97 protein-coding genes (1 of these 97 running past the window's edge) are annotated in these 115343 nt (G+C 64.1%); 15 read left to right on the plus strand and 82 right to left on the minus strand.

Going from position 1 to position 115343, the window contains the following annotated elements:
- Positions 1-285: 285 nt before the first annotated feature.
- On the minus strand, positions 286-1098 hold the full coding sequence (pgeF, locus tag RLO07_RS18255) for a peptidoglycan editing factor PgeF (RefSeq protein ID WP_462293578.1): 813 nt from the start codon (positions 1096-1098) through the stop codon (positions 286-288).
- Positions 1070-2047, minus strand: coding sequence for a 23S rRNA pseudouridine(1911/1915/1917) synthase RluD (gene rluD / locus RLO07_RS18260; RefSeq protein ID WP_462293579.1), 978 nt, complete (start codon positions 2045-2047; stop codon positions 1070-1072). Before rluD ends, pgeF begins: the two co-directional genes overlap by 29 nt.
- Before the next feature lie 91 nt (positions 2048-2138).
- Between rluD and RLO07_RS18265 the strand changes: the two genes are divergently transcribed.
- Positions 2139-3020, plus strand: a complete 882-nt coding sequence (locus RLO07_RS18265; protein WP_462293580.1) for an outer membrane protein assembly factor BamD — start codon at positions 2139-2141, stop codon at positions 3018-3020.
- 70 nt (positions 3021-3090) lie between these two features.
- On the opposite strand, the gene RLO07_RS18270 is transcribed toward RLO07_RS18265, so the two are convergent.
- Complete coding sequence (locus RLO07_RS18270) at positions 3091-4722, minus strand: NAD+ synthase (protein WP_462293581.1); 1632 nt, start codon at positions 4720-4722, stop codon at positions 3091-3093.
- 157 nt (positions 4723-4879) lie between these two features.
- Between RLO07_RS18270 and RLO07_RS18275 the strand changes: the two genes are divergently transcribed.
- Positions 4880-6505: a sensor histidine kinase gene (locus RLO07_RS18275; protein WP_462293582.1), complete on the plus strand. Its 1626-nt coding sequence runs from the start codon at positions 4880-4882 to the stop codon at positions 6503-6505.
- Positions 6506-6510: 5 nt separating this feature from the next.
- Positions 6511-7872, plus strand: coding sequence for a sigma-54-dependent transcriptional regulator (locus RLO07_RS18280; protein WP_462293583.1), 1362 nt, complete (start codon positions 6511-6513; stop codon positions 7870-7872).
- Positions 7873-7883: 11 nt separating this feature from the next.
- On the opposite strand, the gene RLO07_RS18285 is transcribed toward RLO07_RS18280, so the two are convergent.
- From RLO07_RS18285 to RLO07_RS18385, 21 genes are all read right to left on the minus strand, one after another.
- Entirely contained in the window at positions 7884-8330 is a 447-nt protein-coding gene (locus RLO07_RS18285) for a type IV pilin protein (RefSeq protein ID WP_462293584.1), read from the minus strand.
- Between the two features lie 11 nt (positions 8331-8341).
- Complete coding sequence (locus RLO07_RS18290; protein WP_462293585.1) at positions 8342-10999, minus strand: pilus assembly protein; 2658 nt, start codon at positions 10997-10999, stop codon at positions 8342-8344.
- Positions 11000-11016: 17 nt separating this feature from the next.
- Positions 11017-11541: a hypothetical protein gene (locus tag RLO07_RS18295; protein WP_462293586.1), complete on the minus strand. Its 525-nt coding sequence runs from the start codon at positions 11539-11541 to the stop codon at positions 11017-11019.
- Positions 11542-11566: 25 nt separating this feature from the next.
- Complete coding sequence (locus tag RLO07_RS18300) at positions 11567-12547, minus strand: PilW family protein (RefSeq protein WP_462293587.1); 981 nt, start codon at positions 12545-12547, stop codon at positions 11567-11569.
- Positions 12548-12549: 2 nt separating this feature from the next.
- On the minus strand, positions 12550-13152 hold the full coding sequence (pilV, locus tag RLO07_RS18305) for a type IV pilus modification protein PilV (protein WP_462293588.1): 603 nt from the start codon (positions 13150-13152) through the stop codon (positions 12550-12552).
- Positions 13149-13706 carry a GspH/FimT family pseudopilin gene (locus RLO07_RS18310; RefSeq protein WP_462293927.1) on the minus strand — a complete coding sequence of 186 codons (558 nt, stop codon included), beginning with the start codon at positions 13704-13706 and terminating at the stop codon, positions 13149-13151. The genes pilV and RLO07_RS18310 overlap by 4 nt, the downstream gene beginning before the upstream one ends.
- 139 nt (positions 13707-13845) lie before the next feature.
- Positions 13846-14796, minus strand: a complete 951-nt coding sequence (gene ispH, locus RLO07_RS18315; protein WP_462293589.1) for a 4-hydroxy-3-methylbut-2-enyl diphosphate reductase — start codon at positions 14794-14796, stop codon at positions 13846-13848.
- Positions 14796-15272, minus strand: coding sequence for an FKBP-type peptidyl-prolyl cis-trans isomerase (locus tag RLO07_RS18320; protein WP_462293590.1), 477 nt, complete (start codon positions 15270-15272; stop codon positions 14796-14798). Before RLO07_RS18320 ends, ispH begins: the two co-directional genes overlap by 1 nt.
- On the minus strand, positions 15269-15766 hold the full coding sequence (gene lspA / locus RLO07_RS18325) for a signal peptidase II (protein WP_462293591.1): 498 nt from the start codon (positions 15764-15766) through the stop codon (positions 15269-15271). Before lspA ends, RLO07_RS18320 begins: the two co-directional genes overlap by 4 nt.
- A complete protein-coding gene (gene ileS / locus RLO07_RS18330; protein WP_462293592.1) occupies positions 15759-18563 on the minus strand; it encodes an isoleucine--tRNA ligase in 2805 nt (934 codons plus the stop codon). Before ileS ends, lspA begins: the two co-directional genes overlap by 8 nt.
- Before the next feature lie 26 nt (positions 18564-18589).
- Positions 18590-19552 carry a bifunctional riboflavin kinase/FAD synthetase gene (gene ribF / locus RLO07_RS18335; RefSeq protein WP_462293593.1) on the minus strand — a complete coding sequence of 321 codons (963 nt, stop codon included), beginning with the start codon at positions 19550-19552 and terminating at the stop codon, positions 18590-18592.
- 76 nt (positions 19553-19628) lie between these two features.
- A complete protein-coding gene (murJ, locus tag RLO07_RS18340) occupies positions 19629-21233 on the minus strand; it encodes a murein biosynthesis integral membrane protein MurJ (RefSeq protein ID WP_462293594.1) in 1605 nt (534 codons plus the stop codon).
- A 33-nt stretch (positions 21234-21266) separates the two neighbouring features.
- Positions 21267-21887 carry an NUDIX domain-containing protein gene (locus tag RLO07_RS18345; protein ID WP_462293595.1) on the minus strand — a complete coding sequence of 207 codons (621 nt, stop codon included), beginning with the start codon at positions 21885-21887 and terminating at the stop codon, positions 21267-21269.
- Positions 21877-22899, minus strand: a complete 1023-nt coding sequence (locus RLO07_RS18350) for an aspartate carbamoyltransferase (protein ID WP_462293596.1) — start codon at positions 22897-22899, stop codon at positions 21877-21879. The genes RLO07_RS18345 and RLO07_RS18350 overlap by 11 nt, the downstream gene beginning before the upstream one ends.
- A gap of 82 nt (positions 22900-22981) precedes the next feature.
- A complete protein-coding gene (gene sbcB, locus RLO07_RS18355; RefSeq protein ID WP_462293597.1) occupies positions 22982-24430 on the minus strand; it encodes an exodeoxyribonuclease I in 1449 nt (482 codons plus the stop codon).
- 4 nt (positions 24431-24434) lie between these two features.
- Positions 24435-25958: a fumarate hydratase gene (locus RLO07_RS18360; RefSeq protein ID WP_462293598.1), complete on the minus strand. Its 1524-nt coding sequence runs from the start codon at positions 25956-25958 to the stop codon at positions 24435-24437.
- Between the two features lie 26 nt (positions 25959-25984).
- Positions 25985-26764: a hypothetical protein gene (locus tag RLO07_RS18365; RefSeq protein WP_462293599.1), complete on the minus strand. Its 780-nt coding sequence runs from the start codon at positions 26762-26764 to the stop codon at positions 25985-25987.
- A gap of 377 nt (positions 26765-27141) precedes the next feature.
- Positions 27142-27771 carry a urate hydroxylase PuuD gene (locus RLO07_RS18370; RefSeq protein WP_462293600.1) on the minus strand — a complete coding sequence of 210 codons (630 nt, stop codon included), beginning with the start codon at positions 27769-27771 and terminating at the stop codon, positions 27142-27144.
- 104 nt (positions 27772-27875) lie between these two features.
- A complete protein-coding gene (gene groL / locus RLO07_RS18375) occupies positions 27876-29531 on the minus strand; it encodes a chaperonin GroEL (RefSeq protein ID WP_462293601.1) in 1656 nt (551 codons plus the stop codon).
- A 47-nt stretch (positions 29532-29578) separates the two neighbouring features.
- On the minus strand, positions 29579-29869 hold the full coding sequence (locus tag RLO07_RS18380) for a co-chaperone GroES (protein WP_462293602.1): 291 nt from the start codon (positions 29867-29869) through the stop codon (positions 29579-29581).
- Positions 29870-30005: 136 nt separating this feature from the next.
- Entirely contained in the window at positions 30006-30419 is a 414-nt protein-coding gene (locus RLO07_RS18385; protein ID WP_462293603.1) for an FxsA family protein, read from the minus strand.
- Between the two features lie 169 nt (positions 30420-30588).
- Between RLO07_RS18385 and RLO07_RS18390 the strand changes: the two genes are divergently transcribed.
- From RLO07_RS18390 to RLO07_RS18400, 3 genes are read left to right on the plus strand one after another with little or no spacing between them, the layout of a single operon-like run.
- A complete protein-coding gene (locus tag RLO07_RS18390; protein ID WP_462293604.1) occupies positions 30589-30978 on the plus strand; it encodes an MGMT family protein in 390 nt (129 codons plus the stop codon).
- Complete coding sequence (locus RLO07_RS18395) at positions 30975-32147, plus strand: acyltransferase family protein (protein WP_462293605.1); 1173 nt, start codon at positions 30975-30977, stop codon at positions 32145-32147. The genes RLO07_RS18390 and RLO07_RS18395 overlap by 4 nt, the downstream gene beginning before the upstream one ends.
- A gap of 25 nt (positions 32148-32172) precedes the next feature.
- Positions 32173-33567: a sulfatase family protein gene (locus tag RLO07_RS18400; RefSeq protein ID WP_462293606.1), complete on the plus strand. Its 1395-nt coding sequence runs from the start codon at positions 32173-32175 to the stop codon at positions 33565-33567.
- A gap of 65 nt (positions 33568-33632) precedes the next feature.
- Here RLO07_RS18400 and RLO07_RS18405 read toward each other — a convergent pair whose 3' ends face one another.
- Genes RLO07_RS18405 through RLO07_RS18455 form a run of 11 tightly spaced genes read right to left on the minus strand, consistent with a single transcriptional unit; the run spans position 33633 to position 47467 of the window.
- Entirely contained in the window at positions 33633-34373 is a 741-nt protein-coding gene (locus RLO07_RS18405) for an FkbM family methyltransferase (protein WP_462293607.1), read from the minus strand.
- On the minus strand, positions 34373-35269 hold the full coding sequence (locus RLO07_RS18410) for a glycosyltransferase family A protein (protein WP_462293608.1): 897 nt from the start codon (positions 35267-35269) through the stop codon (positions 34373-34375). The genes RLO07_RS18405 and RLO07_RS18410 overlap by 1 nt, the downstream gene beginning before the upstream one ends.
- A 31-nt stretch (positions 35270-35300) precedes the next feature.
- The gene (locus RLO07_RS18415; RefSeq protein ID WP_462293609.1) at positions 35301-36320 is read right to left on the minus strand and encodes a phytanoyl-CoA dioxygenase family protein; all 1020 of its coding nucleotides are present in this window, start codon (positions 36318-36320) and stop codon (positions 35301-35303) included.
- A gap of 30 nt (positions 36321-36350) precedes the next feature.
- Positions 36351-37139 (minus strand): class I SAM-dependent methyltransferase, encoded by a 789-nt coding sequence (locus RLO07_RS18420; protein WP_462293610.1) that lies wholly within the window; start codon positions 37137-37139, stop codon positions 36351-36353.
- 9 nt (positions 37140-37148) lie between these two features.
- Positions 37149-38150: a glycosyltransferase gene (locus RLO07_RS18425; RefSeq protein ID WP_462293611.1), complete on the minus strand. Its 1002-nt coding sequence runs from the start codon at positions 38148-38150 to the stop codon at positions 37149-37151.
- The gene (locus RLO07_RS18430) at positions 38147-38845 is read right to left on the minus strand and encodes a hypothetical protein (protein ID WP_462293612.1); all 699 of its coding nucleotides are present in this window, start codon (positions 38843-38845) and stop codon (positions 38147-38149) included. The genes RLO07_RS18425 and RLO07_RS18430 overlap by 4 nt, the downstream gene beginning before the upstream one ends.
- On the minus strand, positions 38842-39675 hold the full coding sequence (locus RLO07_RS18435) for a hypothetical protein (RefSeq protein ID WP_462293613.1): 834 nt from the start codon (positions 39673-39675) through the stop codon (positions 38842-38844). Before RLO07_RS18435 ends, RLO07_RS18430 begins: the two co-directional genes overlap by 4 nt.
- On the minus strand, positions 39672-43133 hold the full coding sequence (locus RLO07_RS18440; protein WP_462293614.1) for a glycosyltransferase: 3462 nt from the start codon (positions 43131-43133) through the stop codon (positions 39672-39674). The genes RLO07_RS18435 and RLO07_RS18440 overlap by 4 nt, the downstream gene beginning before the upstream one ends.
- Positions 43130-45277 carry a glycosyltransferase gene (locus RLO07_RS18445; protein ID WP_462293615.1) on the minus strand — a complete coding sequence of 716 codons (2148 nt, stop codon included), beginning with the start codon at positions 45275-45277 and terminating at the stop codon, positions 43130-43132. Before RLO07_RS18445 ends, RLO07_RS18440 begins: the two co-directional genes overlap by 4 nt.
- A 4-nt stretch (positions 45278-45281) precedes the next feature.
- The gene (locus tag RLO07_RS18450; protein WP_462293616.1) at positions 45282-46256 is read right to left on the minus strand and encodes a putative capsular polysaccharide synthesis family protein; all 975 of its coding nucleotides are present in this window, start codon (positions 46254-46256) and stop codon (positions 45282-45284) included.
- A complete protein-coding gene (locus RLO07_RS18455) occupies positions 46256-47467 on the minus strand; it encodes a glycosyltransferase family protein (protein WP_462293617.1) in 1212 nt (403 codons plus the stop codon). The genes RLO07_RS18450 and RLO07_RS18455 overlap by 1 nt, the downstream gene beginning before the upstream one ends.
- Before the next feature lie 197 nt (positions 47468-47664).
- On the opposite strand from RLO07_RS18455, the gene RLO07_RS18460 reads away from it, so the two are divergent.
- The gene (locus RLO07_RS18460) at positions 47665-48408 is read left to right on the plus strand and encodes a hypothetical protein (RefSeq protein ID WP_462293618.1); all 744 of its coding nucleotides are present in this window, start codon (positions 47665-47667) and stop codon (positions 48406-48408) included.
- Between the two features lie 43 nt (positions 48409-48451).
- Here the strand turns inward: RLO07_RS18460 and RLO07_RS18465 are convergent, their stop codons facing one another.
- The 33 genes from RLO07_RS18465 to RLO07_RS18625 form a co-directional block, all read right to left on the minus strand.
- Positions 48452-49741 (minus strand): glycosyltransferase family 2 protein, encoded by a 1290-nt coding sequence (locus tag RLO07_RS18465; RefSeq protein WP_462293619.1) that lies wholly within the window; start codon positions 49739-49741, stop codon positions 48452-48454.
- Positions 49738-50754, minus strand: a complete 1017-nt coding sequence (locus RLO07_RS18470) for a class I SAM-dependent methyltransferase (RefSeq protein WP_462293620.1) — start codon at positions 50752-50754, stop codon at positions 49738-49740. Before RLO07_RS18470 ends, RLO07_RS18465 begins: the two co-directional genes overlap by 4 nt.
- Before the next feature lie 443 nt (positions 50755-51197).
- Positions 51198-52049 (minus strand): peptidylprolyl isomerase, encoded by an 852-nt coding sequence (locus RLO07_RS18475; RefSeq protein WP_462293621.1) that lies wholly within the window; start codon positions 52047-52049, stop codon positions 51198-51200.
- A 1108-nt stretch (positions 52050-53157) separates the two neighbouring features.
- The gene (locus RLO07_RS18480; RefSeq protein ID WP_462293622.1) at positions 53158-54573 is read right to left on the minus strand and encodes a hypothetical protein; all 1416 of its coding nucleotides are present in this window, start codon (positions 54571-54573) and stop codon (positions 53158-53160) included.
- 258 nt (positions 54574-54831) lie between these two features.
- Positions 54832-55215 (minus strand): hypothetical protein, encoded by a 384-nt coding sequence (locus RLO07_RS18485; RefSeq protein ID WP_462293623.1) that lies wholly within the window; start codon positions 55213-55215, stop codon positions 54832-54834.
- A gap of 112 nt (positions 55216-55327) precedes the next feature.
- Positions 55328-57511 (minus strand): type II secretion system secretin GspD, encoded by a 2184-nt coding sequence (gspD, locus tag RLO07_RS18490; protein ID WP_462293624.1) that lies wholly within the window; start codon positions 57509-57511, stop codon positions 55328-55330.
- A gap of 20 nt (positions 57512-57531) precedes the next feature.
- Complete coding sequence (locus RLO07_RS18495; protein WP_462293625.1) at positions 57532-58092, minus strand: hypothetical protein; 561 nt, start codon at positions 58090-58092, stop codon at positions 57532-57534.
- Positions 58093-58109: 17 nt separating this feature from the next.
- On the minus strand, positions 58110-58679 hold the full coding sequence (gene gspM, locus RLO07_RS18500) for a type II secretion system protein GspM (protein WP_462293626.1): 570 nt from the start codon (positions 58677-58679) through the stop codon (positions 58110-58112).
- Positions 58679-59719, minus strand: coding sequence for a PilN domain-containing protein (locus RLO07_RS18505; protein WP_462293627.1), 1041 nt, complete (start codon positions 59717-59719; stop codon positions 58679-58681). The genes gspM and RLO07_RS18505 overlap by 1 nt, the downstream gene beginning before the upstream one ends.
- Positions 59720-59725: 6 nt before the next feature.
- Positions 59726-60628 (minus strand): hypothetical protein, encoded by a 903-nt coding sequence (locus RLO07_RS18510; protein ID WP_462293628.1) that lies wholly within the window; start codon positions 60626-60628, stop codon positions 59726-59728.
- A 14-nt stretch (positions 60629-60642) separates the two neighbouring features.
- Positions 60643-61227, minus strand: a complete 585-nt coding sequence (locus RLO07_RS18515) for a prepilin-type N-terminal cleavage/methylation domain-containing protein (RefSeq protein ID WP_462293629.1) — start codon at positions 61225-61227, stop codon at positions 60643-60645.
- Positions 61220-61612 (minus strand): type IV pilus modification PilV family protein, encoded by a 393-nt coding sequence (locus RLO07_RS18520; protein ID WP_462293630.1) that lies wholly within the window; start codon positions 61610-61612, stop codon positions 61220-61222. The genes RLO07_RS18515 and RLO07_RS18520 overlap by 8 nt, the downstream gene beginning before the upstream one ends.
- Positions 61609-62139 carry a GspH/FimT family pseudopilin gene (locus tag RLO07_RS18525; protein WP_462293631.1) on the minus strand — a complete coding sequence of 177 codons (531 nt, stop codon included), beginning with the start codon at positions 62137-62139 and terminating at the stop codon, positions 61609-61611. Before RLO07_RS18525 ends, RLO07_RS18520 begins: the two co-directional genes overlap by 4 nt.
- Complete coding sequence (gspG, locus tag RLO07_RS18530; RefSeq protein ID WP_462293632.1) at positions 62136-62564, minus strand: type II secretion system major pseudopilin GspG; 429 nt, start codon at positions 62562-62564, stop codon at positions 62136-62138. Before gspG ends, RLO07_RS18525 begins: the two co-directional genes overlap by 4 nt.
- Before the next feature lie 39 nt (positions 62565-62603).
- Positions 62604-63872 (minus strand): type II secretion system F family protein, encoded by a 1269-nt coding sequence (locus tag RLO07_RS18535; RefSeq protein WP_462293633.1) that lies wholly within the window; start codon positions 63870-63872, stop codon positions 62604-62606.
- Between the two features lie 52 nt (positions 63873-63924).
- Complete coding sequence (locus RLO07_RS18540; protein WP_462293634.1) at positions 63925-65631, minus strand: GspE/PulE family protein; 1707 nt, start codon at positions 65629-65631, stop codon at positions 63925-63927.
- Between the two features lie 10 nt (positions 65632-65641).
- On the minus strand, positions 65642-66295 hold the full coding sequence (locus tag RLO07_RS18545; RefSeq protein WP_462293635.1) for a CmcI family methyltransferase: 654 nt from the start codon (positions 66293-66295) through the stop codon (positions 65642-65644).
- An 86-nt stretch (positions 66296-66381) separates the two neighbouring features.
- Positions 66382-67584: an acetyl-CoA C-acyltransferase gene (locus RLO07_RS18550; RefSeq protein WP_462293636.1), complete on the minus strand. Its 1203-nt coding sequence runs from the start codon at positions 67582-67584 to the stop codon at positions 66382-66384.
- Between the two features lie 413 nt (positions 67585-67997).
- Positions 67998-68789 (minus strand): SDR family oxidoreductase, encoded by a 792-nt coding sequence (locus tag RLO07_RS18555; protein WP_462293637.1) that lies wholly within the window; start codon positions 68787-68789, stop codon positions 67998-68000.
- Positions 68790-68801: 12 nt separating this feature from the next.
- Positions 68802-69992 carry an acyl-CoA dehydrogenase family protein gene (locus tag RLO07_RS18560; RefSeq protein ID WP_462293638.1) on the minus strand — a complete coding sequence of 397 codons (1191 nt, stop codon included), beginning with the start codon at positions 69990-69992 and terminating at the stop codon, positions 68802-68804.
- Positions 69989-71155: an acyl-CoA dehydrogenase family protein gene (locus RLO07_RS18565; RefSeq protein WP_462293639.1), complete on the minus strand. Its 1167-nt coding sequence runs from the start codon at positions 71153-71155 to the stop codon at positions 69989-69991. Before RLO07_RS18565 ends, RLO07_RS18560 begins: the two co-directional genes overlap by 4 nt.
- A 10-nt stretch (positions 71156-71165) precedes the next feature.
- Positions 71166-72053: an SDR family oxidoreductase gene (locus RLO07_RS18570; protein ID WP_462293640.1), complete on the minus strand. Its 888-nt coding sequence runs from the start codon at positions 72051-72053 to the stop codon at positions 71166-71168.
- Positions 72054-72444: 391 nt separating this feature from the next.
- On the minus strand, positions 72445-73593 hold the full coding sequence (locus tag RLO07_RS18575; RefSeq protein ID WP_462293641.1) for an acetyl-CoA C-acetyltransferase: 1149 nt from the start codon (positions 73591-73593) through the stop codon (positions 72445-72447).
- A gap of 21 nt (positions 73594-73614) precedes the next feature.
- On the minus strand, positions 73615-74661 hold the full coding sequence (locus RLO07_RS18580) for an acyl-CoA dehydrogenase family protein (protein WP_462293642.1): 1047 nt from the start codon (positions 74659-74661) through the stop codon (positions 73615-73617).
- A 2-nt stretch (positions 74662-74663) separates the two neighbouring features.
- Positions 74664-75827, minus strand: coding sequence for an acyl-CoA dehydrogenase family protein (locus tag RLO07_RS18585; RefSeq protein WP_462293643.1), 1164 nt, complete (start codon positions 75825-75827; stop codon positions 74664-74666).
- Positions 75828-75846: 19 nt separating this feature from the next.
- Entirely contained in the window at positions 75847-76599 is a 753-nt protein-coding gene (locus RLO07_RS18590; RefSeq protein ID WP_462293644.1) for an enoyl-CoA hydratase family protein, read from the minus strand.
- 1 nt (position 76600) lies between these two features.
- Positions 76601-77686: an NAD(P)H-dependent flavin oxidoreductase gene (locus tag RLO07_RS18595; protein ID WP_462293645.1), complete on the minus strand. Its 1086-nt coding sequence runs from the start codon at positions 77684-77686 to the stop codon at positions 76601-76603.
- Between the two features lie 9 nt (positions 77687-77695).
- Positions 77696-78499 (minus strand): CoA-transferase subunit beta, encoded by an 804-nt coding sequence (locus tag RLO07_RS18600; RefSeq protein WP_462293646.1) that lies wholly within the window; start codon positions 78497-78499, stop codon positions 77696-77698.
- Between the two features lie 20 nt (positions 78500-78519).
- A complete protein-coding gene (locus tag RLO07_RS18605; protein ID WP_462293647.1) occupies positions 78520-79392 on the minus strand; it encodes a CoA transferase subunit A in 873 nt (290 codons plus the stop codon).
- 11 nt (positions 79393-79403) lie between these two features.
- Positions 79404-79874: an Lrp/AsnC family transcriptional regulator gene (locus tag RLO07_RS18610; RefSeq protein ID WP_462293648.1), complete on the minus strand. Its 471-nt coding sequence runs from the start codon at positions 79872-79874 to the stop codon at positions 79404-79406.
- Positions 79871-80377: an Lrp/AsnC family transcriptional regulator gene (locus RLO07_RS18615; RefSeq protein ID WP_462293649.1), complete on the minus strand. Its 507-nt coding sequence runs from the start codon at positions 80375-80377 to the stop codon at positions 79871-79873. The genes RLO07_RS18610 and RLO07_RS18615 overlap by 4 nt, the downstream gene beginning before the upstream one ends.
- Positions 80377-81960, minus strand: coding sequence for a FadD3 family acyl-CoA ligase (locus RLO07_RS18620; RefSeq protein WP_462293650.1), 1584 nt, complete (start codon positions 81958-81960; stop codon positions 80377-80379). Before RLO07_RS18620 ends, RLO07_RS18615 begins: the two co-directional genes overlap by 1 nt.
- A gap of 231 nt (positions 81961-82191) precedes the next feature.
- Positions 82192-83820, minus strand: a complete 1629-nt coding sequence (locus tag RLO07_RS18625; RefSeq protein ID WP_462293651.1) for a 3-(methylthio)propionyl-CoA ligase — start codon at positions 83818-83820, stop codon at positions 82192-82194.
- A 134-nt stretch (positions 83821-83954) separates the two neighbouring features.
- Between RLO07_RS18625 and RLO07_RS18630 the strand changes: the two genes are divergently transcribed.
- The 5 genes from RLO07_RS18630 to RLO07_RS18650 all read left to right on the plus strand — a co-directional run bounded on the left by RLO07_RS18630 (position 83955) and on the right by RLO07_RS18650 (position 90097).
- Positions 83955-85436 carry a phospholipase D-like domain-containing protein gene (locus tag RLO07_RS18630; protein WP_462293652.1) on the plus strand — a complete coding sequence of 494 codons (1482 nt, stop codon included), beginning with the start codon at positions 83955-83957 and terminating at the stop codon, positions 85434-85436.
- A 109-nt stretch (positions 85437-85545) separates the two neighbouring features.
- On the plus strand, positions 85546-85812 hold the full coding sequence (locus RLO07_RS18635; protein ID WP_462293653.1) for a DUF4212 domain-containing protein: 267 nt from the start codon (positions 85546-85548) through the stop codon (positions 85810-85812).
- Positions 85813-85815: 3 nt separating this feature from the next.
- Positions 85816-87546: a sodium:solute symporter family protein gene (locus RLO07_RS18640; RefSeq protein WP_462293654.1), complete on the plus strand. Its 1731-nt coding sequence runs from the start codon at positions 85816-85818 to the stop codon at positions 87544-87546.
- 5 nt (positions 87547-87551) lie between these two features.
- Positions 87552-89432: a DUF294 nucleotidyltransferase-like domain-containing protein gene (locus tag RLO07_RS18645; protein WP_462293655.1), complete on the plus strand. Its 1881-nt coding sequence runs from the start codon at positions 87552-87554 to the stop codon at positions 89430-89432.
- A complete protein-coding gene (locus RLO07_RS18650; protein ID WP_462293656.1) occupies positions 89432-90097 on the plus strand; it encodes a 3'-5' exonuclease in 666 nt (221 codons plus the stop codon). Before RLO07_RS18645 ends, RLO07_RS18650 begins: the two co-directional genes overlap by 1 nt.
- Positions 90098-90107: 10 nt before the next feature.
- Here RLO07_RS18650 and acs read toward each other — a convergent pair whose 3' ends face one another.
- The 3 genes from acs to fabV form a co-directional block, all read right to left on the minus strand.
- Entirely contained in the window at positions 90108-92048 is a 1941-nt protein-coding gene (acs, locus tag RLO07_RS18655; RefSeq protein WP_462293657.1) for an acetate--CoA ligase, read from the minus strand.
- 96 nt (positions 92049-92144) lie between these two features.
- Positions 92145-92978, minus strand: a complete 834-nt coding sequence (locus tag RLO07_RS18660; RefSeq protein WP_462293658.1) for an MBL fold metallo-hydrolase — start codon at positions 92976-92978, stop codon at positions 92145-92147.
- Between the two features lie 4 nt (positions 92979-92982).
- The gene (gene fabV / locus RLO07_RS18665; RefSeq protein ID WP_462293659.1) at positions 92983-94173 is read right to left on the minus strand and encodes an enoyl-ACP reductase FabV; all 1191 of its coding nucleotides are present in this window, start codon (positions 94171-94173) and stop codon (positions 92983-92985) included.
- Between the two features lie 229 nt (positions 94174-94402).
- On the opposite strand from fabV, the gene RLO07_RS18670 reads away from it, so the two are divergent.
- Positions 94403-96259, plus strand: coding sequence for a choice-of-anchor I family protein (locus RLO07_RS18670; protein WP_462293660.1), 1857 nt, complete (start codon positions 94403-94405; stop codon positions 96257-96259).
- A 49-nt stretch (positions 96260-96308) separates the two neighbouring features.
- Here RLO07_RS18670 and RLO07_RS18675 read toward each other — a convergent pair whose 3' ends face one another.
- The 10 genes from RLO07_RS18675 to RLO07_RS18720 form a co-directional block, all read right to left on the minus strand.
- Complete coding sequence (locus RLO07_RS18675) at positions 96309-97346, minus strand: CNNM domain-containing protein (protein ID WP_462293661.1); 1038 nt, start codon at positions 97344-97346, stop codon at positions 96309-96311.
- Between the two features lie 127 nt (positions 97347-97473).
- On the minus strand, positions 97474-99243 hold the full coding sequence (locus RLO07_RS18680) for a sugar phosphorylase (RefSeq protein WP_462293662.1): 1770 nt from the start codon (positions 99241-99243) through the stop codon (positions 97474-97476).
- The gene (locus RLO07_RS18685; RefSeq protein ID WP_462293663.1) at positions 99227-100459 is read right to left on the minus strand and encodes a glycosyltransferase family protein; all 1233 of its coding nucleotides are present in this window, start codon (positions 100457-100459) and stop codon (positions 99227-99229) included. Before RLO07_RS18685 ends, RLO07_RS18680 begins: the two co-directional genes overlap by 17 nt.
- Positions 100460-100464: 5 nt before the next feature.
- Positions 100465-101304 carry an HAD-IIB family hydrolase gene (locus tag RLO07_RS18690; RefSeq protein ID WP_462293664.1) on the minus strand — a complete coding sequence of 280 codons (840 nt, stop codon included), beginning with the start codon at positions 101302-101304 and terminating at the stop codon, positions 100465-100467.
- Positions 101301-102218 (minus strand): hypothetical protein, encoded by a 918-nt coding sequence (locus RLO07_RS18695; RefSeq protein WP_462293665.1) that lies wholly within the window; start codon positions 102216-102218, stop codon positions 101301-101303. Before RLO07_RS18695 ends, RLO07_RS18690 begins: the two co-directional genes overlap by 4 nt.
- Positions 102219-102371: 153 nt before the next feature.
- On the minus strand, positions 102372-104099 hold the full coding sequence (aceF, locus tag RLO07_RS18700) for a dihydrolipoyllysine-residue acetyltransferase (RefSeq protein WP_462293666.1): 1728 nt from the start codon (positions 104097-104099) through the stop codon (positions 102372-102374).
- Between the two features lie 20 nt (positions 104100-104119).
- Complete coding sequence (gene aceE, locus RLO07_RS18705) at positions 104120-106771, minus strand: pyruvate dehydrogenase (acetyl-transferring), homodimeric type (RefSeq protein ID WP_462293667.1); 2652 nt, start codon at positions 106769-106771, stop codon at positions 104120-104122.
- Positions 106772-107018: 247 nt separating this feature from the next.
- Positions 107019-109874 (minus strand): insulinase family protein, encoded by a 2856-nt coding sequence (locus tag RLO07_RS18710; RefSeq protein ID WP_462293668.1) that lies wholly within the window; start codon positions 109872-109874, stop codon positions 107019-107021.
- 3 nt (positions 109875-109877) lie between these two features.
- Complete coding sequence (locus RLO07_RS18715; RefSeq protein ID WP_462293669.1) at positions 109878-110957, minus strand: AI-2E family transporter; 1080 nt, start codon at positions 110955-110957, stop codon at positions 109878-109880.
- Between the two features lie 18 nt (positions 110958-110975).
- On the minus strand, positions 110976-111209 hold the full coding sequence (locus tag RLO07_RS18720; RefSeq protein WP_462293670.1) for a sulfurtransferase TusA family protein: 234 nt from the start codon (positions 111207-111209) through the stop codon (positions 110976-110978).
- 195 nt (positions 111210-111404) lie between these two features.
- Here RLO07_RS18720 and RLO07_RS18725 point away from each other — a divergent pair, with 195 nt between their 5' ends.
- Positions 111405-112895 carry a M48 family metalloprotease gene (locus RLO07_RS18725; protein WP_462293671.1) on the plus strand — a complete coding sequence of 497 codons (1491 nt, stop codon included), beginning with the start codon at positions 111405-111407 and terminating at the stop codon, positions 112893-112895.
- Between the two features lie 53 nt (positions 112896-112948).
- Here the strand turns inward: RLO07_RS18725 and nadA are convergent, their stop codons facing one another.
- The gene (gene nadA / locus RLO07_RS18730; RefSeq protein ID WP_462293672.1) at positions 112949-114022 is read right to left on the minus strand and encodes a quinolinate synthase NadA; all 1074 of its coding nucleotides are present in this window, start codon (positions 114020-114022) and stop codon (positions 112949-112951) included.
- 259 nt (positions 114023-114281) lie between these two features.
- Between nadA and RLO07_RS18735 the strand changes: the two genes are divergently transcribed.
- Positions 114282-115343, plus strand: the 5' portion of a protein-coding gene (locus RLO07_RS18735) for a putative bifunctional diguanylate cyclase/phosphodiesterase (RefSeq protein WP_462293673.1). The gene runs 648 nt beyond the window's last position; the window shows 1062 of its 1710 coding nt (coding positions 1-1062); the start codon lies at positions 114282-114284; its stop codon lies off the right edge, out of view.

Genomic DNA, 115343 nt, shown 5'->3' on the forward strand with positions numbered 1-115343 from the left:
AACCTGGTGACGCTGTGCCGATTCCATCACCGTCAGTTACACCGCGGGTGCTTCGATATTCGCCTCAACGGCGACTCCGCGGAGATTCTGGCGCCAGATGATGGTTAGGGGCCGTGGCTTCCGACGGGAAAGAGCGCCCCCTTGAGGTTCTGGCACCGGAGGATTTTCAGGGGCAGTGGCTTCCAGGGGAACGGGGCTCCCTTAAAACCAGCAAGACTTTTCTGGTGCCCAGGGCCGGCACGAAAGGTCCAGTATTGCGACCGCCATAATCCGCGATAACCGGGTTTACTTTAGCTGGATCAAGCTGGCCATGCGGCCGGTGGTACCTTCACGGCGGTAGGAGTAGAAGCGCCGGGGATCGCTCAGGGTGCAGAGCCCACCGCCGTGGACGGCACCGACACCGGCTTTCTGCAACCGTATTCGGGCCAGGGCGTAGAGGTCCAACAGGAACCGGCCCATACGAGGAGATGGTGCGAAGGCGGTTTCCACTTCCACCACTGCACTGGCGACCACCCCCGCATCGGCTGCCGCGGCATCGGTCGTCTCGGGACGGGCCACCCCAGCGACCGCTGCGGCAATATAGGCATCGCGTACCTCGGGGCCAACTTCAAAGGCGGCCGGGCCGATGGCCGGTCCCAGCCAGGCCAGCAGCTCGCCGGGATCAACTGGCAGGGCAGCCACCGTGGCCTCAAGGACCCCGTCACACAGACCGCGCCAGCCCGCGTGGGCGGCTGCAACCACCGAGGCGGCACGGTCGCAGAACAACACCGGCAGGCAATCGGCGGTGAGCACCGCGCAGGCAATACCGGGTTCGCTGGTCCAGCAGGCGTCGGCCTCGGGCACAGCGCCGCTGCGGGAGGCCCGTACTACACCAGTACCGTGTACCTGCCGCAGCCACTGCACTGACGTTCCCGCCGGCAGCGCGCGCTGGAGGATGGCGCGGTTTGCCTGCACTGCCAGCGGGTCATCACCAACATGGTCGCCCAGGTTCAGTCCCTGCCAGGGTCCTGTGCTGTCACCGCCTTCCCGGGTTGTGACCAGGGCGCTGACCCCGCCCGGTGCCGGCCAATCAGGCCTGATCAGGACGGGCGTTGACACTGTCTTCTTCCGTCAGCACCTGCAGGAGTTCCACCATATCCGGTGGCAACGGACAGTCAAACTGCATCGCCTCACCGGTCACCGGATGAATCAGACCCAGGGACTCCGCGTGCAGGGCCTGGCGCGGAAACCTGCGCAGGGCCTCGATCAGGCGCTCGGAGGCACCCTTCGGGATCCGCGGGCGGCCGCCGTACAGGGGGTCGCCAATCAGGGGATAGTGGCGATGCGCCATGTGCACCCGGATCTGGTGGGTGCGGCCGGTCTCCAGGTTCACGGCGATGCGGGTGTGGTGGGCAAAGCGCCTGGTCACCTTGTAGTGGGTAATAGCGGGCTTGCCGCCGGTAGCAACCACCGCCATTTTCTTGCGTTGGCGGGGGTGACGGCCAATGGGCTCGTCAATGGTGCCACCGCCGGTCATGGCACCGATGCAGACCGCGCAGTACTGGCGCTTGACCGTACGGGCCTGCAGTTGCGCCACCAGGTGGTGGTGCGCGCTCAGGGTCTTGGCCGCTACCATGACGCCGGACGTTTCCATGTCCAGCCGATGCACGATGCCCCCCCGGGGCAGCTGCGCCATGCTCGCGGCGTGGCCGATCAAGGCGTTGACCAGGGTGCCGTCGGCGTGGCCCGCGGCGGGATGCACCACCAGGCCGGCGGGCTTGTTGAGGACCAGGATGGCTTCGTCTTCGTAGAGAATATCAAGCTCCACCGTTTCCGCCTGCCAGCTGACCTCGTCTTCAAGCAGGGCATCCACGGTCAGCTCCGCGCCGCTGCGCACCTTGTCCCGCGGCCGGCACAGCTCCCCGTCCGCGAGCAACTCCCCGCGCTTGATCCAGGTTTGCAGGCGGGAGCGTGAATAGTCCGGGAACAGACGGGCCGCAGCCTGGTCCAAGCGTTCGCCATCGAGCTCGGGGCCAACCTCGGCCCGGGCGCGGATTCTGTCTGCCATGGGAATTCCTGTTTAAGCCCCGAGGGTGATGTGGTTAAATAGCGCGCTAATGCGAACTTCCAAGTCTATCACGCCAGCGGTTGCCAACTTGTTGAAATCAGTGAAAATCACCATTGCCCTGTTCCTCGTCGCCCTGCTCTTGGGCTGCGCCGGCAAGGACGAACTTGACGAGCTCGCCGCAGACAGCGGTGAGCAGCAGATGTACGACAACGCCCAGCGCTACCTGCGCAGCCGCAATTTCGACCTGGCGGTGCGCAGCCTGCAGCTGCTGGAATCCCGCTATCCTTTCGGCAAGTATGCGGAACAGGCCCAGCTGGAACTGATTTACGCCCACCACGGGGCCTACCAGCATGAAGCAGCGGTGGAAGCCGCAGACCGCTTCATCCGCCTGCACCCGCAACACCCCAGCGTTGACTATGCCTACTACATGAAAGGCCTCTCCGCCTATAACGCCCAGTCAGACATTTTTGCCCGCTTCCTGCCCACGGATGAGAGCAGTCGGGATACCAGCCACGCCCGCGAAGCCTTTGCCGAGTTTGCCCAGCTCGTGGCCCGCTTCCCGGACAGCCCCTATGCGGCAGATGCCAAGGCGCGGATGGTGCACCTGCGCAACCTGCTGGCGCGCCATGAGATCCTGGTCGCCAACTACTACTTCCGGCGCGGTGCCTACCTGGCCGCCGCCAACCGTGGCCGCTATGTGGTAGAGAATTTCCAGCGCACCCCCGCCGTCGCCGACGGACTGGCAGTCATGGCACAGGGCTATATCCTGCTGGGCATGAACGACCTCGCCGAGGATGCCATTGAGGTTCTGAGGCTGAACTATCCGGACTACCCGGCCCTGGACCGGGACGGCAAATTCGTCAGCGACTACGATCTGGACGGTGCCAACCGCTCGATCATCAACCGGGCGACCTTCGGCCTCTTCGACCCGCCGCAAGTACCCCAGTTCGACAGCCGCGCTCTGTATAAATAGGCGCCGCATCTATAAACAAGCGCCGCCTCAATAAATAGGCACCGCCTCGATACACAGGACAAGCGCCGCCTCAGTCCCCCAGAGCCCAGGCCGAGGTAATCGGATAGCGGCGGTCGCGACCGAAGCCGCGGCGACTGATCCGCACCCCTATAGGCGCCTGTCGCCGCTTGTACTCGTTCAGATCCACCAATCGCAGTACGCGGTGCACCTGCTCCGCATCCAGGCCCTTGGCGATGATGGCTGAGGCACTGAAATCCTGCTCCACGTACAGCTCCAGGATCCGGTCCAGCACCGGGTAGGGCGGCAGGTTGTCCTCGTCTTTCTGGTCAGGCGCCAACTCGGCGGACGGCGGCCGGTCGATCACCCGCTGGGGAATGCACGGGCGCAGGCTGTTGCGGTAGCGCGCCAGTTCGAAGACCAGGGTCTTGGGCACATCCTTGAGCACATCGAAACCGCCGGCCATATCGCCGTAGAGCGTGGAGTACCCCACCGCCAATTCGCTCTTGTTGCCAGTGGTCAGCACCAGCAGCCCCTTCTTGTTGGAGATGGACATCAGCAGTACCCCGCGACAGCGGGCCTGCAGGTTCTGTTCCGTGGTGTCCACGCTGGTGCCGGCAAACTCCTCCTGCAGGCCCGCCATGAATGCCTCGTACATGGGCTCGATCGAAATCACCTTGTGCTTCACACCGAGCATGCGCGACTGCTCAGCCGCATCCTCCACGCTCATTTGCGCAGTGTAGCGGAAGGGCATCATTACTGCCTCGACCCGCTCCGGCCCCAGCGCTTCCACCGCCGCCGCCAGGGTCAGGGCGGAATCGATACCGCCGGACAGGCCCAGGACCACGCCGCGAAAGCGGTTCTTGTTGACGTAGTCCCGCAGTCCCAGCACCAGCGCCTGCCATACCGCCTCCAGTTCATGCAGAGGCGCAGCGATGTCCAGGCCGCTGAAGCGGATGCCGGCCTCCGTCTGCCCGGCCTGCAGCCAGTATTCTCCCTCGACAAAGTTGGGGGCCGCGGCCACCAGCTCACCCTGGGCGTCCACCGCGAAGGAACCGCCATCAAACACCAGTTCGTCCTGTCCTCCCACCTGATTGACATAGACGACAGGCAGGCTGTTGCTGCGGGCGCGATCCGCGACCAGCTCCCAGCGCTCGACGCGTTTGCCGCGATGGTAGGGCGAGGAATTGAGGTTGAGGATCAGTTCCGCGCCGGCCTCGGCGGCATCGCGCACGGGACCAGGCTCCCAGATATCCTCGCAGATCGTGAGCCCCACCAGGACCCCGGCTACTTCCACCACGCAGGGTCTGTCCCCGGCCTGAAAGTAGCGCTTCTCGTCGAACACCTGGTAATTGGGCAGACACTGCTTGTGGTACTCGGCCACAATCTCGCCCCGGTGCAGCACCGCCGCAGTATTGTACAGGGCAATACCCTCGCGCCGGGGGTACCCCAGCACGACCCAGGCGTCGCCGGTCAGGGCGGCACAAATGGCCTGCAGGGACTGGGTCACCCGCAGCTCGACGCTGGGCCGCAGCAACAAATCCTCAGGCGGATAGCCGCTCAGGGTCAATTCCGGAAACACCAGCACGGGCGCAGGTGCCTGCTCCTGGGCACGCTCGATTGCGGCGATGACCCGGGCAGTATTGCCCTCGAAGTCACCTACCCGGGTGTTCATCTGCGCCATGAGGATATTGAGGCTGGTCATGCGACTTCCGCTTTCACTGTCAGGAGGCAGCCATTTTCCGGCAAAGGCCGCGCCGCTGCCAGACCCGGTTCACATTTAGTCGTGGTGAATCGTCCGTTCACGCCGCAATCAGGCCTGCTACACTGGGCATTCCACGGCAACCAGGCACCACCCGCGCGTGAATCGACCCGCGATCCTGACACGGCCCGCTCCCCAGGGCGCCAGCCAGCAGAACCTGCTGCTGTTCCGAATCTATGTCGGCTACCGCTCGCTGCTGTCGGTGGTGCTGCTCATCATGCTGGTCAGTCCCAACACCCGGCAGCTGGTCGGCGTGCTCAACCCCACCCTGTATGTCACCGTAGCCCTCGCCTACCTGGCCACCAGCGCGCTGCTGCTGGGCTCGCTGGCGGGGGAGTGGCGCTACAACCAGCGCGGGCTGTTCGCCGTGTTTCTCATCGACATCATCGCCATCGTGCTGATGACCGACGCCAGTGGTGGCATGGAGAGCGGCCTGCCGGTGCTGCTGGTGATTACCGTGGCTGCCGCCGCGGTAATGATTCCCAACCGTACCCTGGCCACCCTGATCGCCGCACTCAGCGTATTGGCGACCCTCGCCGACACGGTCTGGCTGGTGCTGCGTGGCGCTCTCGATATCAATACACTGTTTCCGGTAGGCCTGCTGGGACTGCTGATTTTCGGCGTCTCCCTGATGGTCCAGTTCATTGCCAGCCGCCTGGGCAAGGCAGAGGAACTGGCGCGCTCCCGCGCCAGTGACCTCTACAACCTGCAGCGGCTCAACGAGCAGATCGTGCAGCACATGCAGACAGGCATCCTGTTGGTCAGCGAAAACAGTATTGTCCGGGTCATGAACAAGGCGGCGAGCATGCTGTTGTCGCCGGAGCGGCCCATCACCATGGAGCAGGGTCGCCGGCTCTGGGATTACAGTGAAGACCTCGCACGTCAGTTCGAGTACTGGCGGGACAATGGCCAGCACCGCGCGCAGCCATTTCGGGTGTCAGAATCAGCGCCGCCGGTGATCGCGCACTTTCGCGAACTGCAGCCGGGGGCCGAGCGCGAGACCCTGGTCTTCATCGAGGACTACACCCCGGTGACCCAGTACGCGCAATCCCTCAAGCTCAACTCCCTCGGACGCCTGACCGCGAGCATCGCCCACGAAATCCGCAATCCTCTGGGGGCTATCAGCCACGCCGCCCAGCTGCTGCTGGAGTCCCACGGGCTGGCAGACTCGGACCGCCGTCTCGCAGACATTATCCAGCACCACAGCCGGCGGGTGAACCAGACCGTGGAGAGCGTAATGCAGATCTCCCGCCGCGAGCCACCCAGGCCCGAGTACATCCCCCTGTGTGGTTGGTTGCCGGACTTCGTCGGCAATTACCTCGACGGGCTGGAGGATAACGCCGAGATCACCGTGGACTGCAGCTATCCGGATCTGCTGGTGGAGTTCGACCAGGAAAACCTGCAGCGGGTCCTCGGCAACCTGCTGGACAACGCCCTGCGGCACAGTAAGATGACCACTGGCCACGAGCGGGCGCGAATCGAGGTGGCACTGGATTTCAGCAAGCACCAATGCCTGATCGACGTCATTGACCACGGTGCCGGCGTGCCGTTGCAGGAACGGTCCAAGCTGTTCGAACCGTTCTACACCACCGTGCAGGAAGGCAGCGGCATGGGACTGTTCCTGTGCAAGGAACTGTGTGAAATCAACAATGCCGACCTGTACTATCGAACCACTGACCAGGGTGAGAGCTGCTTCAGGGTGGCACTGAACCAGAGGGAACTGTAGCTACCGTGAGCTCCCAGACCGTACTTATCGTCGACGACGAACCCGATATCAGGGAGCTGCTGGGCATCACCCTGAGCCGCATGGGGCTGAATTCCTCGAGCGCCGCAACCCTCGGCGAGGCGCGTGACAAGGTGGCACAGCTGCAGCCCGACCTGTGCCTGACTGACATGCGCTTGCCCGACGGTAACGGCATCAGCCTGGTGGAATATATACAGCGGGAATTCCCCGAGATCCCGGTAGCGATGATCACCGCCCACGGCAGTGTCGAAACCGCGATTGCGGCGCTCAAGGCCGGCGCCTTCGACTTCATCAGCAAGCCGATAGAGCTGGAGCGTCTGCGCAACCTGGTAAGCTCCGCCCTGCGCCTCAATGACGCACCGGCATCCACGGACGGGGATGAAGCCAGGAACAGCCGCCTGCTGGGCAATGCGCCACAGATTGTCGCCCTGCGCAGCAAGATCAGCAAACTCGCCCGCAGCCAGGCGCCAGTGCATATCCACGGTGAATCCGGAGTCGGCAAGGAAGTCGTCGCCCGGATGATCCACAGCAACGGCCCGCGGGCGGAGCAGCCGTTTATCGCGGTGAACTGCGGCGCCATTCCCCACGAGTTGATGGAAAGCGAGTTCTTCGGCCATCTCAAGGGCAGCTTCACCGGTGCCAACCGCGACAAGCTGGGACTGTTCCAGGCGGCCGACTGTGGCACCCTGTTCCTTGATGAAATCGCCGATCTGCCGCTGCCGATGCAGGTCAAGCTGCTGCGGGCAATACAGGAAAAGGCGGTGCGCCCGGTGGGCGGCAGCGAGGAGCAGGCAATTGACGTCCGCCTGCTGAGCGCGACCCACAAAAATCTTGCGGCGGAGGTCGCGGCGGGCTATTTCCGCAATGACCTGTACTACCGCGTCAACGTCATTGATCTGCAGGTACCCAGTCTGCGCGAGCGCCTCGAAGACCTCCCGATACTCGCACCGGCACTGCTCGCACGTATCTGTGCCAGCACGGACACGCCACTGCCCACGATTTCACCGGCCGCCATGGCAGCCCTGCAGCAGTACCGGTTTCCCGGCAATGTGCGAGAACTGGAGAATATCCTGGAACGAGCGGTCGCCCTGGCCGAGGGCGAGGTGATCAACGAGGATGACCTGCAGTTTGCGCCGCAGCCAGCGCCTGCCCAGCTGGCCCGGGGCGAGGGCCTGGACGTCGAAGCTGCCTTCGGCAATCTGGAAGGCTATCTGGAAGATATCGAGCGGCAGATTCTGAGCGCCGCCCTGGAGCAGTGCCGCTGGAACAAGACCGCCACCGCCAAGCTGCTGGGGGTGACTTTCCGCAGTCTGCGGTACCGGCTGCAGAAGCTGCAGCTGGATGACTGAAGCGGGCCTCCCTACCAGCATTCCCCCACACCACCGGGACCGGTTGCGCTGCGCACACCGTCCGAGTCAATACCCAGAGTGCCACAGCGCTGGTCCCCGGCCTGTTGCCCGACCGGGCGCGCCAGCGCCCTGAAACGGTAGGCTTCCACGTCCTGCAGGGAAATCTCGTAGAGGGCACCCGCCGTCACCTCCTGCCCCTGGGCACCAATGCCAACAGCGGTGGGCAGGGAGTAGCCCAGTGCGGTCAGGTCATTCGCATACTGCCGGTGACTGATGAAGAAGTGCTCCTGCCGCGCCGCCAGCTGCAATAGTTCAGCGGTGGCGACCACCCGCCGCGCCTTGCGCGCCTGCTCACTGTAGACCGGCATCACCAACAGCAACAGCAATCCGAGCAGCAGCATGACCACCAGCAGTTCCAGTAGCGTGATCCCGTGTGCTCGCCAGCCAGGACCAGACACCGTGGCAGACCTCACAGGCGGTCAATTCCCGGCTGGCGCCAGTAAACCTGCAACAGGCGTGGCGTCAGCGAGCGCTGCAGGGGCCCCGGAAGCAGCATTCCGTCCGGGTCACCGGGCACCGCCGCGCCGCCCGAGGGCAACAGGAGATAATCGCCCACGCGGAGAATCTCTGCCGGGATACCCTCGCCCAGATCAAAGGCGCGGCCACCGCCCGCCAACGCAGCGCCATCCGCAAGCGCCATGACATAGAGCCTTCCTTGCCCCGGCGTACGTGCACAGGGGTCGGCCGACGGGGTAAAACTGCTCATGAACACCCGGCCCGCATCCAACACCGGCCTCGCCAGCCCTTTTTCGCCGGGGCCCTCCAGGGCGATTTTCCAGCCCTGGGTCAGCGTATCAGCGCAGCTCATCCCACTATTGCTGTTGCAACCGGTCTGGTCACTGAGATCCGCGAGTCGCACAGGCTCGCGCTCTCGCACCGCAGGATCGCCGCTGGTGCTGAGGTAGTCCTTCAGGTAGAAATGAAAATTCTCGACCCCGATTGCGGCAGGATGCGCCCGGTCGCCGCTGGAAATCAGGACGCCGTCCACCCGCTGCCCCCGCTCGGTGCGGGTCTGTACAAGTTCCGCCGCGTGGAAGAAACGGCGGTTGTCGGCCCCGGTGCCGCCAAGCACTGCAAACAGGGTCACGGACCAGTTATCTGCCCGGTGGTTCAGGTCATCGCCGTGTCCCGGCGGCAGATCGATACGCCATATCCTGCCACCGGTGTCACCCACATAGAGACGATGAATGTAGCCCGCGGCATCGGTGAGCGCGGCGACGTCGGCGGCTATGCTGGCACCCAGTTCGGCGTGGGCATGGTGCCTGTTGCTGCGAGCGCCGGTGGTGCCTTGGACCGCCTTCCAGATCAGCTCGCCGCTGCGCGCATCGACGATATACACCGCATTGCCACCATCCTGGTAACCGCCGCCGAAGATCAGCACGTCGCGACCTCTGCCGCCGAACTTGACCCTACCCACCAGGGGCGTGGAAAAACTCAGGCCCAGCTCATCAAAGTCACCCCCCTGGGTGCGGGCAATGACCCATTGCAACCGCGGCGGCAGGGTCGGATCACTCATGTCCAGCGCATAATAGCTGGGCCCGCCGCGGCGCAGGCCAAAATAGACCAGCACCTCGTCGCCCTCCTCCGCGCGCAGATTGCCATCCCCGTTTCGATCGGTCAGCAGCGCGACCGGACTGCCATCGACACCGTAGCGAAACTGGCTTGCCGGCAGCGCGCCCGCCCGGCGCAGGCGCAGATTCGCCAGCAGCTCGCGGGGCATGAACCCGTATAGCTCGCGCCCACTCTCCCGGCCCTGGGAGTCGGTGTTTTCCAGCACATGCAGGAACCCTTCGCCACTACCGAAGAGTACCCTGATATTGGGATTGGCTGCGTCGTGGCCGGGACCGACGGCACCGTAGTTGATTGCCAGCGGCCGCGAGTGCAGCACCTCTCCCAGCAGCCAATCCCGGGGGCGAGGTGGATCCTCGCCCACCTCCCAGCCCCGGGCCCAACGCAGCAACGACAGAGCGTGCGCCGAATCCTCCGTGCCCAGCCAGGGCGCCAGCTCCTGTGCCGTGAGCAGGTCGGCATTGAGTGGCAACAGGTCGGCTCCCACCGCGGCCTCGGTGAAAAGCTGGCGACTGCCAATACCGTTGACCTCACCCACGGTGCCAGCTGCTGAATCCAGGCCGGGAATTCTCTGGCCCGCACCGCCGCGGGCGACCGCGGCTCCGTCCACACTGGCGGCAGCTTCATCGCCGGTTGTCGCGGGCGCAAAAACGCCGGGGTCGGTCCAGAAGGTGAGCGCCCGGGCGCTGATCTGCCCCCGCAATGGCCCCGACTGTTCAAGCCCCTCGTCACCCTGGCTATCGACGACTGCCGCCTGCACCGCCGGACTGTCTGGCAAGCTCGCCGGGATCTCCGACGCTTCGTGTGCAACCAGCCTGAGTTTTTTCAGATTGCCGCGCCAGCCGATGCGCGGCCGCGCCTCGAACATCCCGAGGTAGAGGTCGCGCGGCATGCCGCCGGGACCGGCGCCCACCGGGGGACCGATGGCGGTCACCAGACTGTGGCGGCGGCTCACCAGGCCGAGCAGCCGCTCCGCCAGACTGCGCCGCAACGCCACGGGGTCCGCTACCGGCAATGCCGCGCCGCGGGCCAGGGGTGTGGAGCTGAACGTGAGCACCTGGAACTCGGCGCACATGCCTTCTTCCTGCGGCGGGTATTGCCGGCGCAGCACATGATACAGGGTGTCGCCCGCCGCGGAGTCCTCACCTCCTGCCGGATCCGGGTCCGGATCCAGGCGGGCCGCAATAGCGCTGGCGAGCGTGCTGCGCTGGTCCCCGAGTCGACGATATTCCGGCGCGGTGCCACTAGCATCTGGCGCCGCCAGCGCCAGCTGGATATCCTCCAGTTGGGGTGAGGCCAGCAGTGTCTCCAGTGCCGCAGCCAGGGCCCTGGCTGCGGCCCCCGGTTGCACGTCCAGCACCAGCAACAGGTGTACCCGGGATGGGTCAGGGACATGGATATCGATATCATCCGCCTGCCCCGGCGCAGCCAGCAGCAATGCCAGCCAACACCGGGCAAGACTGCGAACCACCACTCTCAGGTTGCCTTTACTCCGCATAATGACCTCCTTGGGTATCAGGGCACCTCCACCGGCAGCAGCAGGGTCACGCCCTGCACAACCTCGGCACTGCCGAAACCGGCCGCGGTGCCGTCAATGACTACCTGCAGTTCGAAGTTCGCCGCCCACCACGCGCCGGCACCCGAGGCCCGCGCCTGCGACAGCCGCAAATCCGGTGCCGGTGCGAACAGCGGACCGCGGCGGGTAATCCGGTATTCCAGCCCGGAGCCCTCGGGCAGCCCATGACCTGCCACAGGCGCAGGTAATATGGGCCGGGCGCAAGCCGAGTCCTGGCCGCAAAGGCTGTCACCCACCGGCAGATCCGGCGGGAAATGGGCCGGCCTGAGTGCAAGCGCCCGGGCAATGCCGAGGGCACGCTGCAGGGCCTGCTCCCGAAATTGATCGTTACCGGCCAGGCGAAACTCAAGCGCGCTGCCCCGCAACGATGTGCCGGCGATTACCGCCAGCAGCAGCAGGAACACCATGACCAGTAGCAGGATATAGCCGCCGGACCACTCCCGGGTTGCGCAACCGCGTGACATTGATCGCAGCGGCACAGGCACAGTGCTATCCCGCCACTGGCCACACGGCCGCATTGCGTAACTGCACGGTGGCGCTGAACACACGCCGCAAATAGCCATCGCCCGCAATGTCCACCGTGGTCTGGCCCAGCCGGTACTGTCGGTTGTCGCGATAACCCTGGAGGGGTGTCAGTCCGCGCTGGAGCAGATGGACACGGGCGCTGACTGCCCGCTGCAATTGCGCCGCGGTGGGATAACGCAGGTAGAAGTCCGGGACCCCGTCGCCGCTCCGGTCAACCCCGAACTCAAGTCGCAGGTACTCGACGCCCTCCACCAGACACTGGGTGAGCATACCGGAAGGGGCCAGTCCCGCCGCGCAAAGCGTGGGTATCGCATCGGCGGGTTCGGTGGAAAAACGCCGCACATGAAAGATGCGCGGGTACAACCGCCAGTACCAGCTGCCGCTGCCGGCCACCACTTCGGTGGTGTCGACCCGGCCCGCCTGCCACCAGCTGGCGTTGGCGCCATGCTCGTGCCAGCGCAGATACCAATGCCCGCTGTCTGGCGAGGACACCCCCGGCGCATACAGGCCATTGGCCAGCGTCGCTTCACCGGCCACGCGCCTGATCGCCAGCAGGTCGCTGCCCTGCTGCAGGGCCGACGCCGGCAAACACTCCAGGTTGACGCCCGCGACGGTGCGCGGCGGCCCGCCTCGATAATCAGGTTGCAGATCAATTGCCGGCAGCGGCCCCAGAGGCCACTGCCCGGCCACATCACAGCCGGGACCCGTCGCCGGCGGCGGGGGCAATACGCTGCCATCGATGCCGCCGAAAAAACCTGCCAGCAGCAACTCCCGTCGCAGCAGGTTGACCGCATAGCGGCCGTTCTCCTGCAGCCGGGCCATCTCGTCGCCCACCAGGTACTGGCGCTTGCTCTCGAGATACAGGGCAATGACGGCGGCCGAGAGCACCAGTCCAAGGGCCAGCGACACCAGCAGGGCGGTGAGAGATACTCCAGCCTGGCGCATTTTCACTCCCCGGCACCAGAATCCGGCGCCCCGATCCAGCTCTGCATGACCAGCACACGGCGCAATTCATCGGCGGGACCGTACCACCCGCCGCCACTCCCGCAACTGGATTCCCCGGGGCTGGCCATCGGTTCGAGCCCGCGCCAGGCAATCGCCACGCTCACCCTGCCCGCGGTAACGGCAACACAGGCGCGAGGTTCCAGCAGGCCCGCAACCGCCGCCTGCGCGCCATCGACAGTCACCACAGTCGCCGCGCCTGCAAGCAGTTGCAGCCATTCCGCGAGATCGTGTTCAGCGAGTTCCGCGGGGCTACAACCCGGACTTCCACCAGCTGCGGCCGCCAATCGGGCACAGGCGCGCGGCGATGACGCCGCACTTGCGGGGGCGACGTTATCCAGCCGATAGGCCTCCAGCTGCCGCGGATTGCTGCGCATGCGTTCCAGCAGGTCCCGGGCCAGCTCCGTGGCGACGGACCGCTGCAGGGCTTCCATGCCATGCTGCTTCGCGCTTATCTGCGCCCCCAGCAATCCCAGCAGGCCCAGCGCAAATACGAGTGCCGCGACCAGGACTTCGATCAGGCCCAGCCCGGCCTGCCTGCCGTTCACTGCAACGCCTCCCCGGGACACTCGCCCCACCCTCGCACCAGGCGCGAGCGCCCGACAATGTTCATCACCAGGCTCCAGGAGGCCAGCTGCGACTGTGCGCGCGAGCAAATCATGAGGGTCCGGTTGCGGCCGGCGGAGCCGTCAGGCATGAAGGTAATCAGATCGTCCGCGAGTCGGGTGCCGCTGCGATTACTGAGCTGCAACTGCGGGTGCATCGGCGCCCAGGCCCGCACCAGGCTGTCGGGATCGATCTCCGGCTCCCGACCGGGGTTGCTGAACACGATCCAGCCGCCACGGTAGTTACCGTCGCAGCCCAGTGCGCCGGACACCGCGTAACTGGAGGGGCACAGGCTCACGGGGAGATTGCGGCGCACCGCCTCGCTGCGGGCCAGATTCAGCGCCGCCAGCAGCCGGGTCGCCTCGGTCCGCATCTGCGTCCGCTGCTGCAGGCCCTGAAATCCGGGTACCGCCACCGCCGTGAGTATGCCCAGCAGGGCGAGCACCAGCATCAGCTCCACCAGGGTCAGGCCCCGGGCTGGTTTGCCTTTGAACATCCTGTTCACGAAACACCTCCCTGTTGCCTTTCAGCTTACCCGGGAGACGGCGCATTGCCAGCGAACGGCGGCATCTGATGAAAGGCGAGCAGGAGGTGATGGGCGCGGGCGAAGCCAGGGGCCCGGGGAGCGGCAGGAATCAGATATCGCGGCTGGGAATCCGCAGCTCCCGGGGCAGGGAGAAGGTCACGTGTTCCGGGCGCCCGAGCAGCTCCACCGGGGCAGTCGCACCCAGATCCTGCAGGCCCTGGACCACTTCGGCCACCAGCACTTCCGGCGCCGAGGCACCGGCGGTCACGCCAATGCGCTTCTTGCCCTGCAGCCAGGCCGGGTCAATATCCCCTGCGCTGTCCAGCAGGTGAGCCTCGGCCCCCATGCGCTCGGCAAGCTCCCGCAGGCGGTTGGAATTGGAGCTGTTGGGGGAACCGACCACCAGTACCAGATCGCACTCGGCCGCCAGCTGCTTGACTGCATCCTGGCGATTCTGGGTGGCGTAGCAGATGTCGTCCTTGCGCGGCCCCTGAATATGGGGAAAGCGTCTGCGCAGGGCGTCGATCACCCGCGCCGTGTCGTCCACAGAGAGCGTGGTCTGGGTCACGTAATAGAGCTTTTCCGGGTTGCGCACCACCAGGCTGGCTGCCTGCGCCTCATCCTCGACCAGATAGATCTCGCCACCGGCACTGCGGTCGTACTGCCCCATGGTCCCCTCCACCTCGGGATGGCCGCGGTGACCGATCAATACGCACTCGCTGCCATCGTCGCTGTAGCGCGACACTTCGATGTGCACCTTGGTCACCAGCGGGCAGGTGGCATCGAACACTTTCAGTCCACGCCGGCCCGCTTCCCTGCGCACCGCCTGGGAGACGCCGTGGGCGCTGAAGATGACAATGCAATCATCGGGAACCTCTTCCAGCTCATCGACAAACAACGCCCCGCGAGAGCGCAGGTCCTCGACCACGAACTTGTTGTGCACCACTTCATGGCGGACATAGATCGGGGCCCCGAAAATCTCCAGGGCACGATTGACGATATCGATGGCGCGATCCACTCCGGCGCAAAAACCGCGGGGATTCGCCAGCCGGATTTCCATCAGTGCAGCTCCGCCGGCTCGACCCGGTGCACCAGTACGTCGAAGTGGATGGTGCGCCCGGCCAGAGGATGGTTGAAATCCACGGTCACCTCTTCCTCGTCGAACGCCACGATCAGGCCGGGCAGTTCACCACCGGCGGCGTCGGCAAAGGAAAATACCAGGCCCACTTCAAGCTCGGCGTCGTCATCGAAATGCTCACGCGCCAGGACCTGGACGTTATTGTCATTGGGCTGGCCGAACGCGTCCTCCGGCAGCACGGTGAACATCTGCCGCTGGCCCGGGGCCATGCCAAACAACAGCCGCTCGAAACCGGGCAGCAGGCTGCCGTCGCCAACCACGAAATTCACCGGCTCGCCGCCAAAATTGCTGTCCACCTCGGAGCCGTCCTCCAGGCTGACAGAGAAGTTCAGGAAGACGCGGGTGCCTTCGCTTACGGGTACGTCAAGGGTCACGGTGTCTTGCTCACGAGGGGTCATTTGCCTCCGTTGCTGTCCGGCCGCGAGGCCAGCAGGCTATCGAGAATCATCAGTGCAGCGCCGACGGTGATGGCCGAGTCCGCGATATTGAAGGCGGGGAAGAAGTAGCCGCCGTAATGTACCGAGATGAAGTCCACCACATGTCCCAGCACTACCCGGTCCCACAGGTTGCCTATGGCACCGCCAAGAATCAAGGCCAAAGACAGTGGCAGCAGGCGCTGGGTCGCAGGTAGCCGGTACAACCACACTACCAGAATTGCGCTGATCATCACGGCAATCGCGCTGAAGAAGTAACGCTGCCAGCCACCTGCATCACTGAGAAAGCTGAAGGCCGCACCGGGGTTGTACTGCAGGGTCAGGTTGAACCAGCTGGTCAGCACCAGCGGGCGGCCGTACTCCAGGTACTGTTCCGCCATACCCTTGGCCAGCTGGTCCAGCACGATGATCAGCAGCGCCAAGGCATACCAGGCGCCGGTCTGTAGCGTCCTAGGCAAAGTGGCGCTGCTCCCCGGGTCCGTCGATGTTCTCGACACAGCGACCACACAGGGTCGGGTGGGCGCCGTGGCTGCCCACGTCCGGGCGCCGGTGCCAGCAGCGCTCGCACTTCTCCTCCTGCGCCACACTGACCTGCAGGCGCAGGCCGGCGAGTTCAGTCGTCGCGGCGGCATCGGGCGCGGATGCCAGCGGCTGCAAGGTCGCAGCGGAAGTAATGAGCACAAAGCGCAGCTCGTCGGCCAGCTGCTCCAGCAGGCTCTGCAGCTCCGGCGAGACAAACAGGGTGACAGTGGTATCCAGGGAACCGCGCACCAGGCCTGCAGCCCTTTGCACTTCAATCTCCCGGTTGACCGCGACGCGCACCGCCATCACCTGCTGCCAGTAATCGCGGCCCATGGCTTCGCCATCGGCGAGGGTGTGCAGCTGCTCGTACCACTGACACAGGAAGACGGATTCACCGCGCTCGCCGGGCAGGTTCTCCCAGATCTCCTCGGCGGTGAAGCTGAGGATGGGCGCCACCCAGCGCACCAGCGCCTCGGCAATGTGGTAGAGAGCGGTCTGTGCCGAGCGCCGGGCGCGGCTGTCGGCGCGGGTGGTGTACTGGCGATCCTTGATCACGTCCAGGTAGAAACCGCCCAGGTCGTGGGCGCAGAAGGTGTGCAGCTTCTGGTAGATCACGTGGAACTGGTAGTCTTCGTAGGCCTGCTCAATCTCCGCCTGCAGGCGCGCCGCACGGTCGATTGCCCAGCGATCGAGAGACAGCTGTTCTGCAGCCGGCAGGGCATGCTGCGCCGGGTCGAAGCCATTGAGGTTGGCCAGCAGGAAGCGGGCGGTATTGCGGATACGGCGGTAGGCGTCGGCGGTGCGCTTGAAAATCTCGTCCGACACGGCCACTTCGCCGCGAAAATCGGCTCCGGCCACCCACAGGCGCAGGATATCGGCTCCCAGGTCGTTCATCGCCTTTTTCGCGGGGATGATGTTGCCCAGGGACTTGGACATCTTGCGACCCTGCCCGTCCACAGTGAAGCCGTGGGTGAGCACGCTCTTGTAGGGGGCCTCGCCATAGGCGCCGATACTGGTCAGCAGGGAGGACTGGAACCAGCCGCGGTGCTGGTCGGAACCTTCCAGGTAAAGGTCCGCAGGGGCCTGCAGACCCTCCCTCTGGCGCAGTACACAGGCGTGGGTCACGCCGGAATCGAACCAGACATCCAGGGTATCCGTTACTTTTTCGTACTCGGCGGCCTCGTCCCCCAGCAATTCCCCGGGCTCGAGGTCAAACCAGGCGTCGATGCCCCGCTCCTCGATGCGCCCCGCCACCTGCTCCATGAGCTCGCCGGTACGCGGGTGCAATGCGCCGCTCTCGGTGTGGATGAACAGGGCGATGGGCACCCCCCAGGTGCGCTGCCGGGAAATACACCAGTCGGGACGGCTGGCGAGCATGGCATCGATGCGCGCCTTGCCCCACTCGGGCAGCCACTGCACGTTCTCTACCGCCGCCTTTGCGCCCTGCAACAGGCCGTTCTGCTGCATGCTCACGAACCACTGCGGGGTGGCGCGGAAGATGATCGGGGTTTTGTGCCGCCAGCAGTGGGGATAGGAATGTTCATAGTCCTCGTGGTGCAGGAGGACGCCGCGTTCACGCAGCAGATCCACGATGGCAGCATTGGCTTTCATCACATGCTGGCCGGCGAAATAAGGGGTTTCGGGCAGGAAAACGCCGTTGCCGCCGACGGGATTGAACACCTCGAGGCCGTATTGCTCCCCCACCACGTAGTCGTCCTGGCCATGGGCCGGGGCGGTGTGCACCGCACCGGTACCGGCCTCGGTGGTCACGTGCTCGCCAAGCACCACCGGCACCTGCCGGTCGAGGAAGGGATGCTGCAGCAGTTGCCGGTCCAGCGCCGCGCCCTTGCAACGTCCCAGCACTGTCATGCCCGGCAGGCCAAAGCGCTCGACACAGGCAGCCGCCAGCTCCTCCGCGACCAGCAGCGCCCTGCCTTCGCCCGCAAGCAGGACATAATCCAGCTCGGGGTGCAGGCTCACGGCCATGCTGGCGGGCAGGGTCCAGGGTGTCGTGGTCCAGATCGGTATCGCGATCTCGCCGGAATACTCGCTGCCACAGGCGGCATTCACTGCCACCGGATCCAGGGCCGCGTAGGCCACGTCGATGGCCGGCGAATGCTTGTCCTTGTACTCGACCTCGGCCTCCGCCAGGGCGGAGCCGCAGTCCAGGCACCAGTGCACCGGCTTGAAACCCTTGTGCAGGTGACCGTTGTCAATGATGCGGGACAGGGTGCGCACGATATCCGCCTCAAAGCGGAAGTTCATGGTCAGGTAGGGATTGGTCCAGTCGCCCAGTACGCCCATGCGCATGAAATCCTCGCGCTGGGCATCCACCTGGCTGGCGGCATACTCGCGGCACTTCTGACGAAATTCCGCGGGCGTGACCTTGCCCCCGGGCTTGCCCACCTTTTTCTCCACATTCAGTTCGATGGGCAGGCCGTGGCAGTCCCAGCCCGGCACGTACGGGGCGTCAAAGCCCGCCAGGCTGCGCGACTTCACGATGATGTCCTTCAGGACCTTGTTGACTGCGTGACCGACGTGCAACTCGCCGTTGGCATAGGGCGGGCCATCGTGCAGGATGAATTTGGGACGGCCGGCAGCGGCCCGACGGATCTTCCCGTACAGGTCCATCTCCTGCCACTGTTGCAGGCGTTGTGGTTCCCGCTGGGCCAGGCTGGCTTTCATCGGGAACGCTGTCTGCGGCAGGTTCAGCGTGTCCTTGTATTCACTCATGCAACTCTCAATCCCGTTTCAATACGTTAGCCGGCGCGGACCTTGCCGCTGCCATTCCCATGTGCCGCCAGCCAGCTGCGGGCGTCGGTCACATCGCGCGCAATCTGCTGCTGCAGCTCGGGCACGGAGTCAAACTTTTGCTCTTCCCGCAGCTTGTGCAGGAAAGTCACCTGCAAGTGCTTGCCGTACAGCTGTGGCTTGCCCTCCAGCACATGCACTTCCAGGTTGGCCCGTATGCTGTCGCTCACCGTGGGCCGGGTGCCGACGTTGGCCACCGCCGGGGCATTCTCCAGCCCCGCCCCACTCACCGTCACCGCATACACACCCGACAGCGGCGAGCGCAGGCGATGCAGTTCCATGTTGGCCGTGGGAAAACCCAGTTCGCGTCCCAGCTGGCGACCGTAGACCACCTTGCCACTGATCCGGTAAGGGCGACTCAACAGCCGCTCCGCCAGGGTGAAGTCGCCCTCCGCCAGCGCCTTGCGTATGCGCGTACTGCTGACGCGCTCCCCCTCCAGCTCAAAAGTCTCGGTGGAACCCGCCTCGTAGCCGTAGCGCAGACCCTGTTGCTGGATGAAGTCGATGTCGCCTTCGCGGTCGTTGCCAAAGCGGAAGTCATCTCCCAGCACGATGTAGCGCACCCCCAGGCCGCGGACAAAAATACGCTCCAGGAAAGCCTGGGCCGAAGTGCTGCGCAAGCCCTCATTGAAGTGGATGCGCAACAGGCGGTCCACACCCAGGTCCTCCAGCGCCAGGAATTTCTCCCGGAAACTCATGATCCGCGCCGGCGCATCCAGCGGCGCCAGGTACTCTCGCGGCAGGGGCTCGAACACGATCACGGTCGACGGCAGGGCGAAATCCGCCGCCTTGTCCTGCAGCTGCCGGATTACGGCCTGATGGCCGAGATGGACGCCATCAAAGGCGCCTATCGTGGCCACGCAGGGGCGATGTGAGGGCCCCAGATTGTGCAGGCCGCGAATGAGCTCCATGTAGTGGGAAACACCCCGCCAAAGCAAACGCAGGAGTATAGCGAAAAGTGTCGCCATAGCCTATGGCAGTGCGCTCTCAGGGAGGCGACACCGGCGTCCGCAGATGGCTGAGACGGGTACCCAGCGCAACGTGCACTCCCAGATAGGCCGCCCCGCCGATACCGCAGGTCAGCGCCAGCCACCAGACCCGCTGCTGCAGGCTCCAGTCCACCCAGGTCGCGGTTGGCGGACACAACCAGAGCACGGCGGCCATCATCGCCACGGTAGCCGCCAGCAAGCGGCCGCCGTAGGCACCCCAGCCCGGCTGGAAGATGAACACGCCATCCCGCAGCAGGCCCCGCAGCAGCAGCCCGGCGTTGAGGTAGGCGGCGACGCTGGTCGCCAGCGCCAGTCCCACATGACCGGTATTGTAGAGATACAGCAGCGGCAGCACGAACGCCAGGTTCAGCACCATGTTGGCGACCATGGCGATGATGCCGATCTTGACCGGGGTGGCGGTATCCTGGCGCGCGTAGAAGCCGGGCGCCAGCACCTTGATCAGCATGAAGGCCGCGAGGCCCAGGCTGTAGGCCTGCAGGCTCAGGGCCGCCATGCCCACATCTTCGGGCCGGAACTTGCCGTACTGGAACAGCGTCACCAGGATCGGCTCTGCCAATACCATCAGGGCGACAGCTGCCGGCACGGCGACCAGCAACACCGAGCGCACGGCCCAGTCCAGGGTCTGGCTGAACTGGGCCATCCGCAACCCGGCGCGGTGGGCGGACAGGCTGGGCAGGATCACGGTGGCGATGGCCACACCGAATACACCCAAAGGCAGCTCCATGAGGCGGTCGGAATAGTACAGCCAGGAGACGCTGCCGGTGGGCAGGAAAGAGGCCAGCACCGTGTCCAGTAGCAGGTTGATCTGGCTCACCGAGACCCCGAACAGGGCCGGTATCATCAGCTTCAGAATCCGCCGCACCCCCGGGTGGCGGGTATCCCAGCGCGGCCGCGGCACCAGGTCCAGCCGGTACAGGAACGGCAGCTGGAACAGCAGCTGCACCACCCCCGCCAGCGCCACCCCCCAGGCCAGGGCGAACACCGGCTCCTCGAACCAGGGCGCCGCCACCAGCGCCGCCGCAATCAGCGACAGGTTGAGGAACACCGGCGTCAGCGCCGGCACCGCGAAGCGGCCATAGCTGTTGAGAATGGCGCCGCAGAACCCGGTCATGGAGATCAGCAGCAGATAGGGAAAAGTGATGCGGATCATCTGCGCGGTGAGCTCGAACTTGTAGGCATCACCGACAAACCCCGGGGCGAACAGGGCCGCTACCAGGGGCGCCGCGAGGATGGCCACGGTGGTGACCAGCAGCAGGGTGCCGCCGAGCACCCCGGCCACCCGGTCGATCAGGGCGCGCACCGCGGCGATGCTGCCGTCCTCCTTGTAGTCCGCCAGCACCGGCACGAAAGCCTGGGCAAAGGCCCCCTCGGCAAACAGGCGGCGCAGGAAATTGGGGATCTTGAAGGCGACGAAAAAGGCGTCGGCGTTGGCGCTGGCGCCAACGACAGCCGCCATCACCACGTCCCGCAACAGCCCCAGTACCCGCGACAGCATGGTCATGCTGCCCACCAGGGCGCTGGAACGCAACAGGCCGGGGCCAGCGGGCTCCGGCGAGCTGCCTGCTGGCGTGGCGGCACTCACAGGAACGGATTCATGCGTCGGCGGCGCCCGTCATCAGCGGCACCAACACTGGCGCAGCGTGTCACCCTGCAACTGCAGCCACTGCAGTGCCACGAGAGTGTGACCGTTGGGAATCCGGTCCTGTGCCAGCAGTTCCAGGGCCTCAAGGCGGGGCACCCGGTGCACGAGAATATCCTCGCCCTCCGCCGCAGCGCCGTGCACGGCACCGACGCCGGCGCTGCTGACCCGCCCGCAAAACAGGCGCACATGCTCGGAGCAGGCGCCGGCACTGGGGTAGTAACTGGCGATGGGCACCAGCTCCGCCAGCTCGCAGGCCGCCTCCTCTGCCGCCTCGCGCCGGGCGACTTCAATATCGCTTTCGCCGGCCTCGACCACGCCGGCGATCAGTTCCAGCATCCACGGCGTCGCGGGATCGCGCAGGGCACCGGGCCGGAACTGCTCGATCAGGATCACGCTGTCGGTTTCCGGCTCATAGGGCAGCACCCCAACGGCGTCGCCGCGCTCGAACACCTCCCGTGTCAGCGGCTCGCTCCAGCCGCCGCCGAACAGCCGGTGCCGCAGCGTGAGGCGCCGCATCTGGAAATAGCCCTTGAAGGCGATACTGTCTTCCAGTACCTCCACGGCGTCGCTGGCGAAGGTCAACTCAAAGGACATCGAAGCGGCCTCCCGTGTACCAATTGACGTCGCGGGCATGGCTGTCCACCTGGTCCGCCACATCCAGCACCAGGGCGAACAGGGCCATGCGCACCAGCACCCCGTTGTCGGTCTGGCGGAAGATCGCCAGGTTGGGGTTGTCGTTGAGATCGTCGTCCAGCTCCCGGGCAGTGACCCGGGAATCCCTGGGCAACGGGTGCATGATCACGGTGTTGGGTTCGCAGTGCTCGGTGTAGATGCTCTGGTTGAGGCGGAAGCGGCCGCGATAGAGGTCCGCCTCCTGTTGCGAGCTGAAGCGCTCCTCCTGGATCCGGGTGGAGTAGACGATATCCACATTGCTGATACTGGCCTCCAGCGCTTCCGACTCCAGCACCTGGTGGCCTGCCGTACGCAGTTGCTCGACAATCGCCGGTGGCATGCGCAATTCCGCGGGCGACACCAGTACCACCTGGATGCCGTCGAACAGGCACAGCAGCTTGCACAGGGAGTGCACTGTGCGGCCGAAGCGCAGATCACCGACCATGGCGATACGCAGCTGGTCGATGCCGCGGCCGCGGCCGGCGAGTTCCTTCTTGATGGTATACAGATCCAGCAGTGCCTGGGTGGGGTGCTCGTTGCTGCCGTCGCCGCCGTTCAACACGGGCACCCGGCTGGCCGCGGCAAACTCCGCCACCGACCCCTCCTGGGGATGGCGCATGACAATAATGTCGGAGTAGCCACTCAGCACCCGCGCGGTATCGTACAGGGACTCGCCCTTGGCGATGGCCGACATCTCGAAGCCCGTGGTCTCGCGCACCTCCCCGCCCAGCAGGTTGAAGGCGCTGCCGAAACTGACCCGGGTGCGGGTGCTGGGCTCGAAGAACATGGCCCCGAGAATGGCGCCATCCAGCACCTTGGTAGCGCGACGTCGGTGGGCATAGGGCTGCATCCGGTCCGCCACCGCGAACAGCTGTTCGACATCGGGACGTTCAAACTGGGCGATGGACAGGATATGGCTACCGGCAAAGTGCACGCGATCGAACTCCCCCGTGTTGATGTGCGGCCATTATACGGGCAGGCCGGCGGGCTTGCCCATGGGCCCGGACGATTCCCCTTCAGGCCAGCAGCGTGTCGCTGTAATCCAGCAGATCCTGCAGCAGCTGGCGCTGGGATTCGGGCCGCTCTTCCTGCAACAGCGCCTCGACCAGGGCCAGGTACTCTTCGAGGCAAATGGTGGCGCCCGCGTCCGGTTCGGTAAGTCGCTGGAAGCGAAACTCGTCCCACTGGGCCTGTTCGGAAGGTGTCAGGGTGGCGGGATAATTGCGCGCGCGGTAGCGAAACAGCATCTCCGGCAGGCGCGCATCCTCGAAGGCGAAGCTCTGTCCTGCCAGTGTCTCCGGCGCCGCGGCACGCACTGCATCCATGGTGCGGCGATCCTGGTCGGAGAAAAAACCACCGCTGTAAAGCATGCGATCGGGGTCGGTAACCGGGGGGAAGCTGCGGCCCTGATAGATGGCCTGCAATTTTGCCGTCATGGCGCTGCCGTCCCGCTCTCGCCACTGCCGCAGCTGGGCCAGGTGCCGGCGACAGCGCTCTCCGTCGAGGCCGATGCGGGCGGCAAGGGCCGGGTCGGCCATTTTCGCCGGCACCAGGACGGGGCAGCGGTTGCTGTGCACGGTCTTTATGCCGGGGCGCTCCTGCTCCGGTTCGAGTTCATCGCGGCGCGCAAACAACAGTTCGGCCAAGGCCTCGGCAGACAATTCCTGCAACGGTGCCGGATCGGCACTGAGATCGAAGCAGATCACCTCGTTGCGGTTGTCCGGGTGCATCGCCAGCGGCACCATCAGCGCGGTATTGAAGCGCTCGGCGCCAAACATCCCGGAGATGTGCAGCACCGGCTTCATCGCGGCAATGTCCAGCTGCGCCTGCACCGCACGCTTGTCGCGGCTGCCGAGGACATAGTCGTACAGCCGCGGCTGCCGCTCCCGCACCAGCCGTGCCATGGCTATGGTGGCTTCGACGTCTGACAGGGCGTCGTGGGCGGCGGTGTGGGCGATCCCGTTGGCGGCGGTCAGCTCCTCCAGCTTGAAGCTGACATGGCCGTCCTCGCGCAGGGGCCACTCGATACCTTCCGGACGCAGGGCCCAGGCCGTGCGCAGCAGGTCGATAAGGTCCCAGCGCGAGTTGCCGTGCTGCCATTCGCGGGCATAGGGATCGAAAAAATTGCGGTACAGGGTGAAACGGGTGAATTCATCGTCGAAGCGCAGGGAGTTGTAACCGACGCCACAGGTACCGGGCCGGGCCAGCTCGGCGTGAATGCGGGCGATGAATTCGCACTCGGGCACCCCCCTCTGCAGCGCCAGCTGCGGGCTGATGCCGGTGACCAGGCAGGCCTGGGGGTGGGGCAGAAAATCATCCGCGGGGCGGGCGTAAATCACCAGCGGCTCGCCGATCACGTTCAGCTCGGCGTCAGTGCGCAGCCCCGCGAACTGTACCGGGCGATCCCGCGAGGGGTCCGTCCCGAAGGTTTCATAGTCGTGCCAGTAGAAGCTGGGAGAGGCCATGCGCTCAGATGAGCTCGAGGGCCTGTTCTTCGATCTTCGCCTTCCAGATTTTCGGGCCCTGCTCGTGCACGGAGACGCCGCGGGCATCCACCGCCACGCTCACCGGCATGTCCTTCACCTCGAACTCGTAGATCGCTTCCATGCCCAGCTCCGGGAAGGCGACCACGCGGGCGGAAGTGATGGCCTTGGAGACGAGATAAGCCGCCCCGCCGACTGCCATCAGGTACACCGCCTGGTGCTTCTTGATGGCCTCGATCCCTACGGGACCCCGCTCGGCCTTGCCAATCATGCCCAGCAGGCCGGTGTGCTCGAGAATGAAGTCGGTAAACTTGTCCATGCGGGTGGCAGTAGTGGGGCCCGCCGGGCCCATCACCTCGTCGCGCACCGGATCCACCGGGCCCACGTAGTAGATGAAACGGCCCCTGAGATCCACCGCGGGGGGCAGACCCTCGCCACTCTCGATCAGCTCTTTCATCTTCTTGTGCGCGGCGTCGCGGCCGGTCAGCATCTTGCCCGACAGCAACAGCGTGTCGCCGGGCTGCCACTGCGCAGCTTCCTCCGGGGTCACCGTGTCGAGATTGATACGCCGCACCTGCTCGCCGACTTCCCAGTCGATATCCGGCCAATCGTCCAGGTTCGGCGGCGCCTGCAGGGCGGGGCCAGAGCCGTCGAGGACAAAATGCGCGTGGCGAGTAGCGGCGCAGTTGGGAATCATCGCCACCGGCAGGGAGGCCGCGTGGGTCGGGAAATCCCTGATCTTCACATCCAGCACCGTGGTCAGGCCGCCCAGGCCCTGGGCGCCGATACCCAGCCGGTTGACCGCGTCCATGATTTCCAGGCGCAGCTCTTCGGCGCGGTTGGCGGGGCCGCGCTGGCGCAGCTCGTGGATGTCGATGGGGTCCATCAGGGCTTCCTTGGCCATCACCGCGGCTTTCTCCGCAGTGCCGCCAATGCCGATGCCCAGCATGCCCGGCGGACACCAGCCGGCACCCATGGTAGGCACGGTTTTCACTACCCAGTCGACGATGCTGTCGGAGGGGTTGAGCATGGCCAGCTTGGACTTGTTCTCGGAACCGCCACCCTTGGCCGCCACCTGCACATCCACGGTGTCACCGGGCACCACCTCCATGTGAATCACCGCCGGGGTATTGTCCCTGGTATTGCGGCGGGCCCCGGCTGGATCCGCGAGAATGGAGGCGCGCAGCACGTTGTCCGGATGCAGGTAGGCGCGGCGCACGCCCTCATTGACCATGTCGGTGACGGACAGAGTCGCGTCCCAGCGCACGTCCATGCCGATTTTCAGGAACACGGTGACAATGCCGGTATCCTGACAGATGGGACGATGGCCCTGGGCACACATGCGCGAGTTGATCAGGATCTGGGCCATGGCGTCCTTCGCCGCCGGATTCTGCTCCAGCTGCCAGGCCTCGTGCACCGCCTGCACGAAATCCAGTGGGTGGTAGTAGGAAATGAATTGCAGGGCGTCGGCGACGCTGTCGATAAAATCATCCTGGCGGATAACAGTCATGGCAGGAGTCCTTGGTTGGTCTGGCGTCAGGGCGCGGACTGCAGGTTCCGCACCGAGGTCTGCAGCTCGCTGATGGTACGATTGATCTGTGCGCGGAAGGAATTGATGGAGTTCACCCACTCCTCGTTATCCCCCACCCGCTTGCTCAACCTGGTCAGTTCCACGTTGATGCGGTTGAGGTTGTCTGCCACCCGCTCCACTTCGGCCTGGTTGGCCCGGGCACTGGCCATCAGCCGCTCCAGGTCCCCGGCAACGCTCTTCAGGCGGGCGATATCGCTGGCCGCGCTCTTGAGCTGGGTTTCGTTGGCGGCGATGGTTTTCTCCGCAGCCGCCACCTTGCGCACCTGGCCGGCGCTGGTCTTCTCCAGCTCTTCGATAGCCGCCTTGTTGCGCCGCCAGGCAGACGCCCACAGCTTGTCCACCTCCGAATACAGCTCCTTGATCCTGACGGCCATCGCTTCCGTGTTCTGGCTCAGGCCCTCGTCGGTATCCGACAGGCGAGCTTCCAGGTCACTGATCCGCTTGGCATAGCGCTCCATCTGGGCGTTGCCCTGCTCCAGCTGCTGCTGCAACTGGAACGCCCAGGCACAGGCGACGGCCGCCACCACCAGGGCCACGGCGATAAACAGTCGCGCCAGCAGACCCGCGCCACCACCACCGCCGCCATTGCCGGCCCCCGCAGGCGGGCGCTGACCGCCGCGAGGCTTGTCGGGTTTGCTGCCACGGGATTTGGGGGTGTCATAGTGCTGCCCGGTTTCGCGGGAGGGCACGATGGGGGGCATATGGTCGAGATCGTCCTGAGCCATGGTCAACCGCTGGGGAGAAAAATGGAGACAGCATTATACATGCGGGAGCGCGCCAGTGCAGCGCGCTGGAATTGGCATACGCTGAAATCGGCAGGAGCGCACTCCCCGCGCAATGGTGTGGGAGCGAGGTCCCCGCGCGATACTGTGGGAGCGCGGTCCCCGCGCGATGCTTCCGCCCGCGGCCGAGGTGAATGGCCGCGCAGCGGCCAGAGTAGGAGCTCGCTCAGCGAGCGATCGCCCGCGGAGCGGGCTCCCACCGATCGCCCGCGGAGCGGGCTCCCACCGATCGCCCGCGGAGCGGGTTCCCACCGATCGCCTGCGGAGCGGGTTCCCACCGATCGCCTGCGGGGCGGGCTCCCACCGATACGGTTCGGGCGTTACAGGAACGCCAGCAGGGCCCAGATCACGCCGGTGAGCAGGATACTCATGTGGATAACGCCGACTACCTTGGCCATCGGGCCCAGCTTGCCGAACAGAGCATTGGCTTCCAGTGCCAGCAGCAGCACTGCGCAGGCAATCAGGCCGGTGGTGCTGGCCTCAATAAACGGGGCATGCTTGGCACCCAGCATGCCAAACAGCATCGGCCCGGAAAACAGGGTGTTGGTACGCGAAGCCAGGCCCGCCTTGGCAGCCGCCGCAGGACCATCACCCTCGGCCAGTCCCAGCACGATCTTCTGCTTCGGCCAGATGATCAGCCAGACGTTGAGGAACATCAGGATGCCAGCCAGGGAACCGACCCAGATCACGGCGCTGGACTCAAAATTGCTGAAGGCGCGAACCGACATCAGCAGCACCAGGCCGGTGAGGAAGGTGAACATGGCGCCCCAACGGAACCACCACAGCGCCCGCGGTGCCAGCTTCTTCATCGCGTCGGCCTTGGCACCCGCCTCGGCTTCCTTGAAGTACTCGGTCTGTACGAAGTTGAAGTAGTACAGCATCCCTATCCAGGTGATGCCGAACAGGACGTGGGCCCAGCGGAAGATGAACTCGATAATGAAAGCAGACATGTGGATCTCCTTGTTGTCGTTATACCCCGCCCTGATTGTACACTTTAACGGCAAAAAAAAACCCCGCACGAGGCGGGGTTTCAGGGACCTGGATGGAGGCCGGCTTACATCATGCCGCCCATGCCGCCCATGCCACCCATGCCGCCCATGTCGGGCATGCCGCCACCACCGGAAGCACTGTCTTCCGGCGCATCGGCGATCATCACCTGGGTAGTGATCATCAATGCGGCAACGGAACCGGCTGCCTGCAGCGCGGTGCGGGTGACCTTGGCGGGGTCGAGAATACCCAGCTCGATCATGTCGCCATATTCGCCAGTAGAGGCGTTGTAGCCGTAGTTGCCCTTGCCCTGGCGAACCTTGTCCAGAACCACGGACGCTTCGCCGCCGGCGTTGGCGACGATCTGGCGCAGCGGATTCTCCATGGCACGCAGTGCCGCGGCGATACCGGCGTTCTGGTCCTGGTTGTCACCCGTCAGGCCGCGAATGGCATCGACCGCGCGGATCAGTGCTACGCCGCCGCCGGCAACCACGCCTTCTTCCACCGCCGCACGGGTCGCGTGCAGGGCGTCTTCGACGCGGGCCTTCTTCTCTTTCATTTCCATCTCGGTGGCTGCGCCAACCTTGATCACTGCGACACCGCCGGCCAGCTTGGCCACCCGCTCCTGCAGTTTTTCACGATCGTAGTCAGAGGACGTGTTCTCGATCTGGACGCGCACTTCCTTGACCCGGGCTTCAATGGCGGAGGCCTCACCGGCACCGTCAATGATGGTGGTGTTGTCCTTGTCCATGGTCACGCGCTTGGCGCTGCCCAGGTGCTCCAGGGTGGCAGACTCGAGATCCATGCCCACTTCCTCGGAGATGACCGTGGCACCGGTCAGCACCGCGATATCCTGCAGCATTGCCTTGCGACGGTCGCCGAAGCCCGGCGCCTTGCAGGCGGCAACCTTGACGATGCCGCGCATGTTGTTGACCACCAGGGTCGCCAGCGCCTCGCCTTCAACGTCTTCGGCAATGATGACCAGCGGACGGGAGGATTTGGCAACCTGCTCCAGCAGCGGCAGCATTTCGCGGATGTTGGAGATCTTCTTGTCCACCAGCAGGATATAGGGGGACTCCTGGTCGGCGTTCATGTTCTCCTGGTTGTTGATGAAGTAGGGAGAGAGATAGCCGCGGTCAAACTGCATGCCCTCGACCACGTCCAGCTCGTTCTCCAGGCCGGAACCTTCTTCAACCGTGATCACGCCTTCCTTGCCCACCTTGGCCATGGCGTCGGCAATGATCTCGCCGATGGCGTGGTCGCTGTTGGCGGAGATGGTGCCCACCTGGGCGATCGCCTTGCCGTCTTCACAGGGAATGGAGGCTTCCTGGATCTTGGCAACAGCGGCGGCAATGGCCTTGTCGATGCCGCGCTTCAGGTCCATCGGGTTCATGCCGGCAGCGACTGCCTTCAGGCCTTCGTTGACAATCCCCTGCGCCAGCACGGTGGCGGTGGTGGTGCCGTCACCGGCCTGATCGGAGGCCTGGGAGGCGACTTCCTTGACCATCTGTGCGCCCATGTTCTCGAACTTGTCTTTCAGTTCGATTTCCTTGGCCACGGACACGCCGTCCTTGGTCACGGTGGGAGCACCGAATGATTTGTCGATAATTGCATTGCGGCCCCTGGGCCCCAGGGTTGCCTTGACAGCATCTGCCAGCACGTTGATGCCTTTCAGCATGCGCTGACGAGCTTCGTCACCAAAAATTACTTCTTTAGCAGCCATGATCTAAATCCTTAATATTCAAGAGGTTACGAGGTTACTGGAGCGTCTTACTCGACGATGGCAAAGATTTCGCTCTCACCCATGATGATCAGCTTCTCGCCATCGACCTCAATGGTGTTGCTGCCGGCGTACTGGCCGAAGACAATGCGGTCACCGACTTTGACAGCCAGGGGGCGCACTTCACCGTTGTCCAGCACCTTGCCTTCGCCAACCGCGATCACTTCACCCTGATTCGGCTTTTCCTTGGCGGAACCGGGCAGAAGGATGCCACCAGCGGTGGTTTCTTCTTCTTCCTTGCGACGAACGACTACACGATCGTACAGCGGACGGATTTTCATTGATCAAATTCTCCTGATTACAGTGTTATACAGGCCCGCACGGGCAGACCCCTTTGGGGCTTGCTCGGGATATTGGGGCGACAAAATGGTTTTCAAGGGCTTTTTTGGCACTCTTGGCAAAAGAGTGCCAAAAAATTCAATCGTCCAGTCGACGGTACTCGCCTTCCAGGGTGGTGGGGTCGGCAGGGTCGCGCTCCGGCCGGTACGGCTGGGGCTGGGGGCCGCCAAACCAGCGCTGCAATTTACGCCGCAGGGGCCCGATCAGCACCACCAGGGCGGCAAAATCCGAAATCATGCCCGGCACCATCAGCAGCAGCCCCGCCAGCCCCACGGCCATATCGTCCAGCAGCAGTTGCGGACCCAGCACGGCCCCCTGCTGGGCCTCGCGCAGGCGCTGGAACATGCCCTGACCCTGGCGCCGCAGCAACCACATGCCCAGCACCGCAGTGAGCAGAACATAGCCCAGGGCAGTGAGGGCGCTGGTTTCCACGCCCAGCTGGATGAGGGTAAACAGCTCCAGCCAGGGCAACAGGATAATGATGAACCGCATAATAGGCCTCCAATAAAACCGATATGCGGGCGCTGAGCCGGAATGCAAGGTACCGGAACCTGTGGCCGGTACCCCGGGCAGGTTTGGCGTCGCCCTCCTCCCGCGGCTGGAGGCGCCACGGGCGGTGAAACCGGGGGACAGCTTGCCATCCGGGCAGAAAACTTTCACCATGCGCCTCATCCAAAACAGCGAGTGCGGCGCCAACGTGACCCCGCAGGAACCCGATATCAACCACCGTATCTGGCAAGTCGTCGCCATGATCCCACCCGGGCGGGTTGCCACCTACGGTGATGTGGCGCGCCACGCCGGTCTCGGCAGGGCGGCTCGGCGGGTCGGGATGGCGCTGCGGCAACTGCCCCGGGACACCCGCATACCCTGGCACCGGGTCATCAACAGCACGGGCAGGATCTCCCTGCCGGCGGTGTCCGCGGCGGCCAAACAGCAGCGTGACCGACTGACGGGCGAGGGCATAAACTTTTCTGCCGGCGGTCGGATCGACCTGCGGCAACAGCGCTGGCGGCCGGAGATCGATCCAGCACACAGTCCCGCTCTTCTATGACGCCTGCATCGACCACGCTCGCTCCGGCCCTGGACCTCACAGAAGGGGTGCGCGATCCCCACAGGTACCTGCATGAACTTGAGAGCCTGCGCGGCCTGGCGATCCTGTTGGTATTTCTATTCCATGCCTGGGGCATCAGCGGCCTGCAGTGGCCAGAGCAGCCCGCACCCGGCCTCGGCTTCATCACCGCCGGCAATACCGGCGTCACCCTGTTCTTTGTCTTGAGCGGCTTCCTGCTGGCAATGCCCTGGCTCAGGTACCAACTGCATTCGGGACACTGCAAACCCTCGGTGGGACGATATTTCAAGGCACGCGCAATACGTATCCTGCCCCTGTATTACTGTGCTCTCGCAATGACATGGCTTGCCACCGGCGATAGCGACACCGTCACCAGGGCGGCGCTGTTTCAGTTTGTCGGCTTTAGTGCCTTTCCCTACAGCGTTGTATGGTGGACGCTGGTGACCGAGGTACAGTTCTACCTGCTGCTGCCCCTGATGATGGCGCTCTGGATCAGCAGCCGCAGGGGTCGCTGGTTTTGTGCCGCGCTGCTGCTGGCCTGGGCCTGGGCGTATCTCAGCCTGGTACTGCGGGCTGATCCCGGGACGACAGACGGCAGCTTCTTTTTCACCAAATCCGTGTTCGCCCGTTTGCCAGCATTTCTGCTGGGTATTGGTGCGGCGGGAATCTACCTTCGCGCCAGCAGCTGGCGACAGGTGACCGGGCAGCCAAACGCCTGGCGCTACAGCGGCCTGCTGCTTCTGCTCACTGCCCTGCTGCTGCTCGAGCGCACCCTGACCCGGGTGGCCACCATGGGTGACAAGCATGCGGAACTGCAGTGGCATCTGCACCACAGCTTGGAGGCGGCGCTATGGGTAATCGTGATGCTATGCCTGCTCTTGTGCAGGCTGCCCGGAGCGCGCCTGCTGGTGAACCCGGCGCTGGCGATTACCGGCAAGCTCTCCTACTCCCTGTACCTCGTTCATGTGCCCGTGCTGTTTTACTTTATTTACCCCGTCAGAGAGCATCTGGGGCCAGGCCAATTCCAAAGTTCCCTGTGGCTGTACGGCACAGGCGCCGCCGCCCTGCTGGCTTCCCTGCTACTGTCCTGGGCCAGCTACAGCCTGATCGAAAGACCTTTCCTGCGCATGAAACGACGGCTTGCCGCATGAGCCAACCTGGCAACGAGACCAGACCATGAATAAACGCCCCAATATCCTGCTACTGATGACCGATCAGCAACGATACGATTCGCCGGGATACAGTCGGAGTGACGGCTTTTCGGACACACCCAATCTGGACCAGCTGGCCGCAAGTGGAGTCATCTTCGATCACGCCTACAGCAGTGACACCGCCTGTATCCCTGCACGCTCCTCGCTAATGACCGGGCTGCTGCCACACCGGGTACCGACCGGCGGCCTTCGCCCCCGGGCACAGACTTCCAGTGGCAAGGCACTCCGGGAAGGCTACTGGACCATTGCCCACGCGCTGCGCGATGCGGGCTACCGCACCGGGCTGTTCGGGAAAATGCATTTTGCGCCGATCCGGGCGCAGCACGGGTTCGACGTAATGCAGACCTGCGAACACCTGCCGGCGGGCTATGATCCCAAAGAGCAGGATGATTACCGGCGCTGGATTCTCGCCACCGGACGTGACGACTTGCGCTTTGTGCGCCCCGGTGTCCCCAGGGTCTTCCCTTACGCGGCCGAGTACCATCCGACGCAGTGGATCACCCGCCACGCGGCATCCTTCTGCAGCGCGTCAAATGCCGGGGAGGCGCCCTGGTTTGCCGTTGTCTCCTACACCGACCCCCACACCCCCTACAGCCCACCGGAACCCTATGCCTCGATGTTCCGGCCGGACCAGCAGCAACTTCCCGACGCCGGGATGGAGAGCAACTGCGGCCTGCCCTGGCCTTTCTCCGAGATCACCCAACCCAAGCCCCCGGGAACCTTCTTCAGTCCGGTGCGTGTCGACCAGCACAGTGAGGAGCACCTGCGCAAAGTACTGGCGGCCATCAGGGCTGGAATCAAGCATGTTGACGATGCCATCGGCCAGCTGCTGGCGCAGATCGACCTGGAGACCACGCTGGTCGTTTTCCTGTCCGACCACGGCGACTTCGGCGGCCACCGCGGCTTTCTCGGCAAGATTCCCTGGCTGCCCTTCGACGACCTGGCACGCGTGCCGTTCTTTTTTGCGGGCACCGGTGTCGCGGGCGGGCGCAGAGTCAGCGCGCCGGTGCAGAACTTCGATTATGTCGCCACGGTACTGGACCGGGTGGGCATTCCCCTGCCCTGTGCCGACATGGAATCAGCGACCCTGGCTCCGGTACTGGCGGGCGGCCCGGCCGAGGAGAACAGAGCCGTTTTCTGCGGCACCATGGAAGGCACACCCATGCTGCGCCGGGGCGCCTTTAAACATATCTGGCACTCCATCGCCGACGTGCACATCCTCTACAACCTGGAACAGGACCCGGGCGAGACAAACAACCTGGCTGAGGACCCCGCCTATCGGCAACTGCTCAAGGACAATGTTGCCGAACTGCGGCAGATACTGGCGCGGCCGGTTCCCCAGCTCTGGTGGAAAGGCTAGGCGCCCCACCTGGGCGGCCCCACCTGGGCGGCCCCACCTGGGCGGCCCCACCTGGGCGGCCCCACCTACCGCCGGACCCACTGCTCCCAGACAAAGGGATAGTCCCAGACCTTGTTATGAGTTCTGGCCAGGGCCCGCTGGATGCGCCTGCGACGCCCGTGAGCGCCCGGGTGCCATTCGTGAAACTGGATGGTGTAGATGCGAATCTGGTCGAGGCGGTCGGCGGCGATCAGTCGCTCCAGCACATCGTACTCAGCCCCCTCGATATTGAGCTTGATAATGTCAAACTCAGCATGGCCGAGTTCGTCCAGCACCGCGACAATATCGCGCACGTCGACAGCAACAGTGTCATCGCTGCCGGTGCCTGCCTGCCTGCTGGCATCTCCCGGCTGGTACAGCGTCGACCCCATGCCACGTTGGGTCAACTCCAGTCTGGCATCAGCCCCGGCCAGACCGTAGGGCAGGCACTGGATATCGGGAGTGTCGGCAAACCGTCGTCGAAGAAATTCGATAGAGGGAGGATCCAGCTCGAAAGCATAAATGCGGGGCTGGTATTTTTCGTGAACACGGGCTGCCCAGTCGCCGTGGAATGCGCCTACATCGAGAGCAATGGCGCCCTGCCCCAACGGCGCCTCGTACATGATGTCCGGGTTTTCCATGCTGGCTGCGATAAAGCGATAGAAGGTTGGCCGATAATAGTGCAGTTCCAGCGCTGCGCGCATGAAGCCCACCTGGTTCTTTTCCAGGCGCCGGCGATACCAGATGTAGGGCAGCAACAACCACTTCTTGAGACGGTACCAGTGCATCAGGGCTGGCGGTTACGCAGGTGGATTTTTGACGCCTGAGTCGGCAGGTGCCCCAGGAAGTTCAGTGGTTTGTGGCTCAGCAGGGTGTCGTGACCCCTCAGTTCGCGGTACTGGTCCCGGTAGGACGCCAGGCGAGCCTCCCGCGCCGCAGTATCGCTGTTGGTTGTGGTGCCACCGTGGACCTGATGGAAACTTCCCTCCCCCACCAGTTGCACCAGCTCGGCACCCTCCGCGTCAGCGGCTCGCTTGAACAGGTCCAGGTTCAAAAAGCCGCCCCCCGGCAAATCGAACCGCACATCGCTACCGCCAATCGCCTGGTAGTGGGCCCGGGTCATGAACAGGCAGTTTGACTCGAACACGCGGTTGAACCAGGTGATGCGGTTGGCACCTCCCGCCAGCGGCGTGCCGATTTCGAACAGGCGGTAGCCTGCGCTTGGCCAGGCTATTCGCTGCAGCAGCGTATCCTCTGCCTGCCGGCCATAGCCCGCCAGCACGGTTTGCGGCTGCTCGCCGGGCCCAAGATAAAAGTAGCGCACCGCAACCACCGGACACTTGAAGGCGGCAAAGCCGCGCAAGGCCCACTCGAACACCCCGGGCGTCAGCAGATGGGCACCATCCACCATCAGGCAGACCAGCTCCCCCGTCGCCGATGCCACCGCGTGGTTCAGCGCCTGTGCCGGCGACGCCCGGGCATCATCAATCCGCAGCAGCCTCACCGGCAATTCCGCTGTGGCACTCTCGCCCAACTGCAATGGCTGCGGAGAGCCGTTGTCGACAACGATGATTTCGTAATCCAGATCCGCCGCGACGGTCTGATAGCTGCGCGCCAGCGCCTGCAGTGTGCGAGGAAGCTCGCGCTGCATGTTGTAGGCAATGACAATAACCGATAATTTCATGCGCATCGATTCCGGGGCTGGGCAGGGACAGCTACAGCAATATGGGCTGCTGCTTCAGTGGCGCACTCGACGCCGCAAAGAACCAGGATTCAATCGCATAGCGAACGGCGGTGTGGTGCGGCTCAAAGGCCGTGCGATGCAGATTGAAATGGTCGAAAAACAGGGCATCGCCCGCGGCAAACCGGGGTTGGGTAATGCCACAGCCGGACGCGACCCTCGCCACGCGCTCGGGCCCTACCGTCCAGTCGAACCAGGCACCGTCGGTGCCGGTAGGATGTATCTCCCGGCGCCCGTCGATCACCAGGTCCATCCCTGGGGCCGGGGCCGAGCCGCCGCAATCGCTCAGCGCCAGCCAGAGGTTCACCGTCTGGATGTCCTCGCCCAGGAAACGCCCGTCCTGGTGCCAGCCGGCATCGCCCTCGGGCTTGGGAGCAATCTTGCGCAGCACCCATTTCTTGACCGACAGGCGAGCCGGTTCGCCAAAGTAGGTGTGCAACAGCTCCGGCAGCCCCAGGGAGGCATACAAATCCAGCAATTCGCAGGCGACCCGGGGGGAGTCCGCCACCCAGATGGAACTGCTGTCGGAGACCGGTTCATCGGGGCTGGCAAAGAATTGCGCGGGGGCGCCCCTGACTTCGTCGGAGCGTACATACCAGGCGGCGGCCTCCTCACAGGGTGGTGCACGATCGGGCTGGCGGCGCGCCGTCACAACCCGGTCGATCAGCGCACGCAAGTCTGCTGCGCGCTCTGGTGCCAGCAGGCCGCGGACAATGGCGGCCCCGCAACCGTGGATCGCATCATACAGTCGCTGGGCACTCAGTTCGGCAGCCGGGATTTCGGGTATCTCTCCGCTGACCAGCCTGGGCGACTCATGTACCGCTGCCAGAGCAGCTGCCGGCGGGTTTTGCGGCCGCTCCCTGCCCGCGCGAATACGCAGATCCATGATCCGCTGCTGCAGGCTGGCCAAGGGCTGCTCGCGATTGCCCGCCTGCAACAGGTCCAGGGCGGCCTGCCACTGGCCCTGCTCCAGCAGGGCCTCAGCTGCCCTCAAGCTTGCTGTCGCCGACCCGCCCACGATTCGCTAGCCCTCACCCGCCTGCTTGCCCTGACCACCCTTGTCAGCCTCGGCATGGGTCTTGGGCTTGAACCGCCTTGCCTGCCGCCGCGCCTCCAGAAAATGCGCGGCGTGGGAGTACAGCTGTCGCAGGCGTTTTTCGGTCTCCGGATCGCGTGAGAACAGCAGTTCGGTCAGCTCCGTGTGCGCGGGACTGCCACCGGGTTTGCGCAGTACACCGAGGCCAAAGCCGTGATTGAAACGGAAGATTTCCTCATGCTCCTCTTCCAGCTCGGCAAAAAACTTCCAGGCGCCAAAGTCCTTGATCCGTGCCATGACATCGTGAAACAGGATGATGCCACCGGGTTTGACCTTGGGATACCAGTTGCCGAAGTCTTCCTTGACCGCCTCGTAGGTGTGCAGGCCGTCAATATGCAACAGGTCAATGCTGTCGGGCTCAAAGTGCCGCAGCGCCTCATTGAAGTACATCCGCAGCAGGTAGGTAATGCCGCGGTAATGCTCGCGGGCGTGATGCTGGACGTCCTTGAAAATGCTGTCGTCGTAGGCATCGGTGTGTTCATCCCCTTCCCAGCAGTCAATCCCGTAGGCGACACCGTCGATGTCGTTCTCCACCATGGCCTGGCAAAAAGTGAAGAACGACAAGCCATTGTAGACACCCAGCTCAACCACCACCTGCGGCCGGATCGCGGTAACGAGGTCATAGGCAAAGGGCAGGTGGTCGACCCAGGTACTGAACACCATGCGCCGGGGCTCGAAACGCTGCAATGAGGGCGGGAAATAAAGCGTGCTGGTCACATGGCCTCCTCAGGCGGTGCTTTCGGGCAAGGGGACCTCACCCCGGCTGCGCAGTGCGCGTGCCGCAGAGTAGTGTACAAACTTTTGCGCCTGGACCGGAATTGCGCCCAGGTACACGGGCCTGGTCCGGGGGCTGCTGAAGTCCGCACCCCTGAGCGCTCGATACTGGCTGCGGCTGCGTTCGATATAGTCCGCTCGTATTTCCTCGCTCACACCTCCGGTGGTCACGCCACCATGGAACTGATGAAAGGTACCTTCGCCGGGAACAATAACATGCTGCACTTCGGGAAGCTCGCAGGCGCGCTTGTAGAAATCGAGATTGATGAGCCCGCCACCGGGCAGATCGAACCGCGAATCGAATCCACCCAGCGCATGCCACACCGCCAACGGCACGCTGATGCAATTGCTCTCGCTATTGGGCAGGAAAAACCCGGGGCTGCAGGAGCCGCTGAAACAGGCAATATCAAACAATCGATAGCCGTCCCCGGGCCAGGCAATGGAGGCCAGCAAGTCGCGCTCGGTGTCGCGGTCATAGCCGCTGCCCACTGCCGTCTGCTGCAACTCGCGGCCGAGGTGATACCCGGGAATCGAGACTACCGCCGCAGGAAAGCCGCGGTGGGCCGCCAGCAGGTTACCGACAATGCCCGGGGTGACCATTCGGGCGCCATCAATCATGATGCACACTGCGTCCCCGCGCGCCTGGCTGGCGCCGTAATTGATTGCCTGCGCCGGGCTGGGTTCCGGATTCTGCCGCAGGTGATAGTGCACGTTCGCGGGCAGGCTCTGCAGGAAGTCGGGGCTGAGGGTGCTGGCCGAGGCATTCTCGACCACGATCAGTTCGTATTCGCTGCCGCTGACCTCGCGCTGGTAGCCGGGCAGCAGGGAGCGGATGGTGTTGGCGGCCTGCGCCGGCATGTCATAGACAATCAACACCAGGCTCAGCTGGGGCCGCCCGGGCGGAGAGCGCCGCAGACGCCGGACCACACGCGCCAGTGACTGGAAACCACTCACAGACTTGCGCGCCGCAGACGGTGGTAGAGCCAGCGCAGTCGCCACGGCAGGCGCTCGTTGCCAGCCGCGGAATAATTCCTGAGTTCGTTGTCATAGAAGCGCTGCGGTTCGGCCGGCGGTTGCAGTTTCAGGATGCCGATCACCTTGTCGACCTTGACCGTGAACTGCGCCTCCGCTTCATCAAAGCACAGCAGGGGGAAGCGCTGGCGCCGCTGCTCCCGGTAGAGAATGCGGTTGTAGGCATACCAGAGCAGCAGGGCCTGCTCCCTGGGCATCCGGCTGCGATTGTGCAGCGACAGGGCGACAGCGTCGGGGTGGCGGAATATGCCGACACACTCCAGGTTCGGAAGCAGCTCTCTCCAGCCCTCGAGCAACAGCAGGGCCCGGGGATCCTTGAACCCCAGGATCGGCAAATGGGCGTGGGAGGCCAGCAGATCTCGCGCGACCTGCCGATGGGCTTGCCGCCAGACTCGGGTGCCGGGAGGGGCATCCCAGGCACCGCCGTTGGCCGCCAGAATACTGTCATGCAAATCGACAAAAGCCTGATTCTCGCGATTGCCCTTGAGATTGTACGGATTCCAGGTATGACAATCACCCAGGTCCAGGCCCGCCTCCTGCAGGGAGCCAGTGAGACAGCTGGTGCCGCTGCGATGCATGCCCAGAATGGCGACCACGCGGGCGGGCTGTGGGCTCACCTTCGCTTCCCCCGCAACATCCGGCAGCGCTCGCGGAAGTCGGCCAGTTTCCCGGCAAAATCGGGCATCCTGCTGGTGGCGACGGTCAGGGTTTCAAGCGCTGCCTGGTACAGCGCCAGATCATGGCTGTTGTTGTCGATCACCGTTTTGCCGAGGTCACCCAGCTCTTGCAGAATCAGGGCCAGGCGCTGCCCCTCATCGATTGCGGCCACCGGATTGCCAGACACATTCTGCGGAATGTAGGCCAGGTCCAGGGTCGGCAGGTAGGGTCGCAGCTTTTCTTCCAGCAACACCATGCTCTGGTCGTAGAGTTCGACAATGCCGACCACCGGCAGGGACTGGGCGAATACCAGGGCATCAAAAAACAGGGGCAGGACACGGGCCGGACGGGCGCGCGAGCGATTCTTTTTCGAAAGATAGAAGGTCTGGAAATTGCGGATGGTTGGCGGCGTGTCTGGTTCCATGCGCCAGGCAACATACTCGCGGAACGACATTCGCTTGGCCGCCCTGGCGCCGAGGGTATCCGCCTGCTGTTCGCGTTCGAAGTCATACACGGAGCGGATTCGCAGCAGCGGGTGTCGCAGCAGGTAGATGCAGTGCAGGCGCACGCCAGGCAGTGCCGGTACGTCCCGCGGCAAGTGGTGGCTGGACAGAGCCATCAGATCGTGATTGTCCGCGAGCAGCTCCGCGAGGTGTCGCCCGCCGTGGCGGCGCATGGCCTGATCGTCGCGATGATCCAGAAAGGCGTCGCCGAAACTCCGGGCCAGGGACCAGTCCAGGGACGTCCCGGCATTCTTGAAAATGTGGCCGTGCAAAATGATATTTCTCACTGCCGCCCCCCGTCGTCGGGGTCGCCAGCGAAGTCTGACACAACCGGGCCGAAATCTTCCAGAATGATCTTCTCGGCTTGCTCCCGGCCGAAGTTCTGTCGCAGCCAGGAACCGTAGCGATCGAGTTTCTCGTGCACACTCGCGCCTGCCGCCAGCACCTCGGCAATGGCATCGGCAAATGCCCCGGCGCTGTCGGCAACAAACATGATATCGGCAGCGCCAGGGATTCCCTCGGCACCAATACTGGTGGTCACCAGGGGTACCCCGTGCTGGATCGCTTCGAGCACTTTGCCCTTGACGCCGGCACCATAGCGAAGCGGCACCACGCTGCACCCCACAGAGCGGTACATTGCGGCGAGCTCCTGGTCGGAAATGTACCCGTGTACAGTGACCTGCGCGGACTGCATCGCGAGGACCGCGTCCGTGGGATTGGACCCCACCACATGGAGGTGGATATCGGGACACCGTCTCGCCAGCGCCGGCATCACCTCCTCGGCAAACCAGCACAGGCCATCCACGTTGGGCGGATGATTGAAACCGGCGACGAACAGAATGTCCTGCCGCTGCACAGGATCGTACGCGGGCACGGCAATGTCATCGAAGATGTACAGCGGTATCGCGCGAACATTCAGGTCCGGGCTTTCGGCACGCAGCGCCTGCACTTCAAACGAGGATGGATAATAAATTACATCCACCTTTTCAAAGACTGCAAACTCCCGCGCTTTCCAGCTCATCGCCGCACTCTTCAGCGACGCTTCAGCCCGCAGTTCCTGTTCTCGCTCAACGCGGAGGTAGTGCAGATCATGGCCGAAGAATACAATTTTCGGCCGCGGGCGCATCTTGTAGATGTGCGGCAGGAATTGTTCCGCCACGTGCGGCCGGTGCAGGAAAACCCTGTGAATATAGCGCGCATTGTCGTGCAACCAGCGATCCAGATAACGGGCGCTGTGTTCTCCCACCAGCACCTCCACGCCCATCTCCTGCAACACCTGGGTATAGGGCTGATGGGGGAAGAAATTGGCGCCGAGGAACACGACCTTGAAGCCCATGTCGACCATGAGCCGGATATACATCAACGTCGAGCGCGAGCCGGCGTCCTTGTCATAGTGCGGCACATAGTGATCAATCACCAGAATGCAGTTGCGCGAACGCGATCGATCCCTGGCGAGAAACACGTGCTCGCCATTGGCAAAGTGCTCACGCTCCAGCACCGCCTGCCACTTGGCGCAGAATCTGTCACGATTCCTGGCCTGAAACCGCTTGACCCCCTTGCCGGGGTCGGTGCCGTTGCTGACGCCTTCGTAGTGAAACACCGAGGACTGTGGCTGATACAGCACCTTGTAGCCAGCCTCGCGCACCGAAAAACAGAGGTCCGTGTCCTCGTAGTATGCGGGCGCAAAACGCGCATCGAAACCGCCGAGCTGTGACCACAACGTCCTCGGAAGCATCAGGCAGGCGCCGGACACGTAGTCCACTTCCTTGACGTACTCGTATTCCGGCTTGCGCGGGTCATCACAACGACCGTAGTTCCAACCCGAGCCATCGCGCCAGACGATGCCGCCCGCTTCCTGCAGCTTGCCATCGGGAAACAACAGCCTGGGGCCGACCACGCCGGCGTCCGGACGCTGTTGCAGCAGTGTCAGCATGGGCTGCAGCCAGCCCTTGCAGACTGCGGTATCGTTGTTCAGGAATACCAGGTAACGGCCGGAGCCCGATGCCGCGGCACCGTTGCAATTGAGCAGGAAGCCCTGGTTTCGTCGGTTCCTGACAATACGGATATTCCGTATCCGCTGCGCAATGCTGACGGTGGCATCAGTGGAATGATCATCTGCCAGGATGACCTCATAACTCACATCCCGGGTGTGTTCAAGAATCGAAGCCAGACAGTGCACGGTCATGCGGTAGCTGTTGTAGACCGGCACGATGATCGATACCAGCGGTGCGCTGACCGCAGGAAACTCAAGTTCCAGGGTGTCCAGCTCCGGGCCCAGCTCAGATGGCACGCCGCCGTCCCCAGGGTGCACGATCTCGGGGAACCGGCTTTGTACCCAGACACTGAAATCCGCCGGGGTCGACCTGATCATGACCTGCAGCGCGCGCTGTAACCGGAAGATGCTCACACCGCGAAAGGAGGATACCGGGTGCTTGACAATGTAGCGGCACACCGCGCTGAGTTGGGAGAGCTTGCCCGGCACCTTGCCGGGCGGTTGCAGGTGATGCAGCGCAAAGTGCTTGCTGGCATCCTCCAGTACATCCTCGTAGGCCCCCGGCGCAGAAGCACGCAACCGCAGAATGGCGTAAACCCTGCGCAGAGCCCGCTGCAACCTGCCAATGACAGAAAGCTCGTGGCGCAGCAGGCGTGTGTGAATACCAGTGATGATATCGAACAGACGCGTGGACTCGGCTCTCGTTTCGGCCAGTGCTGCTGTCGTCGCGTCAAGCAACCGGGCGGATTCATCCCTTGTTGCGGCAAGCTCCGCTGTCGTCGCTTCGAGTTGGAACGTGGCGCTGTCGCGCTCTGCAGCCACCGCGTCCCGCTCGGCCAGCAGCTCCTGCGCCCTCTCCTGCTCGCGTCGAACCTGACCGCTGCAGGTGTCGAACTTCTGCTGCCATTCATCGCGCTGCAGGGCAGTTTCACGCACGGTGGCAAGTTCGTGCATGGCGCCAGCAATATCGTGGATTCTCGCCAGCAGCAGGTCATCGGCCGGCATGGGTTTGGACGCCGGGCCGGAACCGGCGCAAACAGCGACCAGGGTCTCGTCCAGTGCCTCTTGTGCCGGGGTCAGCAGGGCCCGGGCCCGGGCCAGTGCAGCGGCTGCTGATCCGCTGCGCTCCAGCCCGGGTTCGAACACACTGCGACCGGGCCGGGACAGGCCGCTGGCACCCCGCTGTACGAGTTGCTCAAACAGCGCTTCGGTCTCCGCATCGGGATTCCGGACGAAGGTCTCGTAGCTCAACGCCACGACATCGGGTCCGGCGATCAGGTCCAGCGCCAGCCGGTTGTAGCACTCCCACAGTGCCAGGCCCAGCGCGAGGGGAAAGCCATTGCGTCGGTGGAGAGATACCGCTACCGCACAGGGGCCGCGATAGACAAGCACCCGCAGCGCTCCCTGCAGCTGCGGCTGCCAGGCAGGCCAGGTCAGCAGCAGGCGCGGATCCTTCAACAGCCAGCCAGCCTTCTTCGGCAGGGAGGCAAGAATCCCCGCTACCCGCTCGCGATAGTCCGCGGGCGCCAGTTGCTCCCTGGCCGGCGGCATGAACCAGGACCCACCTGCGGCGCCGAGAATCTCGTCATTCAGTGCAACGACATCCCGGCGCTCCCAGAAGCCCGCGGGATTGTCCTCCCGCGGCGCCAGCAACTCCGCTTCGGAGCCCGCCTCCAGGCCAAAGGCATGCAACTGATGGGCGACCATCGACGTGCCCGAGCGGTGCATGCCCAACACAACGACATTCCTCATCGGTACAGTACCTTCATCAGCCACAGCAGCACGCGGGTTACCCCGCGAGGCAGTTTCTCGGTGTTATGCACTTTCCTCCGTACATAGTCCCAGAATTCGCGAAATACATCGGGAAACCTGGCCTCGGGATTGATCTTGATATTGGGACTGCCCGTTCCCGCCTGCGCCGCGTCAGGGTCCAGGGGCCGCGGCAGGAACCCGTCTGCTGGCGGCAGCAGCCGCTCATAGTCGGCAACCATCTCGGCGGCGGTACGCGGCCTGGTGGCTGCTACCATCGCCCGGACGCGCACGATCTCTGCCGGATTTGCCGCCAGCGAGCGCAGCAGGTCCAGCAGCGAGTCCGCATCGGGCTCATACAGCCAGCCGTTGTCACCGTGCCGGATCCTGTCGACAAAAGCGCCCACGGCGGTGGCAGCGACCGGCACACCGGCAGCGTGCAATTCACTCAAGGTATAGCTGAAAGTCTCCGGCACGACCGACAGCAGCAGGCCGATATCCGGCCGCGCCGCCGCCAGCAGCGCGCCCAGCTCCTCGCGCGCGTAACCGCCGCGAATTTCCACATGGGACATGCCGGCAAAGGCGCTGCCGCCTTCGCCGCTGCCCACAAGTACCACCGTGGCACAGTGCGCCAGGGGCTCGATCACCGCCTGCAGCAGATTGGCGCCCTTGTGGACCTCGAGGCTGCCGAGTACGACGATACGCAATTTCCGCTGCGGAGCCGGTGCCGGCGCAACCGGGGTCAGGCTCTCGAGAACCGACTGTGGCAGCCCGTGGGCAATCACCTCGATCGCGTCCTCGCGCAACTCCGGGACAAGGCTGTGCATGCGAGCCGCGACCGAGGCGCTGGGCGCGACCAGGGCAATGTTCTTCTGTACCACCGTGCGGATGAAGGCCGCGCGCAAGGCCAGCCAGTGCGGGGCCTGCTCGTACTGGAAGAAGCGGTGTCCGGGATTGTTTTGCAGACAGTCCCGCAGGCGCGCTGCGTCGCACTGCGAGCAGGGTGTCTCCCAGGTGGCCAGGATGGGCGGACAGAAGGGATAGAAATCGTGGCAAACCACAATCACCGGCAGTTCCAGCCGGAGGATGTCGATCGCGTGCCCGATCAGGGATGACAGGACCACGGATTCAATGGCGAACTCATCCAGGACACTGGCGACGAGCTGGCGATACTCGTGGTGGGCGATGGCAGTGGAGAGGATCGGCTCGGCCAGGGTCCAGGTCCGGATCGGGACGGTGAGATTGCGCTCACTATACAGGGCAAGGGTCTGGCCGAAAGCGGTCAGATCGCCAATCGGGCGCAGCACGAAACTGCGGTGCCCGGTATCAGCGGCGACAAAATCCTCGACCCAGCGCCCCAGGCCGCCGCCCCAGCTGTGACTGATATGCAGCCTTGCGGACTGAACCTGTGGCACTGTCGCCGGGGGCACTTCGCCGCGGGAGGAGAGCTCGGTGAGGGCATGGCGCAGACCGGTCAGCGGATGGCGCCGGGTTATCGCCGTCTGCCAGGCGGGGAAGGTCGTTGCGGGCAGCGATTGCGGTGGTCCTTCCCGGTCATCGATAAATACATTGTCCGTGGCCAGGATCAGCCCGCCGTACTCTCGCACCCGCTCCGCCAGCGCAGTGTCATCGGCTGCGGAGGCAGCAGCCAGTCGCTCAACGTCAATCAGCGCCGATTCACCGGCGAAGAACGGGATGTCGAAGGTTGCGCCCGGCGCATACACATTCAGCCAGCGATCGATATCCTCGGGCGAGAGTGAGGGGCTGTGCCCGGTGCTGGAAAACACCGAGGTTTGCGGGTGCCTGAGCGACAGCGGAAATACGGCGACCAGGTCCGCTGCCAGCACCGGGAAGCGCCGATACCAGCCACTGGCGGGCACACTGCCCACCCGCAACACAATACAGCGCCCAACAGCGCCGCGCAGGGCACTGCTGACCAGGCACCAGTAGCGCCCGGGACTGCTGGCAGCCGGCAGGGATGGCAGACAGCGCACCTCCGCCGCGGCCGCCAGCTGCTCCAGCTCGGGGTCGGCGCTGCAGAGGACCGTGGCTTGCCACTGCGCCCCCCGAGGCAAGACCTCCAGCGCCCGCGCCAGCTCCTGCGCTTCACCGCTAAAGGCGACCACGCAGAGCGGCAGGCGGTTCATGCTGTTACCTGGCCGCGACATCATCCAGCGCCGGCGTCCCCGCTGGGCCTTCCACAGTGTCAGCTGCTGTCTGTTCAAGGCTGCGCCATGATGCATCGAAACTGTAGCCAAAGTGCCTGGCGTACCGGGTCGCGTAGATCCGTTTTGCCAGCGGCGCCGGAATCATGGACTGGCCCTGTATCTGCATCGTCTTGATACTGAAGGGTATATGCTTGTCTTCGCTGATATTGGCCCGCTCCAACCTGAGTTCTTCAATACCGACAAACCCGGCAATACCGGGGGCCAGGTCCGGCAGATTCTCATAGCGCAACAGCAGCAGGGAGAAGCCGCCGGACTCAATGAGCGTAGTGCCCGCTTCGCGGTCAAAGCTGAAGTCATAGACATCGAGCCCGGTGCCGGGCAGAAAATCTTCATCGAACCAGCGCAGGGGCACCAAAAAGCGGTTCAATTGGCTAAAGACTACGCCCGTCGGGTCCAACTCATCGGCTTCCGCCATCAATTGCATCAAGGCTTCGGCGTCGTCCAGCGGCGCAGTCGTCTGCTCCAGCACCGAGAACATCCTGTCCTGGACCTCGGCAAATACCGCACCGGGATCAAAGCTGGCTTGCTGCGGATAGTGAAAGCGGAAAAACTTCTGCAGCAGTGTCTGGTAGTGGTCATAGTTCTGGGCGAAATGGGACCAGTACCAGCTCAGGGGGTCCCGGGTCAGGGAAATGATCCGGGTTGGCTGCCCGCTGCCAGCGCCAGCCACCCGCTGGCGAGCCAGCAGGAATGTCACCCGCAGTTCCTGCAAGTAGTCCTGGTACATGCGGTTGGCGACCTCGTCGGAAACTACCGGGCCGGTCATAATCCCGAATTGCTCCTGCAGCCGTTGCGGCGAGGCGATGTGCGCCTGTAGCACCTCAATGTCGTCACGCCGCAGGGCTTCCGCGATGGCGGTCGAGGCCACCTTGCCCATCTGCACTATGAGTACCTGCATCAGCCAGCTACCCGCGCCACAGCCCGCAGCAGCCATTCCGCACCGCGCAACAGTGCCCGCTTCAGCGGGTTTGCCACCAGCGCCGAACGTGCGGCGAAACAATAGCCGATATCGTTGAGAAGGTCCGCCAGCGGGCCCGCGGGATCCAGCCTGACCGTGCTGTCGGCTTCTGTCAGCACCGGGGCATTGGCCAGATACCAGGCCCTGTAACCACCATCGCTGTCGCTGGCGAAAGGGTCCGGGAATGCGGCCTGCAGATCAGCCCGTTGCCGGTAAAGCACCCGCTCCGGCAGGGTGATGGGGGTACCGTCCGCGTAGTGCGCATAGCGCGAAGGCAGGGTACCGAGAGCGGCCTGCCCCTGCTGCTCGCAGGCGTCCAGGTACCAGTTGCGCAGGTCAAACAGCACCGGACTGTCGGCGCCGTACTTGTGCAGCATGATCTCCTGGGCACCGCTGTCGAACCCGGAGAAGTGGTAGAAGCCCAGCGGTTCGCCGTTGATCGTGATGCCATCGGCGATGGAGCCGGAGGCACGGCGCTTGCTGATGTTCCAGGTGGCGACATTGAATGCGGGTGAGCGCAGGACGCGAATACGGTCGAAAAAACAGGGCGCCAGGTTGACCCACTTCTGGTCGGTAAACAGGCCGCGCGGCCGGTCGTCGTGACAATAGCGCAACAGCCGATCGCGCCACCAGGCGGAGAAGCGACGCCCCTCCGCATCATTGCGGACACCGAGAAAGCCCAGGTTGAACACGCCGAAAATGAGACTCGCCATCTCATTGTCCATGATCGCCTCGTCCTCGGTCTCGGGCTCCGTCTGGTGCGGGGTGAGGAGAATGCTACAGCTGTCCAGCGCCGCCACCAGCTCGTCGAAGCGATCGAAGATGACCATGTCCGGATCGAAGAAGAACACCTTGTCGGCACCGAAATGGTCGAAAATGTACTCGAATCCCAGGCCCTTGACCGCGGTGCAGAGCTCAACCACGGTGTGCGAGAAAAACCAGCCGGATTGGTTGGCCAGCGGCAGCTCTGCCGCGGTGATCACCGAGTCAAATGGTTCCTCAGCCAGGTCGAAACCCGCCGGCAGGTCGTCGGATAGCAGCAGATGGAAGCTCGCCTCGGGCGCTACCGCCTTGAGCGAGCCCGCGAGCACACGCGCCTTGGGCAGGTAGTTGGCGGTGATGCTGGTGAATACGTGAACACTCGAAGTCATTGCTTCCCAATTATCCTTTCCGGGCACCCCCGATTGGCGATAATCAGGTGCGACTGTACGGCTTGAACGCGCGGAGGAGCGGCAGTTTACCACCTCTGTCCGCGGCGGGCACTGATCGAGCGATCCCGCGGCCCTTGTTTCCAGTGACGCTTCGCGGGATAATCGCCGGTCTTGATCATACGTGGGCCGAGGGCAACATGAACCGTGGACTGAAACGCCTCTTGCGCGCGTCGTGCCTGCTGTTTGTTGCCGGTTTTGGCATGCAGGCCAGCGCCAACATTGTTGGGGTTGATTTTGGCCCGCCGGCATCGCCGACACCGGGAAACTGGAACCTGGTCACGGGTGCCGGCGCATTCCCCGGCCTGGTCGATGAAGTAGGCGACCCGACCCCCATCGGCATCAGCGTATCCGGCGTGGGCATCGACAATTTTAACGTCAGTCTCCTGACGCCCACAATACCGGCGCACAGCACCAGCCTCGCCAATCTCAGCGGCTCCGTCTTTACCTTCGAGGACCGGGTGGACCTGTCCTTTACCGGATTGGAGCCCAACGCCCGCTACGATATCTGGGTTTTTGGTGCGAGGGACATCCTCGGTGACCCGGGCCCGGCATTCGAGCAGACGGTGAGCATCAGCGGGGGGGCAAGCTTCCTGCAGATCGGCGCCCACCGGGAACTGGTGGTCAACGGCCAGGTGGGGGCATCCGCCGTCAATCTTGCCAACTATGCGGTGACCGGCCGGGCCGACGCCAGCGGCGAACTCACCATTGCCGTAGTGGACCCGGGCAACCTGAATATTCTCACCGGTGGGGTGTATCTGGCCGGCGTGGCGCTGCGCCCCGCGCTTGAGGCCAACGCAGTGCCGTCATCCACGTGGTGGTCACTCCTGCTGCTGGGCGGGCTGATGACGCTGGTCGTGCGCCGCAGCAGAATCACCCGGTAGCTGAACCCGGCATTATCGTATCGCCGCAGGCAGCAGCCTTCTGCTACCCCCTCCCACTCCCGAACCATCGCCGCAGCCAGCTGCTGTAGCGCCAGACGCGGCTGTTGTAGATATGCTGCAGGGTGTCATTGGCCTGGGCCAGGTCTGCCGCCAGCTGCTCCCGCGCCTGCAGGCTGTCGCGATAGTCGTCCTGTAACCGTGTCAGTGCCGCATCCGTGAGCGCCGCCTGCTGCCGGGCTTCATCCAGATACTGCTGGTACTCAACACAACGGGCATCGTAATGCTCACAGCGCTGTTCGTAGTCGCGGCAACGCTGTTCGTAGTCGCGGCAACGCTGTTCCAGCTGGCTGAGCCCCTGCCGCAACTGCTCGATTTCCACACCGAGGTTGCGACACAGCAGCTCCAGCTCGTGACGCTGGGCGACCTGGGCCTGCAGGCGTTCGCGTTCCAGCCGCCACTCCGCGCCCAGCACAGCGGCCTGAGCCGGCAGTGCCAGTCTCAGCTCATCAACGTGTTGGCGAAACTCGCGCAGGGGATCCTCCGCCACAAACCCCGCTATGGTGTCCGCGTAGTCGGGGAAGCGCGCCAATAGCTGTGTATTGCCCGCAGCCATCAGCTCGCGGCTGTCGTCGCCGAAGCTCGCCCCCCCCTGATGGTAGACAAACAGGTCCGCGCAGAGCAGGTTGCTCCAGCCCGCCGCCGCGGCACGGCGGGAGAAATCGTTCTCCTCGCCATAGCCGCGCCCGAAGGCTTCCTCGTCAAACAGGCCCAGGGCATCCAGGGCCGCCCGCGGAATGTAGACGCAAAAGCCCACCGCTGTCGGCAGTTCGCAACTCTGCTCCGGATTGGCTCGCGCGAACAGGGCGTCCAGCTGCTCTAGGGTCATTCCCTCGGGCAAGCCGGATGACTGGCAGAACAGGGGATAGGAGCAGATGGTCGCATTGTTGGAAAATGGTGTGACCGTGGCGACCCGCCCGTTACCCGCCGCACAGCGCTGCAAGCGCGGCAGCCAGCCGGGTGGCACTTCCGTGTCGCTGTTAAGCAACACCACTTCGGCATCCGTAGCGTGGCGCATGCCGCGATTGACGGACGCCACGAAGCCCAGATTGCTGTCATTGCGCAGCAGCTCCACACGGTCCGTTGCGGCTTGCTCATCACACCAGGCCGCCAGTTCCGGCTCCGGCGAGGCGTCGTCAATCAGGATGATGCGGGCCTGGTCCGCACTGGTGTGTGTCAGCACCGACGCCAGGCAACGCCGGGTGGCGGCGAGATCGCGGTACACCGGGATAACCACAGCCACGGGAACTGGCACCAGCGCGCCGTCGCGGGTCATGGGTTTTCAGCCTCGGGCAACGGGCGCTTGCGCAATTTCAATACCGCGTTATCCGACCACGCCCAGGTGCGGTTCACCGCCCAGAGCTGGCGCGTGCGTTCATCCAGTGCTGCCACCGTCTGGCTGTTGTCCTGCATGACACGGGTCAGCAGGCTCTCCATGTCCGCCAGGCGCCCCTCCAGTGCCGCCACCCGCGACCGGGGCACAAGACCCAGACTCGTCATTGCCCGGGACCACCAGCCCTGCGCCGACACCGATGACGCGGCCGGCGCAAGCGGCTGCACCTCTGCGCGGGGCAGCGCCTGCGGTTCCAGCGCAAACGGCCCCACCTCGTGGGGCTGCGCATCGTAACTGCTCCACTCCAGCTCCAGCCCGAACAACATGGCCAGGGTCTCAACCAGTTCAGGATGGTAAAAGCGCACGTGCTCCGGGTCGCGCCAGAACCCCAACAATTGCGAGCGAATTGACTCGGGATCGGGAAAGACCAGCACCGCGACGCCCCCTGGCAGCAGCGCTCTGGCAACACCCTGCAGCAGCCGCTCCACGCCGTCGATGGGCAGGTGCTCGACAAAGTGCGAGCAATAAATCCCATCGAAGCCGCCGCTTTCACCGTCAAGATACTCCAGTGCATCGGCAGTGGTGATATCCAGGCCCATGCCGCGACCGTACTCCGCAATCACCGGATTGCGCTCGACACCCGTGGCGGGGATGCCGGCCTCTCCGAGCAACTGCAGGAACAGGCCCGCACCGCAGCCAACGTCAAGCACCTTATTGCAACCCGTGAACAGCTGGGCATGGGGAGCCTGCATGCGCATGAGCAGAGGCGGGTCGCGCAGGAGGAATTCGTAGAGGGAATAATCGAATGACACTTCGGCACGAGGAGCATCGCTTGCGCAATATTCCTCAAGCACCGTATTGAGATCCCCGGGTTGAATACGACGGGCCTGTGGTGCCATTTCCGCTACAGCCGGGGGCAGTGATTCCTGATGCACCAGGACTGTCACCCGACTCATACAATCTTGCAACCAAGGCGAAGGAACAATGCCCTCTTTCCCTGACACCTCCAGCAGTACCGGAACACGAAGGAAGCTGGCCACCCGGGCGAGATCCAGCACGCAGCCGTGCAACCCTCGAAGCAATATAGCTCGAGGTCGCAAGCGCAAAAGTTCCCGCGCCAGGATACGGTTCAGGGCATGTAGACGAAACCCGCCCTCCAGCTCACTACAGGCCGCTTCCACCTCACAGCTTACGACGGTGTCCTGTGTCTCCGCGACCATCCGGCAGGAGACACCACCGGGCACCGGCTGCGACACAAACTGATATTGCAGCACCCGGCTGGGCACTGACGGGACAATGCTCTCGCTATCCGCAGCTTGTACAACGACGACTGCGGCTTCGAACGGATCACATCCCGCCATCACTGCACCTGTTCCAGGCTTACGCTCTGTATCTGACTCTAGTTGGCGCTACCCTTGCGGAATTCCTGCAGCAAACCCTGCATCACATCTTCATCAAACTCCACTGGTTCAGCCGAGCGTATCTCGATCAGCTTGTTCTGACGAATATTGGCGGGAATCTCCGACTGCAGTTTGCTGATGATCTCCGCCTTCACTTCGTCAAATGACTGCTTCCGTGCGGGCAGGTACTCATCCAGCTTGATAATGTGGTAGCCAAAATCCGTCTTCACCGGACCAGCCAGTTCGCCGGATTTGCGCAGGGCAAAGGCGGCCTGCTCGAACTCCGGCACCATCTGCCCGCGGGCGAAGGCCCCCAGGGAACCGAGGTTGGTTTTCGCGGACGGGTCCTCGGAGTACTTCAGGGCCAGCATCTTGAAGTCCTCGCCAGACTTGAGCTTCTGCAGGATCTCTTGGGCCAGTGCAAGCGCCTCTGCTTCGCTGCGCTCCTCCGTCTTGATCAGGATATGTGCGGCGCGCACGCGCTCGGGCTGCTGGAACGCGTCTGCTTCGGCCGTGTAGACATCCTGTGCCGTGGATTCCCAGTCGATGCTGGCTGTCTGAGCGGCGACCAGCGCATTCAGATACTGCTCCATCATCAGGCGCTCTCGATGCAGGGCCAGCTGCCACTCGATAAGGTCTGTGTCCACCACCCCGGATTCCACCGCTTCCGCCGCCAGTGCGCGGATCGACACCAGGCTGTCGGCCAGTTGCCTGACGGCATCATCGCGCCGGAAAAACTCGTCGCGACGAGCGTCTGGCACTCTGTCCTTCGCGTAGTAGCGCAGGTCTTCGGCGCTGATTTCGACCTGCCCTCGTTTCACGGCAACGTCAGATGGATCTCCGGCCTGCACCAAACCCACTCCACAAAAGCCAAGCGCGGCAAGAACAATAACTCGCAACATAAACAGGATTCTCGTTTGAACATAGACACAAACAGTCTATTGAAGACCGCGGGGAAATAATATAAAAAAACCCCCCTCCGGTGAACCGGAGGGGGGTATGGATTACCGACTCAGGGATTGCCGTTGGTTGAGGTGTTTCGGTAGAACCCACAGTTGGCCGCGGCAGAACAACCACTTACATTCCTAAGATTCAGAAAGTAGGTGGTATTGGTCTGTAACGGACACCGCAGAAACATTGCGGATTGAGCCCAAGGGATTTTCCGGTTGCTATTACCTTCGGACGAGCAGTTTGTCAGCGCTGGCCCATTCGGCTCCGTGGATATCCAGAGCCTACGGGAGACACTTTCGAATCCAGTTGTTTCAGCAACGTTGATGTCGCCAGCAAAGCGCGGGTTACTGGTAGTCGTGAACTGCCAGGATTGCGTCACGTTGGTACCCGGAATAGCCGACGTCAAGCGGCCGCCTGGCGAGGCCCAGTCGATGGTGCCGCACTTCTGCGTAAGACTCTCTACGCAGCTGCCCGTGCCTGGGTCAGGGGTCGGGTCTGGATCCGGTGTAGGATCTGGATCCGGTGTAGGATCTGGGTCCGGCGTCGGGTCTGGATCCGTGCCACCACCATTGCCAGTACCAGCGGTGGTAATCACAACACCTGAAGCATCCTGGCTGATGGTGAACGAATCAACAGTGTACTGAGTACCGTTAAAAGTAACTGTAACAGCTTGAGCCGCAGAGGCGACCACCCACCCCAGCAGCACTGTCATCGACAATAGTTTATTGCGCATAGTTTCTACCTCACGTTGCTGCGGGCCACTTGGGGGCCATCCCTCCAAGTCAGCACGTACTCCGTCGGGAGCAAAGCGCTTCGCCTCAGCGTCTAAATACAATTACATTCTAGGTTGTGCATTTCCTGTAAAACAAGGGTAAATCTTACAAAGATTGGAGAAAACTCCAGATTTAATCCGTATCCAAACAGTTTTCAAAAAAAAGCGCGGCCGAGGCCGCGCTTTTTACTAACCAAGGAGCACTGACCACCGAAGCAGCCAGAAACCCACTCCCATCAGGGAGCGCTAACTACAGAGCGACGGTTCTTGTGCTCAACCACGCCAGCGTAGTTGGACAGAACGCCGCCCGGCAGCGTACCGTTGACGTACTTCTGTACAGCGAAGCCAACAGTGGGCAGACCAGAGAAAGTCACCCCGTTAGTAGAAGTAAGCTCACGCTGACCAGCAACAGCAGAGGTGAAGCCCAGCTCCAACCAACCGTTGTTGTAATCAACATTCAGGTTCTGGTTGACACGAGTAGAGCCGCTCAGGACATTGCTGTCGTTGAAGGTCAGCACGTTGGCCTCGCGGCACAGTGCGAACGCCTCAGGACCGGGAGGAGCCGGAGAGAAGTCCAGCGGATCCGGGGTAATGGTGCGCTCTTCACGATCATAGTAGGTAATCGCCATAGATTCACAGGCGGTCGCCGTGGTCGGATCCCACTCTTCGGTGAAGGGAGCGATCGCGGTCGGAACGTTCACGTACTCTTTCTTGGTCGGGAAGGTAACGACCCAGTCAGTGCCGGCAGCGATGGATGGCTCAAGAACGTAATCGTTCATGATGGCGCTGTGCATCAGCACGGCGCTAACTGCGTCAATACCCCTATCGATAGCGAAGTTAGCTTGCACGACTTCAAAGGAGCTGGAGTCGAGGATCTGCGCAACCGGAGTTGCATCACCCAGACCAGGCAGGATGCTGCCAGGAGCATTATGGATAGGCAGGCCTGCACCCAAGGAGCTGACGAAATCGTCAAGAGCGACCGCGTCGTAGGTGGCATTGGTGCCCTCTTCAACGTTAATCAGTACACCGTAGCCATACAGACCACCGGCCGGGGCTGTCAAATCCTGATTGGGATCGGCGGTCCATTTGCCGGCGCCGGACCAGTGACCAGACAAGATGGTGCAGTCGCCGGGGATACCTGCAACGTGCGTGGCAGCAGCTTCATCAGTCGAAAGATCCAGTACGCCCATTTCGATGATTTCAACGTAGCCTTCACGGGTACGGTCAACACCGGTAAACGGCGCCGCGTCACCCTGGTAGGTGAAGTTACGGAAAGGCACGACAGTACCGGGGACACCTTCAGTCTTGGCAGACAGGGTGTTGGGCACGGTGCAGGACGTGTCAGCGGTGCGGATGGACGCGCCGGAACCATCTGCAAATACTACAGCGGACCAATGGTCCTGCGGAGACAGGTACAGGTTGAAGTCGAGCACTTCCTGGCTGTTCATGGCTTCGACGAAACGTACCTTCACAGCCTTGGTCTGGTCGGTGGTGTTGACCAGGTTGATGTAGGTATCGTGGCCGCCTTCGACGGTGTAGAACGGATAGATGAGCGCCTGACCGTGGCCCTCAGAGTTTACGAACACGGCATTGGCAGCACTCGCGCCCAGAAGGGTCGCTGCTACCGCTGCAGAAATAATGTTCTTTTTCATGTGTCTCTCCTTGATGGATATAGAACGTTCTATTTAAACAATTGTTTACTCGCGAGCCGGAGAGGCGAACCCCTTCGACGCGCTTTTTTGGGCATACACCCTATGGTGACCACCACCTGGCCCAGGGTGTACCCCCGACCGGTAGAGAGGAGGTTAGCATAGGCATCCATGCCCAACAACAGCTTTTCCTCTCAAAAGTGGCTTTAAAGCCGTGATTTTTTGTTAAAAATCACTAAATAAGCTCCAAGCTGTGAAGTACTACTTGAGGTAGACATACCAGCTTCCGTCGACCTTGATCCAGCGCTCTTCCCTGGAACGCGTGTTCTCAAAACCGGCACCGAAAGTCTGGTAAGTTACCTCTATCGCAACTTCACAGCGATCACTCTCACAGGTAACGCTTGAGACCTCCGCTTTATTCCAGGAACCGGTGCCGGCATGGCGCCGGGTATAATTTGTTATACCGCGACCGGCACGATAGGCCGGTGTCGTGTAGTTCATGGACTTCTCGAAGTTGCCCGCCAACAGCAGGTCCAGGCGGGCCTGGGCGCGCTGGGCGACTATCTCTTCCGGTGTCTTCGGGGTGCCAATCCCCGCACAGGCTGCCAGCAGCGCACAGGTGACCACCAGGGCAGCGCGCCTCATCAATCTTGACCTGCGCCCCGGCGATACTGGCCCCGGGCGAACAGCGTTTGCTTCCATATAAAGAATCCTCGCAAATAATGAGTGGCCCCGGGGGAACCCGCCCGGGGCAAGGTTATTCTTCGGCCGGCAGCGCGGGCGCGTCCCCCGTGCGACCCGCAGGCCCCGCTGCGGTTCCGGTATCGGCGCCGTGCGGGAGGTCATCGAAGTGGTGCAGCCCCTTCATCCGGGAGCGCATCTCGATGGTAATGTCGCGCAGGTCCTGCTCGCCGCGCAGCACCCGGGGGGTAATGAAGACCAGCAGCTCGGTGCGGTTGGCTGCTATGGAGGTGCGCCCGAACAGGTTGCCGATGATCGGAATGCTGTGCAGGAAGGGCAGGCCCAGCTTGCCGCTGCTCTGGTTGTCGCGGATCAAGCCCCCCAGGACCACCGACTCGCCGGAGCGGATTGCCACCCGGCTGCTGACATTCCGCTCCAGGAAGCTGCGCTGGTCGGTCGCGGTATCCACCGGGCCGACATCGGTCACCGACTGCTGGATATCCATGGTCACCAGGCCACCGGCGTTCACCGAGGGCGTCACCTCCAGCTTGACCCCGGTATCCACGTACTGGATCGAGGTGGTCGAGGTGCCGCCATCGGTAATGGTCTGTGCCGATCGCACCGGTTGCTGGTCGCCCACGTGAATGGCGGCGGTGTGGTTATCCAGCACCATGACCGATGGCGCGGAAAGAACGTTGACCAGTGTCTTCTCCGCCAGCGCATTGATCACGCCGCGAATCGTGCCAGCCTGGTTGGCAATGGTATAGGAGAAGCCCGGCACCCGGCCGCCGAGATTCGAACTGTCCCCCAGCGCGAGCAGGGCATTGCCCGTACGCCCATCACCGAGGCTGTTCTGCAGAAACCACTCCACCCCGTACTCGAGGTCGTCGGACAGGGTCACTTCCAGGATACTGGCCTCAATCAACACCTGGTTGGCAATCACATCGAGTTGCCGCAGGGCCGACTCCACCTTGAGGTACTCGCGCCGGGGCGCGTAGACCAGCAGGGCGTTGTTGTACTCATCGGCGACGATGCGCACATTGTCCCCCAGATCAAAACTGCCGCCCGTGGGGGTACTGCCGCCGGTGTCGGGAGCCTTGAAGTTGCCCGAGCCGCCGCCACCGCCCGAGCCGCTGCCGATGCTCATGGAGTCCAGGCCGGGCGCCACGCCGCTATCGCTGCCGCTGCGCTTGCCGCCGCCCCCGCCACTACCGAAAATGCTGCCGAGCATCCCGGCCAGGTGCGTGGCGGAACCATTCTGGACATTGAACACATACAGGGACGGTTCGCCATCGGCATCCTGGGACTGATCCAGGCGGTCGATCCAGGTCCGGATCTGGTCGATATAGTGGGCGCGTGGGGTGACCACCAGAATGCTGTTCAGGCGCTCCAGCGGCATCACCCGCACCACCTGCGTCAGGTTACCGGCGCCGCCATCGGCGCCATCACCGCCCAGCAGGTGGGCCAGTGCCGCATTGATGTCTTCCACGGTACTGTGCTTGAGCGGGAATATGCCCACCGACATGCCCTGCAGCTGGTCGACATCAAAGGTGGCGACGATGTCCAGCCAGCCCTCAATCTGGTTGCGTGTACCCGCCAGGACCAGCAGGTTGCGGGTGTTGTCGACCCGGACAAAGGCGGAGTCCGGCGCTACCGGCGCCAGGATCTCGGCCATGCCCGTGGCACTGATGTAACTGAGCGGCACAATGACGTTGCGAAAGCCGGCGCCAGCAGAATCCGTGCTGCCAAAGGCCGGCATCAGGCTCGGCAGGTTGTTCGAGCCACTGACAAAGTAGCGATCGTTGGGGTCGCGCACCATGGTGATGCCATTGGCCTGCAGCAGCGACTCCAGAATCGCCAGCAGCTGGTCCCTGGGTACCGGGGTGCGGGTACGCAGGGTGATCTCGCCCTTCAGCGGGTGCTCAATCACATAGTCCAGCCCGAGAATGTCACCCAGCATGGAGTGCACGACCTCGGTGACAGGCGCCTGCTCGAAATTCAGGCTGACTGCCTCGCCATCCAGGCGCACGGGCGGACGCGCTGGCGGAATCCGGATTACACGGTCATTGCCCTCATAGACCACGGCTTCCGGCTCTGCTTCGGCCAGCTCGTTGGCTGCCACCGGGGGGGCCGGCGCGGCCGGGGCGGCCACTCCTGCGGTTGAGGACCCGCGTATTGGCTGGTTTGTCTGCGGGGCCATCGTGTTGCAGGCCGTCAAACCCGACAACAGCAGCATGACCGGCAATAACTGTTTGTTCATTTTTCGACCGCCTTGATGATTCATTCTCGGGAGTCAGCCGCTGCGGCTGCCTCCTGCGTTCGCCCGGCGGAGGCACGCTCAGGCTTCACCGCCGCATGTTCCAGCGGCAGGGTGCGCTCGACAGAGGCGTCATCAGTGTCCACAAACTTTGCCCCTGCAGCTGAAAGTTCCTGCAATGTCCACTGCTGCAACTCTTCCCCAACCATGAGGCGTTGCCTCTGGCCGGCGACATTGATGATCACGCCGGCGCGGTCGCCGGCGGCAAATACGCCCAACAGGCGGACCTTGTCGAGGACATCCGGCCCCAGCACCGGCTCCGGTGCCTCCACGGGAACGGCATCAGGCTCCGGCCGCCGGGTGTTCCAGAACAGCGGCCGCCGCAGCATTTCACCGGCGTCCTCCGACAGGGGCGGAGACGGCAATTCTATCGACACCGCGGTCAGCGTGGAAGGCGCCGGGGGAATCGCCGCTGGCGGCTGCCTGACCATCACCAGAATGACGCCCAGCAGGACAAGCAGGGTGACAACGAGGAGCACCAGGCCCGTCAGCAGCAACAGCTGACGCAGAAGCCCGGAGCGCATGGCAGGTGGCAACACCATCATTGCAGTTTCAACACGCTGACACGCAGTGACACGGCAACGTTCTGTGCCGTCGGCTGGCGCCGGTTCAGGGCCGGGGTCACTTCAACGCTGCGCACCAGGATCAGCGGCCGCGCCTCCCGCAGGCCCAGCAGTACCTGCTCCACATCCTCCATGGTGCCGCTGGCGGTCACATCAATGCGGATTTCCTGAAACCCCTCGTGCCCCGTGGGTCCCAGCACCTGGCTGCCGGTCACCCCCAGTCCCGCCGCCTCGGCCAGGCGACGAACCTGCTGCTGGGCGTTGGCACCCGTGGACGCCAGGTCCATGGACGCGGGAAAGGCCAGGGCTTGCAGACGCTGGCCAATGTGCTCGCTACTCTCGCGCAGGATCTCGACACTGTCGGCGAAACCGAGCAGGCGCGCAATACGCGGTTCCGCATACTGCAGGCGCTGGCTGCCATCGGCGTACCAGGACAGCATCCTGCCCGCCGCCAGCAACAGCAACACAACTAAAAAGGCCAGCAGAACGCCAGCAACAAACCTCGCGTGCGCGGGCAGTGCGGTCACCGTGTGGAGGATTCTGTTCATCAGTCCGGGTTCGCTTCGGCAACACGCAGCTGCAGTGTAAACTGTTCAAGGTTGGTGCGGCTGTGGCGCCGGATACCGCCGGGCGCGCTGACCTCGGCGTAAAACGGGTCCTCGGTCAGGGTCTGCAGGAAGCGGGCGGCATTGACCGCCCAGCCACGGATGCGAATTTGCTGGCCCTCGATGATCAGCTGCTCGAAATAGACACTGTCGGGTGTCTGCGCAGCGAGGCGATCCAGCAGGGAATGGCTGTCGAGCTGATCATCAATCAAGCCCTGCACCGCGCGGGCGCGCTCATTGTCCAGCGCCAGCTGCTCCCGCAGTTGCACGGCCTCGACCGCATTGCGCTCCGCCACGGCCAGGTGATGCTCCATGTTGTCGGCCTGCATGCTGCGAACCAGCCCGGGCACGGCGAGCAGGGCAAACAACAGCAACAGCAGCATGGCCAGCAGGCCACCCAGCAACGCCAGACGCTGGCGATAGTTGCTTGCCCGCCGGCGCTCGCCAAAACCCTGCAGAACCACCGGGCGCCGGTCTTCGTCCAGGCACCAGACTTCCGGCAGCCGCTCTTTGCTGTCCGCAGTCACACCCTGGGCGTGCAGGCAGGCCATCACCTCGCTATAGGCGGTGATCGCCAGGGTGATGTGCAGTTTTCCCCCCGTGCGCCGGCGCAGTGCCCAGCCGTAGCAGGTGTCATCAAGGGCAAAGGGACTGCTCGCCTGCACTTCCAGCATGACGGCATTCGCGAGCTCCGCCTCCACCGCCGCCGGCAATTCGATCTGCCGCAGGAGTACCAGTTCCGCGGGCAATAGACGGGCATCAAACACGAAGTCCGGTGCCTGCGCGGCAGCCATCGGCTCCTCGGCGACAAAATACTCGGGGCCGGAATCACCTGCCGCACGCAGTGCTACCGGCGCTTCCAGGCGCTGCCGAATACCGGCGGCGCGCCCCCAGAGCAGTTCGTGCCAACCCGCTCGCCAGGCCTGTATCCAGGGGTCGAGGTCGAGGCCAAACAGGGACCAGCGTTGGGAATCGGCTTGCATTCTGCTCTACTGACTCGTGGCAACAGGGACAGTGGTTGTTTCCACCGGGAATACCCGGGTGAAGCGCCAGGGCGCAACGCCACTGCGTCCACCCATGTCCACCCAGATGCGCTGCCGCAGCAGCCTGCCCTCTGTTATCCGCACATCGATCTCCAAGGAATACACGCTGCTGCCGCCACTGCCCATGAACTCCTGATTGAAGCCCGCGGGCAGTACCAGCTCCACCGGCGAGTCATCCTGACGCCGATCCAGGACAAAATCAACCAGCGCAGAGTCGCCCTGGGCCAGGGCCTGCAGCACTGCCGCCTGTGCCGCCAGCGGGTCCACCCCCGGGCCGCCTGCGGCGTCGGCATGCACCGCGTGACGGACGCGATCATACACGCTGCGGGTCATTCCGGGAACTCGCAGCAGGTCTTCCACCACCATGAACGGAGCCGGTGCTTCACTTGCATCTGGATCATCGCGGTTTTGATCCAGCCCCGGCTGCACGCTCCGCCGTTCCACTACACGCTGGGCAAGCGCCTCTGCGTCAGCCGCGGCGAGACCGCCCGCGTACTGGAACAGAATCTGCAACAGTCCCGCGGGCGCCTGGTTGAGACCGACAAACCCCGCGATTGGCAGGGCGCGCACCGTGACCGCGGCGTCTCCCAGTCGATACTGACGGGTAAATACAGCGCCAGCATTGGCTCCGGCCTGCGCCTGCGCGCTGCGCATGTCCCGCAAGGCCAGATGGGCCGCGCCGGTGGCCGCGGCCTCGGCCCGGGCCTGGTCCAGCTGCAGGCCGGTGGCCCTGACATCACCCAGCGACAGCGACACCACACCCGCCACCAGCAGGGACAAACCGGCCAGCATCCACAGCAGGAAGGCCAGGGCCACGCCCCGCTGGCCACGCGCCGCCAAGGTATTCATCGCCGGCCGCATGGCTAGAACGCTGCCTGAAACAGATCGGGGGCAACGACCAGGTCAGGCCAGTAACGCTCGCGCACCCGCAGTTGCAACTTGACCACTTGCGGCACCAGCGCCTCCTGTTCGTCCCATTGCTCAAGCCATGGTTCCTGCGCCTTGCCCCGGAATGCCACGTTAAACTCGCTGACGTCGTCCAGCAGCGGGTGGGCCTTCGCCACCGCCCAGTCCGGCGACTCCAGTGCGGGATGGTACGGCACAAACTGTATTTTCAGGGTCTCGCCCTCCAGAAACAGGCGCTTGTACTGCAGGCCCGCAACCCCCTCCACGCCCTGCAGTGGCGCGATCCAGCTCAACTCGTCCCGGCCGCCGAGAATATAGCCACCGGGCCGGGTCTGCGTCCGTACCGGCACCGCCTGGCGCAAGCTGTTGCGCAAAAACTGGCTCACCAGGCGCATCTCATCCAGACGCTGGGTCGTCGCCTCCACCCGCGCATGGGTATCTCCCAGGGTGCGCACGGCGGTGAGGGTCGCCAGCACCAGCAGCGACATCACGGTCAGCGCCACCACCACTTCAACCAGGGTAAACCCGCGCTGCTCACGCACCGTCGGGGGCCTCGGGAACCGCCGTGACCAGCACAACCTGCCGGGTCCTGGGGCCATCGCTCCACTCTATCGTAGCCGTCAACTGATGCAGCGGAATCTGTGCGGCGCCCTCCTCGCCGGGCAACAGGGTACTGGCGAGACGCCAGCGGTAATCCTCGATGTCGCCGCCGGCGCTGACTCCGGACGCCGCCAGCACACTGTGCTCGGCCAGCAGGGACTGGGCCAGGAGCACCGCATAGCTGTAGCGCTCGTCTATGCGCACATTGCGTGTGGCGCCGGCCGCAGCCTGATACAGCATCCCCAGCGACAGCGACAGGATCACCATCGCCACGATCATTTCAATCAGTGAGAAGCCTTTTTGGGCGCGGCGGCAGACCCTGCTCATGAAGATCCCGGCTGCTCGTGAGTGACCCGCCCCAGCAGCCAATCCACCCGGATCCGCTGGCCAGCACCGTTTTCGCGAGTGACCGTGATGCTGCCACCGGTGGAAGTACCATCGGGATAGAAGCGGATGACGCCGACACCGCGTTCGGTGACCAGATCCCGGGCGACGTCCACCTGTACCGACAATGCATCCGGCAGCACCGATGCACTCTCTTCATCCAGGCCGGATTCGGCCGGCTGCACGCTGTAGCGGTGACTGTCCGGTGCCACCAGCAGATCGTGTGCCCTGCCGCTGTTGATTGCCTGGTAGCGGGCCGATGTGGCGGCACCCGTCACCCCCCGGATTGCATCCCGATACTGCATGGTGGCATACATTTTTAGCGCCATCGGCGTCGCCAGACCGGCCAGCAGCGCAGCAATGCCCAGCGCCACCATCAATTCGATCAGGGTAAAGCCCCGGCACAAGGTTGCCGCCGCCACACCCCGCCGTGGCGGTGCGGACGCCAGCAGCGGCGTCTCAGCAGTCATTCCCAATTGTTAACATCGGCATCCTCACCCGTACCGCCGGGCGCCCCGTCGGCGCCGTAGGAAACCAGGTCGTAGGCCGAGTGCTGGCCTGGCTGGCGGTAGTTGTAGCCGTTGCCCCAGGGATCCTCTGGCACGCTGGAGCCACGCAGATAGGGGCCGTTCCAGCCCTTGACGCCGCCGGGCTGGCGCACCAGGGCTTCCAGGCCCATTTCCGTGGAGGGGAAGCGCCCGACGTCCAGCTTGTACATTTCCAGCGCCTGCTCCAGGTCGCGAATCTGCACCGTGGCCGTCTTCGATTTGGCCCCGCCCAGCTGATTGAGCACCTGCGGACCGACCAGGCCGGCGAGCATGGCCAGAATGGCCAATACGACCAGCAACTCGACCAGGGTAAAGCCGCGACTGGGGCGACGCGAAATTTTTGACATTGCCTACTCCTGCAACAGCTCGTTGCCATTCATTGGTTGTTACATCGCCAGGTCGTTCACCGAGAGGATGCCCATGAGAATGGACACGATAATCACGGCGATCATCCCGCCCATGCCAAGGATCAGCAGGGGCTCCAGCACGGTCAAGCCGCGCTTGATGCCCGACTCGACATCACGTTCGTAGACGCGCGCCAGTTCCAGCATCATTTCATCCAGCCGCCCGGACTCCTCCCCCACCCGCACCATCTGGATAAGCATGGGGGTAAAGGTGCCCGGCTCGGCCAGCGCATCCGACATCCGGCGGCCCGCCTTGACCGCCGGCGGCAGGATGGCCAACGCCTCCCGGACCACGGAGTTTTCCACCGTGCTCAGGGCAATATTGATCGCCTGCAGCAGGGATACCCCGTTGCCCAGCAGGGTGCCCAGGGTGCGGGCAAAGCGCGCCAGCTCATATTTGAACAGTACCGCACCGAGCAGGGGCAGGCGCAGCATCTTGCGATCCTTCCAGCTGCTGCCCTCGGGCCTGGCCAGCCAGGCGCGGGCACTGTACCAGGCCGCAACCAGCACCAGCAGCATCAGCCAGCCCCAGGCCTTGACCGCGTCGCCCAGCGCGATCACCGCGCGGGTCAGTCCCGGCAGGCCGTCACCCATGTCGGCAAACAGCGCCTCGAACTGGGGCACCACAAAGCCCAGCATCACCGCCACCGACAGCAGCGCCACGACAGCGAGGATGGCGGGATAGATCAGCGCCGAAACGACCGTGCTGCGCACTTCCTTCGAGCGATGCAGATATTCGGCGAGACGATCAAACACCGTACCCAACTGGCCACTGGCCTCGCCGGAGCGCACCATGTTGACATAAAAATTGCCAAAGAGTTCGGAGCGCCGCTCCAGGCCGTGACTCAGGGGCTTGCCGCCCTTGACCGTTTCCAGCAAATGTCGCAGCAGGCCGGTATAACCTTCCCTGCTGCTCATGTCGATCTGCACCTTGAGGGCGCGGTCAATGGGCAGGCCCGCGCGCAACAGCACTGCCAGCTCCGACGTCAGCGCCAGCACCTCGTCGCGGCTGACCACTGCAGCTGCGTTCCGCTGCAGCCAGGAGGGCCGCGCCGCGGCTGGACGCGGCGCGGGCGCGGCTTCGCTGGCGGCGGGGGCCGATACAACGTCACCGACGACCGGCCACAGCCGGACCGGAGTCAGCCCCTGCCCGCGCAATTGCCGCAGCGCTGCCGCCTGGCTCAGTGCAACCAGGGAGCCCTGGGTGATGGCGCCGTCCTTCTGTGCGGCCTTGTAGCTGAACTGTGGCATGGCTGGCTGTTGACCCCGGTAGCTGAACGGGCGGCAAGGTGGCGTGACCGGGTCAGGAAACCTGGTCGAGCAGTTCCACTTCCTCGCTCTGGTCCTGGGTTACCCGCAACACCTCTTCAAGCGAGGTGATGCCGGCCGCAACCTTGCGCAGCCCGTCTTCATAGAGCGTAAGCATACCACGCTGGCGCGAGGCAGCGTGCAGGGTGGTGGCGTCGGCGCCCGAGAGAATGACCTTGTGCATCTCGCTGTCGAGCACAAACAGCTCGTGGATCGCGGTGCGCCCGGTATAGCCGGTAAACTTGCAGTGCTCGCAGCCCTCGCCGGAATAAATGCTGTTGTGCCCATCGGTGAGCCAGCGCCGCAGGCCGGCGCCTTCAATGGCCCGCGGGGTCAGCTCCACCTCCCGGCGACAATGGCGGCAGAGCGTGCGCACCAGGCGCTGGGCCAGTACACCATTGACCGCGGAGGTGATCAGGAAGCGTTCGATACCCATGTCCTCCAGCCGGGTGATGGCACCGGCGGCGGTGTTGGTGTGTAGCGTGGACAGTACCAGGTGGCCAGTAAGCGCGGACTGCACGGCGATCTGCGCCGTTTCGGTATCGCGCATCTCGCCGATCATGATGATATCCGGGTCCTGGCGCAGGATGGAGCGCAGGGCGCGGGCAAAAGTCAGCTCGATCTGTGGCTGGACCTGGATCTGGTTGACGCCGTTGAGCTGGTACTCGACCGGGTCTTCCACGGTGATGATCTTCAGGGCATTGGAATCCAGGGTCGACAGCGATGCATACAGCGTGGTGGTCTTGCCGGAGCCGGTCGGACCGGTCAGCAGCAGAACCCCGTGGGGACGATGCAGCAAGTCCGTGTAGCGGCGCAGCGTATCCTCGCTGAAGCCCATGCTTTCCAGGCTCAGGCGGATACTCTGGCGATCCAGCACCCGCATCACGATGCTCTCGCCATGCACGGTCGGGATGGTGGAGACTCGCAGGTCCAGCTCGTGCCCCTTGACCCGGGTCATGATGCGCCCATCCTGCGGCAGGCGCCGCTCGGCAATGTTCAGGTTGGCCAGCAGCTTGATCCGCGAGGCGATGGCCGGGGCGAGGCTGGCGGGAGGCGGATCCGGCGCCAGCTGGATGACCCCGTCCACGCGATAGCGCAGGTGCAGGCCGTCCTCGAACGGTTCCACATGTACATCGGAGGCCCCGAGGTCCAGCGCGCGGTGGATGATCTGGTTGACCAGGCGGATCACGGGGGCCTCGCTGGCCAGGTCCCGCAGGTGTTCGATAAACTCCTCATCGCCCGCGTACTGGTCGCCGGGCCCAACCTCCGCGTCGTCCTCCTGGCCCAGATAGCGCTGCAGGGCCGCGCTGATGTCGGACTCCAGACCGAGACACAGCTCCACCTGGCAACCGGTCGCGAGCTGCAGGGCCTTGCGAATAAAGGGGTCCTGGGGCAATACAGCGGCGAAACGCAGCACATCCTCTGTTCGCGCCAACGGCGCCACCTGCCGGTTGAACAGGAAATCCGTCGCCAGCCCCTTGATCTCCAGCGCCTCCTCCGGATAGTCGGCCGCGGCAACCAGCGTCAATCCAAGCTGCTCACTCAAGGCCTCGGCGACATCCAGCTCCGACACCAGGCCCAGTTGCACCAGCACCTGGCCGATGTAACCGCCCATTTCCTGCTGCGCCATGAGCGCGCGTTCGATGTCACGCAAGCTGACCTTGTTGCGGCTGACCAGCAGATCTCCGAGTTTCATAGCCATGTCCCTGCCTTCATTGCCTGACCAGAAATCCGCCCGGCGCGAAGGTGAAGCCGAACTTCGCTTCGCGGGCCTGATCGTGCTGGTAATCCTGCGGATACTTTTCCCGGTATGCCGCTACCGCCTCACAGGGACCTTCGCCCCAGCCGGGCAGTACCGGGTTGCCGTTGATGTTACCGTCCTCGACGATCAGGTAATCGCCGCTGCGGGTCACCCCGCGCAGCAGTTCCATCTCCGCCAGCACGTGCGCCTTGCGGTGATCCGAGTCGAGAATAAAGAATGCCGGCCCGGGCATCGCCTCGCGCCAGGCGAGCAGGTGGGCCGCAATACCGGGATCGATGGACGAGCAGGTCATCAGGTGAATACCCGGATCCGTGCGCGCCAGGGAGTGCACATCAACGTGGGAGATATCCACGCTGATGACGCGCAGGGCAGGGTTCAGAGCACGACCGATGACACTGAAATACAGTGCCGCACCACCAAAGCGGGTACCGAACTCAACCACCAGCGCGGGTTTCAGGGCCGTGAGGATCTCCTGATAGTTCCACATGTCGGCGACCGACTTCAGACAGGGAACACCGAGAAACTCCACGGTCTCCCACACCTCGGTATCGTAATACCAGCGGTGATAGGCATCGAACACATCACTGACAGGACTTGATGACACTGCGGGTACCCTCCAGACTGCCGCCATTCTAACAGCGCGGAGTACTGGAGAGACACCCTCGGATGGGAACCCTGTCAGCCCGGCGTTCAGGCGACTTCGAACAGCCCCGCCGCACCCATGCCACCGCCGATGCACATGGTGATGACCACGTACTTCACGCCGCGGCGCTTGCCCTCGATCAGGGCGTGGCCGACCATGCGCGCACCGCTCATGCCAAAGGGATGGCCAATAGATATAGCTCCACCATTCACGTTCAGCCTGTCGTTGTCGATACCCAGCTGGTCGCGGCAGTACAGCACCTGGCAGGCGAAAGCCTCGTTCAGCTCCCACAGACCGATGTCGTCGATTTTCAGGCCGTGGCGCTTGAGCAGTTTGGGAATGGCGAACACCGGGCCAATGCCCATCTCGTCGGGGCCGCAACCTGCCACCGCCAGGCCGCGGTAAATACCCAGTGGCTGCAGGCCCTGCTGCGCGGCCAGGGCAGCGTCCATCAACACACAGGCCGAGGCGCCATCGGACAGCTGCGAGGCGTTGCCGGCAGTAATGAAGCGGCCTTCCTGGACGAACTGGCCATCCTTGAACACCGGCTCCAGAGCCTGCAGGCCCTCAAGGGTGGTGGACGGACGGTTGCCCTCGTCCTTTTCCAGCGTCACTTCCTTGTAGGTGGTTTCCTTCGTCTCCTTGTTGAACACCGCCATGCGGCTGGCCATGGGCACGATCTCAGCGTCGAAGGCCCCGGCCTCCTGGGCCGCCGCCGTGCGCATCTGGCTCTGGTAGCTGTATTCGTCCTGGGCGTCGCGGGAGATGCCGTAGCGTTCGGCAACAATCTCCGCGGTCTCGATCATCTGGATATAGGCTTTCGGCGAGATATCCAGCACCGTCTGCGAAACGTTGCGATAGCTGTTCTTGTGCTTGGTCTGCACCAGCGAGATCGACTCCAGGCCGCCGGCTACTGCCACATCGTACTCGTTGCACATGATGGCCTTGGCGGCGGTGGCGATGGTCATCAGGCCCGAGGAGCACTGGCGGTCCATGGTCATGCCGGCGGTGCTGTCGGGCAGTCCACCCGCCACCCCGCACAGTCGCCCCAGATTGTAGGCCTGCGTCCCCTGCTGCGCGGCCGCGCCCATGATGCAATCCTCAACCATGGCGGGATCAATCCCCGCCCGCGCCACCGCGGCGCGCACCACATGACCACCCAGCGCGGGTGCCTCGGTGTCGTTGAAGGCGCCCCGGAAGGCCTTGCCGATGGGAGTTCTGGCGGTGCTGACGATGACTGCGTCTCTCATTGTTGTCTCCGATACTGGTGGCTTTCTGTGGTGGATACTTAGCCGGAGGCAGCGCCCGGTTAGACTTTGCAGAACTCGCCGTGAATACATCCATGTAGGCTCGTATCGCGCATCCATGCGCTCAACGGTTCTGCAAAGTCTAACCGGCCGCTACCTCCTCCTTAAAGTGCGACAGCGACGCTTCGCACTTCGAATCAATTAGAACCAACTGGCCAGGACCCCGAGCCAATGTAGCTACTGGCACTGAAGGCAGGAGCCAGCGGGCCGTTAGCCCTTTGCGGGACCGTAGCAAACATGGATGTTTGCTACGAGCCTACATGGACGTATTTACGGCGTGTCCCGCAAGGGGCTAACGGCCTGCTGGCTCCGGGACTCTTCCACTCAACCAGAAACCATCGGCAAGAATGCGAAAGTTACGCCCGCTGACTGGAGCAGGAAACGATCTCCCCGGTCATGTAACCCGAGTAATCCGACGCCAGGAACATCATCACATTGGCGACTTCCCACACTTCCGCCGCGCGCCCGAAAGCTTCTTTCGCCGCCAGCTCCTCCAGCAGCTCCATCGGCGTGGTCTTCTTCAAGAACTCGTGGAAGGCGATCGACGGTGACACCGCGTTGATACGCACGCCGTGGTCGGCGGCTTCCAGGGCGGAGCAGCGGGTCAGGGCCATGACGCCGGCCTTGGCCGCGGCATAGTGGCACTGCTCCTTCTGTGCGCGCCAGCCGAGGACGGAGGCGTTGTTGACGATGACGCCGGCGCCGCGGGGCTGCATCTTGCGCAGCATGGCCCGGGTCATGCGCATGGTGCCAGTGAGGGTAATGTCGAGCACACGACTCCATTCCTCATCGGTCATGTCGACCAGCAGTTTGGTGCCGCCGAGACCGGCGTTGTTGATCAGCACATCGACGCCGCCCATGGTTGCCTCGGCCTCGTCGATCAGCGCCTGCACGTCGTCTTCGACGGTGACGTTGGCGAGCTTGCCGTGAATTGCCTCCAGGCCGGTATCGGCCTTGAGCTGCTCCACGGCCTTGGCCAGGCGGCCCTCGTGGATGTCGCTGATCATCACTGCGCGGGCGCCCTCTTCCGCGGCGCGGGTGGCGGCGGCAAAGCCGATACCGGCGCCGGCGGCGGCGGTGATGAGGACGGACTTGCCGGCCAGCAGGTTGTGGCCGGGTACGTAAGGTGGTGGTTCTTTCAGTGCCATTCGAATTCTCCTCTACCCGCGCGGTTCGCGGGGCATACCCAGCGCACGCTCGGCGATGATGTTGCGCTGGATCTGGTTGGTACCGCCGTAGATGGTATCGGCGCGGGTGAACAGGTACAGGGACTGCAGTCGGGTCAGTTCATAGGGGGCGGCGGCGATGATCTCGCTTTCGGCGCCGAGTACGTCCATGGCCAGCTTGCCCAGGTTGCGGTGCCAGGTCGACCAGTACAGCTTGTAGATCATGGCCTCCTTCTGCAGGCTGCCGTCGTCACCGCCGCCGGACAGCATGCGCATGCTGTTGAAACGCAGGATGCGCAGACCCACGTGGGCGTCGGCGATGCGCTGGCGCAGGGCCGGGTCGCGCGCGGCGCCGTTGGCTTTGGCGATCTTGACGATCTCATCGAACTCGTTCTGGAACAGCATCTGCTGGCCCAGGGTAGACACGCCACGCTCGAAACCGAGCAGGCCCATGGCCACTTTCCAGCCTTCGCCGGGAGCGCCGACGATGTCGTCGGCGGCGCAGACAGCGTCGTCGAAGAAGACCTCGTTGAATTCGCTGGTGCCGGTGAGCTGCTCAATGGGCCGCACGGTAATGCCGGGCTGGTCCATCGCCAGCAGAAAGAAACCCAGGCCTTTGTGCGCCACCGAGTCCGGGTCGGTGCGCGCAATCACAAACACGTACTGGGATTCGTGGGCCAGGGAGGTCCAGACTTTCTGGCCATTGATCAGCCACTGGCCGCTGGCCTCGTCCAGGCGTGCCCTGGTCTTCACGTTGGCGAGGTCGGAACCGGCGGACGGTTCGGAGTAGCCCTGGCACCAGAACTCGCGACCTTCGCGGATACCCGGTAGATAGCGCTCTTTCTGCGCTTCGCTGCCAAAGGCGATCAGGGTCGGCCCGGTCAGGGTCTCGCCGATGTGGCCCATGCGGCCGGGGCCGCCGGCGCGGGCGTACTCTTCGTTGAAGATCACCTGCTGCTCGATGCTGGCGCCGCGGCCGCCGTACTGCTGCGGCCAGCCGATGCAGGTCCAGCCACCCTCGGCCAGCTTGCGCTCCCAGGCCTTGCGCTCCTCGACAAAGGAGTGTTCGTCGCCCGGGCCACCGCGGCCGCGGATAACCTCGAATTCACCACAGAGATTGGCCGCCAGCCAGGCGGCGACTTGTTCCCGGAACTGCTCGTCTTCGGGGCTGAAACTCAGCTTCATGCCGCCTCTCCATCCAGTAACTGGCGCGCCAGCCGCTCCCGATGCCAGGCGCCATCGCCCAGCAGGGTCTCGGTGGATTTCGCGCGCTTGAAATACAGTTGAATATCGTACTCCGCGGTAATGCCGACGCCGCCGTGCAGCTGGATACCACAGCCAGCGTTAAAGAACGCCGCGTCGGAGCAGTAGGCCTTGGCAATGCTGGCCGCTTCCGCCAGGCCCGCGCCCAGCGGGTTGCCGGCCAGGGCCTCGTCGGCAATGCACGCTGCGTAGTAGGCAGCGGAGCGCGCGGCTTCCACTTTCAGCATCATGTCCGCGGCCTTGTGCTTGATCGCCTGGTAGGAGGCGATGGTGCGGCCGAACTGTACCCGCTCCGTGGTGTAGGCCACGGAACTGTCCAGAGACTGCTGGGCCACGCCGACCTGCTCCGCAGCCACCGCGACGGTAGCCAGATCGAGAATCTTCGCCAGCGCCGGCCAGGCGGCGCCCGCCTCATCCATGAGCGCGTCGGCGCCGAGCTTCACATCCTTGAGGGTGATGCTGGCCTGCTTGCGGGTCTGGTCCATGGTCGGCAGCCACTCGTGGCTGGCCCCGGCAGCGTCCGCTGGCAGGACGAACAGGCTGATGCCCGCCTCACCTTCACTGCCCGCCTCGCGGGCGGCAACAATCAGGATGTCAGCCGTGTGGCCATCAAGCACATAACGGTACTCGCCGTTGAGCACGAAACCGTCACCGTCCGCCGCCCAGGTGGCCTGCACCGCGTGGGCGTCCGGCCTGCTGCCGGGAGCCATGAAGGCCAGGGTCGCGGTGCTGCCAGCGGCAATCGCCGCCAGATACTGCTGCTTCTGCTCCTCGGTACCGGCTACCAGCAAAGCGTTGACGCCCAGCCCGACCGTGGCCAGGAACGGCGCGCAGAGAAGAACCCGGCCCATCTGTTCCTGCATGGCCGCCAGCTCGACAAAGCCCAGCCCGAGGCCGCCGTAGGCTTCGGGGATATGCAGCGCCGGCCACATCATCTCCTCGCTGATCTGCCGCCACAGCGCCTCGTCATAGCCACGCTCGGTGGCCATGGCCGCGCGCACCGCGGCGGCGGTGGAGACCTCCGCAAGGAAAGCCTCCGCCGTATCGCGGATCATCTGCTGTTCTTCGGTAAAGCGAAATTCCATGGGCCCTGCCTCAGCTGCCAAACACTTTCTGCGCCGGCACTTCCCGCGCCAGCAACTGCGCCACCGCATCGGTGAGTTCCGCCGGATCCCAGCGCTCGCCCTTGTCCACCGGCTCGGTGGAGCGCCAGCCATCGGCAATCGCGACCTTGCCGCCCTCGGCCTCGAACAGACGGCCCGTGACGTGGTCCGACAGCGGAGACACCAGCCAGGCCACCAGCGAGGAAACATTCTCCGGCGCGAAGTAGTCGAAACTGCCATCCTCAGGTTTTGCCATGCGCTGGGCCATCGCTTCCACCGCGGTGGTCATGCCCGTGCGCGCCACCGGCACCAGCCCGTTGACGGTAATCCCGTAGCGACCGAGTTCCGCCGCCTGGGTCAGTGTCAGCGCCGCAATCCCCGCCTTCGCCGCGGCATAGTTCGACTGCCCCACCGAGCCCTGCAGGCCCGCACCGGAACTGGTATTGATAATCCGCGCGTCCACCGCCTTGCCTTCCTTCGACAGGCCACGCCAGTAATGCACCGCGTGGGAACTGATGCAGAAGTGCCCCTTGAGGTGCACCGCCATGATCGCGTCCCAGTCGGATTCGGTCATGGAGGCGAACATCCGGTCGCGATTGATGCCGGCGTTGTTGACCACCGCGTGCAGGTCCCCGAACGTGTCGATGGCCTGCTTGACCGCATTGAGGCTGTCATCGTAGTTGGTGATGTCCGAGGTGTTCACCACCGCCTCGCCACCCGCCGTAGTGATTTCATCCACCACTGCCTGCGCCGCGGCTTCGTTGATGTCGTTGACCACCACTTTGGCGCCTTCGCTCGCCAGCACCCGGGCATGGGCCGCACCGAGGCCGCCGCCGGCGCCGGTGATGATCACTACTCGTCCTTCACATGTTCTGCTCATCGCTTTCTTCCTGTCTGCATTCGTGTCGAATTCAATCTATGTTGCTTGGGAGCGTAGGTCCCGCTGCGCTGACGAGGGCGGAAGGCCTCCGGGACACGCCGTGAATACGTCCATGTAGGCTTGTGTTCGGCATCCATGCCTCACACAGTCCCGGAGACCTTCCGCCCTCGCCTGCACAGCTACCTTCGGTGCCATCTACGAGTCTTGCACCGGCAGAGGCGCAGCGTCTTGCAGGGGGGTTGGCGGGACCGTATGCGACATGGATGTCGCGGTGCCGCCCAGGCATCCGAGCCCCCATGGACGGGTTCACGGCGTGTCCCGCCAGCCCCCCTGCAAGATGCTGTGCCGCGCTACGAAGTGCCCGAAACGCTAAATGCCACGAAGGAGGTGCTCACAGCCGCTCGATGATGGTGACGTTCGCCTGCCCACCCCCCTCACACATGGTCTGCAACCCATACCGCCCCCCGGTCCGCTCCAACTCGTGCAACAAGGTAGTCATCAGCTTCGTACCCGTAGCACCCAACGGATGGCCGAGGGCGATGGCGCCGCCATTGGCGTTGGTGCGGGCGTGGTCATAGCCGGTGTCCGCCAGCCAGGCCATGGCCACGGAGGCGAAGGCTTCGTTGATTTCCACCAGGTCGATGTCCGCCAGGCTCATGCCCGCGCGCTTGAGGGCGTAGGCGGTGGCGGGGATGGGCGCGGTCAGCATCCAGATCGGGTCGGCGGCGCGTACGCTCATGTGGGCGATGCGGGCGCGGGGGGTGAGGTTGTAGCGTTTCAGGGCCGCTTCGGAGACGATCAGCATGGCGGAAGAGGCGTCACAGGTCTGGCTGGAGACGGCCGCGGTGATGCTGCCGCCTTCCTGCAGGGGCTGCAGTTCCGCCATTTTCTCCATGGTGGTCTGGCGCGGGGTTTCGTCCATCGCCACGCCGGCCAGCGGCGCGATTTCGCGGCTGAAGCGGTCTTCCTCAATGGCACGCAGGGCGCGGCTGTGGGATTCGAGGGCGAAGGCTTCCATATCCTGGCGGGAAAAGCCCCACTTGTCGGCGATCATCTGCGCCGAGTTGAACTGGGACACGGGCACCTTGCCGTAGCGCGCAACCCAGCCTTCGCTGCCGGAGAATGGATCGCTGAAGCCCAGCGGCTCGGCGGCCAGCATGGCGGAGGAAATCGGGATCTGGGTCATGGTCTGCACGCCGCCGGCGATCACCACGTCGTTGACGCCTGCCATGATGGCCTGGGCGGCAAAGTGGACGGCCTGCTGGGAGGAACCGCACTGGCGGTCCACGGTGGTGCCGGGCACGGCTTCGTCGAGGCCCGCCGCCAGCCAGGCGGTGCGGGCGATATCGCCCGCCAGGGGGCCGATAGTGTCGACGCAGCCGAAGATGACGTCGTCATAGTCGCCGTCGGGAATGCCGTTGCGTTCCACCAGCGTCTTCAGTACGTGGGCGCCGAGGTCGGCGCCGTGGACGCCAGCCAGACCGCCCTTGCGCCGGCCGGTGGGGCTGCGTACTGCATCTACTATATAGGCATCTGCCATGGTTCGGATTCCTTTTTGCAATTACTGAAAGGTGGCGCCGGCGCCGAGGACAGCGCCCTCGGCAAAAATCGCCTGCGCGACCTGCTGTTTGTGGAAGCCCGCATCACCCCAGGTATTGGCCAGCGCCCAGGCCTTCTTCATGAAAATATGCAGATCCACTTCCCAGGTGTAGCCCATGGCGCCGTGAACCTGGATGCTGTTTTTTGCCGCCAGGCTGGCCGCCTCGCAGGCTGCCAGCTTGGCGTGGGCGACGTGGCGCGCAGCGGACACGGCATCTTCCGCTACTGCATGGGCGGCGCGGTAGACGGGCGCCTTGGCGTACTCCAGTTTTACCGCGACGTTGGCCAGGTGGTGCTTGACCGCCTGGAAGGAGCCGATGGGCTTGCCGAACTGCTTGCGCTCGGTGGTGTAGGCCACGGAGAGATCCACCATGCGCTGGGCCAGGCCCAGGGCCTGGGCGGCGCAGCCGAGGGCGCCGCGGTTGAGGCTGGCGCTGCGCAATGCCGCCGCCGGCTCGCCGGACACCACCGGTGCCACGCCGGCATTCATGGAAACGGTGAACAGGCGCCGGCCGGGGTCGATGCTCGGGTTGTACTCGCAACTAAACTGCCCCTGTTCCAGGGCGTACCAGCGGCCGCCCTGCTCCAGCAGCAGCAGATCCGCGACATGGGCATCTTCCACCAGCAGGTTCTGTTCCAGGGCGACCACGATGCGGGCCTCCCCGGCAGCGGCACGCGGTAGCCAGCGTGCCGCCAGGTCACCGCCAATATCCTGCAGCCAGGGCACCCCCACCAGGGCGTGGTTCACCAGCGGCTCGGGCAGGGCCACGTAGCCGCACTCCTGCGCCAGCAGGACAAAGTCCAGGGCGGTCATGCCCAGGCCATCGTGTGCCTCGGGCACAGTCATGCCGGTGAGGCCGAGTTCAGCCAGCTGCTGCCACAGGGCCGGGTCGCGACCACTGTCAGTGTCCCAGCCCGCGCGCAGGCGCTCGGGAGTGATTTCGTTGACCAGAAAGCTGCGCACGGAGTCGTGGAACAGGAGCTGGTCTTCGCTGAATGTAAAGTCCATGGTTACCTCGGCATGCCCAGCATGCGCTCTGCAATAATGTTGCGCTGGATCTCGTTGGTGCCGGCGTATATGGGGCCGGACTGGGAGAACAGCCAGCCATCCAGCCAGTTGCCGACGCCCTGCGCCGCGGGGGCGTACGCCAGCAATTCGGCGCGGGCGCCGAGAATGCTCATGGCAGTGGCGTGCATGTTCTGGTCCAGTTCCGACCAGAAGATCTTGTTGGTGGAGGACTCGGCGCCAATCTTGCCGCCCTGGGTCAGGCGGCAGGCGGTCTGGTAGGTGCTCAGGCAGTACGCCTCCGCATCCATCCAGGCGCGGATGACCGCCTCCCTGAGCGCCGGATCCTGGCTCGCGCTCACCTCGTTCTCAAGGTACAGCTGCACCAGCCGGCGCGCGGTCTCCTGGAAGCGTGCGGGCGAGCGCAGCATCAGGCCGCGCTCGAAGCCGGCCGTGGCCATGGCCACGGCCCAGCCCGCGCCCTCGTCGCCGAGGCGGTTGCTGACATCCACCTCCACGTTGTCGAAGAAGATCTCGGCGAAACCGGGCAAGCCGTCCAGCTGCGGGATCGGGCGCACGGTGATGCCCGGCGTTTTCAGCGGCACCAGAATGAAGGTCAGGCCGCGGTGGCGCTCGGACTCCGGATCGGTGCGGAACATGCCGAACAGCCAGTCCGCCCACACCGCCCGGGTGGACCAGGTCTTCTGGCCATTGATGATATACCTGTCGCCCTCGCGGCGGGCACTGGAGCGGATCGCCGCCATGTCGGAACCGGCGCCGGGCTCGGACCAGCCCTGGGCCCAGATATCGCGACCCTCGGCCATCGCCGGCAGGAAACGTGCCTTCTGCTCTTCGGTGCCGTACTCCATCAGGGTCGGGCCGAGCAGGAAAATGCCGTTCTGGTTCACCCGCAGGGGGGCGCGGGCGCGGTAGTACTCTTCCTCGAAGATCAACCATTCAATCAGGTCGCAGCCGCGGCCGCCCAGGGCCTCGGGCCAGGTGACCATGCCCCAGCGGCCCTCATTCAGGGTCGCCTCCCAGTCGCGATGCTGCTGGAAGCCTTCCTCGGTGTCAAAGCTCTGCAGCGACTCGGCGGGAACATGCTGCGCCAGCCAGGCGCGCACTTCCGCGCGGAACGCCTGCTGCTGTTCGGTAAAGGAGAGATTCATCAGTGATTCCTGCCTGCGCTTAAAACTTGGCGTCGCGTTTCTGCACGAACGCGTCGCGGGTTTCCTGGGAGTCGCCGAGGGTGTAGGCCTCCAGGGTAAAGCCCTGCTCCCAGCGATACTTGTCCTCGAGGTTGCCGTCCTCGATACCGTTCAGGGCCTCCTTGGCCAGCTTCACCATGGCCGGGGATTTCTCTGCGATCTTCGCCGCAATCCCGCGGGCAGTCGGCAGCAGTTCCTCCCTGGGCACCACTTTCTCGATGGCACCGAGGCGCCAGGCCTCGGCGGCGTCGATAAACTCGCCGGTGAAGTACATGTAGCGCACCTTCTGCACCGGGAACATACGCTGCAGGTGGGCGCCGCCACCCATGGCGCCGCGATCGATCTCCGGCACCCCGAAGCGGGCACAATCCGAGGCCACCAGAATGTCCGCGGCGCCGGCCATGCCGATGCCACCGCCGAGGACAAAGCCGTGCAGGGCAATGATGACCGGCTTCGGGTTGCGGTGGATGGCGCGGAAAGTCTCGTAGTTGCCCTTGTTCACGGGAACAATGCGCTGGGGATCGGCGGCCAGCTCCTTGATATCCACGCCGGCGCAGAAGCCCTTGCCCGCGGCGGCGATCAGGATCACCCGCACCTCATCGTTTGCGCCCAGCTCGTCGATTTCCCGGGCAATGGCAAACCAGCCGGCGCTGTCGAAAGCATTGACCGGCGGCTGGTTGAGGATCATTTCGGCTATGCCGTCCTTGATGGTGGTGCCAAAGGGCTTGCTCATGTCAGCTACCTGCCTGTGTGCTTGGGTTGGCCCGCTGCGCCAGCGCAGTCAGGCGATGTTCTGCTTCCGCGACGATGGCATTCACCAGCTCCTCACAGCTGAGCAGGCTGTCGATCACGCCCGCCACCTGGCCGCTGGGCAGCACGCCCCGGGACGGCTCGCCATCCACCATCGCCTTCTGGATGATCATCGGCGCGTTGGCGGACATGATCGCCTGGGCCGCGCTCATGTCGTCGCTGCGGGTCATGGCGAAGGCAGACTTCAGCAGGCCCACCAGGCTGGCGCCGGTGTGCTGGCGGAACGCCAGGCCGTTGCGAATGGCGATCAGCAGCTTACGCACGCTACCGGCCCGCTCCATCTCCCCCAGCAGCTCATTCATGATCATGCGCTGGGGCAGGCCGTCCATCGCCCGGGAGACGATGATGTCGCCCGGGTTCTTGCAGTCCAGATAGCGCTGCAGGGTTGCATCCGGCACCGGGGATTCCCGGGTCAGCAGAAAGCGGGTGCCCATGGCGATGCCCTCCGCGCCCCAGGCCATGGCGGCAACCAGGCCGCGGCCGTCCTTGAAGCCGCCGGCGGCCACTACCGGCACCTTGTCACCCACCGCGTCGACCACCTGCGGTATCAGCAGGGTAGTGGGCACCGCGCCGGTATGGCCACCGCCCTCCCCACCCTGCACCGTGACCGCATCCGCACCCAGCTCCACCGCCTTGAGGGCGTGCTTGGGCAGGCCCACGGTGGGCATGCAGACCACACCCGCGTCCTTGAGCTTGCGGATCATGTCCGGGCCCGGGGAGCGGGAATAGCTGACCGCTTTCACCTGGTGGCGGATCACCATGTCCACGATATCGGCCGCATTGGGCTGGTACATGTGGAAGTTGACGCCGAAAGGCTTGTCGGTGAGTGCCTTCACCCGCAGGATATCGCGCTCCATTTCCGCCGGCGGAATGGTGGCACCGGCGAGGAAGCCGAAGGCGCCGGCGTTGCAGCTGCCGGCCACCAGGTTCGGGTCCGCCACCCAGCCCATCGCCGTCTGCACGATGGGGTAGCGACAGCCAAGCAATTCCGTGAGTCGTGTCGTCAACATGTATGAGCCTCAGCCGCGGTTGCCCGGCGGGTTGTCGGCGATCTGGGACGCGCGCTGGTTGTGCGGGTCCAGCGCGGCGATGATCGCCATTTGATCCTGCGTCGGCGCCGGCGTGGTCGGCACCGTGGCGGGAATGGACAGTGCGAAGCCGGTGTTTTCCTGTACCTGCTCCACGGTGATGCCCGGATGCAGGGACAGCAGGCGCAGCTGGTGCTCGGGCCCGCCGAAATCCATGACACAGAGATCGGTGATCACGCGGCGGATATCGACGTCATCCAGCGAGCGGCCCCGCGGCAGTCGCGCCGGGTTGTAGCCGATGGAGGACACGTAGTCGCACTCGCCGTCAATGAACACGCGGGTATTGTGCCCCGGCACGAAGAAACTGTTGGCGTGGCAAATCGAGTTGCCCGGAAAGCCCCTGGCGCCCAGCATCATCACCTTGGGCTGCTGGTAGGTGCCACCCAGGGCCGAGGTGTTGGTCTGGCCGTAGCGGTCGATCTGGGTCGGGCCCAGCATGGCGTGGCGCTTGCCGCTCCAGACGTTGTCGAAGATGCGGGAAAAGCCCATCCAGGTTTCATTGGCCTGGCGGAAATCCGCCGGACGCTTGCCGATGGGGTTGGGCTCGCTGAGCAGGAAGGCCTCGGAGTCCGTCATCATCAAATCCGGGTTGAAGGTCTTCATCGCCAGGCTGGCGGCCAGGCGCGGAATCACGCCGATGCCGGTGGCCAGCACCTCGCCGTCGTGGCGGAAAGCTTCGGCCGCGGCTACGACGCACAGTTCGGCCAGGGTGTAGTCGGTTGCTGCAGTAGACATGTGGTGTTCTCCCTCGCCAATCAGTAAGTGGGCAGCTCAAGCGCCCTGATGGCGTCGAGACCGCCGACATTGCGCTGGTACTCGGCCTCGTCGGCACCCAGGTATTGCTGCAGGTAGCCGTCGATGCCGCCGTCCTTAACCGATGCGGCGTAGGCCTTGAAGTGGGCCACATCGAAACCGTACAGGGGATTGCAGGAGGTCGGATGGGCACCGCCCGGAATTTCCACCACGGCGCTGGTCGCAGCGCGCTCCCAGAACACTTCCCGGGCGCGAGCCGGATCCTGGAAGAATTCCGTGTCCACCAGCTCGTCGCAGGAGACGATGGTGGTGGTCGCGGCGCGGGCAAACCAGTCGTCCAGGTAATGGTCGGGGCCGGCGATCTGGCAGACACCGCGGAAATCCGCCCGGTCGACGTGAATCAGGGACACATCCAGCTTCAGCGCCGGCATGGCCACCCACTCCTTGTCATCGTAGGGGCTGTCGACCAGCTTGATCTCCGGGTTGTGGGTCAGCACGTCGGTGCCGAGGCCGACCGCGGTGGGAATGAAGGGCAGGCCCCAGGCCGCGGCACGCAGTCCCAGCAACATCATGCCCTCGTCGACCTCCATCACCTCGATCGCGCCGCTCTGGCGGGCCTGGCGGAAATAGGGTTCCAGCGGAATGAAATCCAGGGACACGAAAGCGAACACCAGTTTTTTCACCTTGCCAGCGGCACACAGCATGCCGACATCGGCGCCGCCGTAGGCGACCACCGTGAGGTCCTTCAGGTCCGAGCGCAGGATTTCCCGCACCAGCGCCATGGGCTTGCGCCGGGGGCCCCAGCCACCGATGCCGATGGTCATGCCGTCTTCGATTTGTGCCACCGCGTCGCGGGCACTGAGCCGTTTATCCATGTTGCCTTCCTTCAGCTGACGATCCGCGCCATGCGGTAATCGTGTTTGACAAAATTGACCCCCAGGGTGCTCTCCGTGCGGCGTACGCCGGGGATGCCGCTGATGCGCTGGTGCACGAACTCCGCCAGGTGCTCGTTGCTGCGCACCATGGTGATGGCGAGGATGTCCGAGCGACCCAGCATCTCGCCGACAAAGCCCAGCTCCCCAATCGCCGCCAGCGCCTGCGCCACCTCCTGCACCTGGTAACTGCGCTCGACCTCGATCCAGATCCAGGCCAGCGCGCCGTGGCGAAAGCGATCAATATTGGTGATCGCGGTAATGCGAATCTGTTTCTCCGCCTCCATGCGCTTGACCCGGGCGCGCACCGTGCCTTCGGTGACCCCGAGCTCGGCCGCTATCTGGCGGTTGCTGATACGCGCATCCCGGGACAGCCGCGCGACGATCTGGCGATCCACCTCGTCCAGCCCGCGGGCGCCGCTCACCGCAGCTCTCCGTCGTGAAAAGGCACCCAGTCAGGCTGATTCTTCAACACGTTGACCGCCAGCGACGGCGTCAGCCGCCGCACCCCGGCCATGTTGGCGATACGGTCCTGCAGCAACCGGTGCAGAGCGCCCTGGTCCTCCGCCACCATCAGGATCTCCAGATCCTGGGCGCCAACCACCACGTTCACCGAGAACACCTCGGGAATGGCCGCCAGCTCACGGGCCACCTCTTCCGGCGAACGGTTTTCCACCTGTACGCCGATGGCCAGCAACATGCCATAGCCCGCGGCCTCGATATCCGTCACCGCCACCACGCGCATGGTGCGGGACTCCTCCAGGCGCCGCACCCGGGCTCGGACCGTGGCTTCGGTCAGGCCCAGCTCGCGGGCGATGGAGCGGTAGGGCAGGCGACCGTCGGCCCGCAGCAGGGCAATGATGCGGTGGTCGGTGTCGTCCAGCTCAATCTGGGCGGCACCGGCCTGGCGCTGCGGGTTGAGGGCCACTAGCCCTGCTCCGCCGCCGCGCGCTGGCGCAGCTCGTTCTTCAGCACCTTGCCGCCGGCATTCATCGGCAGCTCGCTGACGAAGCGCACCTGTCGCGGTACCTTGTAATTCGCCATGTTCTGGCGCGACCAGGCGATGACGGCTTCCTCATCCAGTTCCGCACCCGGCGCGGGCACGATCCAGGCGCAGGCCACTTCGCCCATACGCTCATCCGGGACCCCGATCACCGCCGCACGCGCCACACCGGGCATACTGTGCAGACTGTTCTCGATTTCCGCCGGATAGCAATTGAAGCCGCCGACGATGAACATGTCCTTGATCCGGTCGGTGATGCGGACATAGCCGTCCTCGTCCATCACCCCTACGTCCCCGGTCTGCAGCCAGCCGTCATCGGTAATGGCGCGGGCGGTCTCCGCCGGATCGTCCAGATAACCCTGCATGACATTGTAGCCGCGGCACCAGATTTCTCCCTCGGTACCTGCCGGAACCGTGTTGCCGTCCAAATCGACGCACTTCATCTCCACCCCGGCCATGGCGCGGCCGGAGCTGTGGGAGATGCGCTCGGCGCTGTCCTCGGGGCGACAGATGGAAATCACGCCGCAGGACTCGGTGAGCCCGTAGGCGGTCACCACGACCTTGAAGCCCAGCTCGTTGCGCATCTTCTCGATCAGGGACACCGGCACCGGCGCGGCGCCAGTCACCGCGAGACGCAGGCTGGAGAGGTCGTAGTCCCCGCGATTCGGATGGGTCAGCATGGACTGGTAGATGGTCGGCGGGCCGGGAATCACCGACACCCGCTCGCGGTGGATCTGCGCCAGCACCGCATCGAGGTCAAACTGTTTCACCGGCAGCATGCGCGCACCGCGGATGATCGCCGCCAGCCACCCGGCCTTGTAGCCAAAGGAGTGGAAGAACGGGTTGATGATCAGGTAGTTGTCCTGCTCGGTCAGGCCCACCGTGGCGCTCCAGGTCTCGAAGGCGCGGATATTCTGGCCGTGGCTGGTGACCACGCCCTTGGGCTGGCCGGTGGTGCCGGAAGTGAACAGGATATCCAGGGTATCCGCGGGGGAGAGCTGGTCGGCGCGGGCCTGGACCCCGGCCACACTGGCATCGGCGCCGGCAGACAGGAAATCGGCCCAGCTGCGTGTTCCCGGAGCTTGCCCCTCGAGCAGGACAATCTCCTCCAGGGCCGGCAGCTCCTCCCCCTGCAGCAACTGCGGGTACCGCATGCCCAGGAACTCGCCGACGGTAAACAGCCAGCGGGCACCGCTGCGGCGCAGGATGAAGCCGGCTTCGGCACCCTTGAGCCGCGTGTTCAGGGGCACCAGCACGCCGCCGATGCTCTGGGCGCCGATAGCGGCGACTACCCACTGCCAGATATTGGGGGCCCAGATGGCGATGCGTTCGCCCTGCTTGAGACCCGCGGCCAGGAACGCGCGCGCAGCTTCGATGCGGGCCGCATCCAGCTCCGCATAGGTCAGGGTGACATCGCCGTCGATCATGGCGATATGCCCGGGCAGGGCCGCCGCCGTGGCGGCGACGACCTGGGGCAGGGTACGCTGTGGCGATTCAGTGTCGGACATGGCTGCAGGCGCAATAACTGATCATTGGCCTGCATGGTAGTCAGTGAACTCCGGAATGACAACCGGAATTCGTAAATAATTGGTCTTATTACTACGAAAAAACCAATGTAGGAGCGCGGTCCCCGCGCGATCGCCCGCGGACAAGGTGAATGGCCGCATAGCGGCCAGAGAGGGTGGCCTGGGCCAGCGGGCTCCTGATCGCCCGCGGAGCGGGCTCCTACACATCCCTGGTCAGGTTGGGAAGCTGTAGTCCTTGAACTGCTCGCGCAGTGAGACCTTGTGAATCTTGCCGGTAGCGCCGTGAGGCAGTTCGTCTACAAACTCAACCGCGTCCGGTTTCCACCAGGTGGCCACCTTGCCCTCGAACCAGGCCAGCATCTCCTCCGCCTCCAGGTCCTGGCCGTCGCCCTTGCGCACCACGATCAGCAGCGGCCGTTCGCTCCACTTGGGGTGGTAGTGACCAATGACCGCAGCCTCGGCCACCTTGGGGTGGCTCATGGCGACATTTTCCAGTTCGATGGACGAGATCCACTCACCCCCTGACTTGATCACGTCCTTGGTGCGGTCGGTGATCGCCATGTAGCCCTCGGGGTCGATGGTCGCCACGTCACCGGTTTCGAACCAGCCCGGCTCCGCGTGGGCGCCGTCCGCCTCGCGCTTGAAGTAGCCGGAACAGATCCAGGGGCCGCGCACCTTGAGCGAGCCGTAGGCCTTGCCGTCCCAGGGCAATTCCTCGCCCTCGTCATCGACGATTTTCATCTCCACGCCAAAGATCGGACGGCCCGCTTTCAACCGCAGCTTGCTGTACTCCTCCGCTGAATAGCGCTCCTTCTGGTCGGCACTGGCATTGATGCTGCCCAGCGGGCTCATCTCGGTCATGCCCCAGCCCACGCGGCTCTCGACGCCGTAGGCATCAAAACCCTCGGCGATGGCCAGCGGACAGGCCGCGCCGCCAACGACAATCCTCTTCAACGAGTCCACCGTTTCCCCCGAGGACTTGAGGTAGGCCAGCAGCGCCAGCCAGATCGTTGGCACCCCGGCCGACAGGGTCACGCCCTCATCGTTGATCAGGTTCGCCAGGGTCTCGCCATCCCCCATCTTGTTGCCGGGGAACACCAGCTTGGAGCCCGCCATCGGGCAGGAATAGGGATTGCCCCAGGCATTGACGTGGAACATAGGCACGATGGGCAGTACCACGTCGCTGGACGACAGTCCCATGGCATCGGGCATCATGGTGGCGTAGGCATGCAGCATGGTGGAGCGGTGGGAGTACAGTACCCCCTTGGGGTGACCGGTAGTGCCGGAGGTATAACAGAGAGCGCAGGCATCGCGTTCGTCCAGCTCCGGCCAGTCAAAGTTTCCGCTGCCTCCGGCGACCAGGGTTTCGTAACAGAGCACGTTGGCAAGCTCCGTTGCCGGCATGTGGGCCTCGTCGGTCAGCACCACCCAGCCCGCCACCCCCGGACATTCCGGCGCCAGCTTCTCCGCCAGCGGCAGGAAATCAGGGTCGAGGAATATGTAGCGGTCCTCGGCGTGGTTGATGATGTAGACCAGCTGGTCCGGGAACAGGCGCGGGTTGATGGTATGGCAGACATAGCCGCTGCAGGCGGAGCCGTAGTAGGTCTCCAGATGGCGGTAATCGTTCCAGGCCAGGGTACCGATGCGGTCGCCGCGGGCGAGACCCCAGTCGGCCATGGCACTGGCCAGCTTGCGAGCGCGGACAAACGCTTCGCGGTAGGTGTAGCGATGGCGCGGATTGTCGCGGGTCACGGATACTATTTCCTGATCGCCATTCACGCGTTCGGCGTGGCGCATGATCTCGGTGATCAGCAGCGGCATGTCCATCATCAAGCCTTGCATGGTGTACTCCTGTTACGGTGACCGATTATTGTTCCTGACATTGTAACGGCTTGTCCGGCATTTGCTATTCCCGGTTCGCGGTCGCGCCCGCAGGGGGCTACAATCATTAATTGGCGCCACACCAGAGCAGGGCAATGGATGTCGATCAGATCGTAACGGACCTACTGCGGCTTCTGGGAGAACCACTGTGGCAGTGGCTGCTGGGCGCACTGTACCTGGCCATTGCGCTGCTCGCCGTCGTCCACGCCATGCTCTACAAGCGGGATTCCCGCGCCGCCATCGCCTGGATAGCGGTGACCCTGCTGTTCCCCCTGCTGGGACCCGCGCTGTATTACCTGTTCGGGATCAATCGCGTGCGCAGTCATGCCCACCGGCTCGGCGGCCAGAGGCGGCCGTTGCTGCAGGTCGGTCACGAGCGCGGTGTTGTCTCCGGGATGAATGCCGCCACTCCAGCCGGCCTCGGCAGCGAGTTCAAGCCTTTCGCACGGGTCTCCGGGCGCATGACCACCCAGCCACTGGTGGCCGGCAACCGGATACTGACTCTGCACAATGGCGAGGAGGCCTACCCCGCGATGCTGGCGGCCATCGCCAGGGCCGAGCGGCGCGTTCTGCTGTGCAGCTATATTTTCGAATCCGATCGCACCGGACGCCAGTTCGTGGCGGCGCTGGTCGCCGCCCGGGAGCGCGGGGTCGAAGTGCGGGTCCTGGTGGACGGCTTTGGCGAGCTTTATTCCTGGCCGCGGATCGGACGCCTGCTGCGCCGGGCTGAGCTGCCGGCAGCACGTTTCCTGCCGCCGCGCCTGCTGCCACCCTCACTGTTTGTCAACCTGCGCAATCACCGCAAGATCCTGCTGGTGGATGACCGGGAAGCCTTCACCGGCGGCATCAATATCGGCGACCGTCATCTGCTGAAATCGGACTCCCGCAAGCACGCCGCCGACCTGCACTTCCGCGTCCAGGGCCCGATTCTTGGTCAGCTGGAGGAGGTCTTCCTGACTGATTGGCGGATCACCACCGGCGAGACGCTGCCCCCATTGTGCCGGAGTATTGAGCCGCTCACGGACGGTGCGGTCTTCTGTCGCTGCATCAGTGACGGCCCCGGCGAGGACCTCGACAGGATTTCCCAGACCCTGATGGGCGCCATGTCTGCCGCCCGGGAAGAGATCCTGATCATCACACCCTATTTCCTGCCGTCGCGGGAAATGGTCGCCAGCCTGCAGTCGGCAGCCCTGCGTGGGGTGCGGGTGGTGATCCTGCTGCCGGAGGTCAACAACCTGCCCTTCGTGCACTGGGCATCCCGCAACCTGTTGTGGGAACTGCTGCTTTACGGGGTAGAGATCCGCTATCAACCGCCGCCCTTCTCCCACGCCAAGCTGTTCGTGGCTGACCGCTGCTATGCGCAGGTGGGCTCGGCCAACCTCGACCCGCGCAGCCTGCGGCTGAATTTCGAGCTCAACCTGGAACTGTTCTCCGGGGATACCGTGCTGCAACTGGCAATGGAGGCGCATCGCCGCTACCAACTGTCAGCACCGGTCACCCTGGAGGAGATGGACGGCCGCTCGCTGCCGGTGCGGCTGCGTGATGCCTTCTTCTGGCTTTTTCAGCCCTACCTGTAGCCGCGCATCCAGCACGGTATTGCGGCTGCAGGGGCTGGAATACCAGGTTCGGCAAACCGATGCTATAGTCCCGCCGCAGGTACCAATAACACACGGGGAGAGCACCCTGATGCCGCGTTTGAGCGAAGAACAGGCTCGCGCCTACTGGCGCCGCAACCTGACCCTGATGGCCAGGCTGCTCGCGATATGGTTTGTGGTCAGCTTCGGCTGCGGCATCCTGTTCGTGGAGCAGCTGAACCAGATCCAGCTCGGCGGCTACAAGCTCGGCTTCTGGTTTGCCCAACAAGGATCCATCTATGTCTTTGTGCTGCTGATCTTCTACTACAGCCGCAGGATGGCGGCGCTGGATCGCGAATTCGGCGTCGATGAGGACTAGCCCGTGGAGCTGAAAACCCTGACCTACCTGGTGGTTGGCGCCAGCTTCGCACTCTACATCGGCATCGCCATCTGGTCCCGGGCCGGATCGACCCGGGATTTCTACGTCGCCGGCGGCGGTGTGCATCCGGTGGCCAATGGCATGGCCACAGCGGCTGACTGGATGTCTGCCGCCTCGTTCATCTCCATGGCCGGCATGATCGCCTTCATGGGCTATGGCGGCTCGGTATTCTTGATGGGATGGACCGGCGGCTTCGTCATTCTGGCACTGCTGCTGGCCCCGTATCTGCGCAAATACGGCAAATTCACCGTGCCCGAGTTCATTGGCGACCGCTTCTACTCCCGCACGGCGCGGGTGGTGGCGGTGATCTGCCTCATCATCTGCTCGGTCACCTACGTCATCGGGCAGATGAAAGGCATCGGCGTCGCCTTCTCCCGCTTCCTGGAGGTGGACTATGGCACCGGCCTGCTGGTCGGCATGTGCATCGTCTTCTTCTACGCGGTGCTCGGTGGCATGAAGGGGATTACCTATACCCAGATCGCCCAGTACTGCGTGCTGATCATTGCCTACACCATCCCCGCCATCTTCATCAGCCTGCAGCTCACCGCCAACCCCATACCGCAGCTGGGGCTGGGCAGTACCCTCGCGGGATCCGACACCTATCTGCTGGACAAGCTGGACCTGATCGTCCAGGACCTCGGCTTCCACGAGTACACCACCGACTTCCGCCTCAGCGGTCTCAACATGTTTGCCTATACCGCGTCGCTGATGATCGGCACCGCCGGCCTGCCCCACGTCATCATCCGCTTCTTTACCGTACCCAAGGTGCGTGATGCGCGCAGCTCGGCGGGCTGGGCGCTGCTGTTTATCGCGATACTCTATACCACGGCCCCGGCTGTCGCGGGCATGGCGCGCCTGAACCTGATGCAGACCATCGAGCCCTCTCCGGGTGAGTACCTGGTTTACGAGGAGCGGCCGCAGTGGTTCCGAAACTGGGAAAAGACCGGGCTGCTGGCCTTCGAGGACAGGAACGACGACGGCCGCATCCAGTACAGCGCCGATCCCGCGGTCAATGAAATGGTCACCATCGACAACGACATCATGGTGTTGGCCAACCCCGAGATTGCCCAGCTCCCCAACTGGGTGATCGCCCTGGTCGCTGCCGGCGGGCTGGCCGCGGCACTGTCAACGGCAGCGGGACTGTTACTGGCTATCGCCTCCGCCATTTCCCACGATCTGCTCAAGGGCATGATCAGGCCCAACATTTCCGAGCGGGCCGAGTTGCGCGCCAGCCGGCTGGCCATGGCAGCGGCGATCGTCGGCGCCGGCTATCTTGGATTCAATCCGCCGGGGTTTGCCGCCGGCACGGTGGCGCTGGCCTTTGGGCTCGCAGCCTCGTCCATTTTCCCGGCGCTGATGATGGGCATATTTTCCAGCCGGGTGAGCAAGGAGGGTGCGGTTGCAGGCATGGTGGCCGGCATTGGTGTGACCCTGCTCTATGTGTTCCAGCACATGGGGATCATGTTCATACCCTCCACTGCCTTTCTCGGCGACATGCCGCCAAACTGGTTCCTGGGCATAGAGCCCAACGCCTTTGGGGCCATTGGCGCCGTGGTGAACTTCGCCGTGGCCCTGCTGGTCAGCCGCTTCACACAAGCGCCGCCGGTATCGGTGCAGGAGCTGGTCGAGCACATCCGGGTTCCGGTCGGCGCCAGTGCGGCGCAGAACCACTGAACAGCATGAAGCGCGGCTCCGGGGACCAGCCTGACGCCCTGTGCCCGATCGTCGATCTGGCGCCGGTGGCGGATTTTCTCCGCCAGACCCCGCCTTTTCGGGAGTTGCCCGCGGCCGAACTGGAGGAAGCCCTGGCGGCACTCCGCATCAGCTACCACGTGCACGGCAGCCGCCTGGCTGTGGAGGCACCGGAGCAGGGCCTGCGCATTGTCCGCAGCGGTGCGGTTGACCTGCGCGATGGAGACCACAAGCTGCTTGACCGGCTGGGTGAGGGGGAAAGCTTTCACCTCGGTGGCCTGAACGCCGGCCGGGCGGATGTCAACGCCATCGTCATCGAGGATGCCCTGCTCTACCTGCTGCCGGACGCAGTCTACCAGCGCCTGCGCCGGCGCAACCGCTCCTTCGATCGCCACTTCAGCAGCCAGCGCAGCCGCCGCCTGCGGCGGGCGGCCCGCCACCAGCCAGCTGCAAATACCTTGTTGCAAGACCTGCGCGACAGCATGAGTACGGACTTGCTGACCGTCGCCCCTAACGACTCCGTGCAGGACGTGGCCAGGGCCATGACCGTGCGCCGGGTGTCCTCTGCCCTGATCCTGGAGAGAGGCGCGCTCGCGGGCATCATCACCGACCGCGACCTGCGCACACGCCACGTGGCAGAGGCGCTGCCCGCCAGTACGCAGGTCGCGGCGGTGATGTCTCCGGCCCCCGAAACCATCGACGCCGACAGCACCCTGTTTGACGCCACCCTGCTGATGACCCGCCGCGGTTACCACCATCTGCCGGTAACCGAAGAGGGCCATCTGGTGGGAATCATTACCAGCTCCGATCTGATCCTGGCGCGCCAGGATGACCCCGTTTACCTGGTCCAGCATGTCTCGCGCCAGGACTGCGCCGAAGACATCCGCGAGGTACTCGCCGGGCTGCCGCAACTGGTACTGCAGTGGCACCAGGCCGGCATGCGCGCACCGCAGCTTGGCCGGGTCCTGACCGCCATTACCGATGCTGTCACCCTGCGCCTGATCCAGCTGGCGGAGGCGGAGCTCGGCCCGGCCCCGGCAGCCTGGTGCTGGGCTGCTTTTGGTTCCCAGGCCCGCGCCGAACAGCTGTTGGGCGCCGACCAGGACAATGGCATGATCCTGGCCGATGATACCCGGCCGGAGCATGCACCCTGGTTTGCCGCACTCGCTCGCAAGGTGTGCGACGGACTCAACCTGTGCGGGTACCCCTACTGCAACGGCGATGTCATGGCGACCACGGACAGCTGGCGCCAGCCACTGTCGCAGTGGCGGGAAACCGTGCGCCGCTGGGCCGCCACCCCGACCCCGGACGCGGTGATGCGGGTGAGCATTTTCTTCGACCTGCGGCCAATCCATGGCGATGCCGGTCTCTGCGACGCGCTGCAGGCAGAGATGCTGCAACAGGCCTCGCACAACTCCATCTTCCTGGCGGCGCTGGCAGCCAACGCCCTCGACAACAGCCCGCCCCTGGGGATTTTCCGCCGCTTTGTGGTAGAGCGCGACGGCGAACACCGGGACGCGGTGGATCTGAAAAAACGCGGCGTCCTGCCGCTGACCGATATTGCGCGCCTGCACGCCATTGCCCACCGGGTTACAGCGGTGAATACGGACGAAAGGCTGCAGGCACTGGCCCGGGGCCAGCACCTGGCCATGACCGACAGCCGCAATCTGGCCGACGCCCTGCATTGCATCCAGCAGCAGCGTCTGCAGCAGCAGTGTGAGCAGCTGCTGCGCGGTGACAAACCCGACAACTTCCTCAACCCGCGCGGGCTGCCAACCATGGCGCGGGAGCAGTTGCGGGACGCCTTTACCATTGTTGACCAGGCCCAGGCCGCGCTGCGCCTGACCTACAGGGCGGGCCTGGGCTGATGTGGCTGGCGCTGCGACGGCTGGGCTGGGCGCGGCGGGTAGCGGGGACGCCACTGCAGGCCTGCTGGCGCGAGCCGCTACCCGGGCGTCGCAGTGACTGGCGCTCGCTGTCGTTCCTGGCCTGCGATGCGGAAATGTCCTCGCTGGATCCGCGCCAGGGGGAGCTGTTGAGCCTGGGCTGGGTCACCGTTGCCGGAGGCGCCGTACAGTTGGGCACTGCCCGTCACCACCTCCTCGCCAGCGAGCGCAGCGTTGGCCAGAGCGCCACCGTCCACCAGATACACGACCGCGAACTTGCGGGGGCCGCGTCTCCCGCCACGGCAATGGCTGCACTGCTGCAGGCGGCCGCGGGCAAGGTACTGGTATTGCATCATGCACCGCTGGACCTCGCCTACCTAAACCGCCTCAGCCGCCAGCTCTATGGCGCGCCGCTGCTGCTACCGGTGGTGGATACACTGGCGCTGGAACGGGCGCAGCGGGAGCGCCGGAGCAGCCCCCTCACGCCGGGTGCGCTGACTCTACAGGCTTGCCGCGCCCACTACGGACTACCGGGCCACGGGGCACACAATGCCCTGCTGGATGCACTTGCCACGGCGGAGTTGCTGCTGGCGCAGATTGCCCACCGCAGCGGCGGCGGCAGGCTTTCCCTGGCCGACCTGCGCTGAACAGCGCTGGTCAGCTGACCGGGTGCGCCCGGTTGGCCACCAGGTGGTCCACCACCGAGGGGTCCGCCAGGGTGCTGGTATCACCGAGGTTGCCGACCTCGTTCTCGGCAATCTTGCGCAGGATACGGCGCATGATCTTGCCGGAGCGGGTCTTGGGCAGCCCCGGCGCCCACTGGATCACATCCGGCTTGGCGATGGCGCCGATTTCCTCGGCGCACAGGGCCACCAGCTCCTTGCGCAGCTCCTCGCTGGGTTCCACCCCATCCATGGGCGTGACAAAGCAGTAGATGCCCTGGCCCTTGATGTCGTGGGGATACCCCACCACCGCGGCCTCTGCGATGTCCTCGTGCAGTACCAGGGCGCTTTCGACTTCGGCGGTACCCATGCGGTGGCCGGAGACATTGAGCACATCGTCCACCCGCCCGGTGATCCAGTAGTAGCCGTCCGCATCGCGGGTCGCGCCATCGCCGGTGAAGTAGTAGCCGGGATAGTGACTGAAGTAGGTATCGACCATGCGCTGATGATCGCCGTAGATGGTACGGATCTGGCTGGGCCATGAGGCCTTGATCACCAGGTAGCCGGCACCGGGTCCGTCGATTTCGCTGCCATCCTCGTTCAGCAGGGCCAGCTGCACGCCAAAGAAGGGCATGCTGGCGGCGCCGGGCTTGAGAGCCGTGGCCCCGGGCAGGGGGGTAATCATCTGCGCGCCGGTCTCGGTCTGCCACCAGGTATCGACAATCGGGCAGCGGGAGTCGCCCACGGTGCGGTAGTACCACTCCCAGGCCTCCGGGTTGATCGGCTCGCCGACCGAACCCAGCAGGCGCAGGCTGGCCCGTGAGCTGCGCTTCACCGGCGCGTCGCCGTGGGCGTGCAGGGAGCGAATTGCGGTGGGCGCAGTATAAAAGGTATTGACCTGATGCTTGTCCACTACCTCCCAGCAGCGGCCGGAGTCGGGGTAGGTGGGCACCCCCTCGAACATCAGCGTGGTGGCACCGTTGGCCAACGGGCCGTAAAGAATGTAGGTGTGGCCGGTCACCCAGCCCACATCCGCGGTACACCAGAACACCTCCCCCTCGCGATAGTCGAAGGTGTACTTGAAGGTCATGGCGGCCTGCAACAAGTAGCCCCCGGTCGTGTGCAGCACTCCCTTGGGCTTGCCGGTGGAGCCGGAGGTATAGAGGATGAACAGCGGGTCTTCCGCGTCCATGCTCTCGGGCTCACACACCGTGTCCGCGGCGACAGTGGCCTCCCGGTAGCAGACGTCGCGGCCTTCCTGCCAGTCGACCTCCGCCTCCGTCACCCGCGCCACAATGCAGGTATGCACGTTGGGGCAGGACTCCAGCGCCTTGTCGACATTGGCTTTCAGGGCGATGGTCTTGCCACCGCGACGGCCTTCATCGGCGGTGATGACGGTCTGGCAGTCCGCGTCCTGGATCCGGTCCACAATTGCCGTCGGGGAGAAGCCGCCGAACACCACGGAATGGATGGCACCGATACGCGTGCAGGCCAGCATGGCGTAGGCCGCTTCCGGTACCATGGGCATGTAGATGCACACCCGGTCGCCCTTTTTCACCCCCCGCACCCGCAGCACGTTGGCCAGGCGACAGACCTGCTCGTGCAGCTCCCTATAGGTGATCTTCTGGCTGGCGGACGGATCATCGCCCTCCCAGATCAGGGCAGTCTGGTCGGCGCGGCTGGCCAGGTGGCGATCGATGCAATTGACACTGACATTGAGCTTGCCGCCGGCAAACCAGCTGGCCCGCCCCTCGCGGAAATCATAGTCGACCACGGTGTCCCAGGGCTGGTCCCAGCTCAGGAACTCGCGCGCCTGCTCGTCCCAGAACGCGGCCGGATCCTCCACCGAGCGCTGATACATTTCACGATAGCGCTCAGGCGTGATGTGGGCGTCGCGGAAGTGTTCGGGAACCGGATGAACAGGGAAATTTGACATGTTATGGGATCGCTTCTGGAAAAATGTTGCACCGATGATACTGCCTGATCAGCGCGGTGCAAGCGGCACACCCGCCCGCTGCCCGCGCCCGCCTGCTCAGCCCAGCCAGACCCAGTGATCGCCCGCCTCTTCCTGCCTGGCGCGACCTTCCGCCGCCAGTTTGATCAGGTGCGCGGCCAGCGACAGCTTGGCCCACTCGTGACGGGCCGCGTCGACATCGTCATAGACCACTTTCACCAGGGCATCGAGATCGCCCTCGCCGAGGGCAGACAAGCCCGCAACCACCTTGCGCTCCCTCGCCAGCCGGTGCTCCACCAGCCCGGCAACTTCCTCACGGGGGCTGTGGATAAGGTCGCCATGCCCGGGCGCAATGCTTTGCAGTGGGTAGTCCAGCAGCAGCCGCAGGGACTCGATGTAGGCCTTCATGTCGCCACCCGGTGGCACAATCACCACGGTGGACCCGTTCATGATGTGATCGCCGGCAAACAGCATGCCGTCCTCTTCCAGCAGGAAGCAGTAGTGGTTGTTGACGTGACCGGGGGTGTGCAGCGCGCGCAGGGTGAATTCCGGGGCCTGCAGCACCCAGTCATGGGACAGCTCCAGGGTCGGCTGGAAGGTGTCATCCTGGAAACGGTCGTCCGCCGGCAGGGCGCCGATCACCTCGGCGCCCGTGGCAGCAGCCAGCGCCTGCCAGGCGGGGGAGTGGTCCGGGTGGGTATGGGTGCAGACGATCCAGCGAATCCTGCCCTCCGCCGCCGCCAGGATAGCGTCAACGTGCTCCGGAATGGCCGGGCCGGGGTCCAGCACCGCGACCTGATCATGGCCCAGCAGATAGGTGTTGGTACCGGGTCCGGTCATCATGCCGGGGTTCGGCGCCACCAGCCGCCGCACGCGGCTGTTGAGCGTAAAGGGAATACCGTGTTCGAACATTGCGTCAGACCATATCGCGGATGGGTACCAGCGGATTGACATCCGCCTCGTAGTCGACCCCGTCCACCTCGAAGCCGAACAGTTGCAGGAACTCGCGGCGATAGCCGGCGAAGTCCGACAGCTGGTGCAGATTGTCCGTGTCTATCTGCTGCCACAGCTGCGCGACTTCCGCCTGTACCGCCGGGTCCAGCTCCTTGCCGTCCGCACGCAGCCGGCCCTCCTCATCCAGCTGCGGGGCAGGGCTGTAGAGGGAATTGCGGAACAGGCTGTCAATCTGTTCGATACAACCCTCGTGGCTGCCGCGCGCCTTCATCACCTTGAACAGGATCGCCAGGTAGATCGGCATCGCGGGAATGGCGGCGCTGGCCTGGGTCACCACGGCCTTGAGCACCGACACCCGGGCATCACCGCCCTTGGCCGCGAGCCGCTCGCGAATGCCGACCACGCGTCGGTCCAGATCCTGCTTGGCCGCACCGATGGTGCCGTGCCAGTAGATGTCCCAGGTCATCTTCTCGCCGATGTAGGTGTAGGCCGTGGTCTTCGCGCCCTCGGCCAGCACGCCGGCCTCGTCCAGGGCGTCGATCCACATTTGCCAGTCCTCGCCACCCATGACGGCGACGGTATTGTCGATCTCCTCCTGGCTGGCGGGCTCCAGATGGAAGTCCTGCACTTCCTGCTTGTCCGTATTGACGCCCTTCTGCACTGTCGGCTTGCCGATCGGCTTCAGGGTGGATGTGTGGATGACCCCGGTTACCGGATGCTGGCGCCGCGGTGCCGCCAGGCTGTAGACCACCAGGTCGACCTGGCCCAGGTCCTCGCGGATGGTGGCGATGGCTTTCTGCTTGATCTCGTCGCTGAAAGCGTCGCCGTTGATGCTTTTCGCGTACAGGCCCTCGGCCTCGGCGGCGCTGTGGAAAGCGGCACTGTTGTACCAGCCGGCGGTGCCGGGCTTGGTCTCGGTACCTTCCTTCTCGAAGAAAATGCCGAGGGTGGCGGCGCCGGCGCCAAAGGCCGCGGTGATCCGCGAGGCCAGGCCATAGCCGGTGGAGGCGCCGATCACCAACACACGCTTCGGTCCATTCTCGATGGCACCGTGTGACCTCACGTGGTCAATCTGGTGACGGACGTTGGCGGCACAGCCAAGCGGGTGGGTGGTGGTACAGAGAAAGCCGCGTACGCGGGGTTTGATGATCATGATTGGTCGCTTTCCTGGTTCTGTTAGAAACTGTCAGACCCCGCCAGGGGCGCAGAACGCAAGTGTATCACAGGGCGCCTGCCCGGTAGTGCCTGCGATCGGGTCGCCGCGATGCCCACCACAGCGACACAGTAACGTCACATATTGATCATCGAAACGCCATCACCCTGTCATGTAAGCCTTCCACGATTAACGGCTGTAACCAAAACACAACCATGGAGAGGAATACATGCGCATCCCGAAACCCTGGCTTCTCGCCACCTGTCTGTCCCTGCCGCTGGTACTCGCCGGCTGCGAAGGCGATGACGGCAATGACGGCGCGGCGGGTCCCGCTGGCGCACCTGGGACACCCGGAGCGCCGGGGCAGGACGCCACCGCCAGCACGATCGCCCTCAGCTTCCTGGGCCGTTACGAAACCGGCGAATTCGATGAGAGCGCCGCCGAGATCGTGGACTATGACCCGGCCACACGCCAGGTGTTCGTGGTCAACGCCAAATCGGGCCGGCTCGATATCCTCGACATCAGCGCGCCGGAAATGCCGACCCTGACTGACTCGCTTGACGTGGCGGCAGACATTGCCAGCGCCGTCGCCGCTGTCGCCAGCGCGGACGACCTCGGCGCAGCCAACAGCGTGGCCGTATCCGGCACTACCTTGGCGGTCGCGGTAGAGGCAGCGGTGAAACAGGACAATGGCTATGTCGCGTTCTACCAGACCGACGGCACCTTCCTGTCCGCGGTCGAGGCGGGCGCCCTGCCGGACATGGTTACCTTCACGCCCGACGGCAACACGGCACTGGTAGCCAATGAAGGGGAACCCAACGGCGACTACAGCGTAGACCCTGAAGGCAGCGTCACCCTGATCGACGTCTCCGGCGGTGCCGGCACTGTCACCAGCGCCAACGTCATCCAGCTGCGCTTCACCGCCTTTAATGCCGGCGGCAACAAGTCCCTGGGCAGCGGCGTCCGCACCTCACCGAAGAGCGCCAGCGTGGCCCAGGATCTGGAGCCCGAATACATCACCGTGTCCGCGGACAGCAGCACTGCCTGGGTTGCGCTGCAGGAAAACAACGCTCTCGCGGTTATTGATGTGAACGCCAGGGAAATCAGCTCTGTGTTCGGTCTCGGTTTCAAGGACCATGGCCTGATCGGCAACGAGCTGGATGCCAGCAATCGCGACGGCGGCATCAATATCCGCCAGTGGCCCCTGCTGGGTGTCCGCATGCCGGACACTATCGACAGCTATGAATATAACGGCACCACCTACCTGGTTACCGCCAATGAGGGCGATGGCCGGGAATACCTGACCGATGCGGACAGTGCCGAGGACTGCACCGCCCAGGGTGGTTTTGACTTCGACGACGGCGACTGCTTCCATTACCTGGATGAAATCCGGGTAGGGGATATCCTCGACACTGGTGCCAGTATCGAGTTGCCCAACCTGGAGCGCTTCGCCCCGGACCTGGACACCCTGACTGACAATGCCAACCTGGGCCGCATCAAGGTCATTACGACCCTCGGCGCTCGCGACTGCCCCGCGGGCAGCCTGGAAGTCAGCGGCCAGCCGACCGCGGGCTGCGTCTACGAGCAGCTGTACAGCTACGGCGCGCGCTCCTTCAGCATTTTCAATGGCAGCACTGGTGAACTGGTCTTCGACAGCGGCAGTGATTTCGAGACCATCACCGCCCAACGTCTCGGTGCCGACTTCAACGCCACGAATGACGAGAACGGCGGAGACAGCCGCTCGGACGACAAGGGCCCGGAGCCGGAAGCGATTGAGATTGCGCGCGTCGAGGGCAAGGTCTATGCCTTTATCGGTCTGGAGCGGGTCGGTGGCATCATGGTGTATGACATCAGCAACCCCGAAAGCGCGGAGTTCCTGCAGTACATCAACACGCGCGACTTCAGCGTGGATGTCGAAGAGCGGGTCGATGCCGGCGATTTCTCCGCGGTTGGCGATCTGGGGCCTGAGTCCATCAAGTTCATTGCCGCGAGCGACAGCCCCACCGGCGAAGCGCTGCTGGTCGTCGGCAACGAAGTCAGCGGGACCACCGCGTTGTTCGCTGTCAATCTGGTGAATAACGACTGACTCCACCCGTCTTGAACCCCGGCCCGCATGGCGCGCCGGGTTTTTTTGTTCAGGACTGGGCGAAATCTGCAGGCAGGCGGCTCTTGAGCCGATTTTTCCAGCGCCGTTTCGCGTGCCGGCGCAGGTTTGGAATGTCGTCGGTTTCGTCAAGGATGGACTGGCCGATGATGGCCTCGATGACATCCTCCATGGTCACCAGCCCCATCCAGCCGCCGTATTCGTCATAGACCAGAAACAGGTGCTGGCGCTCGTTGATAAAACGGCTCAACAACCCCTCGACATTCTCCTGGTCGCTGACCACGGTCACCGGCTTCATCAGGCTGGTGGTCGACATGGTCGGGTCCGCGCCAATGACGTCGTGGCGGAACAACAGCCCCAGGGGTATTTCGTCCTCATCCAGTACTGGGTAACGGGAGAACTGCTGGGCTTTGAGTTGCTCCACGAACTCGGCAACCGTAACCCCCGGCGACACCGTTTCACAAACGATCCTGGGCGTCATGATCTGGCGCACATTGATCTCGTGCAGATCGAGGATGTTACTGATCACCCGCTGCTCGTCGGCGTCAATCTTGTCGAGTTCGCGCCCGAGCAGGGCCAGCGCCTTGATCTCCAGGCGGATGTCGTGCTCCATGGTGTGGCCGCCAAACAGCTCCATGATGCGGTCGGACATCCAGATGAAGGGCTTGAGGATGAAGATCATGCCGTTGAGGATGGTCGGCAGGAACGGCGCCAGGTGCACCCAGTATCGGGCACCGATGGTCTTGGGCACGATCTCCGACAGCACCAGGATCAGGAGGGTCATTACCGCGGAAGCAATGCCCAGGTAAGCGTCACCGTAGAGCTTCACCACCTGTGCGCCGACACCAGTCGCTCCGACCGTATGTGCCACCGTATTCAGGGTCAGAATGGCGGCCAGCGGCTGGTCGATCTGGTCCTTGAGTACTCGCAGACGCTCCCACAGCTTCGGCCGCGCCACTTTCTGCTGCGCGATGTAGCTCGGGGTAATGGAAAGCAGGGCCGCTTCGAGAATGGAACAGACAAAGGACACGGCGATGGAGAGAACCGCGAACGCGATCAGGAGGGTCATCTAAGGCTCAGGTTGCCAGGGGACGTGAGATTATTGCACGCTGAACTACCCGGGTACAGATTCAAGGATGTGCTGAAGCATCGCGGAGCCGGCCTCTCCTGCGGCTGTCCGTTGGCACCGATGGCGCTCAACGGTCGTTGCTTAACCACAGGGTCTGGTAGGGCTGTAACAGCAACTGCAGATCACGGCTGGGGTAGCGTTCACCGCTGATCAGGTCGCCCCAGCCATGATCATCGATCAGGTTGAGGTCCAGCAGGTTCAGCGGCTGCGGTTGATCGCTGATATTGCTGATACAGAAAATACTTTGCCGACGGTCCATGCTCTGGCGCCAGAACCCAAACAGCGACGCTCCCAGCTGCAGGGTGAACTGGGTGGCATTGGGGTGAAAGGCCGGTTGTGCCGCACGCAGGCGCAGCAGACTCTGCAGCCGCGTCATTACCCGATAGTGATCGCTGGCAGGATCGGCCAGCTCTGCCTCCAGTGCCGCCAGTGACCACTGGTGGCGATTAATGGCGCGACTGTGGCCACTGTGCTCTACCCGCTGGTAATCATTGCGCGTGCCCAGCAGGCTGTGGATGTACAACCCGGGAATACCCTCGAGAGCGAACATGATGGCATGGGCACAGACAAAGCGCTCCAGACCCCAGCTATCGGCGCCGCGCACAGTGCCCTGCAGCGCATCGTAGAGGGCAATATTGACCTCATAGGGACGCCGTTCATCGCCCTCAAGGGCGCGCCAGGACACCCGCCCGCCCAGAGCTTCCAACGCGGTGATCAGCGTCGACAGCTCCTCGTCGCTGAGCAGTCCTTCCGCCGGTCGCAACCCGATACCGTCGTGAGAGGCAATAAAGTTGAAGTAGGTGGTGCCATTCTGGGCCGGCGGCATGCTCATCAGCCACTGCCGCAGGTAGGTGCAGTCGCCGGTGAGCAGGGTATTGAGCAACAGCGGCGGCAGCGAGAAATTGTAGACGCAGTGGGCCTCGTTGGCGTTGCCGAAATAGGACAGGTTTTCGCGATTGGGGATGTTGGTCTCGGTGATCAGGATGGCATCCGCGCGCGCATGCTCCAGCAGGGTTCGCAGCAGGCGCACCACCTCGTGGGTCTGCTCCAGGTTCAGGCAACTGGTGCCAGGAATCTTCCACAGGAACGCAATGGCATCGAGGCGCAGGATACGCACCCCCCGATCCAGATACAGGCGCAGGATGGCGACAAACTGCCGCAGCACCTCCGGATTGCGGAAATCGAGATCCACCTGGTCGTGGCTGAAGGTACACCACACATGCCGGGTGCCCCGCGCCGTTTCCACCTCCCGCAACAGGGGCGAGGTGCGCGGGCGCACCACCGCTGACAGGTCGGTGTCAGGGGGCACCGTGAAAAAGTAGTCGCGGCCGGGATCTTCATCGCGGAGAAAGTTCTCGAACCAGGGGCTGCGACTGGAACAATGGTTGATGACCAGGTCCGCCATCAGGTCGAAATCATCGGCAATGGCGCCGATGTCCTCCCAGCTCCCCAGGGCCTCGTTGACGCTGGAGTAGTCCAGCACGGCGAAGCCATCGTCCGAGGTCCAGGGATAGAACGGCAGAATATGCACACCGCTGAGCACACCCCGCGCATGCTCCTCCAGAAACCGCTTCAGCGTGTGCAGCGGCTTCTCCCCGGGCGCGTGCAGACTGTCGCCGTAGGTGATCAGCAGGGCATCGCGCTCGCTCCAGTGATTGCTGTGGGGCCGGGGCGGCTCGCCCACTTCCTCCAGGCCCATGGCCGCCAGCAGTTGCTCCACCAGCGCCGCATCCGGGCGCACCGCGGGCAAGCCTTCATAGATCACCTGCAAATGCTGCAACAGACGCTCCCGAAGTCGCTGCAGGGGGCTGTCGACCGCGCTATCCACTGGCGCCACCGAACTCGGCCTGGTCCTGCTCAACGGCGTCCCGCAACCGCTCGAGAACATCCGGTATGGCGCTGGTTACCCGGTTCCAGCTGGGAATGAATGGCCGCTCCATCGGGTACTCCAGGAACGCTTCCCCGGCCTTCATGATGTTTTCTGCAAACATCTCCACCGCCATTTCCTCATTGTGGATGTCCAGGGTAAGGCCGTTCATCACCGCGTCGTTGTGGTAGGTCTCCACGAAGTCCAGGGCGATCCGGTAGTAGGTGGCCTTGAGCGAGCGGAAGGTCTCGCTGTTGAAGGTCACCCCGCGGGTGGCCAGCTTGCGGAACAGGGCCTTGGCGATATCGATGGACATCTTCGACAGGCCGCTGCTGGCGTCATCCCGCGACATCTCCTGGTGCTTGTGATCGTAGACGTCGGCGATATCCACCTGGCACAGACGGTTGTTGGCGTAGTTGCGGTGCACCTCCGACAGCACGCCGATTTCCAGCCCCCAGTCGCTGGGGATACGGATATCCGTCAGCACATCCCGGCGGAAGGAGAACTCCCCCGCCAGCGGATAGCGGAAGCTGTCCATGTAGTCCAGGTACTCCATGTCGCCGAGGATTTTCTTCAGGGCGCGCAGCAGTGGTGTCACCAGCAGACGGCTGACCCGGCCGTTGATCTTGCCGTCCGCCACCCGGGCGTAGTAACCCTTGCAGAATTCGTAATTGAATTGCGGGTTCGCCACCGGGTAGATCAACCGCGCCAGCAGGCCGCGGTCGTAGGTGAGAATATCGCAGTCGTGCAGGGCCACGGACTCGGCGCGCCCGGACGCCAGGGTGTAGCCCATGCAGTACCAGACGTTGCGGCCCTTGCCCAGTTCCCGCGGCGCCAGATCCCGGGCCTGCAGTTCGGCATCCAGTGCCCTGAGCCGGGGGCCGTCGTTCCACAGCACCCGATGACGCTGGGGCAGCTTGTCGAAGAACGCCAGGGCATGCCGGTACTGCGCCTCGTCGGCCCGGTCCAGCCCGATCACGATCTCCGCCAGGTACGGCACCGCCCGCAACTGCTCGACAATACGCGGCAGAGCCTCGCCCTCCAGCTCGGAAAACAGGGAGGGCAGGATCAGGCCCAGCGGCCGGGTGCGGGAGAAGCGCAGCAGCTCCTGCTCCATCTCGTCAATCGAGCGGTGAGACAGGTTGTGCAGGGTGGTAATGATGCCGTTCTGGTAGAAATCGCCCATGGCGGTCACTCCTGTGATGTCGGGTCCAGGCGCTGCAACCAGTCCAGCACTCCCTCGGCCCACCCCGCCGGCCCGAAGGCCCGGCTGTAGCGGGCAGCCTCCTGCCGCTGCAGCGGCGGAAAACCGTGCACCGGCGAGCGGATAACCAGGGCATGCCGGGCACTTTCCAGCATGGCGCTGTCGTTGGCGCTGTCGCCTATGGCCAGGTCATGCACATCCCGTGCCGGATTGTCCCGCTGGTAGCAATCGCGCAGCCAACGTAGCGCCAGCCCCTTGTCACAGTCCCCGGCAACACTGAGGAAGCGCCCACCCTGCAGCACCGTGGCGCCGCGACTGGCCAGTGCCGCCACAAAGGCTTCACGGCGCTCATCGCTGCCCCGCCACAGCACTGGTTCACTGTAGTCCCGTTGCAGGGCACGTGTTGCTGCCTCGCGATCCAGGCCGGTCGCCGCCATCACCCCGTCCAGGCCCATGGCCTCGAAATGGGTGAATTGCCCTGCAAACTCAGGCTGCAGCCCATCCAGCGCCGCCAGCCATCGCTGCCTGGGCGGCGCGAACTCGTGAACCCAGCCAGCGCCATCGGACCTGCAGTCGGGCGGCGGCTGCGCCAGGCTGGCGTCGGGGATAAACACCGCGGCGCCGTTTTCCACGATGAAAGGGTCGCGGTTGCCCAGCTGCGCGCGCAGTGGCTCGATCTCGGCGCGGGTCTTGCTGCTGCAAAGGATCAGCGGTATCCCGCGTTCGCGCAGAGCCGCAACGGCTGGCAGAGCGGGTTCAAAGCTGTAATCGTCGTGGTCCAGCAACGATCCGTCCAGGTCGCTGAACACCAGCAGCAGCGGCGTCACGCCGGCACCCCGGGGCCGCGCCAGGCGCTGATCTGTCGCTCGCGATCCAGCTCCCAGACCACGTCCATCCGTGGCGGCAGGGTGGCCAGGCAGTGCCGCGTCAGGCGCTCGTAGTGCTGCACGAAGCGCGCCAGGGCCGGCTCGTCCATGACCCGGTTGCCGCCGGCCCGCCGCGGTCCAGCAGCCAGCTTGCGCTCCTGCTCGCTGCGCCAGCGCAGCACTTCATCGAAGGACGGCGCGCGCAGCATCAGCCACCGGTCCACCCGCTGATGCAGTCGGGCATAGGCCCCCGCCAGGCAGTCATTGGCGTAGCGGCGCCAGCGCCCGTCGCTGTCTTCCTCCCGCTCCAGCGCGTTGCAGGGAGTGGCGAGTGCCTCCGGTGCCTGCGGACGTGCTCCCAGGCACCAGCCTTCCAGCAGGATGATATCCAGCGGCGGCTGCACCCGCGGCCACTGTGCAGCGGGCAGGCGGTCGTCCCGGGCCTTGTCGAAACGGGGCGCCGCCACCGGCAGGGTGCCGGGAGCGGAACCCAGTGCGTCGAGGGTCTGCAGCAGCAGCGGGACATCGTGGGTGCCCGGCACGCCCCGGGTGAGCAACAGGGGGTGCACCTGGGCTGCCAGCTGCTGCCGTTCAGTGCGGGTCAGGTAGACATCGTCGATCGACAGGGACAGGGCGCGCAGACCCGCTTCCTGCACCAGCCACTGGCACAGGTAGTCGCTGAGTGTGGTCTTGCCCGAACCCTGCGCACCATTAATGCCCACCAGTAGCGGACGGCTTGCACCGAAACAGTGCGCAGCCAGCTGGACGGCTACCGGGTCGAACCAGCGCCCGGCCTCGTCGAGATAGTCTGCCGGCAGCACCTGCTGCTGCAAAAATCGTGCGCGCCAGCCCGCAGCTGCGCGATCCTTCCCCATCACTCCCCTCTTCTGGTTACCTGCCTGTACATAGTGTACTGCAGGTGGCGTGCCAGCCTTCATCCGGTTCCGAGCAACGAGTGGGGAAAGCGTTCTGTTCGCGCTCAGGCAACCCCGCATGAAACCGGGAAACGAACCGCAGGCATCCGCCTCCTACAGCAGCAGGCGGCGGATATCCCCGAGCAGGGCCACCAGCTGGGTACAGAAGCGGCCGGCATCGCCGCCGTTGATCACCCGGTGGTCGTAGGACAGTGACAGGGGCAAGAGGGTGCGGGGCTGGAAGGCCTGACCGTCCCAGACCGGCTTCACGCTGGCCCGGGACACGCCAAGGATACCCACTTCCGGAGTGTTGACGATGGGCGAGAAGCCGTTGCCACCGATACCGCCGAGGCTGGAAATGGTAAAACAGCCACCCTGCATCTCCGCCGGCTTGAGCTTGCGCTCGCGGGCTTTTTCCGCCATTTCCAGCACCTCCTCGGCAAGCTGCCAGAGGGTCTTCTGGTCCACGTCACGAATGACCGGCACCATCAGGCCTGCCGGGGTGTCCACTGCCATGCCGATGTGGATGTAGCGCTTGTAGATCAGGTTTTCGCCATCCGCTGACAGGGAGGCGTTGAGCTTGGGGTTGTCGCGCAGGGCGATGGCACAGGCCTTGAGCAGGAACGGCATCGGGGTCAACTTGGTGCCACGCTGCTCTGCCTCGGCCTTGAGCCCCTTGCGGAAGTCCTCCAGTTCGGTGATGTCCGCATCGTCAAACTGGGTGACATGGGGCACGTTGAGCCAGCTGCGGTGCATGTTGGTGGCGGTGAGCTTGTCCAGCTTGGTGCGAGGCACTTCCTCAACGTCGCCAAAGGCACTGAAATCCACTTCCGGTACCGCGGGGATTCCAGAACCCGAGGTCACCGCGGCCGACTTGCCGCTCAACGCGCGCTGGACGAAACTCTGCACGTCCTCCTTCAGCACCCGCTCGCGGGGACCGCTGCCGGTTACCTTGCTGAGTTCCACCCCCAACTCCCGGGCCATCTTGCGCACGGCCGGGCCGGCGTAAACCAGCTGCTCGTCCGCCGCTACCCTGGGCTGAGTGGCTTCCGCCGGGGTTACCCGATCGGTAGCCGAACGCCTTGCAGGCTGCTCAGGCGCGGCCTTGCCTTCGCTCTCGCCCGGTGCAGCTGCCCCGGTGTCTGCAGACGTGTCAGAAGCTGCGTCAGCCTCACTGGCGCCGGCACCCCCGGCCGCAGCCTCCAGCACCACCAGCGGATCGCCCTGGCGCACCGCACTGCCTTCCTTGACCAGCCACTTCAGCACCTTGCCGGCGTGGGGGGAGGGCACCTCCATGGACGCCTTGTCCGATTCCAGCACCACCAGCGAGTCCCCTTCGGCGACCTCATCGCCGACCTTGACGCTGAACTCGATCAGATCCACATCATCATCGGTGCCGATATCGGGCACAGTAACGGTAATCTCCTGGACCTCGCCACCCGTCGCATCCGCGGCGTCACTGGCATCCTTGCCTGCTGCGTCGGCACCTGATGCCTGTTTCTCGTTTTTGTCAGCGGCGTCGGGGGCGGGCTGCTTCGGCGGCTCTGCGGACTCCCCGGACTCCCCGGATTCCTTGGACTCCTCCGGTTGTTCGGCCTCCTCGTCCGCGGTCTCCACCACCAGAATGGGCTCACCCTCGGCCAGTTCATCGCCCACCTGCACCAGCACCTGCAGCACCTTGCCGGCCACATCCGACGGAATCTCCATTGATGCCTTGTCCGACTCCAGCACCAGCAAGCCCTGCTCCAGTTCGATCTCGTCACCGACCGCCACCAGCAATTCGATCACTTCCGCGCCTTCGGCGCCGCCGATGTCCGGTACCGTTACCTGTTTCTTAGCCATGCGCTTCGTTTCCTGTGCCGTTATACCGTCAGCGGGTCGATCTTGTCGGCGGAAATTCCCAGTGCCTGCATCGCCTCCACGACGACTGCCGGTTTCACCGCACCCTCATCGGCCAGCGCCCGCAGCGCCGCCAGCACCACGAACTCTCGACTCACTTCAAAGAAGCGGCGCAGCCGCTCGCGGGTATCGCTGCGGCCGTAGCCGTCGGTACCGAGCACCATGAACGGGCGCGGGATGAACTGGCGCAACTGCTCGGCATGGGCCTTCATGTAATCCGTGGCCACCACGACCGGGCCAGCGTGCCCCTCGAGCTGTGCTGTCAGCCAGGCGACCCGGGGCTCTTCCTCCGGGTGCAGCAGATTCCAGCGCACCACCGCCTTGCCCTCTCGCTGCAGCTCGTTGATGCTGGTCAGGCTCCAGATATCTGCGGCCACCCCGTAGTCCTGCTCCAGCAGCGCTGCCGCTGCCTCCACCTCGCGCAGAATCGTGCCCGCCCCCATCAGTTGCACCCGCGGCCCTTTCTTGCGGCTGGAGCGCTTGAGCGGGTACATGCCGCGCACGATCCCCTCTTCCACCCCCGGTGGCATTTCCGGCTGCTGGTAGTTTTCGTTCATGGTGGTGATGTAGTAGAACTTGTTTTCGCCTTCCCCGTACATGCGCCGCAGGCCGTCCTGGATGATCACCGCCAGCTCGTAGGCATAGGCCGGGTCATAGCTGACACAGTTGGGGATGGTGCTGGCCAGCAGGTGGCTGTGGCCATCCTGGTGCTGCAGGCCCTCGCCGTTCAGGGTGGTGCGACCCGCCGTGGCGCCGATCAGGAAACCGCGGGCCTGGCTGTCGCCGGCGGCCCAGGCCAAATCGCCGATGCGCTGGAAACCGAACATGGAATAGAAAATGTAAAACGGCACCATGGAGTAACCACTGGTGCTGTAGGAGGTCGCCGCGGCAATCCAGGCCGAGAAGGCGCCGGCCTCATTGATCCCCTCCTCCAGGATCTGGCCCTTCTGGTCCTCCTTGTAGAACATGATCTGGCCCGCGTCCTGGGGTGTGTAGCGCTGCCCCACGGAGGAGTAGATTCCCAGCTGGCGGAACATGCCTTCCATGCCAAAAGTGCGCGCCTCGTCCGGCACGATGGGGACCACGCGCTCGCCGATCTGCTTGTCCTTGACCAGGGTGGAGAGCAGACGCACGAAGGCCATGGTGGTGGAAATCTCGCGCTTGCCGCTGCCCTTGAGCTGGTTGTCGAAGGCCGCCAGGGACGGAACCTCCAGCAGCTCCATGTCCTTGCGACGGGCCGGAATGAACCCGCCCAGTTCCTCCCGGCGCTGCATCATGTAGCGCATCTCCGGGCTATCCGGGGCCGGCCGGTAATAGGGAACGTCCTTCAGTTCGGTGTCCGAGATGGGGATGGCAAAGCGGTCACGGAACGCCTTGAGGCTGTCCAGATCGAGTTTTTTCAGCGAGTGGGTCTCGTTGTTCGCCTCCCCCGCCTCGCCGGTACCGTAGCCCTTCACCGTCATCGCCAGGATCACGGTAGGGCGTTCGTGCTGCGCCACTGCCTGCGCGTAGGCGGCGTACACTTTGTAGGGATCGTGGCCACCGCGGTTCAGGTACATGATGTCCTCGTCGGACAGATCGCTGACCAGCTCCAGCAGTTCCGGATACTTGCCGAAGAAATGCTCGCGGGTATAAGCGCCCCCATTGTATTTGTAATTCTGCAGTTCCCCGTCACAGACTTCATCCATGCGCTGCTGCAGCAGGCCGGTGTCGTCTCGCTCCAGCAGCGGGTCCCACTTGCGACCCCAGATAACCTTGAGCACATCCCAGCCGGCACCGCGGAATACGCCCTCCAGTTCCTGGATAATCTTGCCGTTGCCCCGCACCGGCCCGTCCAGCCGCTGCAGGTTGCAGTTGACCACAAAAATCAGGTTGCCAAGACGCTCGCGCCCGGCCATGGAGATTGCTCCCAGAGATTCAGGCTCGTCACACTCGCCGTCACCGAGGAAACACCAGACATTGCGGTCGCCGTGCTCGAGCAGGCCGCGGCTCTGCTGGTACTTCATGACATGTGCCTGGTAGATGGCCTGGATCGGACCCAGTCCCATGGACACGGTGGGGAACTGCCAGTAGTCGGACATCAGCCAGGGGTGCGGATAGGAGGAGAGGCCATTGCCGTCCACTTCGCGGCGGAAGTTGTCCAGCTGCTCTTCGCTCAGGCGCCCCTCCAGATAGGAGCGAGCATACATGCCTGGCGCACTGTGGCCCTGGTAGAACACCAGGTCGCCGGGGTGGTCGCCGTCCGCGCCACGAAAGAAATAGTTGAAGCCGACATCGTACAGGGTCGCGCTGGAGGAGAAACTGGAAATGTGGCCGCCCAGGGCCTCGTCATTGTCGTTGGCACGCATGACCATGGCCAGGGCATTCCAGCGCACCAGGGAGCGAATCCGCCGTTCCATGAACAGGTCGCCGGGCATCATTTTCTGATCTTCCGGCGCGATGGTATTGCGGAACGGTGTAGTGATGGCGGTAGGCAGCCGAACCCCCGTCTCCGTGGCGTGCTTGGCTAGCTCAAGCAGCAGCTCCGCGGCGCGCTCGGGGCCGCTGTACTTGCTGACGGCATCGAGCGCTTCCATCCACTCCCGGGTTTCAATCGGGTCCTTGTCTTCGGTCATGCGGCTATCGCTCCTGACGAGAGGTTGATGCTGAAAGAGGGCGAATCATGGTTCCAAAATGATACTCTATTGTGCTGCCCCCGCTGTCGACAGTGTAGACGCCACCCGGGTTTCTTGCCCGGGATTCGGCAGAGCCGGCGCTGTCGACCGCTGCAAGGTACACAAAAACAGGCCGCGTGACAAACTGATGGTTCCTTTATGGAACTGTCAGCTTGTCACGCGGCCTGTCAAAGTCCGGGGTGTTCCCCTAATCGACGGTATAGAACCCCTGCCGAGACTTGATCGCAGCCGCGGACTCCACCGTCACTCCGTGGCCTTCCGGCAGAGCCTGCGCGCTGCCGGGCGCCACCACCACCAGGGAGCTGCGTTGCGCACGGAAAACTTCGCTGAAATAGGTACTCCAGTCCTCCAGCGTCAGGCCCTTGACCGCATCCGCCAGCTGTTGACGGCCATCGAAGTCGAACTCCTTCTTGGCAATCGACTGCCAGTAGAATTCCGCTCGCTCCCACAGGTTCTTGTCCGGGCGCAGAATCTCTGCGACCAGGGATTTCCGGTAGCGCAGGAACTGTTCCTCGTCCAGCGAATCGACAACGCCGCCCATGTACGCTTCGATCGCGTCAGTCACCTCGGGCGCCGAGGCACTCGGCGACTGTATCAACAGCACCAGTCCCGGCACATCCAGCTGCGGCCAGGAAAAGGCGCTGACCACGTAGCCGAGTTGTTGCTCGGTGCGCAACTGCTGGAAAAAACCGGTCTTGATGACATGCGCGGTCAGGGTGGTAGCCGCACGGTCGTGCCAGCTGCGATCGCGGCCCTGCAGATACCAGCCCACAACCGCGTCATCGTGATCGATTTCGACCGGGTACTGCAGGCTTTCGCCCGGCGCGATGCGGGTCACCCGCAGAGGTGGCAGGGCTGGCGGCTCGGCAGCCACAAGCAGCTCCCCGACACGCTCGGACAGCGGCTGGACAACAGCGGCATCGTAGTTGCCGTAGAGCATGGCCTCGGCCGTCGCTCCTGTCCAGAAAGCCTGGATCCAGCCCTGTAGCCCAGCAAGCGTCAGCGCCTGCAGCTCTGCTGTCAGAGCCTCTTCGCCCCACTCGCCGTGCAGCAGGGACTCCCGCAGGTCATCGATAACCTGGCTGCTGGGGCGCTTGGCAACACTGTTCTCCAGATTACGGATCATGTCAGCGCGGATATTGACAAAGCGTTGCTGGTCGAAGGATGCCGCCTGAACCACATCCAGTAACCTATCCAGCAACACCAGCTGCTTGTCGTCGTAACCGCTGACCCGCAGGCTGATGCCCTGGGCGTGCTTGTAGACATCAAAGTTGAGGCCCGCCAGCAGGGCCGGGTAGGTGAATTCGTTGACCGCGTCCTTCAGCAGCGCGGTGTAGAGCGCCGCTGCGGCCGCCTGGGCAGCACTTTCTCCTATCGCAGGTGAACGAAAGTTGATATACAGCGCGCCGCGAGGAACCCCGAACTCCGTATCCTGCGCAAACCAGACCTCCTGACGGGTAGCGGTCAGCACCCTGGCCGGTGCGTTGGCAACTGCGGTTGGCATCACCAGGCTCACATCCCCGGCAATAAATTCGTTGGCAGGTGGCAGGGTCAGGCCGACGTCTCCCACCGGCGCGGTCCAGCGCTGCAGCTGTTCCGGTGACACGGGCTCCGCGCTGTAGGGCACGGCATAGAACGGGGACTGCCGATCCACCTCCACCGACTGGTGGCTGAGAGTTACCAGGGCGTTGCCCGGCACCACGTGCGCCAGCAAATCCTCCAGCATGGCGGGATCATAATCCGTCATCAGGCTGCTGCCGCGAAGAATGTCCTCGGGGGCGTAGTAGTGCATGCCACTGGCCAGTGCGCTGGCGTAGTTGATCGGATTGGACTTCTCCCGAAACCGGAACTGCAGTGCCGCCAGCTGCGACTGCTCTTCGTATAGCCACTGCTGGGGGCCCTCCTGCCGCAGCATGTCGAGGTAGGCAAACAGCAATTGCAGTACCCGCTCCTGCCGCGCCAGGCCCTCCTCGGTCAGGCCAATGCTGACACTCAACAGGGCGCCACCACGCCAGCCGAGACCGGACCCGGCGCCGAGACTCTCCGCCAGCCCCTCCTCCTTGAGCCGGGCCAACAGGCTGCCGGCGCCCTCATGGCCAACCAGATTGCCCAGGTAGCCAAGCGGATTGCTGCGGTAGGCACTGCGATAGTCCGGCACCGGAAAAGACACCTCCAGCTGCCGCAGTGTTGCCTGGGGCTGGACCTTGACCAGCATCGGCAGCGCATCCGGGGGAAACAGCGGGGCGGCAATCGCCTCCGCCTCAATATCCCGATTTGGCACTGGCGCGAACCTGGGTACCACCATCGCCTCCAGCTCGTCCAGGGACTCGGCACCAAACACCACCAGTCGCATCTTGTTGGCGGAGTAGTGCTGTGCGTAGAATCGCAGCAGGTCGTCCCTTATCGGCGCCTGGGGCCGGTCCGCCAGGGTTTCCAGACTGCCGACCGTGAACTGGCTGAAGGGATGCTCCGGGTTCATGACCGCTTGCAGCACATCCAGGCCGCGGCGCGGGTCACTGCGCAGACCCATCTGGAATTCGGCTTCCACTGCATTCATCTCGCGCTCGACATAGGCTTCGTCGAAGCGTGGCGCTATGAAGAAACGGGCGAAGCGGTCCAGCGCACCCGGCAGGTACTGGGCCTGGATATCGAAGAAGTAATTGGTGTGCTCGAAACTGGTGTAGGCATTGTGGCTGCCACCGTGCTCGGCAAGGTACTGCTGATAATCGCCCGCGTCCGGGTACCTGTCGGTACCGAGGAACAGCATGTGCTCGAGAAAGTGTGCCAGCCCCTCGCGGCCGGGCGGGTTGTCTCCGCTGCCGACCAGAACATCCAGCGCGGCAGCGGCCTTGGGCGCTCCGGGATCGGATATCAACAGTACCTGCAGCTCATTGTCGAGCGTCAAGTGGCGGTAGGCGTAGTCGTCGTTCGGGCTTTGCACCGGCTGAATGCCGGCGGGCAGTGTGGCACAGGCCACCAGAAACAGCAGCACAAGGCTGCCGGCCAGCGGCCGCAGCCGCTGGCCGAAAAATGTTGCTTGCATGCCTTACTCCAGAGTCTTGTTGTCGCCGGCCCCTTCCGCAGGCTTGGGCCAGGCGTTGATAACAGCCTTGATCAGGGTAGCGAGCGGAATCGCAAAGAATACCCCCCACAACCCCCAGATGCCGCCGAAAAACAGCACCGCCAGGATAATGGCTACCGGGTGCAGGTTCACTGCTTCGGAAAACAGCAGGGGGACCAGAAAATTCCCGTCCAGCGCCTGGATCACGAAGTAGACAAGCGCGAGGTAATAAAATTCACTGACGAAGCCCCACTGGAAATAGCCCACCAGCAGCACCGGAAAAGTGACCAGCGCCGCACCCAGATAGGGAATGATCACAGACAGCCCCACCGCCAGGGCCAGCAATGCCGCATAATTGAGTCCCAGCAGGACGAAACTCAGATAACTGACCGAACCCACAATCAGGATCTCCAGCACCTTGCCGCGGGCGTAGTTCGCGACCTGGGTATCCATCTCCAACCAGATGCGCCGCAGCAGGGGGCGCTCACTGGGCAGAAAGGTGCCCAGCCAGGCCAGGATCAGCAGCCTGTCCTTGAGGAAGAAAAACACCAGGATCGGGATCAGGATCATGTAGACCAGAACGGTGAGGATACTGGGAATGGTCGACAGCGAACGGGCCACGAGTTTCTGGCCCATGCCGCCCATCTCCGCCTGGGCCAGGGTGACCATCTGGTTGATCTGCTGCTGGCTGAATACCTCCGGGTAGCGCGCGGGCAGCACTGCCAGCAACTGCCGGCCCTGTTCCAGCATCCGCGGCGCTTCCGTAGCCAGCGACACAAGCTGGCGCCACACCAGCGGCAGCAGCCCCAGGGTCACGCCAAAAAAGATGCCAATAAACAGGATATAGGCGACCGTCACACCCACCCAGGCAGGCAACCCCGCTCCCTGCAGACGACCGGCGAGGCCCTGCATCAGGTAAGCCAGCACTATGGACGCCAGCACCGGCGCGAGGATATTGCCAATGGTGACCAGCAGCAGCACTGCGAGCAGCAGCAGTACCAGCAGCAGTACCGACTCCTCCTCAAACAGGTAGCGCTTGTACCATTTATTGAAGATATCCAGCATGTATTCTATTCCGGACCGTTACGACTTCTGCAACAGGTGGATATACACACCCGCGCGCTCTTCCGATGTCAACAGAGTATGCCCTGACTGCTCGGCAAACACCCGGAAATCCCGCACCGAGCCCTGGTCAGTGGCCAATACCCGCAGGCACTCCCCCGACTGCATCCGATTCAGGGCCCGCTTGGCGTGCAGCAAGGGCATCGGGCACTGCAAGCCACAGGCATCCACCTCCACTGTTGCGTCCGTTGTCACCCGCCTGTCTCCCCTCGTCATCGTCGCGGACGAGTATATCCACTCACCGCCGACACCCCAAACAGGATTGAACTTTTCCGCGCTGGCGCCATCCCATTCACAGCTCCAGCGCTGGGCTGACAACCGGCTGCTGGCGTACAATGAGGACACTCGCCGGCCTGTTTCCGGCCCCAACCCGCGGTGAAGATCCCTGGCATGACCCTTCGTTTTTACAAGTGCGCCCGCCTGCCCGTTGCTGCCAAGGCACCCCTGCTGGCACCTCTCCTGGCACTTCTTCTGCTGTTGCCGGGAGCGAACCTGCGTGCTACCGAAAACTTGAAGCTGCCGAACCTGGGCGAATCCAGTACCAGTCTTTTCTCCGCAGAATACGAATACCAGCTGGGACGCACCTGGCTGCGCATCTTCCGCAACCAGGCGCCAACTGTCGATGACCCGCTGCTGTTCGACTATTTGGAAGACCTCACCTACCGCCTGGTCACCCACAGCCAGCTGGAAGATCGCCGCATCGACCTGGTGATCGTGGACAGCCCCGACATCAACGCCTTTGCCGTACCGGGCGGGGTAATCGGTATCCACAACGGGCTGCTGGTCTATGCCCAGACCGAAGACGAACTGGCCACCGTGCTGGCTCACGAGATCGCCCACCTGAGCCAGCGCCACTTCTCACGCCGGGTAGAGTTCCAGCGCAGCCAACAGCCGCTGAACCTGGCCGCCATGCTGGCCGGCTTTGTGCTCCTGGCCACCGCGGGCGGCGAAGCCGGCATGGCAGCGCTATCCGCCGCCCAGGCAGCGGCCCAGGACTCGGCCCTGCGCTACAGCCGCGGCAACGAATCAGAGGCCGACCGGGTCGGCATGCAAACCGTGGTTGCGGCCGGACTGGATCCCCATGCCGCGGCCTCCATGTTTGAACGGATGATGCAGGCCTCGCGCTATGCCAGCAGCAACCGCATCCCCGAGTTCCTGCGCACCCACCCCCTGTCGGAAAACCGCATCGCCGACACCCGCAACCGCGCCCGCCAGTACGCGCGGCCGCCCCTGCGCGATGATACCCAATACCAGCTCATGCGCGCCCGCGTGATCAATCACCTCGCCGCCACCCCGGAAGAGGCAATACAGAAGTTCCGGGGCGAACTGGATGGCGACACCCGTTCGCGGGAGGCGTCCACTTATGGCCTGGTACTGGCACTGACCGATGCCGGTCGCGTCGACCAGGCGGCACTGGAGTTGGACAGCATCTGGGCACAGAGCCCGGACCGGCTGGAGTACAAACTGGCCAATGCAAACATCCTGATGACCCGGGGCGAGCCGGGCAAGGCTGCCACCGCACTCGCCGAGGAACTCAAGCTGACCCCGGGCAACCACCCGCTGACCATGACCTACGCCACGGCACTCATGCAAGACCGCAAACCGCACCTGGCAGAGGAAGTACTGCTCAAGCAAAGCAAGAACAGGCCCGACGACCCCGGCCTGTGGTATCTGCTGGCCGAGGTCCAGGGCCTGTCCGGGAATATCGTTGGCCTGCACCAGTCCCGCGCCGAATACTTCATTCTTACCGGCAACATGGGTGAAGCGGAGCGACAACTCAACTACGCCATGAAACTGGTAGGCAGCGACCACGTGACCGCGGCACGACTCAACGAGCGCTTGCGCGATGTCGCCACCCTGCGCGAACGCATGGATATCTGATCGGACGCCACCGGCCAGGCGCCCCCGCCCCCCCCCCGGCCAGGCGCCCCCTGCTAGGCGTTGCCGATGACACCCTTGTTAAGGCTGGCGGCAAAATCCAGCATGCGACGCAACGGCACCATCGCCCGCTCACGGATGTCACGGTCGACAAAGATCTCGTTGTCCGAACGATCAAACACCTGAGCGAGCGACTCCAGCTCATTCATCGCCATCCACGGACAATTCGCGCAGCTGCGACAGGTGGCGCCATTGCCAGCGGTCGGCGCAATAATGAACTCCTTGTCCGGCGCCTGCTGCTGCAGTTTGTAGAAAATGCCCTGATCGGTGGCGACAATAAAGCGCGTGTTGGGCAATTCCTGCGCTGCGCGGATGATCTGCGTGGTCGAACCCACGCGATCGGCCAGTTCCAGCACCGCGGCCGGGGATTCCGGGTGCACCAGCACTGCGGCATCGGGATAGACCCGCTTCAGGTCCGCAATGCCCCGCGCCTTGAACTCCTCGTGCACAATGCAGGCGCCATCCCACATCAGGATGTCGGCGCCGGTCTGCCGACGCACATAGTCGCCGAGGTGGCGGTCCGGAGCCCAGATGATCTTCTTGCCCTGGGCCGCCAGGTGCTCGGCCACGTCGAGCGCGATGCTGGACGTCACCACCCAGTCCGCCCGCGCCTTGACCGCGGCAGAGGTGTTGGCATAAACCACCACCTCGCGGTCCGGGTGCTCGTCACAGAACGCAGAGAACTCCTCAATCGGGCAGCCCAGGTCCAGCGAGCAGGTGGCCTCCAGGGTCGGCATCAAGACCCGCTTCTCCGGCGTGAGGATCTTCGCCGTCTCGCCCATGAACCGGACTCCGGCCACAACCAGCGTGGTCGCTGCATGATCACGGCCAAATCGGGCCATCTCCAGGGAGTCCGAGACACAGCCCCCCGTCTCCTCCGCCAGCGCCTGAATGGCGGGCGCGGTATAGTAATGAGCCACGATGACCGCATTCTCCGCCTGCAGGCGGGCGGCAATACGGTCCTTGAGTTCCTGCTCCTGGGCCGGACTCAGCTTGTGGTGTTCGGCGTTGTCCAGGTGGACCTGGACTTGCCGACGGATGGTTTCCAGTTTGTCGGAGGCAATACTCATAGCGTGGAGGTCGAGAAAAACGGCTGCAAATTCTAGCACATATTGGACTCTGCCACCCTCAATACGAGCGTCACTGAGGAACCCTCACGGCGCGCCGGGAGCGAGCTCGACGCGCTGGCAGCCAATTTCGGCAGAAATCACTAGAAATTCATTCAAATACTGCGTATAAGTTTATGTTATTTATACAATAACGTTGTATCCAGCTGCACAGCTGAGAGACAATACCGAGGATACGGCAAAGGGACTGTCCGGGGCATTTGTGGATTTGCGTACCGTCATGGTGATTTCCGCCAACAAGACCGATCATCTGGTCCTGTCGGATTGTCTCGACCGCGCCGTGCCGCCTCGCTTCAGGCTGGTCAGCAGCGAAGAACTGGAGCGGCCGCTGGAAGCCCTGCTGGACCCGGATGTCGACGCCATCATCATGGCCGTCGGCCCGGAAACTGACTACTTGTTGCGCCTGGCACAGAAGCACGCTCCCTCCTTGCCCATCATATTGCTGCTGGACAATGCGCCGGACAGCACCGCAGCGGCACAACTCCGCGAGAGCGGGGCCCAGGACCATCTGGTCAGGGGCCAGCTCCAGGACGCCCTGGTCCACCGCATCCTGGACTACAGCATAGAATTGAAGCAGGCGCGCACCATCATCCGCGAGCTGTCCAATCGGGACGTTCTCACCGGCGCCCTGAACCGCGTGGGTTTTCGGGCGCACCTTGAGCGCGCCATGCAACGCTCTCAACGCTACAATTTCAAGACTGGGCTGCTCTACATCAACGTCGACCAGTTCACCAGCATCAACGATCACTTCGGTGAGCTCAACGGCGACCTGCTGATTCGCAGCCTTTGCCGACGCATGGCCAGCAAGCTGCGCAGCAGCGACAGCATTGCCAGGCTGGGCGGGGACGAATTCGCAGTGGTGCTGGAAGACGTCAGCTCCGCCGCCGACATGGCGCGCATCGCCGAGAAAATGCTGCAGGCCATAGCAGCCCCCCTAAGCCTTGATGAACAACACGTACAGGTCGATGCCAGTATCGGCGGCGCGCTGTACCCCGATGATGCCGCTGACTTCAGTGAACTGGTCGACCACGGGCGCAGCGCCATGCAACAGGCAAAATCGATTCTGGGCTCCAAGTTCATTCCCTACAGTGACCGCCTGCAGTTCGACATGGCCGGCATCAACACGCTGGCAGCCGAATTGCGGGTCGCAGCGCGCAGAAACCAGTTCGAGCTGCACTACCAGCCACGCATAGCCCTGGATACCGGCCAGCTCGCCGGCCTGGAAGCTCTGCTGCGCTGGAACCACCCGGACCGCGGACTCATC

This window comes from Haliea sp., assembly GCF_040221975.1.
GTDB lineage: Bacteria > Pseudomonadota > Gammaproteobacteria > Pseudomonadales > Halieaceae > Haliea.

Excerpts from the sequence above, each read along its gene's own strand:
- rluD (WP_462293579.1), bottom strand. The coding sequence starts at position 2,047 with ATGGCAGACAGAATCCGCGCCCGGGCCGAGGTTGGCCCCGAGCTCGAT.
- RLO07_RS18270 (WP_462293581.1), bottom strand. The coding sequence starts at position 4,722 with ATGACCAGCCTCAATATCCTCATGGCGCAGATGAACACCCGGGTAGGT.
- RLO07_RS18290 (WP_462293585.1), bottom strand. The coding sequence starts at position 10,999 with ATGCGGAGTAAAGGCAACCTGAGAGTGGTGGTTCGCAGTCTTGCCCGG.
- RLO07_RS18295 (WP_462293586.1), bottom strand. The coding sequence starts at position 11,541 with ATGTCACGCGGTTGCGCAACCCGGGAGTGGTCCGGCGGCTATATCCTG.
- RLO07_RS18300 (WP_462293587.1), bottom strand. The coding sequence starts at position 12,547 with ATGCGCCAGGCTGGAGTATCTCTCACCGCCCTGCTGGTGTCGCTGGCC.
- RLO07_RS18310 (WP_462293927.1), bottom strand. The coding sequence starts at position 13,706 with ATGTTCAAAGGCAAACCAGCCCGGGGCCTGACCCTGGTGGAGCTGATG.
- ispH (WP_462293589.1), bottom strand. The coding sequence starts at position 14,796 with ATGGAAATCCGGCTGGCGAATCCCCGCGGTTTTTGCGCCGGAGTGGAT.
- RLO07_RS18320 (WP_462293590.1), bottom strand. The coding sequence starts at position 15,272 with ATGACCCCTCGTGAGCAAGACACCGTGACCCTTGACGTACCCGTAAGC.
- ileS (WP_462293592.1), bottom strand. The coding sequence starts at position 18,563 with ATGAGTGAATACAAGGACACGCTGAACCTGCCGCAGACAGCGTTCCCG.
- ribF (WP_462293593.1), bottom strand. The coding sequence starts at position 19,552 with ATGGAGCTCATTCGCGGCCTGCACAATCTGGGGCCCTCACATCGCCCC.
- RLO07_RS18345 (WP_462293595.1), bottom strand. The coding sequence starts at position 21,887 with ATGTCCTTTGAGTTGACCTTCGCCAGCGACGCCGTGGAGGTACTGGAA.
- sbcB (WP_462293597.1), bottom strand. The coding sequence starts at position 24,430 with ATGGCCTCTCCCAGCTTCTACTGGCACGACTATGAAACCTTCGGGACG.
- RLO07_RS18360 (WP_462293598.1), bottom strand. The coding sequence starts at position 25,958 with ATGACTGTTATCCGCCAGGATGATTTTATCGACAGCGTCGCCGACGCC.
- RLO07_RS18365 (WP_462293599.1), bottom strand. The coding sequence starts at position 26,764 with ATGGCTCAGGACGATCTCGACCATATGCCCCCCATCGTGCCCTCCCGC.
- RLO07_RS18370 (WP_462293600.1), bottom strand. The coding sequence starts at position 27,771 with ATGTCTGCTTTCATTATCGAGTTCATCTTCCGCTGGGCCCACGTCCTG.
- groL (WP_462293601.1), bottom strand. The coding sequence starts at position 29,531 with ATGGCTGCTAAAGAAGTAATTTTTGGTGACGAAGCTCGTCAGCGCATG.
- RLO07_RS18380 (WP_462293602.1), bottom strand. The coding sequence starts at position 29,869 with ATGAAAATCCGTCCGCTGTACGATCGTGTAGTCGTTCGTCGCAAGGAA.
- RLO07_RS18385 (WP_462293603.1), bottom strand. The coding sequence starts at position 30,419 with ATGCGGTTCATCATTATCCTGTTGCCCTGGCTGGAGCTGTTTACCCTC.
- RLO07_RS18390 (WP_462293604.1), top strand. The coding sequence starts at position 30,589 with ATGCGCCTCATCCAAAACAGCGAGTGCGGCGCCAACGTGACCCCGCAG.
- RLO07_RS18395 (WP_462293605.1), top strand. The coding sequence starts at position 30,975 with ATGACGCCTGCATCGACCACGCTCGCTCCGGCCCTGGACCTCACAGAA.
- RLO07_RS18400 (WP_462293606.1), top strand. The coding sequence starts at position 32,173 with ATGAATAAACGCCCCAATATCCTGCTACTGATGACCGATCAGCAACGA.
- RLO07_RS18405 (WP_462293607.1), bottom strand. The coding sequence starts at position 34,373 with ATGCACTGGTACCGTCTCAAGAAGTGGTTGTTGCTGCCCTACATCTGG.
- RLO07_RS18410 (WP_462293608.1), bottom strand. The coding sequence starts at position 35,269 with ATGAAATTATCGGTTATTGTCATTGCCTACAACATGCAGCGCGAGCTT.
- RLO07_RS18440 (WP_462293614.1), bottom strand. The coding sequence starts at position 43,133 with ATGAGGAATGTCGTTGTGTTGGGCATGCACCGCTCGGGCACGTCGATG.
- RLO07_RS18445 (WP_462293615.1), bottom strand. The coding sequence starts at position 45,277 with ATGAACCGCCTGCCGCTCTGCGTGGTCGCCTTTAGCGGTGAAGCGCAG.
- RLO07_RS18450 (WP_462293616.1), bottom strand. The coding sequence starts at position 46,256 with ATGCAGGTACTCATAGTGCAGATGGGCAAGGTGGCCTCGACCGCCATC.
- RLO07_RS18455 (WP_462293617.1), bottom strand. The coding sequence starts at position 47,467 with ATGACTTCGAGTGTTCACGTATTCACCAGCATCACCGCCAACTACCTG.
- RLO07_RS18460 (WP_462293618.1), top strand. The coding sequence starts at position 47,665 with ATGAACCGTGGACTGAAACGCCTCTTGCGCGCGTCGTGCCTGCTGTTT.
- RLO07_RS18465 (WP_462293619.1), bottom strand. The coding sequence starts at position 49,741 with ATGACCCGCGACGGCGCGCTGGTGCCAGTTCCCGTGGCTGTGGTTATC.
- RLO07_RS18470 (WP_462293620.1), bottom strand. The coding sequence starts at position 50,754 with ATGAGTCGGGTGACAGTCCTGGTGCATCAGGAATCACTGCCCCCGGCT.
- RLO07_RS18480 (WP_462293622.1), bottom strand. The coding sequence starts at position 54,573 with ATGAAAAAGAACATTATTTCTGCAGCGGTAGCAGCGACCCTTCTGGGC.
- RLO07_RS18485 (WP_462293623.1), bottom strand. The coding sequence starts at position 55,215 with ATGAGGCGCGCTGCCCTGGTGGTCACCTGTGCGCTGCTGGCAGCCTGT.
- gspD (WP_462293624.1), bottom strand. The coding sequence starts at position 57,511 with ATGAACAAACAGTTATTGCCGGTCATGCTGCTGTTGTCGGGTTTGACG.
- RLO07_RS18495 (WP_462293625.1), bottom strand. The coding sequence starts at position 58,092 with ATGCGCTCCGGGCTTCTGCGTCAGCTGTTGCTGCTGACGGGCCTGGTG.
- gspM (WP_462293626.1), bottom strand. The coding sequence starts at position 58,679 with ATGAACAGAATCCTCCACACGGTGACCGCACTGCCCGCGCACGCGAGG.
- RLO07_RS18505 (WP_462293627.1), bottom strand. The coding sequence starts at position 59,719 with ATGCAAGCCGATTCCCAACGCTGGTCCCTGTTTGGCCTCGACCTCGAC.
- RLO07_RS18510 (WP_462293628.1), bottom strand. The coding sequence starts at position 60,628 with ATGAATACCTTGGCGGCGCGTGGCCAGCGGGGCGTGGCCCTGGCCTTC.
- RLO07_RS18520 (WP_462293630.1), bottom strand. The coding sequence starts at position 61,612 with ATGAGCAGGGTCTGCCGCCGCGCCCAAAAAGGCTTCTCACTGATTGAA.
- RLO07_RS18525 (WP_462293631.1), bottom strand. The coding sequence starts at position 62,139 with ATGACTGCTGAGACGCCGCTGCTGGCGTCCGCACCGCCACGGCGGGGT.
- gspG (WP_462293632.1), bottom strand. The coding sequence starts at position 62,564 with ATGTCAAAAATTTCGCGTCGCCCCAGTCGCGGCTTTACCCTGGTCGAG.
- RLO07_RS18535 (WP_462293633.1), bottom strand. The coding sequence starts at position 63,872 with ATGCCACAGTTCAGCTACAAGGCCGCACAGAAGGACGGCGCCATCACC.
- RLO07_RS18540 (WP_462293634.1), bottom strand. The coding sequence starts at position 65,631 with ATGGCTATGAAACTCGGAGATCTGCTGGTCAGCCGCAACAAGGTCAGC.
- RLO07_RS18550 (WP_462293636.1), bottom strand. The coding sequence starts at position 67,584 with ATGAGAGACGCAGTCATCGTCAGCACCGCCAGAACTCCCATCGGCAAG.
- RLO07_RS18555 (WP_462293637.1), bottom strand. The coding sequence starts at position 68,789 with ATGGCACTGAAAGAACCACCACCTTACGTACCCGGCCACAACCTGCTG.
- RLO07_RS18560 (WP_462293638.1), bottom strand. The coding sequence starts at position 69,992 with ATGAAGCTGAGTTTCAGCCCCGAAGACGAGCAGTTCCGGGAACAAGTC.
- RLO07_RS18565 (WP_462293639.1), bottom strand. The coding sequence starts at position 71,155 with ATGGAATTTCGCTTTACCGAAGAACAGCAGATGATCCGCGATACGGCG.
- RLO07_RS18570 (WP_462293640.1), bottom strand. The coding sequence starts at position 72,053 with ATGAGCAGAACATGTGAAGGACGAGTAGTGATCATCACCGGCGCCGGC.
- RLO07_RS18575 (WP_462293641.1), bottom strand. The coding sequence starts at position 73,593 with ATGGCAGATGCCTATATAGTAGATGCAGTACGCAGCCCCACCGGCCGG.
- RLO07_RS18580 (WP_462293642.1), bottom strand. The coding sequence starts at position 74,661 with ATGGACTTTACATTCAGCGAAGACCAGCTCCTGTTCCACGACTCCGTG.
- RLO07_RS18585 (WP_462293643.1), bottom strand. The coding sequence starts at position 75,827 with ATGAATCTCTCCTTTACCGAACAGCAGCAGGCGTTCCGCGCGGAAGTG.
- RLO07_RS18590 (WP_462293644.1), bottom strand. The coding sequence starts at position 76,599 with ATGAGCAAGCCCTTTGGCACCACCATCAAGGACGGCATAGCCGAAATG.
- RLO07_RS18595 (WP_462293645.1), bottom strand. The coding sequence starts at position 77,686 with ATGTTGACGACACGACTCACGGAATTGCTTGGCTGTCGCTACCCCATC.
- RLO07_RS18600 (WP_462293646.1), bottom strand. The coding sequence starts at position 78,499 with ATGTCTACTGCAGCAACCGACTACACCCTGGCCGAACTGTGCGTCGTA.
- RLO07_RS18605 (WP_462293647.1), bottom strand. The coding sequence starts at position 79,392 with ATGGATAAACGGCTCAGTGCCCGCGACGCGGTGGCACAAATCGAAGAC.
- RLO07_RS18620 (WP_462293650.1), bottom strand. The coding sequence starts at position 81,960 with ATGTCCGACACTGAATCGCCACAGCGTACCCTGCCCCAGGTCGTCGCC.
- RLO07_RS18625 (WP_462293651.1), bottom strand. The coding sequence starts at position 83,820 with ATGCAAGGCTTGATGATGGACATGCCGCTGCTGATCACCGAGATCATG.
- RLO07_RS18630 (WP_462293652.1), top strand. The coding sequence starts at position 83,955 with ATGGATGTCGATCAGATCGTAACGGACCTACTGCGGCTTCTGGGAGAA.
- RLO07_RS18635 (WP_462293653.1), top strand. The coding sequence starts at position 85,546 with ATGCCGCGTTTGAGCGAAGAACAGGCTCGCGCCTACTGGCGCCGCAAC.
- RLO07_RS18645 (WP_462293655.1), top strand. The coding sequence starts at position 87,552 with ATGAAGCGCGGCTCCGGGGACCAGCCTGACGCCCTGTGCCCGATCGTC.
- RLO07_RS18650 (WP_462293656.1), top strand. The coding sequence starts at position 89,432 with ATGTGGCTGGCGCTGCGACGGCTGGGCTGGGCGCGGCGGGTAGCGGGG.
- acs (WP_462293657.1), bottom strand. The coding sequence starts at position 92,048 with ATGTCAAATTTCCCTGTTCATCCGGTTCCCGAACACTTCCGCGACGCC.
- RLO07_RS18660 (WP_462293658.1), bottom strand. The coding sequence starts at position 92,978 with ATGTTCGAACACGGTATTCCCTTTACGCTCAACAGCCGCGTGCGGCGG.
- fabV (WP_462293659.1), bottom strand. The coding sequence starts at position 94,173 with ATGATCATCAAACCCCGCGTACGCGGCTTTCTCTGTACCACCACCCAC.
- RLO07_RS18670 (WP_462293660.1), top strand. The coding sequence starts at position 94,403 with ATGCGCATCCCGAAACCCTGGCTTCTCGCCACCTGTCTGTCCCTGCCG.
- RLO07_RS18675 (WP_462293661.1), bottom strand. The coding sequence starts at position 97,346 with ATGACCCTCCTGATCGCGTTCGCGGTTCTCTCCATCGCCGTGTCCTTT.
- RLO07_RS18685 (WP_462293663.1), bottom strand. The coding sequence starts at position 100,459 with ATGGGCGATTTCTACCAGAACGGCATCATTACCACCCTGCACAACCTG.
- RLO07_RS18695 (WP_462293665.1), bottom strand. The coding sequence starts at position 102,218 with ATGGGGAAGGATCGCGCAGCTGCGGGCTGGCGCGCACGATTTTTGCAG.
- aceF (WP_462293666.1), bottom strand. The coding sequence starts at position 104,099 with ATGGCTAAGAAACAGGTAACGGTACCGGACATCGGCGGCGCCGAAGGC.
- aceE (WP_462293667.1), bottom strand. The coding sequence starts at position 106,771 with ATGACCGAAGACAAGGACCCGATTGAAACCCGGGAGTGGATGGAAGCG.
- RLO07_RS18710 (WP_462293668.1), bottom strand. The coding sequence starts at position 109,874 with ATGCAAGCAACATTTTTCGGCCAGCGGCTGCGGCCGCTGGCCGGCAGC.
- RLO07_RS18715 (WP_462293669.1), bottom strand. The coding sequence starts at position 110,957 with ATGCTGGATATCTTCAATAAATGGTACAAGCGCTACCTGTTTGAGGAG.
- RLO07_RS18725 (WP_462293671.1), top strand. The coding sequence starts at position 111,405 with ATGACCCTTCGTTTTTACAAGTGCGCCCGCCTGCCCGTTGCTGCCAAG.
- nadA (WP_462293672.1), bottom strand. The coding sequence starts at position 114,022 with ATGAGTATTGCCTCCGACAAACTGGAAACCATCCGTCGGCAAGTCCAG.